This is a genomic window from Bacillus cereus group sp. BfR-BA-01430 (assembly GCF_022663115.1).
Taxonomy (GTDB): Bacteria; Bacillota; Bacilli; order Bacillales; family Bacillaceae_G; genus Bacillus_A; species Bacillus_A cereus_BD.
In genome coordinates this window covers 1-105,595 of record NZ_JAKUEW010000012.1, presented here as the reverse complement: position 1 = coordinate 105,595, position 105,595 = coordinate 1, and the positions used below count along the sequence as shown (strand labels likewise).

Here is a 105,595-nt window from a genome sequence, read left to right as displayed (position 1 = left end):
TGGTACAGTTGATGCAGGATTAGGATTTACGATTGATGCAAAAGTAACTGTTAACGGTTCCCCACAATACAAAGTGCACAATAGTAAAGGAAAAACATACTATATCACAGCAAGCAAAGCCTATGTATATGTGAAGTAAAAAGATGGGTCTCCGATTTAGGGGACCCATCTTTTTTATTTGCTCTCAATTAATGGAGCACTTATTTTTGGTAATCCAGTTTTATCTTTTCCGTCATACACACCGTATACAGTTACTGTTGTGCCTTTGGTTATTTTTAGACCGTTCTTTAAAACGATTTCGTTTTCCTTTGATTGTACCCCACTTTGAGTGATTTGAATGCTGTACATTCCTTTTCCGTTATTTTCATCTGTTGTTAATACAAAAGAAGGTAATGTTGAAGCTTTAGTTAATAGATCGACAGTTCCAGTGGCTTTAATTCGTTGACCTTTTTCGTATTCATCCCCATTCGCTTTTGCAAAGTTCACTTCTTCTGCCTCTAATTTTATTTTTTTATTTAATTCATCTTGAGAAGTTAACGCCTTATCACTTTGTGTTTGTTTTGTTTCTTCTTTTGGTTTAGACTCTGTTTTTTGGGGTGAATCACATGCTACAAGAGAAAAGACTAAACTACACAAAATAAAAGCGAATATTTTTTTATACATTGTTATTCCTCCTCTATATCCTCAATCCAAATGTCTTCCATATATAAATTTAAATATTTTGCAATTTTATATGCTGTGGGGAAAGTAGGTAAACTTGTGTTGTTCACTAGGGCACTCATTGTAGTTTGGCTAATTCCAATGAGCTCCGCAAATTCTTTTTGGCGTATCTCCCTTTCGGCAAATATTACACGTAACTTGCATTTAAACTTCATACACTTCCCTCCTTAATTATATATACTTCGATTACAAAAATGCGTCCTCCTTTATATTTTTTATTTTATTTTTTGAAAAGTTTAAGCGGACAGACAATTTCCGAATTTCTAAGTCATATACCTATATCAAGACCACGAGGAAGCCTACGTGGAATCAAGGACATCAAGAAGGGAGAGAGGTATATGCGTTGGCAGTATAATCATTTAAACACAACTCCATATCTACATCCTTCAAAAGAATTGCGTCAAATGTACAACGAATCTAGGTCAAGAGCAGAGACGGAATCCATTCTCAACCATATGAAAAAGCACAATGTATTCAATGATAAGGACTACAAAGGATACTTTAGTCTTTCGCAAGTTGTTGAAGAAGATTTATATGGAGAGGAAGAAGATATTCTTAATTGGGAATTTTTAATGGATTGCTACGATGTTGTTCTTACAAGATCGGGGATTAAATTTCGTGAGAAGGAAGAGGAGGAATAAAGATGACACTTGCAGGGGAAGCAATGATTATTTGGACGGCAACAGGCTTGTCTGTAATTGGAATGAAAGTAGTTGAAAAAATGGGAAAGAGTATTCCACATTGGCTTCCAAATGTCACCTTGTACACAACGCTCACAGGCTCGTTCGTATACCTTCTACGTTATGTTCTCGTTTTGTTTCTATGAAGGAAGAACACCTGGAATTACAGGACAATTGGTTATATAAGAAAAATAACTTGTTCGAAAGTATTCTAGTAAAGAGCAACTATATCCTATAAGGATATATAAGGAGTGTTTATCTATGCTTGAGTTGTTGTTAATACCTGTAGTTTCGCTGGGATATGCTTTGGTAAGTGATAACTTAAAAAGTAAAGAGGATGATAGAAAGAAGATACAGGTGTTCTTTGAAGTAAGTGGAATTGCAATTAAAAAAGATGAAAAGTTACATTATCCAGTCTTTGTTGAACGAAAAGAAGATGATCGTAGTACAACATATGTGTATCGGTTACCTGTAGGGATGCCATCAAAAGTAATTCAAAAGGTGGAGGACTTAGTAAGTGAAGGATTAAATAAGCCTGTACGAATTCAATACGACAACTATAGGTTAAATATCCGCGTTTTTCGAAAAGAAATACCAAAGAAATGGGATTGGTCTACGGATCTTATAAAACATGGGGAATGGTGTGTACCAATTGGACAAAGCCAAGAAGAAATTTTATATCACGACTTTGATAAAACACCGCATATGACACTTGGGGGACTTACAAGAATGGGGAAGACTGTCTTTTTGAAAAACATACTCACATCACTTATATTGGCAAAACCAAACGATGTGCATTTCTTTATTATCGATTTGAAAGGAGGGTTAGAGTTTGGACCTTACAGTTATTTAAAACAGATACACAGTGTAGCAGAAGCACCTTTTGAAGCATTTAACGTACTAAATTGCATTCTAGAAAAAATGGAAGAAAAAATGCTGTACATGAAAGAAAAACATTTTACGAATGTTGTAGAAACAGATATAAAAGAGCGCTATTTCATCATTGTGGATGAAGGGGCAGAATTATGTCCTGATAGAAGTATGGATAAAAAGCAACAAAAATTATTAGGGGCATGTCAACAAATGCTTTCGCATATAGCACGTATAGGCGGTGCACTTGGATTTAGGCTTATATTTTGTACACAATATCCAACAGGTGATACGCTGCCACGACAAGTAAAGCAAAATTCTGATGCGAAATTAGGGTTTCGATTACCAACTTCGATAGCTTCACAAGTCGTGATTGATGAACCAGGGCTGGAATCTATACAAAGCATTCCAGGGCGTGCACTTTTCAAGACAGATAAGTTAACAGAAATTCAAGTTCCTTATATCAGTAATGACATGATGTGGGACCATTTAAAACAGTACGAGGTGAGGAAGAATGAACATACAAACACACATCAAATTGAATCGTCAGATGACGATTCTGACCTCGATTAGAAAATTGAAATTTGCAACACGGAGACATTTAATGGCCATTCATGATATGGGTGGGATACGTAACGCGAATCGAATTTTAAAAGATCTAAGTCCGTATGTGAATCATACCGTATATCAAAAAGAATATGTGTATTATCTAAATAAAAAAGGCCGTGAACTGTTCGACGATACAGAGAAGATTGTACCGAATAATCGATTAGCTCACAGCTTGATGAGGAATGAGGCATGGCTCTATCTGTTTTGTCCAGATGACTGGCAGATAGAAACACCTATACGTTATAAAGTAAATGATCGAAAGAAGACAATTATTCCTGATGTTAAGTTTCGTGATGAGGAAGGTATACTCAACGCTGTAGAAATTGATCGCAAACAAATGATGAATGTAAACAGTGAAAAGATGAGTCGTTACAAGGAATTTACAATGTATTATAAAAAGAAATACAATGGAAGAGTGCCGATTATTCACTTTTTCACCATGACAGAATATAGGCAGAAAAAGTTGGAAAAACTAGCAGCGAAATATGATGTGTTTGTGAAGGCATATGTAATTACTGGTACTTAATGGTATAAAAAAAGAGCTAATCAATTTCGAATGATTAGCTCTTTTTTATGTATTGTATTACGTCCTCTATTTTGTAAATTTTATCGATTCCTTTTCTTGCAGCAATGGCATTTAAAGCGTCAATGATAGCTTCAAGCGAATCAAAACGAACAGCATTAGCTGTGCCATTCACCAAATCACTAATTGTATTGTATCTTACTTGAGATTCTGTAGATAACTTATTTTTTGTGATTCCTAATTCATCTAAAGAATTTCCGAGTGTGAATTTCATTTTATTCTCCTCCGCAACTGATTATCTTGTATTTATTCTACAATATCAATCGAGATTAGTAAAACTTTTTTCGTTCAACTATTGACGTTGAATTATTAAAGGTTTATAATTCAACTTAAATAGTTGAACTAATTAAGTTGAACTGAAAAGGAGGAATAATCATGAATCGTGTAAATGATTATTTTGGTTTAGAAAGTAAATCAGATTGCATTTGGGTTTATGGTTTCTTCAGTATATCTACAGTTTTATTTTTAATCGATATAATTATTGCTTTTATATAAGGAGGGGGAGAAAATGCTTAGCTCAGCGAATTATACACAATATAAAGAATTACAATCATTTCAATCAGTAGAAGAGATGAATGAAGTGATTCGTTATTTTTTATACAAACATACACATGAGTTATCGGAATCAGCAATTAAAGTATTGAAATATTTAGCGAGACATTCCTGTAAAATACCGGGGGTCTCTTTTCTTAAAGTAGCAACCATTGCTGCAGCACTAAATATAAGTGATAGGACAGTTCGTAGGGTACTAAAAGTATTGGAAGGTTTTGAAATAGTGATCAGACATAAAACGATTCGAAGGGAAGGAAAATTACGTGGAGGAAATGGACATAACGTTTATGTCCTTTTAAAAAAATATAGTGTCACACCGAATGTCCTACCGAAAATGTCACAGCGTAAAGAAGCCGAAACCCTTACAGAATCAAAGGTTGTAGACATGAAAACGGAGAAGGAAGCTGAGTTCTCTGAATCACACACTCTAGAAGAATTTAAAAACGAATTAAACGTAAAAGAAAAGTCAACAAGGGATTATGATGAAGTCGAATTAGAAGATTTGGATGAAACTTTTACACCAGATAGTGTACCGCAACAATTCAGAAATGCAGTAGCACCATTTTTTAGATCTGCAGATAAAATATACAAGCTGTACAACAGAGTGCTAATTGCTTACAAACGTTCTAAATTGGACAAACCTATAAATTTTGTAATAGAACATGCGGTACAAGCTTTTAAGGAAACGGTGTTTGCAGAGAAGGCAAGAAGAATCAAGAGTACATTTGAAGGATATTTTTACAGAATTGTTGAGGCGAAATTCATTTTAGAAAGAAGAAAAGAATGTAAGGTTTTATTATATGACTGGTTAACAGAATAGGTAAAAGTAATTGTATGGTCCGAATTTTGTTTGTATACTTTAATCAACCACATAGTATTGCTATAAGTAATTATAACTAGTAAAGATGGTGATGTGATTGAAGTATGCAGTATATGTACGGGTGTCTACAGATAGAGATGAGCAAGTTTCTTCTGTAGAGAATCAAATCGATGTATGTAGGTATTGGTTGGAACAGAACGGGTATGAATGGGATGATAGTTCGATTTATTTTGATGATGGGATTACAGGTACAGTTTTATTAGAACGTCATGCAATGCAATTGATATTAGAAAAGGCAAGAAAGCGTGAATTGCAGATGGTGTTATTTAAATCTATTCATCGTTTAGCTCGTGATTTGAAAGATGCGTTAGAAATTAAAGAAATATTGATTGCAAATGGTATTCGCCTAGTGACTATCGAAGAAGGATACGATAGTCACTATGAAGGGAAAAATGATATGAAATTTGAAATGTTTGCCATGTTCGCTTCACAGTATCCTAAGACATTATCAGTTTCTATTTCTGCAGCGCTATCTGCAAAAGTTAGACGTGGTGAGCATACAGGCGGTCGCCTACCTTATGGTTATAAAGACCAAGACAAAAAATATGTAATAAACGAAGAAGAAGCAGAGATTGTTCGAGAAATGTACGATATGTATTCGAAAGGTATTGGTTACATAGGAATTGCAAAACACCTAAATGCCAGAGGGATCCCATCTAAAACAGGCGGAAAATGGCAAATGTCGTCTGTACAGCGTATTATTAGAAATCCTATTTATAAAGGTGACTATATTTTAAATCAGTATACTACAGTGAAAATCGGTGGTAGAAAAAAACAAATACGGAACCCTGAAGAAAAGTGGACAGTATTTAAAAATCATCATCCAGCAATTATTTCTGAAGAAAAATGGGAAGCGGTAAATAAGCCAAATGAAGAGAAAAAAAGACGACCAGCTTTATGGAATGAGTTTCGTGGAATTATGTTTTGCGCACACTGTGGATCTGCTATGCGTGTAGTTTATAGCGCGAAGAAAAAGAAAGATGGAACTAAAGAAGAATGGAGGTACTTAAAATGTTCTAGATATAAACGATATGGGAGAGATGAGTGTGTATGTCACGCTCCAATTCAATATCATGAATTTCGTGAATTTATACTTGAGAATTTGAAAGAAAAAGAAAAACAGTTAGAAACGGAATTCAATTTAGACGAACAAACTTCGAATAAGGAAAAGCAGAACAAATTGTACAGGGAAATACAAAGAATTAAAGAAAAAAGAAAAAAATTGATTGATTTATATACAGAAGATCTTATTGAAAAAGAAGAGTTTTTAAGTGGTCGTAAAGAATTAGAGAAAATTATAAAAGAAAAAGAAGTTCAATTAATGTCAATGGAAGATAAGACGGAAGTCAAACGAACTCAAGATGAATTCAGAAAAGCTTTTTCTTTGTTAGATGCAGATAAGAACTTGTATGAAGAATTCAAAAGAATTATAAATAGGATTGAGATATTTCAAAATGGAGACATAAAAATTACTTATAGAATAGATATGTGACCTTTACTATCTGTAATTATGCACATCAAATGCAATGCAAAAGCTAGGGGTTAAAGGACGCTCGCAAGCGGTTGTTGAGCTTCTTCGTATGGGAGAACTCGAGTTATAATAGGTGAAGCCGATCTTTTTAAAAGGTCGGCTATTTTTTTCTGTCTTGCAAATTGCGAAAAAAAGGAGCAAAATAAAAAAGGTCCTGGTCTATACAGGTACATATGAAAAAATGTGAACAGAGGTACTTTGTGAAATGAAACCGTAAAGTATATAGAATATATAAATAAAGAAACAGATGATGAATGAGAAAATAGGTGATTATGTTGAATAGAGCGATTGGTGTCATTGATTCAGGAGTTGGCGGATTAACAGTAGCGAAGGAGTTAATTCGTCAGCTGCCAAAAGAGCGTATTATATATTTAGGAGATACAGCGAGATGTCCGTATGGCCCGCGCTCTCGTGAGGAAGTGCGTCAATTTACATGGGAAATGACGGAACATTTGCTAGCGTTAAATATTAAAATGTTAGTGATTGCATGTAATACAGCTACAGCAGTTGTGTTAGAAGAAATGCAAAAACAATTACCGATTCCAGTTGTTGGTGTAATTCATCCAGGATCACGTACAGCTTTAAAAGTGACGAATACGTACCATGTTGGGATTATTGGCACGATTGGAACGGTAAAAAGCGGTGCGTATGAGGAAGCGTTAAAATCTATTAATAATCGGGTAATGGTAGAGAGTTTAGCTTGCCCGCCGTTTGTCGAACTTGTAGAAAGCGGGAATTTTGAAAGTGAAATGGCATATGAGGTTGTTAGAGAAACATTACAACCATTAAAACATACTGAAATTGATACATTAATTTTAGGATGTACACATTATCCCATTTTAGGTCCGGTTATTAAGCGAGTAATGGGTGAGAAAGTACAGTTAATTAGTTCTGGAGACGAAACTGCGCGTGAAGTGAGTACCATTTTATATCATAGTAAGATGTTAAATGAGGGTGAAGAACAAAGTGACCACCTATTTTTAACAACAGGTAAAATAGATTTGTTTAAAGAGATTGCATCTAAATGGTTTGGACAGCCGATTGAGAATGTGAAACATATTGATTTGGAAACAAAATAAGAAATAGATTCGTATAAAAAACTCCTGATTCAGGAGTTTTTTTTATTTGATCGGTAATGATAGGAGAAGTTATGATTGCGTGTTCTAAAAGATAAGAGGCTTGTATACATATAGTAAAAACTTAGATTTTAGGGGGAATTGGTATGCCAAAATCCACTTTCAAATGGCTTGCTTGTGTTACGGTAAGCGCGGCATTGTTATCTGGTTGTGGTTTGCTAAATAAGGAGAATGAAATAGAGCAGATTGATCCGCCCAAGAAAGTTTCCTATACAGAAGGAGGAAAGAAAGAAGTAACAACGAAAGAAAAGCAAGAGCAAACTACACAAAGAGAATTGTACCTTGTTGATAAAAATGGTTATGTCGTACCACAAACGTTAGCGTTGCCTATTCCAAAACAAAATGAAGTTGTGAAACAAACGTTAGAATATCTTGTGAAGGATGGTCCGGTAGAAAATTTATTACCAAATGGATTTCGAGCAGTTTTACCAGCAAACACAACTATGACAGTTGATTTGAAAAAAGATGGGACAGCGGTTATTGATTTTTCAAAGGAAGTGAAAAACTATAAAAAAGAAGAAGAACGTCAAATTGTTGAATCCATTGCATGGACGTTAACACAATTTAAAGATATTAAACAGGTGAAGTTTCAAATGAACGGAGAGAAATTAACGAAGATGCCTGTTGGAGGGACGCCCCTTGGTGAGAGTGTGAGCCGTGCTGACGGTATTAATTTTGATGATGAACAAGTAACAGATGTAACGAATACAAAGCCTGTGACACTTTATTTTATGGCGCAAAATAATAAAAGGCAGTATTATGTACCAGTAACCCGCCGCGTTGCGGAAGGGAAAGAAAATGAAGTGGAAACGATAATAAATGAACTTGTGAAAGGACCATCGCATTCTTCCTTGTTAAATGACTTTAATCCTGGGGTAAAACTTGTTAGTGAACCGAAAATGCAAGATGGAAAGGTGACGTTAAACTTTAACGAAAATATATATGCAAATAAAGATAAAAATATGATTTCGAACTATGTGTTGCAGTCTCTCGTCTTATCTTTAACGGAAAAACAAGGGGTAAAGAATGTATCTGTTGAAGTAAATGGGAAAGCCAATCTTATGAATGAAGAAGGAGAAAAATTAATAAAACCTGTTCAACGACCACAAAACGTGAATACTGGTAGTTTTTAATCATAAATAATTTGATATACTTATGTAAGAAAGGGGAATGTCTTTTTTGAATTCCCCTTCTTCTATTGTGATACATATCCTACATTTAAATTTGGCTATACTAACAAATAGTAGTTATGAGGGGGTTATTTTATGCGAGTAGATGGTAGAGAAGTAAGAGAATTACGCCATGTACATATTCATACAAATTATTTAAAACATCCAGAAGGTTCTGTGCTAATTGAAGTTGGAGATACGAAGGTGATTTGTTCGGCAACGGTTGAAGAGCGAGTACCTCCATTTATGCGCGGTGAAGGAAAAGGCTGGGTAACAGCGGAATATGCGATGATTCCACGTGCAACGGAACAGCGTACGATTCGTGAGTCTAGTAAAGGGAAAGTAACAGGCCGTACAATGGAAATTCAACGTCTTATTGGACGCGCGCTGCGAGCGGTTGTTGATTTAGAAGCGCTTGGAGAAAGAACAGTATGGATTGATTGTGATGTGATTCAAGCAGATGGTGGAACGCGAACAGCATCTATTACGGGCGCATATGTCGCAATGGTATTGGCATTTGAAAAGTTATTACAAGCAGAAAAAGTGACGAAAATTCCAGTGAAAGATTATTTAGCCGCGACATCAGTTGGAATTCTTGAAGAACAAGGTGTTGTTCTAGATTTGAATTACGCAGAAGATTCGAAAGCAGATGTTGATATGAATGTGATTATGACAGGAAAAGGACACTTTGTTGAAGTGCAAGGGACTGGCGAAGAAGCGACATTTAGCCGCGCTCAATTAAATGAATTACTTGATGCGGCGGAACATGGAATTTTACAGCTTATTGAGAAACAAAAAGAAGCATTAGGTGATATCGTATCTCATATTGAATAGGGGTGGAAGTATGAAACAAGTTGTAATTGCAACGAAAAATATGGGGAAAGTGAGAGAATTTGCTGAACTATTTGGGAGATTTGATTTAGAAGTAAAATCTCTTCATGATTTCCCTCATATTGAAGAAGTAGAGGAAACGGGTGAAACGTTTGAAGAAAATGCAATTTTAAAAGCGGATAGCCTTTGCAAACAATTAAACTCAATTGTCATTGCAGATGATTCCGGTTTAATTGTCGATGCTTTACATGGAAAACCTGGAGTGCGCTCTGCACGCTATGCAGGTGAACCAAAAGATGATCAAGCGAATATTGATAAAGTATTAAGTGAATTAGAAGGCGTTTCGCTTGAAAAGCGCACAGCGCGTTTTTACTGTGCATTAGCGGTTGCTTTCCCTAAAGACGATAAAGAACCGGTCATTGTAAATGGAACATGCGAAGGGAAAATTTTAGAACAGCGCCGTGGTCACAATGGTTTCGGATACGATCCAATTTTCTATGTAGAGGAATATAAAAAGGCGATGGCTGAGCTCACTTCAGATGAGAAAAACACCATTAGTCATCGCGGACGTGCACTTCGCAAGTTAGAAGAAAAAATCCCGGAATGGTTTTTAGAGGAATAAGGGAGAGAGACTGATGAAGGCTTTAATTGTAAGTGATAGTCATGGTTCAGTAAAAGAGTTGCAGCAACTAAAAGAAATGTACGAAGGAAAAGTTGATGTGATGATTCATTGCGGTGACTCTGAATTAACTTCAGAGCATCGAGATGTTCAAGGGTTTAAAATTGTAAAAGGAAATTGCGATTTTTATAATGATTTTGAGAATGAGATTGTTATGGATGTGAAAGGCGTTCGCTTTTTAATTGTGCATGGTCATCGTCATAATGTGAAAATGACATTACAAACATTGGCGTACTATGCAGAAGAAGTAGCAGCTAACGTTGTTTGCTTTGGACATTCGCACGTTTTAGGGGCAGAAATTTATAAAGATATGTTATTTATTAATCCGGGAAGTATTTTATTGCCGCGGACTCGTAAAGAAAAAACATTTGCGCTGTTACAAATGAATGAACACGAGATAGAAGTTCAGTTTAAAACTTTAGAAGGACAAGTTGTTGAACAAGTAACTTTTCAAAGAGGATAAGAAATTTTTATCCTCTTTGAAAAAAGTGTTGACTTTATCTTTACGTGCAAATATAATAAACATTGTCGATAAGACGTCAGCAAATAAAAAATAAAATATGCGGGTGTAGTTTAGTGGTAAAACAAGAGCCTTCCAAGCTCTGGTCGAGAGTTCGATTCTCTTCACCCGCTCCATGTCCCAGTAGCTCAGCTGGATAGAGCAACGGCCTTCTAAGCCGTCGGTCGGGAGTTCGAATCTCTCCTGGGACGCTATAAAAAAACCTTGTTATCATTGATAACAAGGTTTTTTGTTTAATAGGTCAATTGTTGATAAATTTTTCAAAGACAAAGCCATAGTCTTTTATGTTGTATTGTTTTTTTGTATCGACAAGCCAATTGAATGCAATTTGATTCATTTCTTTAAATTGTTCTGCTAAATTTAATTGTGCGTTTGTAATACGACTAAATGTATGAGAAGCCATATCTAAACTTTTATGAGCGTATTGTAACGTAACGTCATTATCATATAAGATTTCTTCAATTTTAAGCAATGCTTTATATAAATCTTTTAATTCCTCAATATGTTTTTTATGAACATCAATGGAGTAATACTCATCTCCCATATGAAATTTAATTTCTACATCTAAATCGATTGTACCAGCAGTTTCAAGCATTACGTTTTTAATTGGATATTTGCTGTAACTAAATCGTTTTAACGTACGCTTTTTACTTGTAGCACTGGTCCCATCTAAATGAATTAATCCTTTGTTTGTAAAGCAATATTCATCTGATTTTGATTTGATAAGAAAATAAATTTTTTCTCCATCCTCATGCATTACATAATCATCAGCATCGACTTTATCATAATCTTTCGGTGTGATTACAGAACCTACATCACTTAAGCCGAGAACATCAGAAGCTACCTTTTTAAACATATATCCCATCCTCTTTTTTGTATTTTGAATTGTACAAAAATAGTTTATCACGTTTTAGGAGGAGTGGATATGTTTTATAGAGTAGATAGCTTTATGTTTTGAAATCTTACAATTCTGTAAGGTAAGTGTAAGGAAGTTCGATGGTAAAAAATTGTCAGTTTTTTATAATAAAGGTAACAAAGATGAATCGAGGAGGAAAAAAACATGAAAGGATTAATCGTAACGACTCTAACAGTAGCTTTTGGATTTGTAGCATATGAAAAGTTAATGAGTGTCATTGAGGTTATGAAGCATTTAGTAGCGTAGAAGAAAGAGATTTATATGAGAAGGGGAATGGGTAGATGAATGGAATGGTTATTTGGAATGATAGGTATTGGTAGTGTTATATTATTGTTATTTATCCCAGTCGGTATATTAAGTTCGACCATAAGTTTATTTTTTCTATGCTTGCTTGCTTTCATTATGCTTATTATTATGTTTTTCGTGAAGCAAAGTAAACCAATCTTCTTTTTTTGCATCATTGTGATTGCAGTTATTGCTCTTCAGGTCATTCTTCTTTTTATCTATCCTACAATTACTAGTGCTTTCCAGTAATTTGAAATCCTCTATGATAATTATTGAGGATGTTTGCCGCATGAAAAAATCAGAGTTTCTTTTGTTTATTTAGTAGATTTAAATGAAAAAAAGAATATTTTTATATTTCGAACAAAGGGGTTTCGAATGTTGTGTTCTGATTCTTCATTTGATATATTTACTTTGAAGAGACTAAAAATCTAAAAAAAGAGGCGAACGTATGGATAAAAAAGAAAATACGGTCGTATTGTTTCCGCAGTTGTCAGAGCGCTATATTGACCAAGGATTTTTGGCGCTAAAAGAAAGGGAATTTGAAGAGGCATTACGCTGTTTTGAAATATTACGTCAGTATAATGCAGAAACAGAACAAACAGAATTGGCCTCGATAATTTGTTTGCTTGAATTAAAGCGAATTGAAGAATCTAAAAAACAATGTGAGAAGTTGCTTGAAACAGGAACAGTTCTGTTTGGGGATATCCTTGAAACATATGTAACGATTTTAGTGCAAACAAATGATTATGAAGGTGTCATCCAAACGATTGAAGAAGTGTTGCAGAAGAAAGAATTACTTCCGGAACAAAAAGAGAAATTAGCGCAGCTTGCTTTATTTGCACAAGGTATGCTTGGTGGGGAAGAAATGCCTCCGATAGATTCTAATTTTGAATTGAACGAATTTGCAAATGAACTATTTTCAGATAGCTTCGGGCAGCAGTTGCGAGCGATTAATGGTCTTTTATTAAAGGATCTTGATAAGGCGCTACCTGCTTTACAAAAGTTTCTTTTGGATGAAAAGCAGCATCCTTATTTGAAAACTTCTATTTTATATAAGATGGTAGAAAATAAAATGGAAAAAGAGGTAGCAGTAGAGAAATTCGGTGAAACAATTACAGTTATTCCGGCGCAGGTAGGTCATGATGAGGAGCAATCTGAAAAGATTATACATATATTATCGAATCGATTAGAAAATGAGTATCCTGATATATTTAAGACAATTATTACATATTGGAGAGAGATGCAAACGAGTATTTTTCCTTTCCCTCTATTAATGAATAACCCAAAAGTTTGGGCTGCTGTTTTAGAGAGAATAGGAAGAAAGCGTTTCGGGTTAATCGTCGATGAAGAGGAACTTATGAAAGTGTATCATATTCATTTAGAGGAATTTCATATTGCCTATCAATGGTTTTTACGTGTTGAGAAGGAAGGGTATTTCCCTGTATAATTATGAAAAAGAATTGTTCAGTTATTGAAACGAGAATATTCTATGTTATAATGTAAGGGTTGCAAAAGGCGGAAGTCTGCCTGTTTGTAAGAGGAGAGAAGGATATTTCTCTTACTTAATATGTTTCATATTATTCTCGAACAAAATATACCTTAGTTGTTTTTTATAAGCAGCGAATAGATTAGAACGGTGTATCTGAAAGCTTTTGCTAGAAGATAAGAACGCCCGCACTCATCGGGTGTAGCGTTCTCGTTGTTTCTAAGAAAGGAATAATGGAATTTTAATCTATAGAGGTATGTGCATACATTATTATAGTTGGAGGGAAAGAATAAATGGCTGCAAAATGGGAAAAATTAGAAGGTAACGTTGGCGTATTAACAATCGAAGTTGATGCTAAAGAAGTTAACAACTCTCTTGACGCTGCGTTCAAAAAAGTAGTAAAAACAATTAACGTACCAGGTTTCCGTAAAGGTAAAATGCCTCGTCCGTTATTCGAACAACGCTTTGGTGTAGAATCTTTATACCAAGATGCATTAGACATCATCTTACCAAAAGCATACAGTGAAGCGATCGATGAAACTGGTATCTTCCCAGTTGCTCATCCTGAGATTGACATCGAGAAGTTCGAAAAAAATACAAACCTTGTTTTCACTGCGAAAGTTACTGTAAAACCTGAAGTGAAATTAGGCGAGTATAAAGGCTTAGCAGTAGAAAAAATCGACACAACTGTAACTGACGAAGATGTAGAGAACGAATTAAAAGCTTTACAAGAGCGTCAAGCTGAACTAGTTGTGAAAGAAGATGGAACTGTTGAAAATGGTGATACAGCTGTAATCGACTTCGAAGGTTTCGTGAATGGCGAAGCATTCGAAGGTGGAAAAGGTGAAAATTACTCTCTAGCAATCGGTTCTGGTACATTCATCCCAGGCTTTGAAGAGCAATTAATTGGTCTTAAAGCTGGTGAGTCTAAAGATGTTGAAGTAACATTCCCAGAAGAGTACCATGCAGAAGAACTTGCTGGAAAACCAGCAACGTTTAAAGTAACAGTTCATGAAATCAAAGGAAAAGAACTTCCTGAGTTAAACGACGAGTTCGCTAAAGATGTGAACGAAGAAGTTGCAACTCTTGATGAGTTAAAAGCAAAACTTCGCACAGACTTAGAAGAAGGTAAAAAGCATGAAGCTGAACACAAAGTTCGTGACGAAGTAGTAGAAAAAGCTGCTGCTAACGCTGAAATCGACATTCCAGAAGCTATGATCGAAACAGAATTAGATCGCATGGTTAGCGAATTTGAACAACGCTTAAGCCAACAAGGTATGAACCTTGAGCTTTACTACCAATTCACAGGTACTGATGCTGACAAGCTAAAAGAACAAATGAAAGAAGATGCGCAAAAACGCGTAAGAATCAACCTTGTTCTTGAAGCAATCATTAAAGCTGAAAACATCGAAGTTGCTGAAGAAGAAGTAAATGCAGAAATTGAAAAAATGGCTGAAATGTACAATATGCCAGTAGATGCTATTAAGCAAGCTCTTGGAAACACAGAAGCTCTAGCTGAAGATCTTAAAGTTCGTAAAGCTGTAGACTTCTTAGTAGACAATAGCAAAGCTGCATAATAAAATAACAAGGCGCGATTTTAATCGTGCCTTGTTTTATAAATATGAATATATTTGTAAAACTTTTTGATGAGGAAGGAAAAGAACCTTTAAAAGTCGAATATACATATTTCAAAAGTTTTAAAAACTTTTTATTTGTACATAACTAATCATATTATTTGTATTTCTCGCCACGTAGTGACATAATATGTATTTACATACGATACATTTATCGTGTACATACGAAGGCAAGATATTAGCACTTTGTAAGGGGTGTGAAAATATGTTTAAATTTAACGATGAGAAAGGGCAATTGAAATGTTCTTTCTGTGGCAAAACACAAACGCAAGTTCGAAAGCTTGTTGCAGGACCAGGTGTCTATATTTGTGATGAGTGTATTGAGCTTTGTACGGAAATTGTACAAGAGGAGCTTGCGAAAGACGAAGAAGTAGAATTCAAAGATGTACCGAAACCGATAGAGATTCGCGAAATTTTGGATGAGTATGTCATCGGGCAAGATAATGCGAAGAAAGCACTAGCGGTAGCGGTATATAATCATTACAAACGCATTAATTCTAACAGCAAAATTGATGATGTAGAATTGGCGAAGAGTAATATCGCACTTATTGGGCCGACAGGTAGCGGTAAAACGTTATTAGCTCAAACATTGGCGCGTATTTTAAATGTTCCGTTTGCGATTGCAGATGCAACATCTTTAACAGAGGCTGGATATGTAGGGGAAGATGTAGAAAATATCTTGCTTAAACTTATTCAAGCTGCTGATTATGATGTTGAGAAAGCAGAAAAAGGAATTATTTACATTGATGAGATTGATAAAGTGGCACGTAAGTCAGAAAATCCATCCATTACGCGTGATGTATCTGGTGAGGGTGTGCAACAGGCACTTCTGAAAATTTTAGAAGGTACTGTAGCGAGCGTTCCGCCTCAAGGTGGTCGTAAACATCCACATCAAGAATTTATTCAAATTGATACAACGAATATTCTATTTATTTGCGGTGGTGCGTTTGACGGCATTGAGCCAATTATTAAACGTCGCCTTGGTGAAAAAGTAATTGGATTTGGTTCTGAGAAGAAAAATGCGGAAGTAAATGAAAAGCATGTTTTATCTCACGTATTGCCAGAAGACCTGTTACGATTTGGTTTAATTCCAGAATTTATCGGTCGTCTACCAGTTATTGCAAACCTAGAGCCGCTTGATGAAGATGCTCTTGTTGATATTTTAACAAAACCGAAAAATGCACTTGTAAAGCAGTTCCAAAAATTACTGGAGCTTGATGACGTTGAATTAGAGTTTGAAGAAGGGGCACTAATTGAGATTGCGAAAAAAGCAATTGAACGTAAGACAGGTGCTCGTGGACTTCGCTCTATTATTGAAGGTTTAATGCTTGAAGTCATGTTTGAGCTTCCATCTCGTAAAGATATCGAGAAGTGTATTTTAACAAGAGAGACAGTAGCAAATAATGCACCACCAAAATTGGTGTTACAAGATGGTACTGTACTCGATACAAAAACATCTGCATAATGTTCAAAGGGAGAAACAGCAATTTTTGTAATTGCTGTTTCTTCTTATGTTTAGCACGATTCCTCTCCGGAAATACTAAATGGTAAAACCGTAGCGGGAGGAAATGAATCATGAGCTGGACAAACATATTCTTACTCGTTCAACTTGTTTTTGGTGTTATTGTCGGTTTATATTTCTGGCATTTGCTCCGAAATCAGCGAACGCAAAAAGTTTCCATTGATCGAGAATCGAAAAAAGAATTAGAACAACTTCGTAACATGCGTGAGATTTCTTTAACAGAACCACTTGCGGAAAAAGTACGTCCCACATCTTTTTCAGATATCGTTGGACAAGAAGATGGGATTCGATCATTAAAGGCGGCACTTTGTGGACCGAATCCGCAACATGTCATTATATATGGCCCTCCTGGAGTAGGGAAAACAGCGGCGGCGCGTCTTGTGTTAGAAGAAGCAAAGAAAAATCAAAAATCTCCATTTCGTAAGAGTGCAGTATTTATTGAACTGGATGCGACAACTGCACGCTTTGATGAGCGCGGCATTGCTGATCCTTTAATCGGTTCCGTACATGATCCGATTTATCAAGGGGCAGGAGCGATGGGACAAGCAGGAATTCCGCAACCTAAAAAAGGGGCTGTTACAGATGCACATGGCGGTATTTTATTTATTGATGAAATTGGAGAACTTCATCCTATTCAAATGAATAAAATGTTGAAGGTGTTAGAAGATCGAAAAGTATTTTTAGAAAGTGCATATTACAGTGAAGAAAATACGCTGATTCCGACGTACATACATGATATTTTTCAAAAAGGGTTACCAGCTGATTTTCGTCTCGTTGGGGCAACAACGCGCTCGCCAGAAGAAATTCCCCCTGCGATTCGTTCTCGTTGTTTAGAGGTGTTCTTCCGTGAATTGGATACGGAAGAAGTTCAAAAAGTAGCAAAGAATGCAGCGGAAAAAGTAGAGATGGAAATCGACGAGCAAGGAATTGAAATGATAGGAATGTATGCAAGAAATGGCCGGGAAGCCATTAATCTTGTGCAAATTTCTGCTGGGATGGCAATTAATGAAGAGCGTTCCTTTATTAAGAATGAGGATGTTGAATGGGTGATTCATTCTAGTCAACTTACTCCGAAGTATGAAAGGCGAATATACCCCATTCCGCGAATTGGCTTAGTGAATGGTCTAGCTGTATATGGGCCTAATACAGGAGCATTGTTAGAAGTTGAAGTCACAGCTATTCCTTCTCAGGATAAGGGGACAGTAAATGTGACAGGTATTGTAGAGGAAGAGAGTATCGGGAGTCAAACGAAATCAATTCGTCGTAAAAGTATGGCGAAAGGATCGGTTGATAATGTATTAACTGTACTTCGTTCCTTAGAATTATTGCCAGAAGGATATGATATACATATTAACTTTCCTGGGGGCATTCCAGTTGATGGCCCATCAGCTGGAATTGCAATGGCTACGGGAGTGTATTCCGCTTTACACCGCGTATATATAAGTAACGAAATTGCGATGACAGGGGAGATCAGCATTCACGGAGAAGTGAAACCAGTGGGTGGTGTATATGCAAAAGTGAAAGCGGCAAAAAAGGCAGGGGCAAAAAAAGTGATTATTCCTGCTGAGAATATGCAGCCATTTTTGTATACCATAAAAGGAATTGAAATTATTCCTGTTCGCAGGCTAAAAGAAGTGTTTGAATTGGCATTCGTGCAGGAAAATTCACATCGTGAAATGGATATGCATAACGATTTAGAAGAAGGCGATGTACAATCTATGTAAATAGGGTGAAGCTTTCGGCGGAGCGTTTCATTACATACGAATTAGAGCGTTGTTCTGTAGGAATTTTTATAGAGATAAGAAGCATATTGCGCACAATGGTGAGAGAAATATTTGCCAGACTTCGTTTAAGTTTGTATGCTTAAGCGGAGTCCATTTTTCTTTTATGAGGAGAAAAAGTCGTGAAATTGCGATGATAAAGAATCTCTGTAATTGCATCAGGGTGTATTGTAATATAAAATAGTTGAACAGGAGTTTAATTTATTATGGAGGTGCTATGTCTAGTATGAATACGAACGAAAGAATCTTGCCCCTCCTACCATTAAGAGGCGTTCTCGTATATCCGACGATGGTTCTGCATCTTGATGTAGGACGTGATAAGTCGATACAAGCACTAGAGCAGGCAGCAGTGGATGAAAATATTATCTTTTTAGCAATGCAAAAAGAAATGAATATTGATGATCCGAAAGAAGATGACATATATAGTGTAGGTACAGTGGCGAAGGTAAAGCAGATGTTAAAGCTGCCAAACGGTACGCTTCGTGTCCTGGTAGAAGGTTTACATAGAGCAAAAGTAGTAGAATTTACAGAATTAGAAAACGTAATACAAGTTTCTGTTCAAACGATAGTAGAAGAAGAGGAAGGCGACTTAGAAGAAAAAGCTCTTATGCGCACATTGCTAGAGCATTTCGAACAGTATATTAAAGTTTCCAAAAAGATATCGAACGAAACATTCGCAACGGTAGCCGATGTGGAAGAGCCTGGAAGATTAGCGGATTTAATTGCTTCTCATTTACCAATTAAAACGAAACAAAAGCAAGAAATTTTGGAAATCATATCTGTTAACGAAAGATTACATACTTTAATCTCTATTATTCAAGATGAACAAGAGTTATTAAGTTTAGAAAAGAAAATCGGGCAAAAAGTAAAACGTTCGATGGAACGCACGCAAAAGGAATATTTTCTGCGGGAACAAATGAAGGCTATTCAAACAGAACTTGGTGATAAAGAAGGAAAAGGCGGGGAAGTTGAAGAACTTCGTAAAAAAATTGAAGAGGCAGGAATGCCGGAAGAGACAAAGGAAGCTGTCTTAAAAGAATTAGACCGCTATGAAAAATTACCAGTAAGTTCTGCGGAAAGCGGTGTGATTCGCAATTATATTGACTGGTTATTAGCGCTTCCATGGACAGAGGCAACAGATGATAAAATTGATCTTGCTCATTCTGAAATGATCTTAAATAAAGACCATTATGGGCTTGAAAAAGTAAAAGAGCGTGTCTTGGAATATTTAGCTGTTCAAAAGTTAACAAATTCACTAAAGGGACCAATCTTATGTCTAGTAGGGCCTCCTGGGGTCGGAAAAACATCATTAGCACGTTCGATTGCAACATCGCTAAATCGTAATTTTGTCCGTGTCTCCCTCGGTGGTGTTCGCGATGAATCTGAGATTAGAGGTCATCGTCGTACATATGTTGGTGCAATGCCAGGTCGGATTATACAAGGGATGAAAAAAGCAAAGACAATCAATCCGGTCTTTTTATTAGATGAGATTGATAAAATGTCCAATGATTTCCGTGGAGATCCATCTGCGGCGTTACTTGAAGTGTTAGATCCAGAACAAAATCATAATTTTAGCGATCATTATATTGAAGAACCGTATGATTTATCAAAGGTTATGTTTGTGGCAACTGCGAATACGCTTGCTAGCATTCCTGGACCGCTTCTTGATCGGATGGAAATCATATCAATTGCTGGTTATACAGAAATTGAAAAAGTACATATTGCACGTGAACATTTATTATCGAAGCAATTAAAAGAGCATGGTTTACGAAAAGGGAATTTACAAGTACGTGATGAGGCTCTTCTTGAAATAATTCGTTATTATACACGTGAAGCTGGTGTGCGTACGTTAGAACGTCAAATTGCTAAGATTTGTCGTAAATCAGCGAAAATTATCGTTACAGGGGAACGTAAGCGCGTTGTTGTTACAGAGAAGAATATTGCGGACCTTTTAGGAAAGCGTATATTCCGATACGGTCAGGCTGAAAAGGTAGATCAAGTTGGTATGGCAACAGGATTAGCTTATACATCTGCTGGCGGCGATACACTTGCAATTGAAGTGGCTGTATCTCCTGGAAAAGGGAAATTAATTTTAACAGGGAAGCTTGGAGATGTGATGAAAGAATCTGCGCAAGCAGCTTTTAGTTACATTCGTTCTCGTGCAGAGGAACTTCATATTGACCCGGATTTCCATGAGAAAAATGACATCCATATTCACGTTCCAGAAGGAGCAGTTCCGAAAGATGGTCCATCAGCAGGTATTACGATGGCAACGGCACTTATTTCTGCCCTAACAGGTATTCCTATAAGTAAAGAAGTAGGGATGACGGGTGAGATTACGCTTCGCGGTCGTGTATTACCAATCGGTGGTTTGAAAGAAAAAACATTAAGTGCTCATCGCGCAGGCTTAACAAAAATTATTTTGCCGGCAGAAAACGAAAAAGATTTAGATGATATTCCAGAAAGCGTAAAAGAAAATCTTACGTTTGTGCTTGTGTCTCATTTAGATGAAGTGTTAGAGCATGCCTTAGTAGGAGTGAAACAATGAAAGTAACAAAAGCAGAGATTGTTATTAGTGCTGTTAGACCAGACCAATATCCAGAAAGTGACTTGCCAGAAATTGCTTTAGCAGGTCGTTCGAATGTTGGAAAGTCATCTTTTATTAATACAATCTTAAATCGTAAAAAGTTAGTCCGCATTTCTTCTAAACCTGGAAAAACGCAAACATTAAACTTTTTCATCATTAATGATATGATGCATTTCGTGGACGTTCCGGGCTACGGTTATGCGAAGGTATCGAAATCAGAACGTGCAGCGTGGGGTAAGATGATTGAAACTTACTTTACAACACGTGAACAATTAGATGCGACTGTGCTAGTAATTGATTTACGCCATCCTCCAACAAAGGATGATGTAATGATGTATGATTTCTTAAAGCATTATGAAATTCCAACAATTATTATTGCAACAAAGGCTGATAAAATTCCAAAAGGGAAATGGCAAAAGCATTTGAAAGTTGTAAAGGAAACACTTGATGTAGAAGCCGGTGATGAAGTAGTTCTATTTTCTTCTGAAACAGGGCTTGGAAAAGAAGAAGCGTGGAAAGCGATTCATAAGTTTACAAAAACAAAAAACGCGTGACGAATTCGTCACGCGTTTTTTGTTTGATAATTATATTCGCTTAAAAAGGATGCGGTTGGGAAGGCTATTTTATCCCGCTATTTTAGGGCAGCCTGATTGGTGAGGGCTCATAATCAGTGGGGGATGAAGAAAACCCCGCTGATTAAAGTTTCACTTTATGTAACATTATGGAACAATCATACATATTTTATGTGATAATGAAAGAAGATAGAGAAAGATCGTGCTTCCATGTATATGGAATAGTTTCCATTACTTGATTCTGGCAGTTTTTTTTGGTAACGTACAAATAGAGTTATTATTTTATAATGATTATAAAGTAGGTATTTGGTAGGAAGATTGTCTCATTAGTTTGTGAATTCGAGGAAAAAGGATAAAAAATTACGTTGTTCACACGATTGTCAGATTCATAACAGGAAAGTTGTATTATGATAGTAGATAAGGTGATAAAACGGGTGAAGGGGGACATGCTGCGTGCATATTCTTGTTGTTAGTGTAAATTATCGAACAGCCCCTGTAGAGATTCGTGAGAAACTCACATTTCAGGCAGCAGAACTAGAACGAGCAATGACGACATTACAAAGTCAAAAAAGCGTGCTAGAGAATGTCATTGTATCAACGTGCAATCGTACGGAGATTTATGCTGTTGTTGATCAATTACACACGGGACGATATTACATTAAGAAATTTTTAGCTGATTGGTTTCAGCTTGAGATAGAAGAAGTTTCACCATACTTGTCTATTTTTGAACAAGATGGTGCAATTGAGCATTTATTCCGCGTTACGTGCGGATTAGATTCTATGGTAGTTGGCGAAACACAGATTTTAGGTCAAATTCGAAATAGCTTTTTAACAGCCCAGGAGGTAAAGGCAACAGGAACCATTTTTAACGAATTGTTTAAACAGGTCATTACGTTAGCAAAACGTGCACATTCAGAAACGACAATTGGTGAAAGTGCAATGTCTGTTAGCTATGCCGCTGTTGAACTTGGGAAGAAAATTTTTGGTGATTTAACAGACTGTCACGTTTTAATTCTTGGTGCTGGAAAAATGGGTGAGCTTGCACTGCAAAACTTATATGGAAGCGGAGCTCGAAAAGTTACTGTTATGAACCGTACATTTACAAAAGCGGAAACAATGGCAGAAAAATATATGGGGCATGCGAAGCCGTTAAGTGAACTACAATGTGCTTTATTAGAAGCGGACATTTTGATCAGTTCAACAGGATCTTCGAATTATGTCATTACGAAAGAAATGATGAAAAAAGTAGAACGCATGCGCAGTGGTCGCCCATTATTTATGGTTGATATTGCCGTACCTCGTGATATCGATCCAGAAATCAATGAATTAGAGGGTTCTTTCTTGTACGATATCGATGATTTACAAGATGTAGTGGAAGCGAATCGTGCTGAGCGTTTAAAAGAAGCGGAAAAGATTCAATTTATGATTGAAGAAGAAATCGTTTTATTTAAAAATTGGTTAAACACGCTAGGTGTTGTGCCTTTAATATCGGCTCTTCGAGAGAAAGCGTTAGGAATTCAAAGTGAGACGATGAGAAGTTTAGAACGAAAAATTCCAACGTTAAGCGATCGGGAGAAAAAGGTTATTAGTAAGCATACAAAAAGTATTATTAATCAATTGTTGAAGGATCCAATCTTGGTGGCAAAAGAGCTAGCTGCAGAAGAGGAAGCAACGGAAAAGCTTGCTTTATTTGCGAAAATTTTTGATTTAGAAGTACAAGAAGAGGTTGAACATACGGAAGAACCGGAACATAAACGAGCGTGGACACCATCCGTTTCATCTTTATAATACGAAAGGATGATCGGATGAGCTTTTTAAATAATAGTATTATTTATCATATCGCAATTATTTTATATGCTTGTAGCATTAGTTTATATTTTATAGATTATTTTCAAAGTAACCGAAAGGCGAATCGCTTTGCTTTTTGGTTACTTTCCATTGTATGGGTGTTACAGTCTGTTTTTATGTTGCTAAGAGCTACAGAGTCAGAAACGAATCCGATTCTAACCTTGCTATCTGGGATTTATTTTTATGTATGGCTATTGATTACAATGTCATTAGTCATCAATCGGTTTATGCGAATTGACTTCTTAGTTTTTTTTACAAATGTTGTTGCTTTTGGTGTAAGTGCGTTTTCTATTTTTACGCCGCTCGGAAAGATGTCGCCTGTACTCGCTGAGCAATTAGTTTCAGAGCTTGTTTATGTGCATGTAGGTATGGCGATTATTTCCTATGCAACATTTACCGTTTCATTCATTTTTTCTATTATGTATTTACTTCAGTACCGGCTTTTAAAACAGAAAAAATGGAATGCTAGATTAAGAAGATTAGGAAATTTACCAAAACTTGAGTCGATGTCTTATGGCTTAAATTTGTTTTCTGTACCATTTTTCTTATTGGCCATTTTACTCGGATGTATATGGGGATATACGAAGTTAGATAATTTTCATTGGTATGACACGAAAGTAATCGGGTCTTTTGTTGTTTTATTTATGTATTGTGCAGGTTTATATTTACGAGGAGCAGATGCATTGCACGGAAAAAAGATTATCCAATGGAATATTGGTGCATTCCTAGTTATGTTAGTTAATATTTTCCTATTGAGCAGTTTATCCAACTTCCATTTTTGGTATTTATAATGAGGAGAGAAAGTTATGCGCAAAATTATTGTAGGTTCAAGAAAGAGTAAGCTGGCATTAACACAAACGAATTGGTTTATTGATCAATTACAAGCGCTTGGCTTACCGTATGAATTTGAAGTAAAGGAAATTGTTACAAAAGGGGATGTCATTTTAGACGTTACGCTTTCTAAAGTAGGCGGTAAAGGGTTATTTGTAAAAGAGATTGAGCATGCTCTTCTTACAAAAGAAATCGATATGGCTGTACACAGTATGAAAGATATGCCTGCTATGCTCCCAGCTGGTTTAACAATCGGGTGTATACCAAAGCGTGTTGATCCGCGTGATGCATTTATTTCGAAGAATGGGGAATCGTTTCAGGAGTTAGCAAAAGGTGCAACTCTTGGCACGAGCAGTTTAAGACGTAGCGCACAATTATTGGCTGCTAGACCTGACTTACAAGTGAAATGGATTCGTGGAAATATCGATACGAGATTACGTAAATTACAAGAAGAAAACTATGATGCAATCATTTTAGCGACAGCTGGACTAAAGCGGATGGGTTGGGATGATGATGTGATTACAGAACACCTGGACGAATCATTATGTGTACCAGCTGTAGGACAAGGTGCTTTAGCTATTGAATGTCGTGAAGATGATAAGGACTTATTGCAGTTATTAGCACATATGAACGATGCAGCAACAGAACGAACAGTAGCGGCAGAAAGAGTATTTCTTCATAAGCTTGAAGGAGGATGCCAAGTACCTATTGCAGGATATGCAACACTTCAAGAAGATGAAAGAATTCAATTACAAGCGCTTGTTGGATCAACGGATGGCTCTGTCTTATTAAAAGAAACAGTAGTAGGGACAAACCCCGAGACAGTAGGATTAGAAGCGGCAGAGCGCTTAATTCAGCAAGGAGCAAAAGAGCTCATTTTAGCTGCAAATAAGGAGCAACAGTAACTATGAATGCCCTTGTTGGAAAAAAAGTGCTCGTTACACGTGCCCAGCATCAAGCTGGGCAAATGAGCGCAGCAGTGAGAAAAGAGAGCGGAATTCCAATGGAAATTCCGCTCTTGCGTATAGATGGGGTATCTCAAGAAAAGCTTCAAAGGATAGCCAAACAGTTGCATGTATACGATTGGCTCATTTTTACGAGCAAAAATGGAGTAAGGTTCTTTTTGGAGGCACTAAATCAGAAACTTCCGCCTGCTATAAAAATTGCTGCAGTCGGTATAAAAACGGCGCAAGAACTAGAAGCAAGAGGGTATCAAGTTCATTTTGTTCCAACGGCGTTTGTTGCTGAAACGTTTGCGATGGAATTTGTGCAAACATTAAACGGGACAGAGCGTATTTTATTTCCAAAAGGGAATTTAGCTAGAGATGTAATTTCAGTGAAACTTCGTGAAGCTCGGGTGCTTGTAGAAGAGTTGGTTGTCTATGAAACGAAACTAAATGATGAGAAAAAAGAAGACTTAATCGGAGCTTTACAATCGAATCAAATTGATGTGATTACATTTACAAGTCCCTCTACAGTTGAAAGCTTTGTAAAGTTACTTGAGGGTACAAACTGGAGAGAATGGATAAAAAAATGTACAATTGCTTGTATAGGACCAATAACAGAAAAAGAGGCAAGAAAGTATTTTAAATATGTGCTTGTTCCAGAAGAATACACGATAGAATCATTAATACAATGCATTTCCAAGTTTTATGTAAATGCATAATGAAAATAAAAGAATGGGGATAGAATTTTATGAACTCTTTACAATTTAATCGTCATCGTCGTTTAAGACAAAGCGGAAATATGCGTGCGCTTGTACGTGAAACATTTTTACATACGGAAGACTTTATTTACCCTATTTTCGTACTTGAAGGTGAAAATATTCGTAACGAAGTTCCTTCTATGCCAGGCGTATATCAAGTTTCTTTAGATTTACTGCAAGCTGAAATGCAAGAAGTGGTTGATTTAGGTATTCGTTCTGTTATCGTATTTGGCGTACCTGCTGAGAAGGACGAGATTGGATCTTCTGCATTTTGTGAACACGGCATTGTACAACGTGCGATTCAACAAATTAAAGAGCAATTTCCAGAGTTAGTCGTCATTGCGGATACATGTTTATGTCAATATACAAGCCATGGTCATTGCGGTGTAATTGAAGATGGTATTATTTTAAATGATAAATCGTTAGAAATTCTTGCAAAAACAGCTGTAAGCCAAGCGAAAGCAGGAGCAGATATTATTGCTCCCTCTAACATGATGGACGGATTTGTCACAGCTATTCGTCATGCTTTAGATGAAAATGGTTTTGCACACGTGCCGGTTATGTCTTATGCAGTGAAATATGCATCTGCATTTTATGGACCATTCCGTGATGCAGCGCATGGTGCACCGCAATTTGGAGATCGTAAAACATATCAAATGGATCCAGCAAATCGAATGGAAGCATTCCGAGAAGCTGAGTCAGATGTAATGGAAGGAGCAGATTTCTTAATTGTAAAACCAGCTCTTTCTTATTTAGACATTGTTCGCGATGTGAAAAATAACTTTAATGTACCGATTGTCGCATATAATGTGAGCGGAGAATATTCTATGATTAAAGCAGCTGCCCAAAATGGCTGGATTAATGAAAAAGAGATTGTCCTTGAAAAATTATTAAGTATGAAACGTGCGGGTGCGGATTTAATTATTACGTATCATGCAAAAGATGCAGCAAGATGGTTACGAGAAGGGGGCGCGCGATAATGAAAAAGTTTGATAAATCGATTAAAGCGTTTGAAGAAGCTCAAGATTTAATGCCTGGTGGTGTAAATAGCCCAGTTCGTGCATTTAAATCGGTTGGGATGAATCCGTTATTTATGGAGCGAGGAAAAGGTTCTAAAGTATATGATATCGATGGAAATGAGTACATTGACTACGTATTATCATGGGGACCGCTTATTCATGGACATGCCAATGAGCGTGTTGTAGAGTCGTTAAAAGCTGTTGCGGAAAAAGGAACAAGCTTTGGGGCACCAACAGAAATTGAAAATAAATTAGCTCAGCTTGTGATTGAACGTGTGCCATCTATTGAAATTGTGCGTATGGTAAACTCTGGAACAGAGGCAACGATGAGTGCGCTTCGTTTAGCACGTGGTTATACAGGACGTAATAAAATTTTGAAATTTATCGGTTGTTACCATGGTCATGGTGATTCTCTATTAATTAAAGCTGGTTCTGGCGTTGCAACACTTGGTTTACCGGATAGTCCTGGTGTACCAGAAGGTGTAGCCCAAAATACAATTACAGTAGCTTATAATGATTTAGAAAGCGTAAAATATGCTTTTGAACAATTCGGAGATGATATTGCTTGTGTAATTGTTGAACCGGTAGCAGGAAATATGGGAGTTGTACCACCTATACCAGGATTTTTAGAAGGACTTCGTGAAGTAACTGAGCAATATGGAGCGCTGCTTATCTTTGATGAGGTAATGACTGGATTCCGCGTTGCATATAACTGTGGACAAGGATATTACGGTGTAACACCTGATTTAACTTGCTTAGGAAAAGTGATCGGTGGCGGTCTACCGGTAGGAGCATATGGTGGTAAAGCAGAAATTATGCGTCAAGTTGCGCCTAGTGGACCGATTTATCAAGCAGGTACTTTATCTGGTAACCCACTTGCGATGACAGCGGGATATGAAACATTAATACAGCTAACACCAGAATGTTATAAAGAGTTTGAACGTAAAGCAGAAATGTTGGAGAATGGTTTGCGTCAAGCTGCGGAAAAACATGGTATACCACACCATATTAATCGAGCAGGTTCGATGATTGGTATTTTCTTTACGAATGAACGAGTGATTAACTATGATGCAGCAAAAACATCGAATTTAGAGTTTTTTGCAGCTTATTATCGTGAAATGGTAGAACAAGGTGTGTTCTTACCACCATCTCAATTTGAAGGATTATTCTTATCAACAGCACATAGTGATGCTGATATTGAAGCAACAATTGCTGCGGCAGAAATTGCAATGTCAAAATTAAAAGCATAAATAAAAAGGTTGTTTGGAATCTTCCAGGCAACCTTTTTCATTTATAAGAAAAGACCACATGTGCGATTTTTTTACTCATAAAATGTCCCCAAGAAACATAAATCTGTAATGACATACAGTTTGGGAGGGGGAAAAGGAGTGGCAACAGATCATTCATTACGTTTTTCACTAAAAGAATCGGTTTGGTTCCAAAAAGGACAGGAAGTCGAAGAACTTTTGTCAATTTCGTTAGATCCAGACGTTGAGATAGAAGAGCTTGAACATGAAGTGATTGTGCGAGGTCAGTTAGATTTAACTGGGGAATATATTGCAAAGAAAGAGGAAACTGAGTTTTCAACGAGTGAATTATCCCCGGCGAAATCAATTGATTATGTGGAAGAGAGAGAAGATGGTACTCATGAACTTGTTCATTCGTTTCCACTAGAAATTTCCATTCCAAGAAATCGAGTAAAGGTAATTGAAGAATTGTATGTTTCTATCGAGGAATTTGATTATGAGTTAAAGGAAAATGGCTGTTTACAATTGTTAGCTGATATTTCTATATACGGATTAAATGATATTGAGCGTGAGCTGGATGATGTGGAAGATATAGAAAGTGAACATGTGAACGGTAAAAGAGAAGAAGAGATAGAAACAGTTGAAGAGGAAAAAGAGCTGGAAGAGCCGAAAGAAACAGCAGAAATCATTCTTCAATCAGAATCAAACGGATGGGAAGATTATGCCTTTGAACCGTTTCAATTAGAAGAACGGAAAGAACAAGAGTTAGTAGAGGAAGAAGAATTAGAAGAACATGATGTAGAAGAGCGAGATAAAGAGGAAACGATGCCGCAAGTTGAATTGTTTGGACGAACAGGTTTTCAAGAAAAAGAAACGAAGAAAGAAAAGGAAGACCAAGAAGAACCTGTATATTCTCAAAGAGATGAAAATGCCTTATATTTAACAAAATTGTTTACAAAAGAAGCAGAAGAAGAATTTACAAAGGTGAGAATGTACTTTGTGCAAGAGGGAGATACAATCGAGTCGGTAGCAGAGCGTTATGAGACATCTGTGCAACATTTACATCGCATGAACCGAACGGACGATATTTATTTAACAGCAGGTCAAGTTATTTATATACCTGTTCCAAAAGCGAAGTCAAAATGAGTGAAGACTATTCTTCACTCATCTCTTTTCTTCCATTTGAATTTTTGGATGAGAAAGGATTAGTCGGATGGATATAGAATTACGCAATCGCTATGAACCAATTGTGAGACGATATCAATTGAATGTAGAGCACATCGAAGAATATGGGAATGTAATGAGGATTTATACGAATCAAGGCCCGTATGCATTAAAAAAATTGCCGAATCAAAGACTAGAGCGCAATCACTTTATGCATCATATTCAATATTTAAAAGAAAAAGGTTTTTCCAACTATGTTCCCATCTATCATGCGATGGATGGGAATTATATTTTGAGTGACGGAACATATAGTTATTATTTAATGCCTTGGCTTGAGAAAGCTGACGGGAATGACGAGGGTAATGGTCAATATCATAAAATGTTTCAAACGTTAGCGATGCTTCATAAAAAAACAGTGCGAGAGGAACCGTATACAGAAGAGGCGTTAGAAAATCATTATACAAATATAGCGGATCGCTGGGAGCAAGATGGTGAAATATTAGAAGAATTTCTTGTTCAATCCGAATCAAAGTGGTATATGTCACCATTTGAATTACAGTATTGTACGTATTTTCATCATGTGATGAGAGCGCGAGATTTTGCGACAAAGCAACTTACCGATTGGTATGAAGCGATGAAAGAAAAAGAAAAAACACGCATTTCCTTCGTGCATGGAAATGTATCTCTCAATCATTTTTTATTTGATTATGAGAGGAATGGCTATTTTATTAGTTTAGAAAGATCACAATTTGCGACTCCTATTCAAGATATTGTAGGTTTCTATACACGTTCTTTAAATACCTATCCAATTGCTAGAAGTGACCGTTTTGAATGGTATCAGGAATATCAAAAACATTTTCCCTTTACAAAAGAAGAACAACTCCTAATGTATGCTTATTTAACGTATCCCTCTCCATTTATTCGTCAAATCCGTTCGTATGTAAAGAAGAAACAAGTTCGCAATGAGCAAAAAGAGTTTCAAAATGTGAAAATGTTACAGCAATCTCATTGGCTTGTAAGTAATATTGAGTATTTTCTTTCCCAACTACAAGCTGTACAGCAGGGAAACGGATCATAGCCGTAGTTTTGAAACTACGGCTGAAAATGTAAGCGAATCGTTGCTATAACAAAAATAATCAAAATGATAAAATCTAAAAATGTTGGTAGCAATAAGGTGCGAATCCCTTGGAAAATAGTCAGTGGTATTGCAAAATCAGAAAACATTGTTTGTAAACTTCTAACCCATGAGGGGGCAGAAAAATTATAGGAACGCCGATAACGTCGCATCATAATGATTCCTCCATCTAGGAAGTCAATCTATTTTGTAGTCTATGAAAGGGGAAGGTAATGTTACAGTATGTAGGATAAGTGCTGAATGTGCTTATCCTACTTTTACTTTAATCCCGCTACTTTTGGGTAGCTTGATTCATGAAGGTGAATAATCGGTAAGGATGAAGAAATAACAATGAGTAACGTTTCATGTTATACTTTTATAGTGCAAATAAAGATCAGACTGAGTAATCATTTAACATAAAATTTTTTTATCTTGACGAATATGGTTTCGTTTTTTACACTATTGTATATAATAAATAACAATTATATAAATGCATTGAAGGGGAAGAGTATAACATAAAACGTCTTCAGAGAGGGGAATTATTAGCTGGGAGATTCTCTAGATAGTCATGTTAGAAGGTAGCCCTGGAGCATCTTTTCTGAACGGATCTATTCTCATTAGGAAAAGACGGATTTGACCGTTATCAAATAAAGAGTATAAACAAATCTTGCATTTGTTTGTAAATAAAGGTGGTACCGCGATGTCCCTCGTCCTTTTTGGATGAGGGGCATTTTTTATTTTAAGGAGGGAAAGTAATGTCAAATACGGAAAAGAATTTACCGACTAAATATGATCATATGTCCGTTGAAGAAGGACGTTATCAATGGTGGCTTGAAGGTAAATATTTCGAAGCAACAGGAGATGAGAAGAAACAACCATACACAATTGTAATTCCACCTCCAAACGTAACAGGTAAATTGCATTTAGGGCATGCTTGGGATACAACGCTTCAAGATATTTTAACACGTACAAAGCGCATGCAAGGTTACGATGTATTATGGCTTCCAGGTATGGACCATGCAGGTATTGCAACACAAGCAAAAGTAGAAGCGAAACTTCGCGAAGAAGGAATTTCACGTTACGATCTTGGACGTGAAAAGTTCCTTGAGAAAGCATGGGAGTGGAAAGAAGAGTATGCTTCTCACATTCGCCAACAATGGGGAAAAGTTGGTTTAGGATTAGATTACTCTCGTGAACGTTTTACTTTAGATGAGGGTTTATCTGATGCGGTTAAGAAAGTATTCGTTCAATTATATGAAAAAGGTTTAATTTACCGCGGAGAATATATTATTAACTGGGATCCAGCAACGCGTACTGCACTTTCTGATATTGAAGTAATTCATAAAGATGTTCAAGGTGCATTCTACCATATGAACTATCCGTTAACTGATGGTTCTGGTTACATTCGTCTTGCGACAACTCGACCAGAAACAATGCTTGGTGATACAGCGGTTGCGGTTCACCCAGAAGATGAGCGCTATAAACATTTAATTGGAAAAACAGTTACACTTCCAATCGTAGGTCGCGAAATTCCGATTATTGCAGACGATTATGTAGATCCAGAGTTCGGTACAGGTGTTGTGAAAATTACACCAGCTCACGATCCAAATGACTTTGAAGTAGGTAACCGTCATGATTTACCACGTATTCTTGTAATGAACGAAGACGGTACAATGAATGAAAAAGCTGGTAAATATAACGGTATGGACCGTTTTGAATGCCGTAAAGCGTTAGTGAAAGACTTACAAGAAGCTGGTGTATTAGTAGAAATTGAGCCTCATATGCATTCTGTAGGGCACAGTGAGCGAAGTGGAGCAGTTGTTGAACCATACTTATCAACACAATGGTTTGTAAAAATGGGACCACTTGCAGAAAAAGCAGTGGCACTTCAGCAAAAAGAAGAAGAAAAAGTAACATTTGTACCAGAGCGCTTTGAAAACACATATTTACGATGGATGGAAAATATTCATGATTGGTGTATTTCTCGTCAATTATGGTGGGGACACCGCATCCCAGCTTGGTATCATAAAGAAACTGGTGAAGTATATGTAGGTACAGAGGCGCCTGCAGATATTGAAAACTGGGAGCAAGATAACGACGTACTGGATACATGGTTTAGCTCAGCATTATGGCCATTCTCTACACTTGGTTGGCCAAATGAAGATGCAGAAGACTTTAAACGTTACTATTCAACAGATGCTTTAGTAACTGGTTATGATATTATCTTCTTCTGGGTATCTCGTATGATTTTCCAAGGTTTAGAGTTCACAGGAGAGCGCCCATTTAAAGATGTATTAATTCACGGTTTAGTTCGTGATGAACAAGGTCGTAAAATGAGTAAATCTCTTGGTAATGGTATTGATCCGATGGATGTTATTGATAAGTACGGTGCGGATGCAATGCGCTTTTTCTTATCAACAGGAAGTGCGCCAGGTCAAGATTTACGCTTTAGCATGGAGAAAGTAGAATCTACTTGGAACTTCATTAATAAAATTTGGAATGCATCACGCTTCGTATTAATGAACATGGATGATATGAAATATGAAGATATCGATTTAACTGGTGAAAAATCCGTTGCGGATAAGTGGATTTTAACTCGTTTAAATGAAACAATTGAAAGTGTAACACGCAACATGGATAAATATGAGTTTGGTGAAGCTGGCCGTTCATTATACAACTTTATTTGGGATGATTTCTGTGACTGGTACATTGAAATGGCAAAACTCCCACTATACGGTGAAGATGAAGCGGCGAAGAAAACAACTCGTTCTGTGTTAGCATATGTACTAGATCAAACGATGCGTTTACTACACCCATTCATGCCGTTCGTAACAGAGAAAATTTGGCAGCACTTACCGCATGAAGGCGAATCGATTACGGTATCGGCATGGCCGACAGTTCGTGAAGATTTACAGGATGAAGAAGCAGCAGCAGAAATGCACCTTCTTGTTGATATCATTCGCTCTGTTCGTAATATTCGTGCCGAAGTAAATACGCCAATGAGCAAAAAAGTTCAACTACAAATGAAAGCGAAGGATGAAGCAGTACTTGCTCAACTTACAAAAAATAGTTCTTACATTGAGCGTTTCTGTAATCCAAGTGAACTAATCATTAAGACAGATTTACAAGCGCCAGAAAAAGCGATGACTGCTATCGTATCAGGTGCAGAGTTATTCTTACCGTTAGCTGACCTTATTAATCTTGAAGAAGAAAAAGCTCGCTTACAAAAAGAGCTTGAGAAGTTCAATAAAGAGGTAGAACGTGTGCAGAAGAAACTTGCAAACGAAGGTTTCGTAGCGAAAGCTCCTGCGGCAGTAATTGAAGGAGAACGTGCGAAAGAAAAAGATTACTTAGAAAAACGTGAAGCGGTTCGTCAACGCTTAGCAGATCTTGAAAAATAAAATCATTGAAAAGAGACTCCCTATCTTGGTGAGTCTCTTTTATTTGCGTATAATAGAGTTACAGTTTATTTGTGATATTGGTTTGTTCGTTGATTGGAAAGGGGATTGACTCGCGTGATACATACATACGAAGAAGCAATTGGCTGGATTCATAGCCGATTAAAGTTTGGGATTAAACCAGGATTAGAAAGAATGCGGTGGATGCTTGGAGAGCTTGACAATCCAGAGCGGCATATAAAATGTGTTCACTTAGCAGGTACAAATGGTAAAGGTTCGACTTTAACATATATGCGCTATATGCTAGAGGCAGAAACATATAAGGTAGGAACATTTACATCTCCATATATTGAAACATTTAATGAACGGATTAGTGTGAATGGAAAGCCAATTTCAGATCAAGAGATTACTGACCTTGTAAATATAGTAAAGCCTGTTGTAGAAAAATTGGATGAGACAGAGTTTGGAGAAGCAACGGAGTTTGAAATTATTACAGTCATGGCAATGTATTATTTCGGCAAAGTGAACATTTGCGATCTTGTTTTATTTGAAACAGGTCTTGGTGGGCGTTTCGATTCTACTAATGTTGTGCATCCTGTTTTAACAATCATTACAAATATTGGTCATGACCATATGCATATTTTAGGAAATACATTAGCAGAAATCGCATATGAAAAAGCTGGAATTATAAAGTCAGGGGTACCGGTAATTACGGGAGTGCAAGATGGGGAAGCACTTCAGGTGATTCAAAAGGTTGCAAATGAAAAGAATGCCAGCCTTTATGAGATGGGAAAACAATTTACAGCCGTGCACCAGCGTTCTAATGAAGAGGGAGAGCATTTTGACTTTTCTTGTCCATTTGCTTCATTTAAAGATATACAAATTTCTATGAAAGGAGATCATCAAGTAAGAAATGCAGCACTCGCATTAATGGCGGTGTTGTATTTGAAAACATACATGTCATTTTTAGTGGAAGAAGAGAATATTCGCATAGGCTTAAGTGAAACGTATTGGATTGGTCGATTCGAAAGATTAAGACGTAATCCAGATGTGATTATAGATGGCGCACATAATCCAGAAGGCATAGCAAGCCTTGTTCAAACGGTAAAATCGCATTACAGTGACAAGAATGTGAGTATTTTATTTACGGCTCTTGGTGATAAAGAACTGGGTCATATGGTAGGACAATTGGAAGCGGTAGCGGATGAAATGATTTTTACAACTTTTGATTTTGATCGTGCAATCTCTGCTAAAGAATTAGCAAGTTATGCAACTAAGGAAACAAAAAAAGTAGTTGAGAATTGGAAAGGGGCAATTGATCAAAAGCTACTGGCGTTACAAGAAAATGATGTGTTTATCATAACAGGTTCTCTTTATTTCATCTCAGAAGCTCGAAAATATATTGTTGAGAAAAACTAGGATAGCAGTAGCTGTCCTAGTTTTTTTGTTCTACAAATGAAGTCAAATGCATACACATAAAGTAACTATATGGGACAATTTGACGAATCTTTTTGACAAATATCTTGTTTATTTGTAAATGGAATATGATATGATGCGGATAATGATAAGAGGCGAGGTGTGATGGTATGGACAAGCAATCACGGAAAATCTCTATTAAAGTGAACGGAACAGAAGCGAAGTATGAAGAAAAGCAAAAGGAAGTGGATGAATTTAATTGGAAGGTAGTGGAAAGTGAAACACTGCGAAATGTAGTCCCTTTTCAACAAGTAAAGACTTCAAAGGTCAAGACATTTCGGAAAAAATGGAGTAATGTTCTAATCTTTACGATTGCGACTGCCATTATTATGGGGACAGCGCTAGGGATGGGAATGCTTCATTTATTAACAGGAAAAGGCGCACGAGAAGAAACCACTGTAATGACTTCGCAGCAACATACGGCGGAAACAGAGCCTAAAGAAACAAGTATGGAAGGACAGAAAGAAGATGCTTCAAAGGTCGGAAATACACATGCAGCATTAGCGCCAATTACATTGTTTTTTGTACAAGGGGGGCTATATTCGTCAGAAGAAAAAGGACAGGCTGCTGTGCAAGAGTGGAAAGAGAATGGTCGCATCGCTGCTCTTAAACCAAATGGAGACAAATATGCACTCGTTGTAGGGATTACGAGTGATGAAAAATCCGCAGGTAAGTTAATGGAACAATATAGGAATGACGGTATACCTGTTTTGAAAAAGAATTGGGAAATTACAGATAAGGCCTTGTTGAAAAACGATAAAGAGCTTGGCATTTTTCTTAGCAAGTTACAGTCCTTATATAGTCATTTTATAAAATATGTATCCAGTATCCAAATGGGAGAGAAAGGAAATCAAGCAGAAATCGCTGCAATTGAAAAAGAATGGAAAGGACTTGAAAAGGAAGGAGCGGCAATAAAACGGAATGATGTAAAGAAATTATATACGTATACATCTGTGGCAGTGCAAACGATTAAGGAAGGAAAGCGAGATAAATCGACAGTAGCAAAGCTGAATCAAGTTGTGATGGATGGGTTGCTTTCTTATGAAAAAATAGTTTCACAAAAAGCGAAATAATATGATAATAGAAGGGAAGAAGTACATATATGCTTCTTTCTTTTCTTTTTGGATGTCATAATAGGTAAAAGAGCTTTATTACTGCGGGGAACATAATAATTTAATTTAGTAGAAGTATGTATGTTTCAAAAAGAAAGTGGTTTTTTATAATTTGTGGGAATGATATTCATTTGATACGATTAATTTATGGTTCTGCTGTATGTAAGACAGAAAGGAGAAAATATGAAAAAACTTATTTTAGCTTCTGGATCACCTCGTCGAAAAGAACTGCTTGAACTTGCAAATGTCCCGTTTGAGGTTGTTGTGAGCGAGGTGGAAGAAACAATAGGCGCATATTCATCACCAGCTGATATTGTAATGGCACTTGCTTTACAAAAAGCATCTGCTGTGGCAGAAACACATGAAGAAAGTATTGTACTAGGTGCAGATACAATTGTTACATATGATTCGCATATTCTTGGAAAGCCTAAAGATGCAGCAGAAGCAAAAGAGATGTTGCAACTTTTATCTGGGAAAACACATGAAGTGTATACAGGTGTTGCCCTTATCTCGAAAGAGAAAACCGTTACTTTCTATGAGCGTACAGAAGTTACATTCTGGGAGTTAACAGAGGAAGAAATTGATGTGTATATTGCAACAAAAGAGCCACTTGATAAGGCAGGAAGTTATGGTATTCAAGGGAAAGGCGCTATTTTTGTTCAACAGATTCAAGGGGATTACTACAGTGTAGTAGGCTTGCCAATTGCACGTCTCGTTCGCGAATTGCAACAGTTTAATAGCGATGCATCCCATGCGTGAATTTGCATGGGGTTTTCTTTGCGAAAAAAATAAGAAGGAGTGACAAGATGAACGGTATTCGTGATGTTTTGAAGGAGGAACAACCACGTGAACGTTTATTTTCGGAAGGAGCAAGCAGTTTATCAAACCGGGAACTTCTGGCGATTTTATTAAGAACAGGATCAAAGGAGGAATCGGTATTAACGTTGGCAGACAAAATTTTACATCACTTTGATGGTTTGCGAATGTTAAAGGATGCTACAATGGAAGAAATAACAAGTATTCATGGCGTCGGAGTAGCCAAGGCATCTCAACTCATCGCCGCCTTCGAACTCGGAAGAAGAATGGTGCGTTTAGAGTACCAGCATCGGTATAGCATTCGAAGTCCGGAAGATTGTGCAAGTTATATGATGGAAGAAATGCGTTTTTTACAGCAGGAACATTTCGTTTGTTTATATTTAAATACAAAGAATCAAGTCATGCATCGACAGACAGTGTTTATTGGAAGTTTAAATGCCTCAATTGTTCATCCGCGTGAAGTGGTGCGCCCATAAGGGTATTTAGAAAATCTGCTATAGCAAAGCAGTAGGGAAATATCACAATCTTTACCCTATCATCAGCCAACTGATCCAAGAGGGAAACCAAATGGGGAGTGTAGCATGTTGGCAAAGCCATAAGTTGTCTAGTTACCAAGGCACGACTGAATGGCGAGATGAAATTCATAGACAAGGATGAAAGCTGAATTGCTTGAATGATAGCTCAAGGGGGACTACGGGGACCTTCAGCGGGAGGTAACGATAAACGCTGTACGAAATATGCATGTTTCTTAAAGACTTCGAGAAACATGAAGTGATACTATTTCGACCATCTTCTATATGGAAGAAAAGAGCGAAAGTCACATCCGAAACTATGAAAGGCTATGTTTCTAAATGTCTAAATGGGGATTGCCTACGTTGGAATGCCATATACAGGCTATGACAATAGTGTTTGAATATCCAATATGGCAACGGAACTCTCGTAGTAGTCCGAGATAGGGAAAGCCTATTACATGGCGAAGGAGAGTAGTTTATCGAGTTTAATACAAAATTGGGAAGGAGCGCGAGGCTCTATGAGAAGTCCAAAAGTAGTATTAAGCACTCTAACTTCCAAATCGCAAAATGAAACGTACGTATTTGAACGATTATACCGAAATTTGTATAATACCGAGTTTTATTTAGAAGCTTATGCTAAACTTTGCCCTAATAAAGGAAGTAATACAAAGGGAATGAATGACGATACAATCGATGGGATGAGCTTACAAAGAATCGAACGTTTAATCGAAAAACTAAAAGAACAAACTTATCAACCACAACCAGCAAGCAGAACATATATCCCGAAGAAAAATGGTCAACCAAGGCCTTTAGGTAGTTCAACATTTGAGGATAAACTGGTGCAAGAAGTTGTTCGGCGAATTTTAGAAAGTATTTATGAACCGCAATTTTCAAATCATTCGCATGGTTTTAGACCAAATCGTAGCTGTCACACGGCTTTAAAAGAAATACGCAACACTTTTACAGGTGCGAGATGGTTCATTGAAGGAGATATAAAAGGGTTCTTCGATAATATCGACCATCATGTATTAGTTGTACTTTTACGAAAACGCATTAGGGATGAAAAATTTATAAATTTAATTTGGAAATTCCTAAGAGCAGGTTATGTAGAAGAATGGACTTTTTATAAAACCTACAGTGGAACACCCCAGGGGGGCATAATGAGTCCTTTATTATCGAATATTTATTTGCATGAATTGGATAAATATGTAGAAGAGTATATGGAATCCTTCAATAAAGATGAAAAGCGTAGCCATAATCTTGTCTATCATAACTTGGCATCAAGAATGAATTATTGTGAAAGTAAACGTAAACGTGATTGGGAACGATTAACTAAAGAAGAAAAAGCTTTATATAAACAGCTACAAAGCCATGATAGCAAAGATTTTTTTGACCAAAATGATTGCCGAATGAAATATGTAAGATATGCGGATGATTTTATTATCGGTGTGATTGGTAGTAAAAAAGAAGCTGAACAAATCAAGAAAGATTTAACTAACTTTCTTGCGATAGAACTCAAATTAAAATTAAGTGCTGAGAAAACATGGATCACGCACAGTCAGAAAAATGCTAGGTTCTTAGGATATGACATTCGAGTAGTAAGAGATTGGCACAGAATGAAGATGTCCAATGGTACGAAGAAACGAAAATTCAACTATGAAACGAAGCTATTCGTACCTCATGAGAAATACATCAAAAAACTCATTGATTTGGGTGCATTAAAAATTGGTAACAACAATGGATGGAAACCTGTTCATCGTCCGTATCTAGTGCATAATGATGACCTTGAAATTCTTCGTACGTATAATGCGGAAATTGAGGGACTGTATAATTATTATCGTTTAGCAAGTAATGTACATGTACTTCAATCTTTCCGTCAAACAATGAAATACAGCATGATTAAAACGTATGCCAATAAATATAAAAGTACCGTCAGGAAAATCAGTATTAAATGTAAGAGAAACGGGAAATTCGGGGTACGTTATGAAACGAAGGATGGTCCTAAAATTGCCTACTTTACGGAACAACGAATGGAAAAAAACTCGGAAATCAAAAGACAGTCGGTAGATATAATCGAAAATACAATCATTTACGGTGGTAGAACAAGTCTCATTGAACGCCTTTTAGCGGAAAAGTGTGAATGGTGTGGTGCAGAAAATGTTCCATTGGAGATGCATCATGTCCATAAGCTCAAAGATTTGAAAGGCAAAAAACGATGGGAACAAACCATGATTGCAAGAAATCACAAGACTATTGCCATGTGTATAAAATGCCACCATGATTTACACAATAGGAAGTTAGATGGATAAATGGAAAGCCGTATACTCTGAGAGGAGTACGTACGGTTTGGAGGGAAGTTCTGGGAAACCTACCTAGGAAACTAGGCAAGGCGCCGGGTTCTTACTCTACTTTAAAGAAGCTTTTCGCCGCGCAGCTGCCTCTATTATATGTCTGCATAATCATCCTTCTGGAGTGCGCCTGCAAGGTGCGTAATTTTAGCGTTTTCTTAGAAAACTAGAACTCCTTACAGTGTTCTATGGTCAGCATCTTACCTTGAGGGGAAACCCATAGAGGGAACATAGCATGATGTGAAAAGGAGAAAAGACGACAAAACTATCTCATGTCGAGTCAGTTCTTCAGACCAAGTGATGTATGGTAAAAGCTACACTGCTTGAAACCTAGACGAATGAGCGATGGGTGCGCCGTTGTCTACGATAGTTAACAGGCAATGAGGACAAAATGGGAGACATATTTTCGCTATGTCTGCTGGGTATCGCCTGAGCCCTGCCCATAGTAAGGTTTGTCCTTCAATCTTCCGCTAGAAGAAACCGTCGAAAGGGATACCTAACCATCACATATCTAAAATTATGTCATAATGCAGGGATTACCTAAGTGCAAGCGCCAATTGGCTATTAGACACAGGTCTATGAAAATTGCATACGGTAACGGAGTCTCCATAGTACTCAACGTTTGCTTGTAATGAGTTTAGCAGGGGGAAGGGAGACAGGTTGATGTTAACGTTAACTAGAAAGGAGTCATGAATATGGCAACCAATCCATTTCGACAGTTAGACGTTATAAGGAATGCCTCTCAAAAAGGAAACGTTATTACGGATTGTTACCGTCTTATGTATAAAAAAGAGTTGTGGATTAAAGCCTATGCAAAACTATATCCAAAGGCAGGAAACCTAACTAAAGGAACTTCTAATGAAACGATAGATGGTTTCAGTTTACAGAAAATAGACGACATAATAGAGCAATTAAAAGCTGGAACTTTCCGTTTTGCACTTATAAGAAGGGGTTACATTCCTACGTCAAATGGGAAAAAGAGAACGCTTGGAGTTCCTAATTTCAAAGATAAGTTAGTACAGGAAGTTATGAGAATGATATTGGAAAGTGTTTATGAACCAATCTTCTCTGAAAACTCACATGGGTTTAGAGAAGGGAGAAGCTGTCACACAGCATTATCTCAAATCAAGAACACATGGAAAGGATTAACATGGTGCATTGAAGGAGATATTAAGGGTTTCTTCGACCGTATTGACCATACTGTACTATTAAAGCTTATCTCCAAGAAAATAAATGACCATCGTTTCTTACTTTTGTTACATAGTGCACTGACTAGTGGAGTTATGGAAAACTGGACGTATCACAAAACGTACAGTGGTACACCACAAGGCGGCATCATTTCTCCTATCTTAGCAAACATCTATCTTCATGAGTTCGACCTGTTTATGGAAAAACAAATGAAGGTATTTGCTAAGGGCAAGTTTAGAATAAGAAATGAGAAGTACATCAAGCTTCGATCAAAAATTAGTACGCTATCACGAAAGATTAAAAGACTTGATGAAAAAAACGGGCATAGTGATTGGAAAGGGAGGAAGGAGTTAATCCTCAATATCCAAGAACTGAAAGTAAAACAAATAGAAGTTCCCTCTATCGACCCAATGGATAGAAACTATCAAAGAATAAAATATGTCCGCTATGCTGACGACTTTGTGATTGGAATTGCTGGCTCAAAACAGAGTGCTATGAAAATGAAGGAAACGATTCAATATTTTCTTGAAAAGGAACTTCACCTTGAACTCAGTGACGAAAAAACACTTGTTACCCATTTGGAAAACCCAATTCCCTTTCTTGGATATCAATTTCACAAATGGAACGAGGTTAAGATTAAACGAGTCACGTATAAAAACCAAAAACATCCATTAAAAAAGAGAACTCTATCGGGTGCGATTAAGTTAGAGATTCCTGAAAAGAAAATCAAAGAATTTGCAATTAAAAACGGATACGGTAATTTAGACAACTTTAAAATTATACACAGGGCAAAACTAATAAACAATTCGGAAATGGAAATTCTCCACACCTACAACGCTGAATTGCGTGGAATTGCAAATTACTATAAGTTAGCGAATAATTATCATCATTTAGATAAACTATTTTATTTAGCCGAAAGTAGTTTCATTAAAACAATCGCTAATAAACGAAGAAGTACCTCTATGAAGGTTGCTTCCAGCATGCGAACACATAAACAAGGCGTGTTATCCCTTGTTAGAAAAAACAAAGACGGCAATGAAAAACTTCATCAGTTCGTAAAGCTAAAAGACCTACCAAAGCATAAAGGTGCAATCAAAACCGACCTACCTGATATTGATATATTGGTTAATACATTGAAATATTCGAGCAGAACAGAATTTGAGCAACGTTTATTAGCAAATCGTTGTGAAGTGTGTGGTACAATAGAAGGTCAGATGGAAGTTCATCATGTCCGTAAATTAAAGGCCTTGAAGACGAAAAAACATTTAACATACTTGGACAAGAAAATGATTGAACGGAATAGAAAAACACTTGTTCTTTGTTATAAATGCCATCATGACCACCATGAGAAGCAAATTCCGATTAATCAACTGGCGAGCCGTATACGCTGAAAGGTGTACGTACGGTTCTGAGGGGGGGATTGTGAAACCTGCTTTGGAGACAAAGTAAGGCGCATGGTTCCTACCCTACGACCCGACACCAAGTCGCGAGGATATTGAAGTAACAAAGCGACTGGTAGAATGCGGTAAGATTATTGGAATCGAAGTCATCGATCATATTATTATAGGTGACCATAAATTTGTTAGTTTAAGGGAAAAAGGTCATATTTAAGACTATGCTTTTTACTTATTTTGTTTTATAATGTGATTTATGAGTTTTTTGTAGATAAATGTCTATAGTAAAGAATGGAAAATATAAAAACGTACTGTTTTATTATAAATATAAAGTAAGAAAATGAGTCCGTGAAGATGAGAAAGGAAGATAGATGACATGTTTGGATTTGGTGGTTTTACTCGTGATCTTGGAATAGACTTAGGAACAGCGAATACGCTTGTATATGTAAAAGGAAAAGGTGTTGTATTACGCGAACCTTCAGTTGTAGCATTGCAAACTGATACGAAGCAAATCGTTGCGGTTGGTAGTGACGCGAAACAAATGATTGGTCGTACACCAGGAAATGTCGTAGCTTTGCGACCAATGAAAGATGGTGTAATTGCTGATTATGAAACGACAGCAACAATGATGAAGTATTATATTCAACAAGCACAAAAATCAAATGGATTTTTCTCTCGTAAGCCATATGTAATGGTATGTGTTCCATCTGGTATTACAGCGGTTGAAAGACGTGCGGTAATCGATGCAACTCGCCAAGCTGGTGCACGCGATGCATATCCAATCGAAGAACCATTTGCAGCAGCAATCGGTGCCAACCTACCTGTCTGGGAACCAACTGGTAGTATGGTTGTTGATATCGGTGGGGGTACAACAGAAGTTGCCATCATTTCACTAGGTGGTATCGTAACAAGTCAATCTGTTCGTGTCGCTGGTGATGATATGGATGATTCTATCATTCAATATATTAAAAAGAACTACAATTTAATGATTGGGGAAAGAACAGCGGAAGCTTTAAAAGTGGAAATTGGATCTGCTGGAGAACCAGAAGGTGTAGAACCAATGGAAATCCGTGGTCGTGACCTAGTAAGCGGTTTACCAAAAACAGTGTTAATTAAGCCGGAAGAAATTGCAGAAGCTTTAAAAGATACAGTAGATGCAATTGTAGAATCAGTTAAAAATACATTAGAAAAAACACCACCTGAGTTAGCAGCGGACATTATGGATCGTGGTATCGTATTAACAGGTGGCGGTGCATTGCTTCGTAACTTGGATAAAGTAATTAGTGAAGAAACGAAAATGCCAGTTTTAGTTGCGGAAAATCCATTGGATTGCGTGGCAATTGGAACAGGTAAAGCGTTAGATAATATTGACCTTTTCAAAACTGCTCGTTAATATTTCAAATACAAAATCAATGAAATTAAGAGGGTGTGAACGTGCCACAGTTTTTCTTGAACAAAAGATTAATTGTTTTGCTAGTTAGTATTATTCTCCTCGTGGCATTGATTGGAATCTCATTGAAAGAACGGAAGAGTCTAACATGGCCAGAGCAGTTTGTAAAAGATACTGTCGGTGTTGTAGAACGTGTATTCCAAAAGCCAGCGAGTTATGTTGCCGGATTCTTCGAAAATGTAGAGGATATAAAGCGCACGTATGAAGAAAATAAACAGTTGAAAGAAAAATTAGACAAGTATGCGACTTTATCTACAGATTTAAAGAGGATTGAAGAAGAAAATAAAGAGTTACGTGAAGTAATTGGTGCGAAAGATTCGCTTAGAGACTATAAGCCAACGCAAGCAACTGTTATTTCTCGTAACCCAGACAAATGGTATGATTTAATTGGAATCGATAAAGGAGCTCAGCAAGGAATTAAAAAAGATATGGCAGTTATAACTGCAAGAGGCTTAGTAGGGCGTGTGAAGAGCGCGTCTCAATTTACATCAACAGTCGAATTGCTAAGTTCTATGAATCGTACCAATCGTGTCTCAGCTGTTGTTCAAGGACAAGAAGAGAACATTTCTGGGTTAATTGAAGGATATGATAAAGAAAAGCAATTGCTTCTTTTTACAAAGATTTCATCAGGCGCAAAAGTAGAAAAAGGACAGATGGTTGTCACATCTGGTCTTGGTGATATTTTCCCTGAAAACTTACCTATTGGGGAAATTGTAGAAGTAGAGCCGGATGCATACGGATTAACTCAAACAGCTTATGTAAAGCCTGCTGCGGATTTAAATGATGTGCACCAAGTAATGGTTGCAAAAAGAGTGAAGCCTTCAGCAGAGTTAGAACAGTAAGGGGGAGCAGAGATGACGATTTTAAAACGAGCAATTCTTCCCCTTCTGCTTCTTTTTTTCTTTTTATTTGAAAATATGTTTGCTACGGTTGTGCCAACGGAACTATTTTGGAAAGATACGATAGCAGTACCGCATTTCTTTATGATTGTCCTATGTTTTATTACTGTTTATTACGGCCCTCTTCAAGGTGTTTATTATGGGCTGTTATTCGGTTTTTTATTTGATATTGTATATACAGAGCTAGTTGGTGTATACATATTTGCTTATCCGATTTTAGCGTATCTTGTTTATAGTACGATGAGAATTTTACAGTTGAATCTATTTATTGTTTCTTTTATCGTATTGGCAGGAATAGCAGCATTAGAGTATTATGTATATGGATTTTTATCGTTATTAGGACGTATTCATGTACCAGCAAATATTTTTTTCACAGATCGTCTCCTTGCTACTGTATTGTTAAATGGAATTTTCTTATTGATAGTTTGTTTCCCACTGAGACGATATCTTGTACGTCTATCAAAGGCGATGGAAGAAAGAGAAAAAAGGATTTTCTGAGTTTATGTCGAATTGAATCGGTGGGGTGAACTTTAGTGGACGAAAAAAAGCAACAGAACATAACAATAAAAGGGACGAAAGATGGACTAACACTTCATTTAGATGATTGCTGTTCATTTACTGAATTACTGCAAGAATTAGACGAAAAACTATCTACTCATTATTATGATGGTGATGGGCGTTCATTAATTGAAGTACATGTTAAGGTAGGGAATCGATATTTAACAGAGGTACAACAAGAAGAAATTCGTACCTTAATTCGCAATAAGAAAAACCTTGTTGTGGATTCCATTGAAAGTGATGTGATTACCAAGGCAGAAGCTATAGCTTGGAAAGAAGAAACAGAAATTGTCCCTATTTCCAAAATTGTTCGCTCAGGTCAAGTTTTGCATGTAAAAGGAAATCTATTATTAATTGGAGATGTTAATCCAGGCGGAATGGTTATCGCTGGGGGAAATATTTTTGTCGTTGGCTCATTGCGCGGAATTGCACATGCTGGATATTATGGAGATAAAGATGCTGTTATTGCGGCATCCGTCATGAATCCGATGCAGCTCCGAATAAGTGATGTGACAATGCGGGCTCCGGAAGAGAAAGAAGACGGAGCAGAGACGGCAGAATGTGCATATATTAATGAGGACAATCACATTGTTGTCGATCGCCTGCAACTTCTCACTCATCTTAGACCTAATTTAACAAAGTTAGAAAGGGGAATTGTATAGCTGTGGGAGAGGCAATAGTAATTACATCTGGAAAAGGCGGGGTAGGCAAAACTACAACGTCTGCAAACATTGGTACAGCCTTGGCATTATCCGGGAAAAAGGTATGTTTAATTGATACGGATATTGGACTAAGAAACTTAGATGTAGTCATGGGGCTAGAAAATCGGATTGTATTTGATCTTGTTGATGTCGTTGAAGGGCGTTGCCGCTTACCTCAAGCCCTTATTAAAGATAAGCGCTTTGATGAGCTTTATTTATTACCTGCAGCACAAACGAGTGATAAATCCGCGGTAACACCTGAACAAATGGATGAATTGATACAAGTATTACGTCAAGATTATGATTACATATTAATTGATTGTCCTGCTGGTATTGAGCAGGGATTCAAAAATGCAGTGGCAGGTGCAGATAAAGCGATTGTTGTCACTACACCAGAAGTATCTTCTATGCGCGATGCTGATCGTATTATCGGGCTTTTAGAAAAAGAAGATATTGAACCACCGAAACTTATCATTAACCGTGTACGCAGTCACATGTTGCATGAGCAAGATATGCTAGATGTGGACGAAATTGTACGTATGTTATCAATTGAGCTTCTTGGGGTTGTTGCAGATGATGATGATGTCATTCGGGCTACGAATACAGGTGAACCTGTTGCGCTGCAACCAAACGGAAAAGCAGCATTAGCTTATCGGAATATTGCAAGACGCTTGTTAGGGGAAAATGTCCCATTACAAACGCTCGAGCAAGAAAAGGTATCTGTCTTTACAAAAGTAAAGAATTTCTTCGGAATTCGTTAAAAGCACTTCGTATATATGCGGAGTGCTTTCTTTTTTCTTCTCATGAATATCTTTCTTTTAGCGTTCATACATATGTACAAACTATATAAAATTACATGGCTGCACGATAGTAGCTGTTTTGCAGTTTGACAAAAGGTGAAAAAAGGAAGGAGAAAAGATGAAAAATAGACGTATAGAAGAAATTCGAAAGCGGATTGCAAAGAGGAAAGAGGAACAAGAGCGGTTAGAGGAAGAACAATATTTTTCTGGTGAAGATTTTAATGGGGAAACGCTATTGATTGAAGAGGGGGAAAAGGAATTTCATCCTCTCTTTCGTAAGGATATCTTTTTATTTAAAGTATTATTAGCAGCTATATTGGTGTTATCAGTGGCCATCTTATTTAAAAATGCCCCTCCGTCTTTTGATGGAGCGCGAGTCGTTGTAACGAAAGTAATGAAGGAGGAATTTCAGTTCGCTGCTGTGTCAAAATGGTACGAGGACCAATTTGGAAAGCCGCTAGCTTTTTTACCTACAAGTGAGAAGAAGCAAAATACGCAGCAAAAAAACTACGCGGTTCCAGCTTCAGGAAAAGTGACAGAAGGATTTCAAAAAAATGGGCAAGGTGTACTTGTGCAAACAGTTATAAGTGCAACTGTTGAGTCGGTAAATGAAGGGGTCGTTATTTTTGCTGGAAAAAAAGAAGGTCTTGGGAATACGATTGAAATTCAACATGCAGATGGTACTGAATCTTGGTATGGCAATTTAGGAGAAATGTCAGTGAAATTATATGATTATGTTGAAAAGAAACAAAAAATTGGAACAGTGAGTAATGATGATAAAAATAAAAACGGTAAGTTTTATTTTGCCATCAAAAAGAATGAAAAATTTATTGATCCAATTCAGGTGATCTCATTTGATTAAATATAGGGAAGTACTGTCTAAAATTACAATACATCCATTGTTTTGGGTAATTATAGCAGTTGGTATTTTTACGGCGCGTTTTAAAGAACTATTACTTTTATTTTTTATTGTTCTCATTCACGAGCTAGGCCATGCTTTTGCAGCTGCTCATTACAAATGGAGAATTAAGCAAATACAGCTTTTGCCGTTTGGTGGTGTAGCAGAACTTGAAGAGCATGGGAATAAACCTTTGAAGGAAGAGCTTGTTGTCATGATAGCGGGGCCAATTCAACACGCATGGATGATTGGCATGGCATATGTTTTTTATAAAACTGGGTGGGTTCCTCAAGATTTGTATCAATTTTTTGTGTGGAATAACGTCATTATTTTAAGTTTTAATTTACTTCCTATTTGGCCGCTTGATGGTGGAAAGATTGTCTTTAATGTATTATCGCATCAATTTCCTTATTTACAAGCACATGACAAGATGATGAAAATATCATGTGTTTTTTTTAGTGTAATATTAGGGTGGCAACTCATTTGGAATAAGAATAATATTATGATGTGGGTACTTCTTCTGTTTTTAGCGATTTCGTTGTATCAAGAATGGAAGCAACGAAGATATGCATTTATGCGCTTTTTATTAGAGCGTTACTATGGAAATAAACGCGAAATTGAAAAGATTTCTCCTATTGAAGTAAATAGAGAGGATCGGTTATATACGATTTTTACAAAGTTTCGAAGGGGCTATAAACATTCAATTATTGTACATGGTAAATATAAAGAGCATTATACACTGGATGAAAATGAATTGCTGTATGCATATTTCACTGAAAAACGTACAACATCATCTGTGGAAGAGTTAATCGGTTAGTGTTGACGATGGCACTAACCTTTTATAATGTAAGAAGAAAAAATGAAAAAGTGAGGAAGGTATTTTGAAGACGTTATATATTAACTATACAGGTTCGGAAAAGAGAGTGGCAATAGAAGAAAAACAAAAGATTGTTGAACTTTCGTGGCACCGCAATGGAGATGAGGAAAGTGTTGGATATATTTATGTTGGACGTGTTGTAAGAACAATTGCTGGTATGAATGCGGCATTTGTAAATATCGGTTTAGAAAAACATGCTTATCTTTCTTACGACGATGTTCCAAAGTCGTACCGAGTTCATGAAGGACAAGCTATACTCGTACAAGTAGTAAAAGAAGCAATCGACACAAAAGGTCCAAAATTAACGGCGAATATAGAATTTACCGGGAAATATGTCGTTTATATGCCCTATGATGAAATGCGTGCCGTTTCCCGGAAAATAAAAAGTCAAAAAAAGCGGAAAGATTTGTTTGCAATTGAGGTAGAAGGATCAGGAGGATATATCTTTCGCTCGGCATGTGAGAAAGGAACAATTGCTGATATAAAAGCTGAAATGGAACACTTTCAACAATTATTTGAAGAACTAAAAAGAAAAGAAGGGGGCGGAAAGGCACCAGTATTAGTTCATCGTCCAGCTACTTTTTTAGATCGTATATTTCAAGAAAACCCTACCGAATCGATTGAGAAAGTGGTTGTAGATACAAGAGAACCGGTAAGAGAGTTAGAAAATAAGCTAGGTAAAGAAAAAGTGTTTTTTTATCGTGAAAAGTCATCCATGTTTAGCCATTATGGTATCGAGAGAGAGATTGAAAAAGCATTACAAAAAATTGTTTGGTTGCAAAATGGTTCCTATTTAATTATAGAACAGATGGAGACAATGACAGTTATTGATGTAAACACTGGGAAATTTACTGGGAAACAAGATTTACAAGATACAGTTGTACGAACAAATGAAATAGCTGCTGAAGAAATTGCTCGTCAGTTACGGCTGCGTGATATTGGGGGAATGATATTAATTGATTTCATCAATATGAAAAAGGAAGAGGATCAGGAGAGAATACGTGAGAAATTAATAATGGCTTTGCAGGACGACCGTACATATACGAGGGTTCTTGGGTTTACCGAGCTCGGCATTTTAGAAATGACACGTAAGCGCAAAAAACAGTCACTGCGTGATATATTATTAGAAGATTGTACGAAATGCATGGCAACAGGGTATAGTATTTCAAATGAAACAATTGTGTATGAACTAGAAAGAGAATTGCTCTCATATAGTCACGTAGAAGATGAAGCGGTACTTATTGCAGCGCCGAAAGCTGTGCAAAAAATATTTTTACAAAAAGAATTACAAAAAAATATTCCATTTCAAATTTATTTTAAAGAGGAAGAAATAGAAAAGTACGCACTTATTAGATTTGGAACGAAGCAGGAGATGATAGATAGGAAAAATAGTTAGTAGAACATTTGTTGACAATAGTCAATGATTCATGGTAACATCTTTATGTTATAGTTTATAGCACCTAAATGGCTATATACTACAACCGCACAATGCAGGTGTAGAAACGACAGTTTATGTCTACCTCGTGTTGGCGAGTCTTAGTAATTATGAGGAGGTGCAAGTATGTACGCAATTATCGAAACAGGTGGCAAACAAATCAAAGTTGAAGCTGGTCAAGAAATCTACATTGAAAAATTAGATGTTGAAGCTGGTGAAACTGTTACTTTTGACAAAGTTCTTTTCGTTGGTGGCGAAAACGTAAAAGTTGGTAGCCCAGTTGTAGAAGGTGCAACAGTTACTGCGAAAGTTGAAAAACACGGTCGCGCTAAGAAAATCATCGTTTTCAAATACAAAGCGAAAAAGAACAATCGTAAAAAACAAGGTCATCGTCAACCTTACACTAAGCTAGTTGTTGAAGCAATCAACGCTTAATTCTGGTTAAGATGATTAAAATTACGATTAATCGTACGAAATTAGGAAATATCCAATCATTTAAAATGACTGGGCACGCCGATTATGCGCCGCATGGACAAGATCTTGTCTGCGCTGGAACAACTGCGGTTGTGTTCGGATCTATAAATGCTGTGGAAGTCCTTTGTAATGTAGAGGCAACGATTGAACTTGGAAGTGATGGTGGATTTTTAACGTATGAACTGCCTAATGATTTAGACGCTCATACGATGGAAAAGGCACAAACACTGTTAGAGGGATTAGTTGTTTCACTTAAGACGATTGAACTTGATTACGGAAAATATATCCGATTAATAGAAAAAGTACGGGAGGTGTAATATATGTTAAGATTAGATCTTCAGTTTTTCGCATCTAAGAAAGGTGTAGGTAGTACAAAGAACGGTCGTGACTCTCAGTCAAAACGTCTTGGTGCTAAACGCGCAGATGGCCAAATGGTTACAGGTGGTTCAATTCTTTACCGTCAACGCGGTACAAAAATTTACCCAGGTGTTAACGTTGGTCGTGGTGGCGATGACACTTTATACGCGAAAGTTGACGGCGTAGTACGCTTCGAGCGTCTTGGCCGTGACCGCAAACAAGTGAGCGTATATCCTGTTGCTCAAGAAGCATAAGAAACTCACGGAAAACTCTAACCTGAGTGCAGGTTAGAGTTTTTCTATATTAAGGAGTATCTGAATGAAAGAAAAATGGACAATTATAGATGCGTTGCGTCATGCAAGACATGATTGGCTCAATCGTATGCAAATGATTAAAGGAAACCTTTCCCTTGGAAGAGTGGAAGAGATTCATAGGCTTATCGATCATTTTGTCCAAGAAGCGAGACAAGAATCCAATCTGATCGGGCTATCTATGCTTTCGTTTTCAGAATGGATTTTAACATATAATTGGAAACAGCAACCGTGCTTATTGGAGTATGAAGTATTAGGAGAACTACATAACTTATCTCATCTTGATGAGGTAGTATGCATATGGACGGAAGAATTTTTCTCAATGCTTCAGCATAGTTTAGACGTTTATGTTGAAAATTATGTTTGTATTACAATTGAATGTGACGCGGAGAATGCTCGTTTCTTTTTTGATTTTCGTGGCAAGCTAACGAATGTAGAGAAGTTACAAACGTGGCTTGCAAATAAAAAAAGTGAATGGTGTTCCATTTCTTATACAGTCCGAGATGATGAAGTCTCGGTCATATTACAACCAATTGAAAAAAGTGTGGTGAAATAATGTTTGTAGATCAGGTCAAAATATACGTAAAAGCTGGAGACGGCGGAAACGGGATGGTTGCGTATCGTCGTGAAAAGTATGTTCCAAAAGGTGGTCCAGCAGGTGGAGACGGTGGTAAAGGTGCAGATGTTGTTTTCCAAGTAGATGAAGGATTACGTACATTAATGGATTTCCGCTATCAACGTCATTTCAAGGCTGGCCGCGGGCAACATGGTATGAGTAAAAACCAACATGGCCGTAAAGCTGATGATTTAATCGTAAAAGTTCCACCAGGGACAGTTGTGAAAGATGTGGAAACGGGGCATATTCTTGCTGATTTAGTAACGCATGGACAATCAGCGGTTATTGCTAAAGGTGGCCGCGGTGGTCGTGGTAACTCACGCTTTGCGACTCCTACAAATCCGGCTCCAGAAATTGCTGAGAATGGTGAACCAGGCCAAGAACGTGATGTTATCTTAGAACTGAAAGTATTAGCAGATGTTGGGCTTGTTGGATTTCCAAGCGTTGGGAAATCAACGCTATTATCTGTCGTATCATCAGCGCGTCCAAAGATTGCAGAATATCACTTTACAACCATTGTGCCAAACCTTGGTGTTGTCGAAACAGGTGATAATCGCAGCTTCGTTATGGCTGACCTTCCAGGGCTTATTGAAGGTGCCCATGCAGGTGTTGGACTTGGACATCAGTTCTTGCGTCATATTGAGCGTACACGCGTTATTGTACATGTCATTGATATGTCTGGTTTAGAAGGACGCGATCCATATGAGGATTATGTCACAATTAATAATGAATTAAAAGAATATAATCTGCGTTTAACAGAGCGTCCACAAGTTGTTGTTGCAAACAAAATGGATATGCCAGATGCAGAAGAAAACTTACAAGCATTTAAAGAAAAAGTCGGAGATGAAGTGAAAATCTTCCCAATCTCTGCAGTAACAAAACAAGGTGTTCGTGATTTGCTATTTGAAGTTGCGAACTTATTAGAAACGACACCAGAATTCCCAGTACATGATGTTGTAGACGAATCAGAAGCAACTGTTATGTACAAATTTGAGACGGAAGGTGTTAAATTTAACATTACGCGTGAGAGCGATGGCTCGTTTGTTATCTCTGGTTATGATATTGAGAAAACATTCAAGATGACAGACTTCTCGCGTGATGAGTCTGTACGTCGCTTTGCTCGACAAATGCGTGGTATGGGTATTGATGAAGCGCTTCGTGCACGTGGTGCAAAAGACGGAGATATTGTAAAAATTCTTGAATATGAATTTGAATTTATTGATTAAGACTGCCGAAATATGCAGTCTTTTTTTATTCTGTAAAAATCTGCTTTGTATAGGGAAAAATCCCTATTCACGACAGTTTCAATTTATAATAGAAAAGGAATAATTTTTTTATGGGGAGAAAAAACATGTATAAAATATTAATTGTAGAAGATGATGAGAAAATTGCGGGAATATTAGAGGAACATTTAGAAAGATATGACTATCAATCATTTAGAGCAAATGATTTACGTCATATAAAGGATGAGTTTGTAAAAGTAAATCCACATCTCGTATTACTGGATATTAATTTACCTTATTTTGATGGCTTCTATTGGTGTCGTCAAATCCGTACTGTATCGAATGCACCGATTATTTTCGTTTCTGCGAGAACAGGAGAAATGGATCAAGTCATGGCAATTGAGAATGGCGGAGATGATTATATTACAAAGCCATTTCATTTAGATATCGTCATGGCAAAAGTGAAGAGTGCACTGCGCCGTGGGTATGGGGAGTATGCTTCTGCTGCTGAGAGTGATTGTTTAGGTGTAAATGGACTGTTATTATTCCCATCTCAGCACATTATAGAGTGGCAGGGGCAACAAACGGAACTGACAAAAAATGAATTTTACTTATTAGAGTGTTTAATGAAACAAGCGGATCAATATGTAATGCGTGAAGAGCTGTTAGAAGCTTTGTGGGATGAAGTATCTTTTGTTGATGATAATACATTAACTGTAAATGTAAAACGCGTAAGGAAGAAATTAGAGGAGCTAGGTATTAAAAATGCAATTGTAACGAAACGTGGATACGGTTACGCACTTCTTACAGAGTGGGGCGAAGGGCATGAAGGTTAAAACGTACTTGATCGACCGCTTTTCTTTCATTTTATCTTATATTGTAAGCCTTTGTTTATTTGGACTTGTATTGCAGTTGCAAAGTCTGTTAGAAAAAGAGTCAATTGACTGGGGTACGTGGTTATATGGGCTTTTATTAGGGACAGTTGTGTTTACTGTATACCTCATTTACGATTACCGAAAACGAAGTGTGTTTTTAAAGAGAATCAAAAAATATGTTGCTGGCGGAAATACATTACATGATTCTTTACTTATTGATGAATCTTATACGTCAGAACAAGAGATGGTCGTTGAGGCTTTCACTTTGCTCAGACAGCAATATATGAATGAAGTTCAGAAACAGCATGCGAAAGAAGAGCAACAAATGATATTTATGAACCAATGGATTCATCAAATGAAAACACCGGTATCTGTTATTGAATTATTATTGCAGAAGTTTGGTAAAGAACATCGTGAAGCGAGAGTAACAGTTGAAAGTATTCGCGAAGAAAACAATCGCATACTAAATGGTTTAGATTTAGCATTACATATGGCAAGGCTAGAGCAATTTGCAAAAGATTATAAAATAGAAGTAGTAAATGTTATAGATATTATTCGAGGGATTATTAATGAAAATCGAAAATCTTTCATTCAATCGTCAGTATTTCCGAAAGTGATGTTTGAAGAAGATGTTTGTATGGTTGCATCTGATAGAAAATGGTTGAGCATTGCTATAGGTCAAATTGTTGTAAATGCAATTAAGTATACAAAAATTTCAGAAGCAGAGAAAAAAGTAATTCAATTTCAAATTGAAGAGAAAGACAAAAAGGTGTTATTACATATTAAGGACAATGGAATTGGTATTCCAGAGCAAGATGTAAAGCGTATATTTGATCCGTTCTTTACAGGAACAAATGGCCGCAAAACGCGGGAAGCGACTGGGATGGGTTTATATATTACGAAGGAAATTTGCGATCATTTACATCATGGAATGTATGTTCACTCGGCTGAAGGAGAAGGAACGACCTTTACGTTCCAATTTGCAAAAGATGAAGAATACCATACATTAATGAGAAAAATGACAAAACTGTAAGATAACAAACTGTTTTGTAAGGGAAATCACTCGTTTCTTTTTCTTATTTTTCTTATAGTAAATGTAAGAAGAAAACACATAGGGGGATTAGAAATGAGTGTTCTTGAAGTAAAAGGGTTAACGAAGGTGTATCAATCGAAAGGTTCAGTAGCGACGACTGCTTTAAATGATATAAATTTTAAAATTGAAGAAGGCGAATTTGTAGGGATTATGGGTCCTTCGGGGAGCGGGAAAACAACGCTTTTAAATTTATTAGCAACAATTGATAAGCAAACTTCAGGTCATGTGCTTGTAAATGGGGAAGAAATGAATCAAATGCGTGCTGCAAAATTAGCAGAGTTTCGTCGTACACATTTAGGATTCATCTTCCAAGATTTCAACTTACTTGATACGTTATCCATTAAAGAAAACATCATTTTACCGCTTGTAATGGCAAAGAAATCTGTAAATGAAATTGATACAAAAGTACTGGAAATTGCGAAGTTTTTAAACATCGAAGGCATTTTAAATAAGAAAGTATACGAAGTATCAGGCGGACAACAACAACGTGCAGCAGCAGCGAGAGCGATCATTCATGAACCGACGTTAATTTTAGCAGATGAGCCAACTGGAAACTTAGATTCGAAGTCAGCGAAATCATTAATGGGCGCTTTGCAAGATTTACACGAACAAAAGAAAGTAACGATTGCAATGGTAACGCACGATCCAGTAGCGGCTAGTTATTGCGAACGCATCCTTTTCATTCGAGATGGAGAAATTTTTTCAGAAATATATAAAGGAAAAACGAAACAAGCTTTTTTCCAAGAAATTTTAGACGTACTTGCGATGCTAGGAGGAGAATATCATGAACTTTCGCCAGCTCGCGCTTAATAACGTAAAAGGAAATTGGCGTAATTATAAAGCGTTTCTTATAAGTAGTTGTTTATCGATTGTCGTATTTTTTATGTATGCTTCCTTCATTTATCATCCAGATGTTGTAGGCGGTAATATTAGTATGAGAACGATGATTACAAAAGGATTAGAATCGATGAACTATATTGTAGTCATCTTCTCAGCACTCTTTATTTTATATGCAAATTCAACATTTTTACGAGCAAGAAAAAAAGAGTTTGGCCTATTAACATTAATAGGCGGAACAAAATCTCAACTTAGCCGAATGATTATATTAGAGCAACTGATGTTAGGGAGTATTGCAATTGTAGTAGGTATTGGGATTGGAATGCTTTGCTCAAAATTGTTCTTCCAAGCATTAAGCGTATTATTAAAAATAGATGAAACACTTCCACTCGTATGGAATAGTAAAGCAGTTCTTATTACAGCTAGTGTATACTTTATTCTCTTTTTAATCCTATCATTGTTTAGCGTTTGGACAGTAGGGCGCTTGCAAATTATTGATTTATTAAGAGAAGCAAGAAAACAAAAAGTAGAGCCGTTTGCATTTACATGGTTATGTGTAGTTGGGATAGGATGTATCATTGTTGCGTATGTCCTTTGTTTCCAAGTAACAATTATGAATTTTATCATGTATTTCTTACCAATTGTAGGACTGACAATTGGCGGAACGTATTTACTATTTACACAAGGTAGTACAGTTGTATTAAAAGCATTACAAAAAAGAAAGCAATCTTTTTATACGTATCCAAATATGTTTGTTCTTAGCAACCTTATATATAAAATGAAAGATAATGCTCGTTTTCTATTTGTCATTTCTATCATTACGGCAGTTGTTTCTTCAGCAGTTGGTACGCTTTATGTATACTTTGAGGATATGAGTTATAAAACGGTAGTCAAAACTCCACATGCTATTTCATATGAGGAAAAGGGGTTAAATACACATAGTCTTATTAAGGAAGAAAAAGTACAAGAGGTTGTAAAAAAGCATGGGTTTGAAGATGCACGAAAAGTAACCTACGTAAAACTACCAGCAACGCAAAAAGTAACGATATTTAACAAAGAACATGAAGTACCGATGACGATTATTTCAGAAAAAGAATATAACGCGGAAGTACGTAAACAAAGTAGAGAGCAAGTTAGAGAGGTTCATAATGCACCAGGTAGTGCAACGATGGTTATGGTTGATATGGCAAATGAACTGATGAAGATAGATCGTACGAAACCGTATGAATTTACAATTAACGGACAAAAACAGTCTGTTCAGTTAAATAGCCCAACTTCATTTTCTGTTTTTAATGATAGTGAATATCTCATTGTGAATGATCAAGATTTTGAGAAATATGAAAAACTCGTACCAGATGAAGAAAAGACGAAATATTACGGTTATTATATTGAAGATTGGAAAAGTACAGAAAATCTTGTATTAGATTTAAAAAAGGAAATTGCACCAGAAAAGCAAGGAGAATTGAGAAATTCAGTGTTTGCTTATAAAGATATAAGAGAAGGTGGAGCAATTACAATGTTCATCGGTTTCTTCGTAGCAGTACTGTTCTTCTTCTTCGCTTGTAGTATGACATACTTTAAATGGTTTAACGATAAAGAACAAGATCGTATTCAATTTAAATCGTTAAAGAGAATCGGTATGACAGATAAAGAGATTCGTAAAATTGCAATTCGACAAATGGGTGTTATCTTCTTTATCCCGATTTTAATCGGTTCCATTCATAGTGGGTTTGCTCTTCATACGTTAGGAAAAATGCTCTATATCGATTTATGGAAATCAGGTGCGATTGTAATTGGAGCATACATTTTAGCTTCTGCTATTTACTTTATGATCGCGCAAAGAGGATATTTAAAACACGTAAAAAGCTAGGGAAACCTCTAGCTTTTTGCCTATGTAGTAAGTTACGGGAGGACGATAGATGAACATTCGACAACTAGCGCTGCAAAATATAAAGGGGAATTGGCGTAATTATAAAGTATTTTTCTTAAGCAGTTGTTTTGCAATATTTGCATCTTTTGCATATATGTCTGTTATTGTACATCCATATATGCAAGAGACGATGTGGTATCAAAATGTACGCTGGGGACTTATCATATGTAATGTTATCATTATTTCTTTTTTTATCATATTTATTTTGTATTCTACTTCTATCTTCATAGAAGCACGTAAAAAAGAATTAGGGTTATATATGTTAATGGGAGCGACGAAGTCTAACGTAATAGGAGTGATGATGACCGAGCAAATATTGATTGGAATTTTTGCTAATATTTTCGGTATCGGTCTTGGTATGATCTTTTTAAAACTCTTTTTTATGGTATTTAGTATGTTACTTCGCCTTCCGAAAGAACTCCCTGTCATATTTGACGTGAGAGCGATTGGTGTAACGCTTGTTACATATATGGTCGTTTTTATTCTATTATCTTTTATAAGTGCTTTACGTATATGGAATATAAAAATCATTCGGTTATTGAAAGAATTTCGAATAGACAAAAAAGAGAAGAAAACATCAAAGTGGCTTTGTCTATTCGGTTTTGCTTGTTTAGGGACGGGATATGCGTTAGCGCTACAAGTGACGATGACAACGATAGCATTATACTTTTTTCCTGTATCTATACTTATCTTTGTTGGAACGTATTTTTCTTTTACACACGGCATTACCCAATTGTTAGAAATAATAAAACGAAATAAAAAGATTATGTATACATATCCGTATTTATTTATAGTGAATCAATTGTCACATCGAATGAAGGAAAATGGTCGCTTTTTCTTTATATTGTCTATGGCAACAACGTTTGTAGTTACGGCGACAGGTACAGTATTCTTATATTTTTCTAGCATGCAAGATATGTGGCGAGGCGGAGGGGTACACTCATTTTCGTACATAGAAAAGGGTACTTCATCTCATGAAGTTTTCGAAAAAGGAATGGTTGAAAAATTACTGCATCAATATGGGTATGATGATTTTCAATATATGAGTTTTGTTGGAGTATATGTATCCTTTCAGTCTAGTAAGGGAGAAACAGAAATAGCAACGCTGATGAAGGAAAGTGAATACAATCAAGAGGCAAGAAAACAAGGACAGAAAACGTATCATCCTAAAAAAGGAACCGTTACACTTGTTTATTATAATAAATACAACCATCCAAATATATACAATCAAAAAGAGATTCAATTACAAGTAATGAATCAAACATATCCATTTGTATATAACGGTCAGAAAGAAGGGATAGCATTTAACTATCACCCTTCGCACATTAATGGTCTGTTTTTCGTCATGAATGATGAGGATTTTGCTAGTATTGCAAATAAGGTTCCGGATTCTGGAAAAATAATATATAGAGGTTATATATTATCAAATATTGAAAATTCAAGGGAATTAAATGCAGATTTACGGAAACATATGAAACAAAATGCGAATGATACATTTCGAAATAATATGGAGTTATATGTGAATATGAAAGAGTTCGGCGATATTACTCTATTTATCGGCTCATTCATTAGTATATTATTCTTCCTTACATCATGTAGCATTGTATATTTTAAATGGTTTCATAATATTGCATCGGATAGAAAGCAGTATGGTGCGCTCTCTAAACTTGGAATGACGAAGGAAGAAGTGTGGAAAATTTCTCGCTGGCAACTAAGTATGTTATTTTTTGCGCCTATTATAGTAGGGAGTATGCATAGTGCAGTTGCGTTATATACATTTCATAATACAATCTTTATAGAAGGTGCATTAAGAAAAGTATGCTTATTCATTCTATTTTATCTTGTTGCATGCATTGTTTATTTCTTCTTCGCTCAAAGAGAATATAGAAAACATATTAATTAAAAAATGTTAGTCTGTTTTAAATATTCGAAATTTACATAGAAGAATATAAAAAAATATGGTATAACAGTAAGAAAACGAAAAAGAGAGGGAAAAGACGATGATTCGAGTTGGCTATTTAGGACCAGAAGCAACATTTACAAATATGGCGGTGAGTCGTTTTTTTCCGGAAGCAGAGCATACACCATATAGAACAATTCCAGATTGTATGGATGCAGCGGCAAATGGAAATGTAGATTTTGCCGTTGTACCGCTAGAAAATGCGATAGAAGGTTCTGTTAATATTACCATTGACTATCTTGTACATGAGCAGCCGCTCTTTATTGTAGGAGAAATTACCGTACCGATTCAGCAACATTTACTTGTGCATCCAAATTATGAAGAAACATGGAAAGATGTGTATGCTGTATGCTCCCATCCGCATGCTATTGCACAATGTCATAAATTTTTAAATGAAAAATTAAAAGGAATAACAGTTCGAGATATGACTTCTACGAGTGCAGCGGCACAATATATGAAAGAACACCCAGAAGAAAAAATCGCAGCTATTGCAAATGAAGCAGCTGCCGAAAAATATGGATTAACAATTGTGCAGCGCAATATACATACGCATAAAAATAATCATACTCGCTTTCTTGTGCTGCATAAGAAAAAGAAGGCATTACTTCCAAATAACGGAGAAAATCGCGGGGGAAAAACGACCCTTATGATAACGTTACCTGCTGATTATGCAGGGGCACTGTATCAAGTTTTATCAGCCTTCGCATGGAGGAATTTAAACCTATCTAAAATCGAATCTCGACCAATGAAAACAGGGCTTGGAAATTACTTTTTCTTAATCGATGTCGATCAAGCGTATGATGACGTATTATTACCAAGCGTAACAATGGAGCTGGAAGCGCTTGGGTTTTCAGTCACAGTGCTAGGGAGTTATTCTTCTTATTGGTTGTAAGAGGTGAGGGATGGACTGTCGATATTTGTCGGTAAGTCAATATTTTCCTTCTAATCGCCGATACAATTTCATTGGTTCATATATTTGAAAGTTTCACTTTATTGGAAAGTGAGAATTGTCAATTCAGCTAAAAAAACGCTTAAAAAGCGTTTTTTTAGCTTACTTTAACTTCGCAAGACGATTCTCTAACTGATCACGCCAAACATTCGCTAGTTCGGGAACAGCAAGAATTTTTTCGATTCCAGCCCTATCTTGTCGATTATGAAAGTAAATGTCGTTGGTGAATAAAACAGAGACGCGACTTGGATGAGGCTTAAGTAATGTAATTTTGGAACCTTTTCGCACGACACCTTCCTGAAGAACGCGGCATAAATAACCGGTATAGCCAGTTTCTACAATACGGGGTAAGATACCAGGAAGCCCGAGTCGTTTTGAAATTGTACTACATGGTATTCTAGCTTGTGTAACTTGAATAATAGCTTCGCCTAATTGATATGTATCCCCAATACAAACGTCACGCTCTAACATATTTGTTACGGTAATGTTTTCACCAAATGTAGAAGAGGGAAAGGTTGTTTGAAATTCTGTTTCCCATTGCGTGTAATGCTCGTATGGATAAACACAAACAGCGCGATCAGGACCGCCGTGATAACGTAAATCAGCTACATTATCACCGCGGAAGCCATCTTTCGAAAGAAACGCTTCTTCTGTAAGTTCCTTACATATACCTGTTACCATTTCTTTATTTTCACCGTATTTCATTTGTTTCGGTTTTCCTATGCTAAAGTGAACAAGTTCCATCACCATATCATTTCTCCTTTGTTCGCTAGTTTTAATATGTACACCATTTTGTGTAAAAAAGCACAGAGGCTTATATAAGCCTCTGTGCTTTTTATGAATAAACAAGAAATCCCGCTCTATTTAGTGCGTCACAAGCTGCATCTAATTTTTCTTTAGAGTCTGCCTCAATAGTATGCAAGTGAACGCCATCTGTCAATTGTGAGAGGTAAGAAGCGTTTGTCTCTTGAATCTTTTGTAAGTATTGCTCAACATCAAAGCGATTGCTTACCATAATAGAAGCTGTTAAATCTCCATATACAGGGTGCTCTACTTTTACATCTTTAATTGTCACACCATGATCAACAAGCATAGTAAGTTCTTGGCGTACTTCTTCTGGCTTATGCTGACAAACGATAACACGTTCAAGGGCTTGTTGTTTTGCATGTGGCTTTAAATATAAGTATCCTTGTGCAGTTGCAATAATCGGTTCATTTCGTGCTTTCAGCAAGGAAATATCTTGGACAATGACTTGTCTGCTAACATTTGTTTTCTTTGATAATTCACTTCCAGATAATGGTTCGTTAGCAGCTAAAAGCCATTGTAAGATGAGTTGCCTTCTTTCTTCTCCTAAAATCTTCTTCGGTTCATTTTGTTTCATTATGATTTAACACCTCTATAAAAATGATTTCCAATTGTCTCTAATGCATGGGTAGTCGCATCAAGTTGTTGTTTTGTTGTATGATGCCCAAATGAAAAACGTACATATTGTTTGGCCTCTTCAGCTGTTTTTCCAAGGGCGAGCATCGTTTTTGAAGGTTCAAGTTTACCGATTTGACAGGCGCTTCCAGTTGAAATTGCAATTTTGTGACGATTACATTCTAACATTGTGTACTGACCTTCTATTCCTTTTATTGTAACCCCAACAATATGTTGTAAACAAGCAGTAGAATGTCCTTCTACTTGAATTTCTAGAGAAAGTGATTTTAATTGATTCACGAAGTAAGATCGTAACTGTTTAAAATGTTCGTGTGTTTTAGCCCGGTTCTGTAAGATATGCTTTGCTGCTGTTAAAAAGGCAGCGACACCAGGAACATTGACCGTACCGGGACGAAATCCTTTTTCATGGGTTGTCCCTTTGAACAATGGTTCCCAGCGAATTTGTGGGTTTATATAGCAAGCACCGACTCCTTTTGGTCCATAGATTTTATGTGCTGAAACGGAAAGGCTATCTATTTGCATTTTTGTTACATCGATTGGGAGTTTGCCGAATGTTTGTACACAATCTGTATGAAATATAACGTGATGCTTCTTTAAAAGCTTTCCTATTTCAGCTATAGGCTGAACAGTTCCAATTTCAGAGTTTCCATGTTGAATGCTTGCTAGTACAGTATCTTCTGTAATGGCATTTTCTAAAGCATACATGTCAATCATTCCATATGAATCGACAGGAATTTCTGTAATGGTATACCCTTGTTGTTTTAAGTTTTGAAAATAATTCTGAATGGATGCGTGTTCTATAGGGGTTGTAATAATATGTTTTCCTTCTCGTGCCTTTAAGAGCGAATGAATCGCCAAATAGTTGGATTCTGAACCACCACTTGTAAAAAAGACTCCCTGCTTTTTACCGTTAATCATTTGTGCAAATGATTCTCTACAAACTTGTAGTAAGGAAGAAGATGTTCCGCCAATGTCATGTAAACTTTGCTCATTGCCAAAATATTGTTCTGCCGCCTTTGCATACGTTTCAATCGCTTCCTTACTCATAGGTGTTGTTGCTGCGTAATCAAGATATATCATCATGTTTAGTCCTCTCTTTGTAGTGGGATTACATCCATTTTGTATTTATGTAAAAAAGTACCTATTCACGTTGTAATGAATGACTTCGAAAAAACTCTTGTCATTATTTTAAAACTATGTAAATATAGGTGTCAAGACAGTTGAAAAGTGTAAACTAGGGGGCAATGATTATGCCGAGTGCAGATGTCTTAATTATTGGAAGTGGGATTGCGGCATTCCGTGTTGCAAAAGAGATTTGTCATGAAAAAAATGTGATGATTCTCACAAAGAAAACGCGTCGCAATAATAATACATATTTAGCGCAAGGAGGAATTGCCGCAGCGATTGCTACATATGACAATCCAAATCATCATTATGAAGATACGTTAAAAGCAGGTTGTTATTATAACAATACAGAAGCTGTGCGTTACTTAGTGGAGAATGGACCAAAAGAAATTCACAAGCTCATTGCAGATGGTATGCAGTTTGATGGCGATGAAAAGAGACTACACCTCGGGAAAGAAGGTGCGCATCGAAAACGACGCATTTTACATGCGGGAGGAGATGCGACAGGGAAATATTTATTAGAGCATTTCATTCAAGAAGTAACACCGCATGTTACAGTGATAGAACAAGAAAGAGTACTCGATTTCATCATAAAAAATGGTACGTGTAGAGGAGTTTTAACACGTAATCAGGAAGGACACATGCATCGTTATTTTGCTGAATATACAGTATTAGCCATAGGAGGCATAGGAGGATTATACACATTTACTTCCAACGATGAAACGATAACAGGTGATGGAATTGCAATGGTATATCGAGCTGGTGGTGAGCTTCAAGATTTAGAGTTTATGCAGTTTCACCCTACGATGTTACATGTAGATGGTAGATGCTGTGGACTTGTTTCTGAGGCTGTACGAGGCGAAGGGGCTGTTCTTGTAAATGGGAAAGGAGAACATTTCATGACCGGGATACATCCGCAACAAGATTTAGCACCGCGTGATGTAGTAGCACGTGCGATTCATAGTCAACTCATCGTTGGTGAAGAAGTATATTTAGATATTTCATCTATTCAACATTTTGAAGACCGTTTTCCAACTGTCTCTTCATTATGTCGGATACATGGTGTGAATATAAAACAAAATCGAATTCCAGTTGTACCAGGTGCACATTTTCATATGGGTGGTGTAAAAACAAACTGTGATGGGGAAACCTCCATTCCGCGTCTATATGCTGTAGGAGAAACTTCTTGTAATGGTGTTCATGGTGCAAACCGATTAGCGAGCAATTCATTGCTTGAGGGTCTTGTATTTGGGAAAAGAATTGGACAGCATATTTTAAACAATTCGGTAAGAAGGGAAGAGTTTGGTAGAGAAGAGCGGGATAAAAGTCATCAAATTTCGTATTTACCAACCAAAAGAGAAATACAAGAACAGATGATGAGGTATGTTGGAATTGTGCGCACAGAGCAGGGGTTATTACAAGCGAAAAAATGGTTTGAGCACTATGGCGCGCCTCATTTCGTATTACAATACGATGCTCTTACAAATGAGGAAATTACGATTGTCAACATGTTAACAGTTTGCTGGTTAATGGTAGATGCAGCATTGCAAAGGAAAGAAAGCATAGGTGGGCATTATCGCAGTGATGATCCAAAAAGAAGTGCAGTAGTAAAAGAAATGATGTTAACAAAATGACAAGCACACTTGTATGAGGGGGAAAAGAAGATGAACGCATTAAAAGTACAGGAAGCATTGAAACGATTTTTTCTAGAAGATATAGGGGAAAGAGATATAACATCTCAGTATATCTTTCCAAATCATTTAGAGGCAAAAGGAACATTTCTTATAAAAGAAGCAGGGGTCTTTGCGGGACGTTCAGTAATCGAAGCTGGATTTCAATTAATTGATGAAAGAATTGAAGTTGAGCTTCATAAAAAAGATGGGGATCTTGTAGAGAAAGGCGAAATCATTGCAACTGTGCAAGGTCCGATCGCATCATTATTAACGGCAGAGCGCGTTATATTAAATGTCATCCAGCGTATGAGCGGGATAGCGACGATGACACGTAAGGCGGTTCTTGTTTTAGATAGTAGTCATACACGCATTTGTGATACGAGAAAAACAATGCCTGGACTACGTATGTTTGATAAGTATGCAGTCGTATGTGGAGGTGGATTTAATCATCGCTTCGGTTTATATGATGGTGTCATGATTAAAGACAATCATATTGCTTTTGCCGGTTCTATTACAAAAGCTGTTACATCAGTGAAAGAAAAAGTAGGGCATATGGTGAAAGTAGAAGTGGAAACAGAAACTGAGGAGCAAGTGAGAGAGGCTGTAGCTGCTGGTGCGGATATTATTATGTTCGATAATCGTACGCCAGATGAGATTCGAGAGTTTTCAAAGATTGTGCCAAGCGCTATCGTTACAGAAGCTTCAGGGGGAATTACAATTGAAGGTTTATCGAAATACGGAAAAACAGGGGTGGATTATATTTCACTTGGAGCGTTAACGCATTCAGTGAAAGCACTTGATATTAGTTTCAATATTGAAGCGTAAGAAGAGTGGCTTAGAGGGGGAGAAACGTATATGAGTATTTTAGAAAAAGTACAGCCAATTGAAACGATGTTACCAGAGCGATATGAAACAATGTCTGTAGATGAAATGGAAGAGCGTGTTCGCGCTATTAAAAAGAAGTCAGGAAAGGAATTATTTATTCCTGGACACCACTATCAAAAGGATGAAGTGGTGCAATTTTCAGATGCTACAGGGGATTCACTGCAGCTTGCACAAGTTGCAGCATGCAATAAAGAGGCAAAATATATCGTATTTTGTGGTGTGCATTTTATGGCAGAAACAGCGGACATGTTAACGACAGACGAGCAAGTTGTAATGTTACCTGATATGCGAGCAGGCTGTTCGATGGCAGATATGGCGGATATGGAACAAACAGAACGAGCGTGGAGAGAGCTTACAACATTATTTGGAGATACAATGATTCCGTTAACATATGTAAATTCGACGGCAGCCATTAAAGCTTTTTGTGGTCGAAATGGCGGGGCAACCGTTACATCTTCTAATGCGAAACAAATGGTATCTTGGGCATTTACACAAAAAGAACGGCTCGTCTTTTTACCAGATCAGCATTTAGGAAGAAATACAGCGTACGATTTAGGTATCCCGTTACATAAAATGGCAGTATGGGATCCGTATACAGATTCATTAGAATACGATGGAGATATAGAAGAAATTCAAGTGATTTTATGGAAAGGTCATTGTTCTGTTCATCAAAACTTTACAGTGAAAAACATTGAGAATGTACGAAAAAATCATCCGGATATGAATATTATTGTACATCCGGAATGTTGTTATGAAGTGGTTCAAGCTTCTGATTATACGGGATCGACAAAATATATTATTGATACGATTGAGCAAGCGCCATCTGGTAGTAAGTGGGCTATTGGTACAGAAATGAATTTAGTAAATCGACTGATTCAAAAACATCCTGATAAGGAAATTATTTCATTAAATCCTTTTATGTGTCCATGTTTAACGATGAATCGAATTGATTTACCACACTTACTTTGGGCGCTAGAATCAATAGAACGTGGTGAACAGGTGAATGTAATTCAAGTGGATCAACAAGTAACAAAAGATGCAGTGTTGGCATTAAATCGTATGTTAGAGCGCGTTTAAAAGCAGCGGGGTTCCCGTTGCTTTTTTCCTGCATATAATCATAATTATGAGGCAAATGACATACATTGTGTTGAGAGAATCATTGTACTTTTTTGTTTATTTGTGCAACTAGAGAGTGTATCACTTTGAAGAACAGCGGAACTAGAAAGCAGTATTTATCAATGTATCAATCATTAGGCATGCTTAGTAGAGAAGAGTCATTTCAAAGTGTTTTGATTCATAGATAAGATATACAGGAGGGGGAAAATTTGAAGATTCATATCGTGCAAAAAGGGGATACCCTTTGGAAGATTGCGAAAAAGTACGGAGTGGATTTCGAAACGTTAAAAATAGCGAATACACAACTTAGTAACCCAGATCTTATTATGCCGGGTATGAAGATTAAAGTACCATCAGGTAGCGTTCATGTAAAGAAAAATGCGGGTGCTGGTTCAGTCCCTCCGAAAGAGTATGTCAAAGAAGTACAACAAAAAGAGTTCGCGGCAACACCAACGCCACTTACTATAGAAGAGGAAGAAGAGATAACATATGAATCTGCTCCAATTACGCAACAACCAGCTATGCAGCAAACGCAAAAAGAAATGCAAATAAAATCCCAAAAAGAAGAACCGATTCAGAAGGAAGCACCAATTCAAAAAGAAGAGCCGATTCAGAAGGAAGTGCCAATCCAAAAAGAAGAGCCGATTCAGAAGGAAGCACCAATTCAAAAAGAAGAGCCGATTCAGAAGGAAGCACCAATTCAAAAAGAAGAGCCGATTCAGAAGGAAGCGCCAATTCAAAAAGAAGAGCCGATTCAGAAGGAAGCACCAATTCAAAAAGAAGAGCTGATTCAGAAGGAAGCACCAATCCAAAAAGAAAAACCGATTCAGAAGGAAGCGCCAATCCAAAAGGAGAAGCCAACTGAAGTAGTAATTGAAAAGCCGCCTGTTATTGAAAAGAAAGAAAAAAAAGCTGCGAAAGAGAATACGAAGTTTTCAATAAATATATTACCACAACCACCGCAACCACCTATTAAACCTGCCAAGGAATATAAAATTTCAGATGTAATTAAAAAGGGGAGTGAATTGATTGCTCCTCAAATTCATAAAGTGAAACCAAATCATATGAAAGCACCACAAACAAAAAAAGAAAATGTAGAGAATATCGTATCCCCACAAGCAAAAAAAGAAAATATAGGGAATATCATATCACCACAAGTGAAAAAAGAAAATATAGGGAATATCATATCACCACAAGTGAAAAAAGAAAATGTAGGGAATATCGTATCGCCACAAGCAAAAAAAGAAAATGTAGGGAATATCGTATCGCCACAAGTGAAAAAAGAAAATATAGGGAATATTGCATCGCCAAATGTAGCAAAAGATAACAAGGTGATTCCGCAAGTTTTACCACCAACGATCACAATGCCAATTATGGATAATATTCAGCCGCCAATCATGCCGATGATGGAAAATAATCAAATGCCAAACATGATGCCGATGGCGGAAAATAATCAAATGCCGAACATGATGCCGATAGCGGAAAATAATCAAATGCCGAACATGATGCCGATGGCGGAAAATAATCAACCGCCAAATATCATGCCGCAACCAATGCCTTATCATCCACAACTGATGCCACAACAGTATCCATACCAACAGTATCCAAACCCGTATGATAATATGCCGTATCCACAATTTGCACCTATAGCACCGCAATATACATCAATGCCAATGGAGAATAATATGCCGCCATCTATGTCAGAAGAAGAGGACTGCGGATGTGATGAGGGAAGAATTTTGTATAGCCCTCAGCCAGGGGGAACACAATCTGCAAATCCTTTATATTATCAGCCGGAGCAGACTGCGTATGCACCACAGCCAGGTACGATGTATTATCAACCAGATCCGCCTGATATGTTTGGAAGTCCAATTGAAGAAGAGGAGTAAAACGTTCTAATGGATTCTTAGTGAAATATTAACAGTGTAAAAACCTCCGTTGTTACTTATGATAAGAAGGAGCTTTTCAAGAGAAAAGTTCATTCTAACAAGGGGGGTTTTTGGATTGAATAAAAAAGTGAAAGTAATTGCCGCTTCTTTGTTAGTTACCAGTGCGTTAGTAGCATGTGGTACACCTAATAATAATGCGATGGATGAGCGTAATGTGAACGATAATTACGAACGTACATCTTATTATGGTACAAATCCATATAGAGATCATGTAGCGCGCACAGATCGATATACAGATTATGTAACGTATAGAAATGGAAATAGAATTACAGATCGTGTAAATGATCGTCGTAATGATGTGGGATATAACTATTATCGAGATGTGAATTATCATGGTCAAATTGTAAATCCTCATCCAACTCGTAACATTACAATGAATAATTCATACATGAACAATGATGGGAAAACAGCTGAAAGAATTACGAATCGTGTTAAGCGTATGAATAATGTGGATCGAGTTTCTACTGTTGTATATGGAAATGATGTAGTGATTGCTGTGAAACCGCGTCATACAGTAACAAATGAAACGGCAATGGCAAATGAAATTCGCCGAGCTGTTGTCAATGATGTAAGAACTCGTAACGTGTATGTGACGGTTAGAAACGATATGTTTGATCGTGTAAATACAATGAATACACGCCTGCGAAATGGAACGGTTACGAATGATTTAAATCGTGATATTACAGATTTATTCCGTGATATTCGTGCTAGCCTAACTGGTACGGTGCGATAACGAAAAAAGAGGAGGGCCTATGCCTTCCTCTTCATTTTATCCTGCTATTTTAGGGTCAAGATTTAGAGAGAAGCAAGGAAGACAAGAGGAAGTCTTAGCCCGTAACAGCCCAATTGGTGAGGGTGGGTATGAAGAAAACTCACACTGATTAAAGTTTTACTTTATATTTGTAATGTATATTTTTCATATTTAGCTTGTGTTTATGTTGTATTAATGTTATATTAACAAAGCGATGAGCTAATTTACGTAAGACGAGAGATATGCTTAAGTGCTAAACACGCGGATGTGGCCGCCTGGTCTCTCGCCGTAAAACGCATCAAGACGCCTGCTAAGTTCAGGCGTCTTTTTTATTGTAAAAATAAATGAAATCATATCGATAATTCGGACAAAAGATATGCATTTTCGATAAATAGCGACAAGTCTGTTCAACCTTATATGAGAGTGTTGGATAAAACTCTCATTTCCGGAGAAACTAGAGTTGGAAGTTTCACTTTATTTTGCTCGGAAGAGGTGAATAGAAATGAAATTTATCATGATTGCAGTTCAAGTCTTGCTTGTTCTATTTTGTTTATCTTACGAATCGAATGTTAGAGCTGCAGTTACGACGCCAAATGTAATGGAAAAAGAACCTCAAGTGACAGTTTTACTGGAGCGTATGTATTTGGACGGAGAAGTGAGTGAGGAAATCCTTACAGAAAAAGTAGCGAATTTGGAACAGCTTTTGCAACGATATAAAGATTGGCAACTTGTAGATCGTGATGATGTGCAAATTATATTACAAAAGAAAATAGACGATATTTCACCTTTATTGAAGACGAGCGGTTATTTTGGAGTGTCAGATGAGGGGATATTACAAATTTTTAATGGTGTACCCAAAAACGATAATGCAATTCACTCATTTTTTCAAATTGATATGAAAAAATTAAAAAGTTATGAACGGGCAAAGTTAAAGCGCGGCATTCGGATTAAATCAAAAGAACGTTTTGTGAAGACGATGGAGAAGATGAAGCAATATGCAAAACAAACTAGCAACTCGAAATGAGTTGCTAGTTTGTTTTATTTATTCTTATCTAAAATTTGTTTTGCAATTTCATCAATTAACATATCTTTTCCAATTGGATTGAATGCTTTTGTATTAAAAACTTCATTACTTACTTCATAAACGTGATTATTTTTCACTGCATTGTTATCTTTCCAAATAGCACTGTTTTTATAATCCTCGTAAATTTTATCTGCTTCGCCGCCAAAGTTTACGATAAACATTTGATCAGGTTGGAACGCAACAAGTCCTTCTAGTGATACTTGTGCCATTGTTTGTTTTAAATCTGTTCCTTTTGTTGCAGGAAGTTTTAAATCATTAAAGAGGATATCTCCATATCCAAAATTGCCATACACACGGAAATTTTGTGGCGTTATAGCAAGGAACATAAAGTTTTCATCTTTTGTTTTCTCTTTAATTTGTTTAGATAAAGAAGCGGCTTTTTTATCGTAGTTGGCAATCCACTGAGTTGCTTTTTTCTCTTCGCCAAATAATTTACCGACTTCTTTAAATTTATCGCGCCAGTTTTCTAAGTTTGTTTCTAAAACGACTGTTGGTGCAATCTTTGCTAGTTGGTCATAAATTTTTAATTGACGATTGTTTAAAATAATTAAATCTGGTTTTAAAGCAGTAACTGCTTCTAAATCAACTTTTGGAGCCCAATACCATCCAACTGCTTTTACACCTTTTAGTTTTTCTTGCAAATGACTTTGGATTTTATCTTTATATGTATTCGCCGTACCAACCGGTTTATGTCCAAGTAGTAATAGTTCTTCAGATGATCCAGATAAGTCAACGATTCTTTTTGGATTTACTGGAATTGTAGCCTCACCTTTTGCATGTTTCACAACTTTCGTTTTTTGCTCTGTTGCAGTAGGTTCTTCTTTTTTAGAAGAACAGCCAACAGTGGCCAAGACAACAAAGATGAGAGTAAATAAAATAAATAGTTTATGCTTCATATGCGTGTAACCCCTTCACTTAATATTGATAATCATTCTCGACTATGTAATAGTAATTGCATGCTAACAATCTGTCAATATAAAAAAAGATAAAAAAAAGAGAAATTTAAAATAGAGAACATTTGTTGGGGTAGTCTCGCTTTTCTATTGCTAAGTATGTTAAAATGGAATACATGATTTGAGAGGGAGAGATCGTATTTTGTTTGAGTATGTTACAGGTTATGTAGAGTACGTAGGACCGGAATATATCGTTCTTGACCATAATGGAATTGGCTACCAAATTTTCACGCCAAACCCATATGTATTCCAAAGAAGTAAGCAAGAAATTCGGGTATATACATATCACTATGTAAGAGAAGATATAATGGCACTTTACGGTTTTAAGACACGTGAAGAGCGTTTACTATTTACAAAACTTTTAGGTGTATCGGGAATTGGACCAAAAGGTGCGCTTGCCATTTTAGCCTCAGGTCAAACAGGGCAGGTTGTACAAGCGATTGAGAACGAAGATGAGAAGTTTTTAGTGAAATTTCCGGGTGTTGGAAAGAAAACGGCTCGTCAAATGATTTTAGATTTAAAAGGAAAATTAGCTGATGTTGTACCAGATGCATTCATTGATTTATTCTCAGATGAAGAGCGTTTTGATGAGAAAAAAGGTTCATCAACTGAACTGGACGAGGCACTTGAAGCGCTCCGTGCACTCGGTTATGCAGAACGTGAAATCAATCGCGTCTTGCCGGAGTTATTAAAAGAGTCATTGACGACGGATCAGTATATTAAAAAGGCACTTAGTCTTTTACTAAATGGTAAGAGGTGAGTAGAATGGACGAACGTCTCCTGTCAGGGGAATCTGCATATGAAGATGCAGACTTAGAATATTCGTTGCGGCCACAGACACTCCGTCAATATATTGGCCAAGATAAGGCAAAACATAATTTAGAGGTATTTATTGAGGCTGCAAAAATGCGTGAGGAAACATTGGATCACGTCTTATTATATGGACCACCAGGACTTGGGAAAACAACGCTTGCTAATATTATCGCAAACGAAATGGGAGTTAATATTCGAACGACATCAGGTCCAGCAATTGAAAGGCTAGGAGATTTAGCAGCAGTGTTAACGGCTCTTCAACCTGGTGATGTACTATTTATTGATGAAATTCATCGTTTGCATAGATCTATTGAGGAAGTTTTATATCCAGCAATGGAGGACTTTTGTCTTGATATTGTCATTGGTAAAGGGCCGACTGCACGGTCAGTAAGGCTTGACTTGCCACCTTTTACATTAGTGGGTGCAACAACACGTGCAGGGGCACTGTCAGCTCCGCTTCGTGATCGTTTTGGGGTATTATCAAGACTGGAGTATTATACAGTAGATCAATTATCAGCGATTGTAGAAAGAACAGCAGAAGTGTTTGAAGTGGAAATTGATTCTTTAGCCGCTTTAGAAATTGCAAGGCGTGCTCGTGGTACACCGCGTATCGCGAACCGTCTTTTAAGACGCGTACGGGATTTCGCACAAGTAAGAGGCGATGGAACAATCGCAATGGAAATTACACAAATGGCATTAGAGCTCTTGCAAGTAGATAAATTAGGTCTGGATCACATTGACCATAAATTACTGCTTGGTATTATTGAAAAATTCCGCGGTGGTCCAGTTGGATTAGAGACAGTTTCGGCGACAATTGGTGAAGAATCTCATACAATTGAAGATGTATATGAGCCATATTTACTGCAAATTGGATTCTTACAGCGTACGCCACGAGGAAGAATTGTTACGCCACTTGCATATCAACATTTCGGAATGGAGATGCCAGAAGTATGACGGATATGTCAAAACTTCTTATAACAGCTGGTATTCTTCTCATTGTGATCGGCTTGGCTTGGAAGTTTATCGGAAGGCTTCCAGGCGATATTTTTGTGAAAAAGGGAAACGTTACCTTTTATTTTCCGATCATTACATGTATTGTGTTAAGTATTGTATTATCTTTTATTATGTATATAATAAATCGATTTAAATAGAAATAGGTGGATATAGTTATGGATATTAATCTGTTTGATTTTCATTTACCAGAAGAACTTATTGCGCAAACGCCGCTTGAAAAGCGTGAAACATCAAGGTTAATGGTGTTAGATCGTGAAACAGGTGATATCGAGCATGAGCATTTTAGCGATATTTTAGCGTATTTACATGAAGGAGATTGTTTAGTTTTAAATGAAACAAAAGTTATGCCTGCTCGTTTGCATGGTGTAAAAGAAGATACAGGTGCACATATTGAGGTGCTTCTTTTAAAACAAGAAGAGGGAGATACGTGGGAAACACTTGTGAAACCGGCGAAACGTGTGAAAGAAGGAACTGTTATTTCTTTTGGCGAAGGAAAACTAAAAGCAACATGTGTAGGAACTGCTGATCAAGGCGGTCGTCAACTTGAATTTTCTTATGACGGTATCTTTTATGAGATTTTAGATGAACTGGGAGAAATGCCACTTCCCCCTTACATTAAAGAAACATTAGAAGACCGCGATCGTTACCAAACTGTATATGCGAAGGAAATTGGTTCTGCAGCAGCACCAACAGCGGGTCTGCATTTTACAGAAGAGTTACTGGAGAAATTACAACAAAAAGGTGTGAAATTAGCATTCATTACACTTCATGTTGGTCTTGGAACATTTAGACCAGTTTCGGCTGATAAAATTGAAGATCATCATATGCATGCTGAGTATTATCATATGTCGCAGGAAACGGCTGACGTATTAAATGACGTGAAAGCAAAAGGTGGCCGTATTATTACAGTTGGTACGACATCAACGCGTACACTTGAAACAATTGCTACAGAGCATGATGGTAAACTTTGCGGTGCATCTGGATGGACGGATATCTTTATGTATCCAGGTTATGAATTTAAAGCAATTGACGGTTTAATTACAAACTTCCATTTACCAAAATCAACATTAATTATGCTGGTGAGTGCATTTGCAGGTAGAGAAAATGTGCTTCATGCCTATAATGAAGCAGTGAAAGAAAAATACCGTTTCTTTAGTTTTGGTGATGCGATGTTTCTTGCATCTCATACGAAAGAGAGAATGAAATAAAGAAGGAGTAAATTTATGACAGCAATTCGTTACGAATTTATTAAGAAATGTAAGCAAACGGGCGCACGTTTAGGTCGTGTGCATACGCCACATGGATCTTTTGATACACCGACCTTTATGCCAGTTGGTACATTAGCAACAGTGAAAACAATGTCACCAGAAGAATTAAAAGCGATGGATTCTGGCATTATTTTAAGTAATACGTATCATCTATGGCTGCGTCCAGGTCATGAAATTGTACGTGAAGCAGGTGGCCTGCATAAATTTATGAACTGGGATCGCGCTATTTTAACGGATTCTGGTGGATTCCAAGTATTTAGTTTAAGTGACTTCCGTCGTATTGAAGAAGAAGGTGTGCATTTCCGCAACCATTTAAATGGAGACAAGCTATTTTTATCGCCAGAAAAAGCGATGGAAATTCAAAATGCTTTAGGTTCAGATATTATGATGGCATTTGATGAATGCCCACCATTCCCAGCTACTTTTGAATATATGAAAAAGTCTGTAGAGCGTACAAGCCGTTGGGCAGAGCGTTGTTTAAAAGCGCATCAGCGCCCGGAAGATCAAGGGTTATTCGGTATTGTACAGGGTGGAGAGTTTGAAGAGCTTCGTCGCCAAAGTGCTAAGGACCTTGTTTCAATGGACTTCCCTGGTTACGCTGTAGGCGGTTTATCAGTAGGGGAGCCAAAAGATATTATGAATCGTGTCCTTGAGTTTACAACACCGCTTCTTCCAGAAAATAAACCTCGTTATTTAATGGGAGTCGGTTCTCCTGATTCATTAATTGATGGTGCCATTCGCGGTATCGATATGTTTGACTGTGTACTGCCAACTCGCATTGCTCGAAATGGTACTTGTATGACAAGTCAAGGTCGTCTCGTTGTGAAAAATGCGAAATTTGCAAGAGACTTTGGTCCACTGGATCCAAATTGTGATTGTTACACATGTAAAAATTATTCACGTGCATACATTCGTCACTTAATGAAATGTGATGAAACGTTCGGAATTCGTTTAACGTCTTATCACAATCTGCATTTTCTGTTAAACTTAATGGAGCAGGTGAGACAAGCCATTCGTGAAGATCGTCTTGGTGATTTCCGCGAAGAGTTCTTTGAACAGTATGGCTTTAATAAACCGAATGCTAAAAACTTCTAATACATAATATTAAAGGAGGAACAAAAATGAGTCCTGGTATGATGAATATTGTCATGATTGTTGCAATGTTTGCGATTTTCTATTTCTTATTAATTCGCCCGCAACAAAAACGCCAAAAGGCAGTAGCTCAAATGCAAAGCGAGCTAAAAAAAGGTGATGCGATCGTAACAATCGGTGGTTTACACGGTACAATTGAGTCAGTAGATGATACGACAATTGTTATTAAATCTGGTGGTTCACACTTAACGTTTGATCGCAATGCAATTCGTGAAGTTGTAAAGAAGTAATCATGAAAGCTTTTGCACAGCTTGGAAAAGAGCCTATTTTATCCTAAATAGGCTCTTTTTTTTGCTAAAGTTACAAATTTACTATTTATCCCGCTATTTTAGGGCAGTAAGACTTTCACCTAGAAACAAGGAAGATAGGAGGGATACTAACAGTCCGATTGGTGAGGGCTTCATAATCAGTGAGGGATGAAGAAAACTTCCACTGATTAAAGTTTCACTTTATGTTTAGCGATGGTAAGGTATTGGAAATTGTTGATGCCATTGCTGCCAAGTGCCATGTGGATGTATATGATGCCATTGATTCCAACCCATATAATGTGGCCACATGACATGATGCCATTGTTGCCAAGTATGATGTGGGTGGTGGTGATGCCATTGCTGCCAAGGTACGTAATGATGAGGGTACATTACATTTTCAACTCCTTTAAAGCTTTTGTATAGTTTATGTTTTTTTATTTATAAGGAGCTTATCTGTATATAATATAGGCGTTTTGTACAAGGGATATTGTTACTTTTTCATTTGATGTGGTGTATCATTTTCAGTCATTCTTTTTCTAAAAAAGATCGATAAGTAGTTCGTGTCAAAAATATTTTTATAAAAGGATAAAAAATGTTGACAATCAAAATGACTTATTATAATATTATCTCGAATTCGAGATAAATTAAATTTGTAGAAGATATAAAAATATAGAATGTTTATCCTATTATTTTAAGACAGCCCGTTTCATGAGGGGTGGAGAAATCCTCACTGCGTCACTTTGTTTGCTCAAACATGTAGTTGAGAAAGAATTATCATTTTTTTTGAAAAATATCTCGAATTAAAGATAATATAATTCGAAATAAAATTTCATAATATGAATGTAATTGTATCTTATGGAAAAGATTAAGCGTGAGTTAATTGAAAAAAATAAACCGTATTTACTAGTCAATGAATGAGATTCATGTGGCGAAATTATAAAATAAAAAGGAGCTTATAAAATGAATAAAAAAACGATGGGAATTCACCATATTACAGCAATCGTGGGTCACCCACAAGAAAATGTAGATTTTTATGCAGGGGTTTTAGGATTGCGCTTAGTAAAACAAACGGTAAATTTTGATGACCCGGAAACATATCATCTTTACTTTGGTGATGAAGGTGGAAAACCGGGGACAATCATTACTTTCTTCCCATGGGCAGGCGCTCGCCAAGGAATCATTGGAGATGGACAAGTAGGAGTAACTTCTTACGTTGTTCCAAAAGGTGCAATGGCATTTTGGGAAAAAAGATTAGAAAAGTTCAATATTTCATATACAAAAACAACTCGATTTGGGGAACAATACTTAGAGTTTGATGATCCACACGGACTACATTTAGAGATTGTGGAAAGAGAAGAAGGCGATTTAAATCATTGGAGTTTTGGTGAAGTGAAACCAGAAGTTGCCATTAAAGGATTTGGCGGAGCAACTCTTCTTTCTGCTCAACCAAATAAAACAGCTGAGTTATTAGAACATGTAATGGGCTTAGAAAAAGTTGGAGAAGAAGGCGATTTTGTTCGATTCCGTTCTTCGGCTGATATTGGAAATATCATTGATTTAAAATTAACATCGATTGGACGCGGGCAAATGGGAGTCGGCACTGTGCATCATATTGCATGGCGTGCTAGTGATGATCAAGATCAATTAGATTGGAGAGAACATGTTTCGCGCTATGGATACGGTGTAACACCTGTGCGAGATAGAAACTATTTTAACGCGATTTACTTCAGAGAACATGGAGAAATTTTATTTGAAATTGCAACGGATCCTCCAGGATTTGCGCATGATGAATCACAGGAAACGATGGGAGAACAATTAATGTTACCTGAGCAATATGAACCTTATAGAAAACAACTTGAACGATTATTATTGCCATTTGAAGTAAGAGAATTAGACTGATTTTCTAAGTGAAGGCGATTTGTACTTTTAATACATTTTTACAGTGAATACATGATGAAATAAATAGTTGTTTTCCGTTAGAATCAACAGAAATACAACCATTACTTGACGTACATTTGGAAAATAGAGAGCAAGTTGATTGTTCGGGAAGTAGGAGAGTCGGTCTCGTACTTTTCTAAATAAGATATAAAAAGCTTGAATTGGGACAAAATAGAATCGATATGTTTTTGTTTATTTCATAACCACGTGTAGAGATCGTAACAAACTTTTCCAAAATGGGAATTGTAATCTCAACTTTAGGTGAGAAGAAAACAAAACTTCAATTCATTGCAATGATTATTCAAATCATCTTTGTTATCACAACTTGTATTGTAAGATAAAAGGAGGACAATAGTATGTATCCAGATTTAAAAGGCAAAGTTGTTGTCATTACAGGTGCATCAAAAGGATTAGGAAAGGCGATGGCAGTTCGCTTTGGAGAGGAAAAAGCGAAAGTTGTAGTGAATTATCGTTCGAATGAAGCGGAAGCACAAGAAATAGCAGAAGAAATACAAAAAGCAGGCGGAGAAGCTATTGTAGTAAAAGGCGATGTCACGGTAGAAGCAGATGTAATCAATCTCGTTCAGACAGCTGTGAAAGAGTTTGGTACACTAGATGTCATGATTAATAATGCTGGTATTGAAAATCCGGTAGATTCACATAAAATGCCATTAAGTGATTGGAATCGAGTTATCGAAACAAATTTAACAGGTGCTTTCTTAGGAAGTCGAGAAGCAATCAAATATTTTGTTGAGAATGATATTAAAGGTAGCGTTATTAACATGTCTAGCGTTCACGAGAAAATTCCATGGCCATTATTTGTACACTATGCGGCAAGTAAAGGTGGTATTAAGTTAATGACTGAAACATTAGCATTAGAATATGCACCAAAAGGAATTCGTGTAAACAATATTGGTCCGGGTGCGATCAATACGCCAATTAATGCTGAAAAATTTGCAGATCCAGAAAAACGTGCAGATGTTGAAAGTATGATTCCAATGGGATACATCGGAAAGCCAGAAGAAATTGCGGCGGTGGCAGCATGGCTTGCTTCTTCGCAAGCGAGTTATGTAACAGGAATTACATTATTTGCTGATGGCGGAATGACTTTATATCCATCATTCCAAGCTGGACGTGGCTGATTTTAAATCAATATAGAAAGTAAAAGAGAGATTCTTAATTTTTTCCATAACAAGCCTGCGGAGAAGTTGTCTTTTCTCTGTGGGTTTTATAATTTTTGTTATTTTCATGAATAGAAAAACAAGGAATAGAAAGAATAAAAAAGTATGAGTTATACAACTTGAGTTTATTTTTATTTGTGGATGTAATTCAGTTTGAAACTTACTATGGATCAGTTATTTATTTTTAGTAGAAATCCACATGCTTTTTAGCTTTAAAATCCAAATTGGAGGGATTTCAAATGGCAAAAGATTTTTACAAAGCAATTGAAGACAGAAGATCTATTTATGGAATTAGTAAAGAACAAGTAATTTCTGACGAAAAAATTCAAGAGGTAATTCAGCACGCTGTAAAGCATACACCGTCAGCTTTTAACTCTCAAAGTGCGCGTGTTGTTGTTGTATTAGGAGAACAACATGATAAATTATGGGATCTGACAAAAGAAACATTACGAAAAATTGTTCCTGAAAATAACTTTGGTCCAACTGAAGAAAAAATGAATGCATTTAAAAGCGGTTATGGAACAGTTTTATTCTTTGAAGACGGCAAAGTAGTGGAGAGTCTTCAAGAACAATTTGCATCATATAAAGAAAATTTTCCTAAATGGTCTGAGCAATCATCAGGTATGTTACAATTTGTAATTTGGACAGCATTAGAAATCGAAGGATTCGGTGCAACATTACAGCACTATAATCCATTAATTGATGATGAAGTGAAAAAAGAATGGAATGTTCCAGAAAGCTGGAAACTTATTGCGCAAATGCCATTTGGTAAACCGGTAGCACCAGCTGGAGAAAAGGAATTCCAACCACTAGAAAATCGCGTGAAGTTTTACAAATAATCTAGTTGTATACGGAATGTTTTTTGTTAGAAGGAATACGTTCTGGATAAAAAGCCCTGCAAACGCAGGGCTTTTCTTCGTCATGGTAATCTGTTATTTCCATGTATGATGAGCGCATATTTTTTGTTTTTAATTTAGCTTTGTCGTATTTACTCCTAAGATTCCTCCAAGTGTACTAGCTCCTATTAAAGCAAGTTGATAGAGAAGCTGAGAGTTAGATAAAGTTTGGGAGAAACCTAAGTAATGAACGAGAAATACGAGAATTGCAAAAGTAAGTCCAGTTGTAACCCCGACGAGCCACCCTCTCCCTTGCGCTTTTTTGCCAGCAATAAAACCAGCAATGAGCATAGAAAGAAGAGCAAGTATAAAAATTGTAATTGCTAATGTTCCTTCGTTAATATTTGTGAACTTTAATAAAAGAGCGATGATCATGCTTGTTATAGAAGCAAGAATCAAGATTGTGATAATGCCAGCTCCAATGGCGATAGAGAACTTTTTTGACCCATCCATTGTGCATGCCCCCTTTTTAATACAAACATATTTCAAAATTTGATAAGTTAGACTAGTTTCTTGTACATAGAGAGCGTTCTTACTATATAAATAGTTTACGAAGGAAAGGGATTCTTCGTAATTCTTCTTTCCGAATGAGCTTAAAGATGAGCAGGAGAACGATGTAAATAAGTGTAGTCAATGTAATTTCCCATAATGTTTGTATGCCGAGTGATTGAGAAAATATAACATGGTGATGAAGATAAAATCCAAACGTACCTGCGGCTAGGATGGCAATACCCCCATAAAGATAGTCTTTTAAATAAATGGTGAATGTAATTTTTTTTAAGACGGTCGCATAATGGAGAAATGTTACTGTAATAATATTAGCAGCAATGGCAAGTGCAACCCCCATCATTTGAAATTCCGGTCTTGAGGCGAGAATAAAGATAACAAGTAACTTTACAATCGCACCAACAAATGTATTCATCATCGCAGCTCTAGCTAAGTTTAAAGCTTGTAAAACGGATGTGAGCGGGCTTTGAAAATAATGAAATAAAAAACAAGGTGCAAGTAGTCGTATAAATGCAGTGGCGCTATCAGAACCATACATAAGAGTTAACACGGGTGAAGCGAATACATACAGAATGATGACGGACCAACCGCCTGTAATTAAAGAAATTCGCAATGCTTGTTGCAAACGGTATTCTACTAACTGATGTTGCCTTTTCGCCATCGCTTCGCTAATAGATGGTACGAGTGCTGTAGAAAGGGCATATGTAATGAATGCAGGTAGCGATAGAAGGGGAAAGGCATAGCCATTTAAGATGCCATATTGCTGTGTAGCGACAGAAGCGGCAACACCAGCAATTGCCAAACTTTGCATGACGACAATCGGCTCAAAAAAATAAGAAATGGATCCAATTAAGCGGCTTCCTGTCGTCGGCAGTGCAATTTCCATAAGCGAATGAAACGTATGTTTACTCTCTTTCACAGTGTTTAGAAAACCGTTGCGTATGGAAATATGTTTTTCACGCTGGAATAATGTGAGTAGAAATAATAAAGAAGCAACCTCACCAAGGACAGCTGAAAGCATAGCACCTGCTGCTGCATATTCAACGCCATAAGGTAAAAATAGACGAATGCAGATAGCGATAATTGTGATGCGGACTACTTGTTCTAGTACTTGTGCATAAGCGCCTGGCTTCATATTTTGTTTTCCTTGGAAATACCCTCGTAACACAGATGAAACAGCAATGACAGGAACAACAGGTAAAATAGCTATTAATGGATAGTAGGTTCTTTCATCAGTTAAAAGTGTTTTAGCTAAAATAGGTGTGAGCAGCATAATAGCAATCGTTAAAATAATACTGATCACAGATGTAACCGCTAGTGATACGGTTAAGATTCTTTTGACCTTTTGCCGGTCATTCATTGCCTCTGCTTCGGCAACGAATTTTGCAATAGCAACGGGAAGGCCGATTTGTGTTAAAACAATGGCTAAGATGAAAGTAGGGACAGCCATCATATACAGACCGACACCTTCTTCTCCTAAAATGCGCGCCATTACAATACGGTTAATAAACCCAAGGATTTTTGTAATCAAGCCAGCTAGCATTAAAATAAATGCACCTCGTAAAAAGCTTTGTCTTGTCATGATCTTTTTCTCCTACCTTCTCAAAATCAATGGAATGATTTACAATAATTTATATGCACGTATGAGACAAGAATGACAAGCATTTAAGAAGAGCAGAAAGAAACAAAATGATTAAATGCAGTTATTGCTGTCCATTAGAGCGGGATTTAAAGCGACTTTTCGTGCTGAGATAAGAAGGAGATGTGATGTAAATTGGAAAAAGAAGATATTGTAGAAGCTTACCGCGGACAGTTACAAGTCGTTTTACAAAGTAAGATAGAAGAGTTCCAAATGATCGGGTATGATCAAGTCACAATAGAAGATATTTGGAAGTACTTGAAATTAAAAAAATGGAAAAAGGTAGATAGCAATGTTAGATTATATGAATTAGTAAATGATATATTAAAGCTAACTGCAAATGAGTATATGACGTATTTAACTGTGGAAGCATATCAAGCGCCGCTTTCGTCATTTGAAGAGTATGAAAATAAATAACTGACTGCAATTGGTTTGTTCTTCCTTTTGCAGTATAATGATAGGTATTAATAAAGAGGAGTTTATTATTGTCTAAGATTTTATATAAAAGGAGGTAGGATATAGACACAATCATTGATATATGTAGGTGATAGTATTCTTCAATAGAACGAACCGTTACCTATATGCTAGCGATGAGCTAGTCAAACATTGAAAAATTTACAGAAAGGAAGTCTACTAACTGGACAAATATACATGTGAATATTGTCTCATATAAGATTACAATTACTTATGATGTTAGTAGCAGAAAGAAGGTACATATGGCAAAGCGTAGTACAAGAATTGTCGCCTTTTTTCTCATTGTTTTATTAATCGGTGGGATTATTGGTGCGGCAGGAAAAAACATAACAAAAGGCATTAGTCTTGGGCTAGACCTTCGCGGTGGTTTTGAAATCTTGTATCAAGTAAAACCAGCAAAGAAGGGGGATAAAATCGATCACGATGCACTTGTAAGTACAGTCGGTGCTTTGAATAACCGTGTCAATGTGCTTGGTGTAAGTGAGCCGAACATTCAAATCGAAGGAAAAGATCGAATTCGTGTTCAGCTTGCTGGCGTAAAAGATCAACAAAAGGCACGTGAAATTTTATCTACTCAAGCAAAGTTAACATTCCGTGATGTGAATGATAATCTTCTTATGGATGGGACAGATTTAAAAGGCGGAGGAGCAAAGCAAACATTTGATGAACAAGGACGACCAAGCGTTGGACTTACATTAAAAAGTGCTGATAAATTCCGCGAAGTAACAGAAAAAATTTCTAAAATGCCACCACCAACAAACTTGATGGTAATTTGGCTTGATTTTGAAGAAGGTAAGGATTCTTATAAAGCAGAATCTGCAAAACCAAATCCAAAATTTTTATCAGCAGCAACAGTAAATCAAGTATTTAATCAAGCGGAAGTTTCTATCGTAGGTGGAAACTTTACAGTTGAAAGTGCAAAACAACTTTCATCCTTATTAAATGCAGGGGCACTTCCTGTTGATTTAAAAGAAATGTATTCAACATCTGTTGGGGCGAAATTTGGTCAACAAGCATTAGAAGAAACAATTTTTGCTAGTGTGATTGGCATAGCTCTTATTTTCTTATTCATGCTTGTATTCTATCGTTTACCAGGATTTATCGCAGTTATTATGCTAGGGCTGTATATTTTTGTAACGCTTCTTGTCTTTAACTGGATGCATGCTGTTCTTACATTGCCAGGTATTGCGGCCTTAGTGCTCGGGGTTGGTATCGCTGTTGATGCGAATATTATTACGTACGAGAGATTGAAGGAAGAATTGCGAATTGGTAAGTCCATGATGTCAGCATATCGCTCTGGTAACCATCGTTCTTTAGCGACAATTTTGGATGCGAATATTACAACTCTTGCAGCAGCCGGTGTGCTATTCGTATATGGTACAAGCTCTGTACAAGGGTTTGCAACAAGTTTGATTGTAAGTATTTTTGTTGGTTTTGTTACGAACGTATTCGGTACTCGTTTCTTACTAGGATTACTTGTGAAGAGCCGTTATTTTGATAAAAAACCAGCTTACTTTGGTGTGAAACAAAAAGAAATTATTCCATTGTCAAAAGGTGTTGAGCATGCACCAACAAAATTTGACCGTATTAACTTTGTAAATATCGGTCATAAATTTTTATTATTCTCCATTGTAGTTGTTATTGCAGGAGCAATTATACTACCAATTTTCAAAATGAACTTAGGTATTGACTTTGCAAGTGGTACACGTATGGACTTGCAATCAAAACAAACAATTAGCGTTTCTCAAGTTCATAAAGATTTACATGAATTGAAAATTGATGTGAAAGAGGAAGATATTGTACCGACAGGTGATGACAATAAAGGATTCGCTGTTCGTACAATTGGTGTTTTATCAAAAGAGGAAATTGCAAAAGCGAAAACATTCTTCCATGATAAATATGGCACAGAACCAAACGTAAGCACAGTTTCGCCAACAATCGGGAAGGAAATCGCACAAAATGCCTTCATCGCAGTTCTGATTGCTTCAGCGGTTATCATACTATATGTAAGCATTCGTTTCCGATTTACATATGCGGTAGCTGCTGTCGCAGCATTACTCCATGATGCATTTGTAATGATTGTGATGTTTAGTATTTTCCATCTGGAAGTAGATTTGACATTTATTGCAGCTGTCTTAACCATTATCGGTTATTCGATCAATGACTCGATTGTTACATTTGACAGAAACCGTGAACTATACAAACAGAAAAAACGTATTCGCGATTTGAAAGATCTAGAAGAAATTGTAAATGCGAGTATTCGTCAAACAATTGGTCGTTCTATTAATACAGTATTAACTGTGTTATTCCCTGTTATTGCACTGATGATTTTCGGTAGTGAATCGTTACGAAACTTCTCGTTTGCATTAATGGTAGGATTAGTTGTAGGTACGTATTCTTCTGTTTTCGTTGCATCCCAAATTTGGCTCATGCTTGAAAATCGTCGTTTAAAAAAAGGAAAGAAAAAGATAGTAGCAGAAGAATCTAAACCACAAGTTTAAAAATGAGAAAAATAAAAGATGATGTCTCTTTCGAGGCATCTCTTTTTTCGTCTATGGATACAATAAAGAGATATTTCCTTTTGGGTACTTGGCTAAAGGAAGTAGAACCAATTGGGGGCTGAAGAGAAGCTTGCTTCTTTAGGTTAGGAAACTGTTGGAATAGGATGAAGTGATGCTCTTTCTTATGAAAGTAGTAATAGATAAACGAGAAGGGAGTGATACGATCGCTAGCATTTTTGCTACAATGAAAAGGTATTTTGAGAAAAGAAGGGATTTCAGTTATGGAAAAAGATGAACGTTTTAAACAGGCGGAGTTTGGAGCTATTGTCGGAATCGTTGGGAATATTGTGCTAGCGATTGTGAAAGCAGTAATCGGCTATATGGGAAATAGTAAAGCGCTTTTAGCAGATGCAGTTCATTCCGCATCGGATGTAGTTGGTTCGTTAGCTGTCTTTTTTGGGCTGCGTGCAGCAAAGCAACCCCCTGATGAAGATCACCCTTATGGTCATGGAAAAGCGGAATCGATCTCAGCGATTATTGTTGCAGTGTTATTATTTATTGTTGGAATTGAAATTGCTATATCTTCGATTAAAGCTTTTACCGAGGAACTTGAGCCGCCGAAAGGGATTGCCATTTTTGCTGTTATTCTTTCTATCGTTGTTAAGGAAGGGATGTTTCAATATAAGTATCGGTTAGGGAAACGGGTAAATAGTGATGCAATTATTGCAAATGCATATGAGCACCGCTCAGATGTGTTTTCTTCAATTGCAGCTTTAATCGGAATTTGTGCGGCAATTATTGGAAATCGAATAGGTGCTAGTTGGCTTGTGTATGCTGATCCTGTTGCAGGACTATTTGTCTCATTACTTGTTGTAAAGATGGCATGGGACATTGGGGGAGAGGCGATTCATACGACACTTGATCATGTTCTGCATGAAGAACATGTCATTCCGTTAAGGGAAGCAGTTCTTCAAGTAGAAGGTGTGAAGAAAATAGGTTCTCTATATGCGCGTGAGCATGGGCATTATGTAATTGTTGATATTAAAGTGTCTGTTGACCCATATATTACAGTGGAAGAAGGGCATCGTATTGGGAAATGTGTAAAAGAAGTATTAATGCGGCAAGATAATGTCCAAAATGTGTTTGTTCATATTAATCCGTATTCGCCAGATTAATACGAATGTTGTGGAATGGTGAATGATATTGTCACCCCTTAATCTGTCTTGTATAATGAACAGGTTAAGGGGTGATTTCGTGTTACAACCGAAAACGCGTTGGAAAGAAAAAACATATAATGAAGAACTGGTGAAGGAATTAGCAAGTAAATTGCAATTATCACCACTTGTTATTTCGTTATTCCTCGGCAGAGGTTTAGATACAGAAGATAAGATTATGGATTTTTTTAATACAGCAGAGCAAGAGTTTCATGATCCATTTTTACTAGAAGGAATGGATCGGACAGTAGAGCGTGTGAAACAGGCTATCCAAAATGGAGAACAGATTTTAATATTTGGTGACTATGATGCAGACGGAGTAAGTAGTACGACCGTACTATTTTTAGCACTCCAAGAATTAGGAGCAGATGTGGAATTTTATATTCCAAACCGTTTTACGGAAGGGTATGGACCAAATGAAGAGGCGTTTCGTTGGGCACACCGAGCAGGTTTTTCTTTAATTATTACGGTTGATACAGGAATAGCAGCAGTACATGAGGCCCAAGTGGCAAAAGAGCTTGGAATCGATTTAATTATTACAGATCATCATGAGCCACCGCCAGAACTTCCGGAAGCACTTGCGATTATTCATCCGAAGCTTGAGGGCGGTGTATATCCGTTTCACTATTTAGCAGGGGTTGGTGTTGCTTTTAAAGTAGCGCATGCGTTACTAGGGCGTGTTCCGGAGCATTTGCTAGAAATTGCTGTTATTGGTACAGTAGCTGATTTAGTATCACTTCATGGTGAGAATCGATTAATTGTACAGCGCGGATTAAAACATATGCGAATGACAAAAAACATCGGTTTAAAAGCACTTTTTAAAGTGGCGAATGTCTCGCAAAGTGAAATTACAGAAGAAAGTATTGGCTTTTTGCTAGCACCTCGTATTAATGCGGTTGGACGTTTAGAAGATGCTGCTCCGGCGGTTCATCTTCTCCTATCAGAAGATCCAGAAGAAGCGAAAGAACTGGCAGAAGAAATTGATGGACTAAACAAACTTCGAAAAGATATTGTGAAACAAATTACAGAAGAAGCAATTGTTGAGGTGGAATGTAAGTATCCACCAGAGGAGAATAAAGTGCTTGTTCTTGCGAAAGAAGGATGGAACCCAGGGGTAATTGGAATTGTTGCTTCTAAATTGGTGGAACGTTTTTATCGTCCGACGATTGTGTTAAGTATTGATTCTGAGAAGCAAATTGCTAAAGGATCTGCGCGCAGTATTGAAGGATTTGATTTGTTTGCTAATTTATCGGATTGTAGAGATTTATTACCTCATTTTGGAGGACATCCAATGGCGGCAGGGATGACGCTTCATATGAATGATGTAGAGGAACTGAGACGCCGTTTGAATGAACAAGCAAATGCAGTCTTAGTAGAGGAAGATTTTATTCCGATTACAACTATAGATGCGATTTGTAAAGTAGAGGACGTCACGCTTTCAGCAATTGAAGATATGCAGAAGTTGGCACCATTTGGTGTTGGGAATCCAAAACCGCGTATTGCAGTGAAAGATGCTGATTTAGAAAGCATTCGCGCAATCGGATCAGATGGCTCTCATTTAAAAATGGCTCTTCGGGATGGACAAGCTACGCTAGATACAATTGGTTTTGGATTTGGTTCCTATGCAAAAGAGATTTCTCCAGTTGCAAAAGTTTCTGTTGTAGGAGAAGTATCTATTAACGAATGGAATAATTTTAAGAAACCGCAGTTAATGGTGCAAGATATCGCAGTAGAAGCGTGGCAACTATTTGATTGGCGCAGTATGCGTAATGTAGAAACGAATTTGGCGGAACTTCCAAAAGAAAAAATAGTTATCGTGTATTTTTCTGAAGATGTATTGAATAAATTTTCTTTAGAAGATTATAAAGAGCAACTTGTGCATGCATCAGCAGTCACTCGTTTAGATGGTGAGTATGTTGTGTTACTTGACTTACCAAAAGGGATAGAAGAGTTGCGAAGTGTATTTCAAGTTGGCTTCCCGGCTCGTATTTACACGTTATTTTATCAAGAAAATAATCATTTGTTTAGCACGGTTCCAACGAGAGAACACTTTAAATGGTATTACTCTTTCTTACATCAAAAAGCTCCATTTTCTTTAAGACAATATGGCGAGCAACTATGCCGTCATAAAGGGTGGTCAAAAGATACAGTAAATTTCATGACACAGGTGTTTTTTGAGCTAGAATTTGTTACAATAAAAGACGGTGTCATTTTTATGGCCGAGCAAATTCAAAAGCGTGATTTAACTGAATCGAACACATATCGTGAGAAAATGAACCATTTACAACTTGAAAAAGAATTGGTTTATAGCACATATCAACAGCTATACACATGGTTTGAAACGATTCGTAATCATAAAGAAATAGAACAGTTAAGATAAGGGGTTTGTTATTTACAGGCCTTTCATATCTGAGGAGGATTCAGAAACATGGATTTTAAGCAACATATCGCAATTGTACCAGATTATCCAAAAGAAGGAATTGTATTTAAAGATATTACACCTTTAATGAACGATGGGAAAGCGTATAAAGCGGCAACAGATGAAATCGTTGCTTATGCAAAAGAAAGAAACATCGATCTTGTAGTAGGGCCAGAAGCGCGTGGATTTATTATTGGTTGCCCAGTTTCTTATGCATTAGAAGTAGGATTTGCGCCTGTTCGTAAATTAGGAAAATTACCACGAGAAATTATTAAAGTTGATTACGGTAAAGAGTATGGTAAAGATGTTCTAACAATTCATAAAGATGCTATTAAGCCAGGTCAGCGAGTATTAATTACAGATGATTTATTAGCTACAGGCGGAACAATTGAAGCAACGATTCAACTTGTTGAAGAACTTGGTGGAATTGTAGCTGGTATTGCATTTTTAGTAGAGCTTACTTATTTAGAAGGTCGTGAAAAATTAGAAGGTTACGATGTATTAGTATTAGAAAAATACTAATGATAAGATAGGTAAAGTTACGGTGATAAAAAGTACCCGTGAATCTCTTGGAGAGGAGCGGGTACTTTTGTATAATTGTACAAAAAAGTATGGCGAAATATCAGTAAAATCTTTTCCTTTTCACAATTCACAATCATTAGGTTATAATGGTAGAATAAAATTTATTCTACTGACAAGGGAAAGACAATTTTCAATAAAAGGTGATTCGATGGCAAATGAGCAAGTACTAACAGCTGAACAGGTACTCGAAAAAGCGGGACAATATTTAGCGGACGATGATATCGAACTGGTGGCGCGTGCCTATGAATATGCACGTGATGCACATAGCGAACAGTATAGAAAATCGGGCGAACCATATATTATTCATCCGATTCAAGTTGCAGGTATTTTAGTTGATTTACACATGGATCCATCTACAGTATCAGCTGGATTTTTACATGATGTAGTAGAAGATACAGAAGTTACGTTAGAGGATATTGAACGGGAATTTAGTAAAGAAATTGCAATGCTTGTTGATGGTGTTACAAAACTTGGAAAAATCAAATATAAGTCTCATGAACAGCAACAGGCAGAGAACCATCGCAAAATGTTTATTGCAATGGCGCAAGATATTCGTGTCATTTTAATTAAATTAGCTGACCGGCTTCACAATATGCGTACGCTTAAGCATTTGCCTCAAGAAAAGCAGCGTCGCATTGCAAATGAAACGTTAGAAATTTTTGCACCTTTAGCCCATAGGCTCGGAATCAATACGATTAAATGGGAGCTTGAAGATACATCACTTCGTTATTTAAACCCGCAACAATATTATCGTATTGTGAATTTGATGAAGCGAAAACGCGCGGAACGTGAAGAATATTTAGATGAAGTTATGACAAGTATTCAAGAGAAACTAAATGAGGTTTCTATTCATCCAGATATTTCAGGAAGACCGAAACATATTTATAGCATTTATCGTAAAATGGCACTTCAAAATAAACAATTTAATGAAATTTATGATTTGTTAGCTGTGCGTGTTGTTGTGAATAGTATTAAGGATTGCTATGCGGTATTAGGAATTATTCATACGTGCTGGAAACCGATGCCAGGACGTTTTAAAGATTATATCGCCATGCCAAAAGCAAACCTATATCAATCGTTGCATACAACTGTCATTGGTCCAAAGGGCGATCCGCTTGAAGTGCAAATTCGTACGAAGGAAATGCATGAAATTGCCGAATATGGAATTGCGGCACATTGGGCATATAAAGAAGGAAAAGCAGCAGCAACAGGAACACTTGAGAAGAAATTAACATGGTTCAGACAAATATTAGAATGGCAAAATGAAGCTTCTAATGCGGAAGAATTTATGGAGTCATTAAAGATTGATTTATTCTCCGATATGGTGTTTGTCTTTACACCAAAAGGTGATGTAATGGAATTGCCAATGGGTTCTGTTCCAATTGATTTTGCATACCGTGTTCATTCAGAAATCGGTAATAAGACCATTGGCGCAAAAGTAAATGGTAAAATGGTCACTCTTGATTATAAGTTAAAAACAGGTGACATTATTGAAATTTTAACTTCTAAACATTCATATGGACCAAGTCAAGATTGGGTAAAACTTGCACAAACTTCTCATGCGAAAAATAAGATTCGTCAATTTTTCAAAAAGCAACGTCGTGAAGAGAATATTGACAAAGGGCGCGAACTTGTTGAAAAAGAAGTGCGTAGCTTAGAGTTTGAAATGAAAGAAGTGCTCGCACCAGATAATTTAAAACGCGTTGCGGAGAAATTTAATTTTGCTAATGAAGAAGATATGTTTGCAGCGGTAGGATATAACGGTATTACAGCTGCGCAAATTGTAACGCGATTAACGGACAAGTTCCGCAAACAACGTGAAGAAGAGCAAGATATTGTTGAGGTTAAAGAAGTTCGTAAACCAATGAAAATTCGAAAATGGGACTCCGGAGTAAAAGTAAGTGGTGCAGATAATTTGTTAATCCGTTTATCAAAATGTTGTAACCCAGTTCCCGGTGACGATATTATCGGATATATTACGAAAGGCCGCGGTGTCTCTATTCATCGCCGTGACTGCGTGAATGTGCACACAGAGGAAGCGAAGGAGCGTTTATTAGAGGTCGAGTGGGAAGGAAGCCCTGAAAAAGAAATTGAGTATAATGTTGATATTGAAATTTCTGGTTACGATCGTCGCGGGTTGTTAAATGAGGTGCTACAAGCTGTTACAGAAACGAAAACTTACATTTCGGCTGTTTCGGGTCGAAGTGACCGCAATAAAATGGCGACCATTAACATGTCGATTTCCATTCGTAACTTACACCATTTGAAAAAGGTAGTAGAGCGTATTAAACAAGTTCCAGAAATTTATGCAGTACGTCGTATGATGCATTAATAGGGAGTGTATAACATATGAGAGTTGTCTTACAGCGATCAAAGGAAGCGTCTGTCACAGTAGATGGTGAGATTGTGGGACAAATTCCGTTTGGCTTAACTTTACTAGTTGGCATTACACATGAAGATACAGAAAAAGATGCAACTTACATTGCTGAAAAAATTGCGAACTTACGTATTTTTGAAGATGAGAATGGCAAAATGAACCATTCTATACTTGATGTAAAAGGACAAGTTTTATCGATTTCGCAATTTACATTATACGGGGATTGTCGTAAAGGAAGACGTCCAAACTTTATGGATGCTGCGAAACCTGATTATGCAGAGCGCTTATACGATTTCTTTAACGAAGAAATTCGTAAACAAGGACTGCACGTAGAAACAGGTAAATTCGGAGCAATGATGGACGTTTCTTTAGTAAACGATGGCCCGGTGACCTTAATTGTAGAAAGTAAATAGTATTTTCGAAGAAGAGAGGAGTATGTGATCCTCTCTTTTTGTAATTTCTTTTAATGGTATATTTTTCTAATTGCTGTTATGATATTTGTGAAAATTAATATATTTTGGGGGATTATGGGAGGAGAATTTGATGGGAACTTTTGTACTTGTTCATGGTGCATAGGATGGTAGTTATGTGTGGAGAAAAGTGGCAGAACTTTTAAGGGGAGATGGTCATCGTGTATATACTCCTACATTAACGGGGCTTGGAGAACGAACACATCTTATGCAACCTAGTATAGGATTAAATACATATATTTAAGATATTGTTAATGCCATTCGATATGAGGGGTTAAAAGATGTAATTTTAGTGGGACATAGTTATTCTGGTATGGTGATTACAGGTGTGGCAGAAGTAATTCCAAAATTTATTAAGAAAATGGTATATGTGGATGCCATGATGCCGGAAGACGGTGATTCTGTCATGGACATTTCTGGGCCAAAAATGGCTGCACACTTTATAGAAGAAGTAAAAGTATACGGAGAAGGATGGCGTGTTCTACCTAGAAATACATTAGATGAAAGAAAATCAGCTATGTCATTGTTGGCTTTTACACAAGCAGTTGAAATAAAAAATCCTATTGTTCAACATATACCTCATATATATGTTGAAGTACAGGATAATCCAGAATATTGGCCAATGACACCTATCTTCTTAGCATCAGCAAAAAAAGCAAGAGATAGAAAATGGAATGTTTTTTCTATTGAAGCTGGTGGACATTGGGTAATGGAAACAAATCCAGAGGCGTTAGTTCATATATTGAATAAGTGTGTAGAATGAGTTTACTTTCTATGGCAGAAGGGAAATGAAAGTAGGGGATAGATTTGGGTACTTCCAGCATATAATATCACCCTATGTTTCATGCCGGAGTTATGTATTCTTGGAATTGTTGGAAATTGGGAATTTCGGGCAGGAGAAATACTGGCTATCATTATTGTTGTGAATCGAACTCTAATGTTATTTGGAAGAAAAAACAATTAATTATATAGTATACTGTAAAAATAGTGAAAATATTCGAATGTATGTGTGATAAGGAGAGGAATTGTATAAATTGGTCTATATTCAAAGATTCTAAATTTTTCTTGTGGTTCAGCTTGGCTCTTTTTTTACATGCAGTAGGAGTTACTCTCGTAGCGTTAAGTTACAGTACTTGGGTAATATTTGTAATAGCAGCAAGTGTGGTAACATTCTTTCTGGTTCAAAGAGCAGATGACTTATATAAAAGTCGCATGGAATAACGTGATGCCTTTATACGTATAACCATCCCGTCAATATGGAACAATAAAACATAAATACATCCATATTGATTGTGAGGGATAGAGATGCGTATGAATGAAAAAGGACATTCTGTTACAAATGGTGCAAATCAATTATTTAATGTGAGTTTCCATGATTTTATTTCAAAAGAACAAACGAATACTGGGATGGAGCTTGCTTCTGAGTTTGGAATTTCCCTTCAAGATGTAAGACGTTTAAAGAAGCAGTTGGAACGCTCCTAGAGCACTTGACAATCGTTCTTAACAAACGTATAGTAATTTTATATTTACATATGAAAAGAACCGTTGATAGAGAAGAGTAAATGAGACACACATGGAAAGAGAAGAAATGTCTTAGGCTGAAAGCATTTCTACATGATGACTGATTGAATGACACTCTGGAGGTTTTAACTTGAAAGGCGTATGCTTAGTAGGGTTGAACGCAAACTTTAAGCGTTATTAAAAAAGTGGAAGCATACGTTGCTTCAATTAGGGTGGCACCACGGGTATTATACTCTCGTCCCTACTGGATAATCAGTAGAGTCGAGAGTTTTTTTATTTTTATTAAGATTAAAATAATTTGAGGAGGAACTGAATATGTCTATTCAAATCCCACGCGGAACGCAAGATATTCTTCCAGGTAGTGTAGAATTATGGCAATATATCGAAGGACAAGCGCGCGAAATTTGCCGTCGTTACAATTATAAAGAAATTCGTACACCAATTTTTGAACATACAGAGCTGTTTTTACGAGGCGTTGGTGATACAACAGATATCGTTCAAAAAGAAATGTACACATTCCAAGATCGTGGAGAGCGCAGTTTAACACTTCGTCCAGAAGGTACTGCACCTGTTGTACGTTCTTATGTTGAAAATAAAATGTTCGGTGATGCAACACAGCCAACGAAATTATACTATATCGGTCAAATGTTCCGTTATGAAAGACCGCAGGCAGGTCGCTATCGTCAATTCGTCCAATTTGGTATTGAAGCAATCGGTAGTAATGATCCTGCAATTGATGCCGAAGTCATTGCACTTGCAGTAGAATTTTACCGTGGTATGGGCTTAAAAAATATTAAAGTTGTATTAAATAGCTTAGGAGATCCAGCGAGCCGTCAAGCGCACCGTGAAGCATTAATCGCTCACTTTAAACCGCGCATTGGTGAGTTTTGTTCCGATTGCCAATCTCGTTTAGAGAAAAATCCACTTCGTATTTTAGACTGTAAGAAAGATCGCGATCATGAATTAATGAATGCAGCACCATCTATTACAGATTATTTAAACGAAGAATCAACGGCATATTATGAAAAGGTTCAAGAACTATTAACAATGATGGGTGTTCCATTTGAAAAAGATCCAAACTTAGTGCGTGGTTTAGATTACTATCAACACACTGTTTTTGAAATTATGAGTGAAGCGGAAGGCTTTGGTGCCATTACAACATTAAGTGGTGGTGGACGTTATAATGGACTTGTTCAAGAAATCGGTGGTCCAGAAATGCCTGGTATCGGTTTTGCGATGAGTATTGAACGTTTAATTATGGCACTAAAGGCTGAAAATATCGAGTTGCCAATTGAAAATACAATCGACTGTTACGTTGTTGCACTTGGTGATAAGGCGAAGGATCATGCTGCAAAAGTTGCTTTTGACCTTCGTAAATCTGGTCTATCAGTTGAAAAAGATTATTTAAATCGTAAAATGAAAGCACAATTTAAATCAGCGGATCGTCTAAATGCGAAATATGTAGCGGTATTAGGTGAAGATGAGCTAGATAAAGGTGTTATTAATTTAAAAGATATGGCGACAGGCGAGCAAGAAGAAGTAGCATTAGATGTATTTGCTTCATACGTAGCAGAGAAATTAATATAGGGGGAGCTTACAATGGCTGAAAGAACACATGCATGTGGAAGAGTAACTGTAGAAGCAATTGGACAAACGGTTCAATTAAAAGGTTGGGTGCAAAAACGCCGCGATTTAGGTGGACTAATCTTTATCGACTTACGTGACCGTACAGGTATTGTACAAGTTGTCTTTAGTCCAGAAACATCAAAAGAAGCATTAGAAGTGGCAGAAACAATTCGCGGTGAATACGTATTACATGTAGAAGGTACAGTTGTTGAGCGCGGAGCTGGTGCAATTAATGAAAATATGGCAACTGGCCACATTGAAGTGCAAGCGACAAAAGTAACGGTCTTAAATGCAGCGAAAACAACGCCGATTATTATTGCAGATGATACAGATGCATCAGAAGATATTCGTTTAAAATATCGTTATTTAGATTTACGTCGTCCTGTTATGTACAATACGTTCAAAATGCGTCACGACGTAACGAAAACAATTCGTAATTTCTTAGATACAGAAGAGTTTTTAGAAGTGGAAACACCAATTTTAACAAAGAGTACACCAGAAGGTGCCCGAGACTATTTAGTACCAAGTCGTGTGCATGACGGTGAGTTTTATGCATTACCTCAATCTCCGCAACTATTTAAACAGCTTCTTATGGTCGGTGGATTTGAGCGCTACTATCAAGTAGCACGTTGTTTCCGTGATGAAGATTTACGTGCGGATCGTCAACCAGAATTTACGCAAATCGATATCGAAGCTTCCTTCTTAACACAAGAAGAAATCTTAGACATGATGGAACGCATGATGACGAAAGTGATGAAGGATGTAAAAGGGATAGAAATTAGCGTACCATTCCCTCGTATGACATATGCTGATGCGATGGCTCGTTATGGCTCTGATAAACCAGATACACGCTTTGAAATGGAATTAACGGATTTATCTGATTTTGCAGCGAACTGCGGTTTTAAAGTGTTTACAGGTGCTGTAGAAAATGGCGGACAAGTAAAAGCGATTAATGCAAAAAGTGCAGCGAGCAAGTATTCTCGTAAAGATATCGATGCATTAACTGAATTTGTAAAAGTATACGGTGCAAAAGGTTTAGCTTGGTTAAAAGTGGAAGAAGATGGCTTAAAAGGACCGATTGCGAAGTTCTTTAATGAAGAAGAAGCAAATGTAATAATGACTACATTAGAAGCTTCTGCGGGCGATTTATTATTATTCGTAGCTGATAAGAAAAGCGTTGTGGCAGATAGCTTAGGTGCACTTCGTTTACGCTTAGGTAAAGAGCTTGAACAAATTGACGAAAATAAATTCAATTTCTTATGGGTAACAGATTGGCCGCTTCTTGAATATGATGAAGAGGCAAATCGTTATTTTGCAGCGCACCATCCATTTACAATGCCGTTCCGTGAAGATGTTGAGCTATTAGAAACAGCGCCAGAAAAAGCGCGTGCACAAGCGTATGACCTTGTATTAAATGGTTATGAACTTGGTGGTGGATCCCTTCGTATTTACGAGCGTGATGTACAAGAAAAAATGTTCAAAGCGCTTGGATTCACACAAGAGGAGGCGCAAGAGCAGTTCGGTTTCTTATTAGAGGCATTTGAATATGGTACACCACCACATGGCGGAATCGCATTAGGTTTAGACCGTCTAGTGATGTTACTTGCTGGTCGTACAAACCTTCGCGATACAATCGCATTCCCAAAAACAGCAAGTGCAAGCTGTTTATTAACGGATGCGCCAAGTCCCGTTGCTGGAGCGCAGCTTGAAGAGTTACATTTGAAATTGAATGTAAAAGAATAGAAATAAGAATGAAGCTAGATGGGGTATACTAACTCCATCTAGCTTTTTTAGAGAAGTAAAATTTTGATAGTGGTCGTATGTTTGTTAGATGGCCAGTCTATTTCAATATGTATTTTTAAAGATTGTGTAACTTTTTCTATACAAATAGTCGGAAAAACGCTAGAATACTTCATGGTAGACCATTTTTGTAATAGGAGTGTAGAGCTGAATGTTACATCAATTTTCACGAAATGAATTAGCCTTTGGAAAAGAAGGGCTTGAAATATTAAAAAATAGTACAGTCGGTATTTTAGGGATTGGCGGCGTAGGGTCATTTGCAGCTGAAGCGTTAGCTCGCTCTGGTGTAGGACGTCTTGTATTAGTAGATAAAGACGTTGTTGATATTACAAACGTAAACCGTCAAATTCATGCATTAGTTTCTACTGTAGGACGTTCAAAGGTAGAACTAATGAAAGAGCGCATCGCTGATATTAATCCAGATTGTGAAGTTATCGCATTAGAAATGTTTTATACAGAAGAAACGTATGAAGATTTCTTTCAATATGGATTAGATTTTGTCGTGGATGCTTCCGATACGATTACGTACAAGATTCATTTAATTAAGCAATGTTTACGTCGTAAAATTAAGATAATCTCTAGTATGGGTGCGGCGAATAAAATGGATCCAACTCGTTTCCGTATCGCAGATATTTCAAAAACGCATACGGATCCAATTGCGAAAGTCATTCGTACGAAACTTCGTAAAGAAGGGATTAAAAAAGGTGTGAAAGTTGTATTTTCTGATGAAAATCCAATTGTCATTCGTGAGGAAGTACGTAAAGAGATTGTTCCAGATGAAAATGCAAAAATTCGTAAAGCGAAATTACCACCTTCTTCTAACGCATTCGTACCATCTGTAGCGGGTCTAATTATGGCTAGTCACGTTGTGCGTGAACGCATCAAAAATGTCGAAGTGAAGCGTGTAGGGCAAGATTAAAGAGAAACAAGTATTAAAAAGCATAAATATGATTTTTGTTTTAGCAAACAAGAAAGACTCCCCACCTTATAGTAAATGGCGGGGAGTCTTTTAATTTTCGGCTGAATATATAATATCTAAATCTCCATTTTGGTCCGTTTGAAAAATAGGGGCGATTTGTTCTTTTTGTTGATCTTTTGAAACGAGATGATGTGCTCGATCCATAATTCTTACAAGCATGGCGTAATCTTCCTCAATTGTTTGTTGTTGCTTTGTTAGAGCAGCTAATTTTGTTTCAAGTTCATCATTTATTTTTTGTAAAGAAGCAAGCTTTGTTTGCAATGTTTCATTTTCATTTTGTAACTTTGTAAGTGAAGGATGATATTGTTCTATATTTTGTAAAAATGAAATGACATCTTGCATTGTAAGAGAATGTAAGTTGCTTGTAATGTCCTCTGAATGTTTGGTATCCATTACAAGTTGTTTTGCTTCTTTTGTTTTGAGATATTGTTCTTTTTCTATTCTAGCTTCCGAACGTTTTAATTCTTTTCTTTGTTTTTTTGCAAGTTGTATGGCCTCTTCATAATTTTGTCGAACTTCTGCATTCCACCTAAATCCGCAAGCTGCGGACGTTCGGTTTAACTTATCTCCAACTTCATCAAATGCTCTCAGCTGTGTACTTCCGCTACGAATATGTCGTAATACGGTTTCTGCTAACAGGAAATCATCTTCTTTCGTCCATGCATCTTGGCGCGTTTTCATAAGTGAAACCTCCATCATGATGTCGTTTTCGCTTAGATTACCCTTTTCGTTTGCTTTTATACTAGTTTGTATATTTCGCTATTTACTTACACCTCTTGTACATAATATTTGTATTACGTTTTATACTATTAAATTAATATAAGGGTGGCACGTGTAATACTTCTAATCATTCATAGATGTATCTTGAACTGTTTTCACTTATATTAATGACTATTTTTATTCGCTTTATATTATAGTGAAGTGTTTTCGATATTTTCCAGGGGTTTTGTTAGTGAACTTTTTAAAAACTTTAGTAAAGTAGCTTTGGTCACTAAATTTGAGCCAAGCACAAATGTCAGATAAAGAATAATCCGTTAAAGTTAGTAATTTTTTTGCTTCTTCTACTCGCTCGCGTTGGATATATTCATTTAATGAGATTCCGACTTCTTCTTTGAATAATATAGATAAGTAATTTGGATTCATATTGACCATGTTAGCAAGCTGCTGAACGGATATTTTTTGGTAAATATTTTTAAAAATATAGTTTTGACAAGTGGTGATAACTTTTGAATGGTGCTGTGTTTTATGTTCCTTTACACGATCTGCAAACGTGCATAGAGCAACCTTTAGCAATTTATCAATTTCTTTTATATCTTTTGATTTTTCGATATTTTGTATATACATCTTACCAAGTGTGCGTGCAATCCCAGAAGGAAGACCACCCTTTATCGCATATTTAGCAATAAGTGTGATGGAAGAAATTCCTATATTTTTTTGGTATCGCAATTGATTAAGTGAAGATACGGATTTAATTATTCCTTGTGAATATGCATCATAATATTTGAGGCATGCTTCTTTATCCCCATCTTTAACACCCTCAAGTAACCGTTGTTCTAATGAAAAATTAAAATTGATAGATTCAGTCGTTTTTTGCATTGAGATATATAAATCTTTGTTAAAGATATTTGTATTTATCTCATCAATTGATTTGCTCTTATTTAAAAAGGTATTTGTATCTAATCTCTTTTTATAGATTAAGTTATAACATAAGCATGCTATATTCACTAGGAACCATTTATCTTTGACTGGTAATGAAAGAAAATAGTTCTTTAGTTTTTTGGGACTTGTAGAGAAATGTAAGTCTTTTAACATGCTGTCAATTCTCTCCTCTGAAAAATTTATATGCGTTGCAGGGCCAATAATAACCGTGCCATTAACTATATAATCGTTTCTTATGTGAATTAAAATAAAATGCTCTAGATATTGAGTGGTTCTGAAGATAGGAACATTATATGGATCACCTATCTGATAAAGTGTATGTAATTCTTCCTCCTTTGAGGTATAGAGAGGGTTCGAAAGATCTTTTGATGTAAATTTGCGAAGAATATTTTTGTTAGTATCTAAAAAACAAACTGGGATTTTGAAAGATTGAAAAAATACATTGCAAGTGTATTCTATATCGACTAGATTGATTGATTTAGTCATTTTCTTTTCCTCCTTACAGTTGTATGTACTAGATGCGCAATGACGATTGCTTATTTGTTCATAAAGCATTGTAAATGTCATTACATGTAACAAAAAGGTATTTTTTAGTGAAAAATACCAAACTTCTAAGAATAATACCATAATTTCTCAAAAATAGCACATATTATTTAATAGGTAAGTAACAGCTGTTGAAGGTAGCATAAAAGCTGAGAACTATCATATTTGTTTCATAGTTGTTGATGTGATCTGCCAAGAAAATTATTTAGATTTGAAGAGTATATGATCTCACAAATGAAAAAAGGAGAGATGTTAATGGATAATTTTCGAAGGAATGAATTGAGATGATAACGCAAGGAACAAAAAGATACATGAAATGGCGTTTGTTTTTTACAATAATTCACAAAAATGTATGGATATATTTATATGGAAAATGAAGATTACTGACGAATCTGATTTGGGTATCCATTACAGCGATGGTATAGGCAGAAAATATAATAGTAGAAAATACGAAGAGTAACTGGGGAATTGTAAACATTGGGGATGTTGGAACAACTATGTTTTATGTTATCCGTTCAATACTGGTGCTTGTAGTAATATTGTTGTTTTTTGTAAGAAAAATAGCAGTAAATAGATTTTAAAAATGATAGAAGTAGCGAAGGGGAAAAGAGAAATGAAAAAATTATTGAGTATGATTTTAGTCTTTGTACTAATGTTTTCTGCATTGCCTAGCTTATTTGCAAATGCAGCTTCAAAAACAAAAGGTTCTTTAACAATTCATAAGTATGAACAAGAGAAAGACAAAATAGCAGGGGCTGAAGGGGATGGTTCTGCGAATCAGGATGTGCCGAAAGATGCCAAGCCATTAAAAGGTGTAACGTTTGAGGTGAAACAAGTTGCATCATTTGAGAAAATTTCGAGTGACGGAAAGATTGTGAAAGAAGCAGTGAAACCTGTAGAGACTGCAACTCCGGTTAAAGTAACAACGAATGAAAAAGGAGAAGCGGTTTTAAAAGAGCTTCCATTAGGACGTTATGAAGTGAAAGAAGTAGCAGGGCCTCCGCATGTTAACTTAAACCCAAATACGTATACAGTCGATGTTCCGCTGACAAATAAAGATGGAAATGTATTAAACTATGATGTTCATATGTATCCAAAGAATGAAATTAAGCGCGGTGCAGTAGAATTAACGAAGAAAGGTGCAGGAAATAAAGCACTAGCACATGTAGAATTCTCTTTATTTAAAGAAGATGGAACAGAATTTCAAAAGGGCTTGGTAACAGATGAAAATGGTTATATACGCGTACAAGGTTTAGAGTATGGAAGATACTATTTTCAAGAAACAAAAGCATCAGAAGGATATATGAATGATCCAACAAAATATGAGTTTTTAATTGCAAACTCTGGAACAATTAATGAAGATGGAACAATTACTTCCGGTGAAGTAGTAAAAGTAGTAGTGAAAAACTATGAAGAGCCAACAATTGACAAAAAGATTAATGGAAACTTAGAAGCTTTACCAATTAACCCACTAACAGATTACAATTATGATATTAAAACATTAATTCCAGAAGATATTAAAGAGTATAAACAGTACGTTGTAACAGACGTGTTAGACAATCGTTTAGTGATTCAAGGTAAGCCAGTTGTGAAAATCGATGGAAAAGAAGTAGATGCAAATGTTGTAGAAGTAGTTGTAGAAGGGCAAAAAGTGACAGCTACTGTGAAAGACTTTGCAATGTTAGATAAGAAAAAAGAATTTCATTTACAAATTAAATCGCAAATAAAAGAAGGTGTACAAGCTGGGACGGAAATTCTGAATAAAGCGGCCATTGAGTTTACGAACAAGAACGATGTGACGGGCGATAAGGAATCTAAACCAGTAATTGTTGTTCCGACAACTGGAACGATTGAGTTAACAAAAATTGATGGTGCTAATAGTAAGAAATTACAAGGTGCTGAGTTTGAATTAAGAGATAAAGATGGAAAGGTGGTCATTGTAGAAGGGAGAGAAGTAAAAGGTGTATCAAATAAAAATGGTATCATTATATGGAGTAACCTTCCGTATGGAGACTACCAAATTGTTGAAACGAAAGCACCAACATATACAAAAGAAGATGGTACAACAGGTTCTTATCAATTATTAAAGGAACCAATCGATGTGACTGTTAATGAAAATAAACAATCGATTAAATTAACTGTGGAAAATAATAAAAGCGGCTGGATTCTTCCGGCAACAGGAGGTATGGGCACAGCTATTTTTACTATACTAGGTCTTGTGCTAATGGCTGTGGCAGCATTTGCTTTCTTTAGAAAAAAATCTGCAAATAATTAAGTTTTTAGAGAGGTTTGACCACGTAATGTAAAAAGAGGAGAAGCGATTTGCTTTCCTCTTTTCGACATTTCAGTACGTATAGAGGGGAGAACTATGAAGCGAAATATTGTTTTTGGAGGTTTTTTTTTATTAGGACTTAGCATTTTCCTATATCCTACTATTAGTAATTGGTTGGCGACGAGGGCACATTATTCTGAGATTAACTCTTATGATAAGAAAATAAAATCATTGCAAAAGAAAGAAATTAAACGTAGGGAAATGGAAGCGGCTGAGTATAACAAACAAGTTCAAAACTCTACGCAAACATTTTCAGATCCGTTTGCTGAAGAACAAAAAAGTAATCAAAAATCGTACGCAGATGCTTTAAATTTGGGCGATGTAATGGGATATATTGAAATACCTAAAATCGATGAAAAATTGCCAATCTATCAAGGAACTTCTGAGGAAGTATTAAGCCGTGGGGTAGGTCATTTAGATAGATCTTCGCTCCCAGTAGGTGGGAAAAGTACGCACACTGTTTTAACGGGGCATCGTGGTTTACCGTCCGCAAAGTTATTTACAGATTTAGATAAGTTAGTTGAAGGAGATTTTTTCTATATTTATTCCTTAAATAATGTTCTTGCTTATGAAGTAGATCAAATAAAAGTAGTGTTACCACATGAAACGGATGATTTACTAATTGCAGAAAATCAAGATTATACAACGTTAGTTACATGTACGCCGTATGGATCAAATACACATAGATTGCTTATTCGAGGTGAGCGTGTAGATTATAATCAAAAAGAAAAAGAACGGCAAGAAATGACTAATGGGAAATGGTTTGATAAGTGGATAATCATTGTTCCAATCATACTGTTATGTACATTTCTATTCGCAATTTATAAGAGAAAAACAAGTAGATAAAACATAATCTTGTCTATATGCTCAATTTACAAAATTTTAGAAAAGAATAATGTGAAGGTGGAGACAGGGAAATTGAGACCACAATTGAAGAAGATAAGTATTCATTTTATGGTTCTTTTACTTACATGTGTGAATTTTGTAATATATTTACCGAAAGAAGTACATGCATCTACAGTAGAATTAAAAGGGTTAGGTAATATCTCTCATTATAATGCAGTTGTTTTTGGTGATCATAGTGCGATAGGTGGAGATATTGAGGGAGCGATAGCAATTCAAGGTGATATGGATGCATCAGGTTATACCGTTGTAGGTGCTGCAACTGGAGGGTTTAACATAATTGGTGAAAGATGGATTGACGAAGGATATCCATCCTTGTTATTGTCGGGGAAAATGAAAAAATCTAGAGAAGAATCTTTCATAGTTCAACATGGAATCGTTGTAATGACAAAAGAGGCTGATTTAAAGAATATATTACAATCTTATGATCGTATTGTTCATAAAGAAAAATCAGAAATTGATGCGAAATTTAATGAGTTTCGTAATATAGTTAATCAGGTCAATAGGGACGCAAGTCAATACAAAACAAATAATCCGGTACCAAAAATGAGTTATGGTATTGGGGAAGATATGAAGAATCCAAATATATATGTTTCATCAGAAATGACAGGGAAATCAAGTTTAGAGGTAAGAGATGTATATTTACCGAATGCTGACAATAAAGATTTTATTGTTATGTATTCTGATGCAACAGAGATTGCTTTTAAAAACGGGTCAATATTGTATGACACAAACAATGTTGGGACAGCTACCGATGTAGTACAGACTTCACAACCTTATAATCCTCATTCGACGTTTAATAAGCTGTATGAGAAAGTTATTTGGGCATTTCCTAATGCTAAAAAGATTACAACAGATGGTTATGGTGTCGTCGGAAGTGTATTTGCTCCAAATGCTGTGCTAGAAGCGAAAGGTGGTTCTATCAATGGACAAATATTTGTGGGTGAACTACATCAAAGAGGTGGGTTTGAAGGGCATAACTTTCAATTAAACTGGAAGAACTGGAACAAGCCTGGAACAGGAAAAGTGAAAATAAAGAAAGTCGATACGGAAAATATCGATAAGATGTTGGCGGGTGCAAAGTTTAATCTTGTAGATGGGAACGAAAAAGTAGTAGAAAAATTAGAGACGGATGAAAAAGGGGAGGCAATATCAAAAGATTTACCGATAGGTGAATACAAAATTGTTGAAACAGAAGCGCCAACGGGTTATGAATTATCAAAAGATAAAGTAACGGTAACAGTAAAGCAAAAAGAGACAGTAGAAATGATAGTGAAAAATAAAAAAGCTCCCGATCCAGTAGGTAGAATTAAACTGAAGAAAGTTGATACAGACAATGTAGATAAAACATTGGCAGGAGCGAAGTTTAATCTTGTAGACGGAAATGAAAAAGTAGTAGAAAAATTAGAGACGGATGAAAAAGGGGAAGCAATATCAAAAGATTTACCGATAGGTGAATACAAAATCGTTGAAATAGAAGCGCCAGCGGGCTACGAATTATCAAAAGATAAAGTAACGGTAACAGTAAAGCAAAAAGAGACAGTAGAAATGATAGTGAAAAATAAAAAAGCTCCCGATCCAGTAGGTAGAATTAAACTGAAGAAA

Annotated in this window: 93 protein-coding genes, 2 tRNA genes, 7 pseudogenes and 3 other annotated features; of the genes and pseudogenes, 89 read left to right on the top strand and 13 right to left on the bottom strand. The window is 36.6% G+C overall.

The window, feature by feature from the left end:
* A pseudogene (locus tag MR058_RS18050) lies at window positions 1-139 on the top strand (N-acetylmuramoyl-L-alanine amidase); the annotation flags it as partial.
* A 35-nt stretch (window positions 140-174) separates the two neighbouring features.
* On the opposite strand, the gene MR058_RS18045 reads toward MR058_RS18050, so the two are convergent.
* Window positions 175-663: a hypothetical protein gene (locus MR058_RS18045; protein ID WP_087095252.1), complete on the bottom strand. Its 489-nt coding sequence runs from the start codon at window positions 661-663 to the stop codon at window positions 175-177.
* A gap of 2 nt (window positions 664-665) precedes the next feature.
* Window positions 666-875 (bottom strand): helix-turn-helix transcriptional regulator, encoded by a 210-nt coding sequence (locus MR058_RS18040; RefSeq protein ID WP_087095251.1) that lies wholly within the window; start codon window positions 873-875, stop codon window positions 666-668.
* 183 nt (window positions 876-1,058) lie between these two features.
* On the opposite strand from MR058_RS18040, the gene MR058_RS18035 reads away from it, so the two are divergent.
* The 4 genes from MR058_RS18035 to MR058_RS18020 all read left to right on the top strand — a co-directional run bounded on the left by MR058_RS18035 (window position 1,059) and on the right by MR058_RS18020 (window position 3,405).
* Window positions 1,059-1,361 carry a hypothetical protein gene (locus MR058_RS18035; protein ID WP_242145280.1) on the top strand — a complete coding sequence of 101 codons (303 nt, stop codon included), beginning with the start codon at window positions 1,059-1,061 and terminating at the stop codon, window positions 1,359-1,361.
* A 2-nt stretch (window positions 1,362-1,363) separates the two neighbouring features.
* Window positions 1,364-1,546 (top strand): hypothetical protein, encoded by a 183-nt coding sequence (locus tag MR058_RS18030; RefSeq protein WP_242145279.1) that lies wholly within the window; start codon window positions 1,364-1,366, stop codon window positions 1,544-1,546.
* Window positions 1,547-1,661: 115 nt separating this feature from the next.
* A complete protein-coding gene (locus MR058_RS18025; protein WP_242145278.1) occupies window positions 1,662-2,843 on the top strand; it encodes an FtsK/SpoIIIE domain-containing protein in 1,182 nt (393 codons plus the stop codon).
* Window positions 2,785-3,405 carry a replication-relaxation family protein gene (locus MR058_RS18020; RefSeq protein WP_242145277.1) on the top strand — a complete coding sequence of 207 codons (621 nt, stop codon included), beginning with the start codon at window positions 2,785-2,787 and terminating at the stop codon, window positions 3,403-3,405. The genes MR058_RS18025 and MR058_RS18020 overlap by 59 nt, the downstream gene beginning before the upstream one ends.
* A 34-nt stretch (window positions 3,406-3,439) precedes the next feature.
* Here MR058_RS18020 and MR058_RS18015 read toward each other — a convergent pair whose 3' ends face one another.
* Entirely contained in the window at window positions 3,440-3,676 is a 237-nt protein-coding gene (locus tag MR058_RS18015; protein ID WP_242145276.1) for a helix-turn-helix domain-containing protein, read from the bottom strand.
* A gap of 161 nt (window positions 3,677-3,837) precedes the next feature.
* Between MR058_RS18015 and MR058_RS18010 the strand changes: the two genes are divergently transcribed.
* From MR058_RS18010 to MR058_RS17960, 11 genes and pseudogenes are all read left to right on the top strand, one after another.
* The gene (locus tag MR058_RS18010; protein ID WP_242145275.1) at window positions 3,838-3,957 is read left to right on the top strand and encodes a DUF3961 domain-containing protein; all 120 of its coding nucleotides are present in this window, start codon (window positions 3,838-3,840) and stop codon (window positions 3,955-3,957) included.
* 13 nt (window positions 3,958-3,970) lie between these two features.
* Entirely contained in the window at window positions 3,971-4,834 is an 864-nt protein-coding gene (locus MR058_RS18005) for a helix-turn-helix domain-containing protein (RefSeq protein ID WP_242145274.1), read from the top strand.
* 97 nt (window positions 4,835-4,931) lie between these two features.
* Window positions 4,932-6,386: a recombinase family protein gene (locus MR058_RS18000; protein ID WP_242145273.1), complete on the top strand. Its 1,455-nt coding sequence runs from the start codon at window positions 4,932-4,934 to the stop codon at window positions 6,384-6,386.
* Between the two features lie 25 nt (window positions 6,387-6,411).
* Window positions 6,412-6,495, top strand: a pseudogene (gene gerE, locus MR058_RS17995) (spore germination transcription factor GerE); the annotation flags it as partial.
* 202 nt (window positions 6,496-6,697) lie between these two features.
* Window positions 6,698-7,504, top strand: a complete 807-nt coding sequence (gene racE, locus MR058_RS17990; protein ID WP_277926615.1) for a glutamate racemase — start codon at window positions 6,698-6,700, stop codon at window positions 7,502-7,504.
* Window positions 7,505-7,647: 143 nt separating this feature from the next.
* A complete protein-coding gene (locus MR058_RS17985; protein WP_242145272.1) occupies window positions 7,648-8,694 on the top strand; it encodes a GerMN domain-containing protein in 1,047 nt (348 codons plus the stop codon).
* A gap of 132 nt (window positions 8,695-8,826) precedes the next feature.
* A complete protein-coding gene (rph, locus tag MR058_RS17980; protein WP_242145271.1) occupies window positions 8,827-9,564 on the top strand; it encodes a ribonuclease PH in 738 nt (245 codons plus the stop codon).
* Between the two features lie 10 nt (window positions 9,565-9,574).
* The gene (locus tag MR058_RS17975) at window positions 9,575-10,183 is read left to right on the top strand and encodes an XTP/dITP diphosphatase (RefSeq protein WP_242145270.1); all 609 of its coding nucleotides are present in this window, start codon (window positions 9,575-9,577) and stop codon (window positions 10,181-10,183) included.
* Window positions 10,184-10,196: 13 nt separating this feature from the next.
* Window positions 10,197-10,703 carry a metallophosphoesterase family protein gene (locus tag MR058_RS17970; protein ID WP_242145269.1) on the top strand — a complete coding sequence of 169 codons (507 nt, stop codon included), beginning with the start codon at window positions 10,197-10,199 and terminating at the stop codon, window positions 10,701-10,703.
* A gap of 99 nt (window positions 10,704-10,802) precedes the next feature.
* Window positions 10,803-10,876, top strand: a tRNA-Gly gene (locus tag MR058_RS17965).
* A 1-nt stretch (window position 10,877) separates the two neighbouring features.
* A tRNA-Arg gene (locus tag MR058_RS17960) sits at window positions 10,878-10,951 on the top strand.
* A 50-nt stretch (window positions 10,952-11,001) separates the two neighbouring features.
* On the opposite strand, the gene MR058_RS17955 is transcribed toward MR058_RS17960, so the two are convergent.
* Window positions 11,002-11,616: a PH domain-containing protein gene (locus tag MR058_RS17955; RefSeq protein ID WP_242145268.1), complete on the bottom strand. Its 615-nt coding sequence runs from the start codon at window positions 11,614-11,616 to the stop codon at window positions 11,002-11,004.
* 345 nt (window positions 11,617-11,961) lie between these two features.
* Here MR058_RS17955 and MR058_RS17950 point away from each other — a divergent pair, with 345 nt between their 5' ends.
* The 15 genes from MR058_RS17950 to ysxE all read left to right on the top strand — a co-directional run bounded on the left by MR058_RS17950 (window position 11,962) and on the right by ysxE (window position 30,435).
* On the top strand, window positions 11,962-12,210 hold the full coding sequence (locus MR058_RS17950) for a hypothetical protein (protein ID WP_242145267.1): 249 nt from the start codon (window positions 11,962-11,964) through the stop codon (window positions 12,208-12,210).
* A gap of 199 nt (window positions 12,211-12,409) precedes the next feature.
* Window positions 12,410-13,408 (top strand): hypothetical protein, encoded by a 999-nt coding sequence (locus MR058_RS17945; protein ID WP_242145266.1) that lies wholly within the window; start codon window positions 12,410-12,412, stop codon window positions 13,406-13,408.
* 332 nt (window positions 13,409-13,740) lie between these two features.
* Window positions 13,741-15,024, top strand: a complete 1,284-nt coding sequence (tig, locus tag MR058_RS17940; RefSeq protein WP_242145265.1) for a trigger factor — start codon at window positions 13,741-13,743, stop codon at window positions 15,022-15,024.
* 262 nt (window positions 15,025-15,286) lie between these two features.
* Window positions 15,287-16,546 (top strand): ATP-dependent protease ATP-binding subunit ClpX, encoded by a 1,260-nt coding sequence (gene clpX / locus MR058_RS17935; RefSeq protein WP_242145264.1) that lies wholly within the window; start codon window positions 15,287-15,289, stop codon window positions 16,544-16,546.
* A gap of 110 nt (window positions 16,547-16,656) precedes the next feature.
* Window positions 16,657-18,327 carry an ATP-dependent protease LonB gene (lonB, locus tag MR058_RS17930; protein ID WP_242145263.1) on the top strand — a complete coding sequence of 557 codons (1,671 nt, stop codon included), beginning with the start codon at window positions 16,657-16,659 and terminating at the stop codon, window positions 18,325-18,327.
* Between the two features lie 274 nt (window positions 18,328-18,601).
* Window positions 18,602-20,932 (top strand): endopeptidase La, encoded by a 2,331-nt coding sequence (gene lon, locus MR058_RS17925; protein WP_242145262.1) that lies wholly within the window; start codon window positions 18,602-18,604, stop codon window positions 20,930-20,932.
* Window positions 20,929-21,525: a ribosome biogenesis GTP-binding protein YihA/YsxC gene (yihA, locus tag MR058_RS17920; protein ID WP_242145261.1), complete on the top strand. Its 597-nt coding sequence runs from the start codon at window positions 20,929-20,931 to the stop codon at window positions 21,523-21,525. Before lon ends, yihA begins: the two co-directional genes overlap by 4 nt.
* Window positions 21,526-21,996: 471 nt before the next feature.
* Complete coding sequence (gene hemA, locus MR058_RS17915) at window positions 21,997-23,331, top strand: glutamyl-tRNA reductase (protein ID WP_242145260.1); 1,335 nt, start codon at window positions 21,997-21,999, stop codon at window positions 23,329-23,331.
* A gap of 17 nt (window positions 23,332-23,348) precedes the next feature.
* Window positions 23,349-24,182 (top strand): cytochrome c biogenesis protein, encoded by an 834-nt coding sequence (locus MR058_RS17910; protein ID WP_242145259.1) that lies wholly within the window; start codon window positions 23,349-23,351, stop codon window positions 24,180-24,182.
* 15 nt (window positions 24,183-24,197) lie between these two features.
* The gene (gene hemC, locus MR058_RS17905; protein WP_242145258.1) at window positions 24,198-25,127 is read left to right on the top strand and encodes a hydroxymethylbilane synthase; all 930 of its coding nucleotides are present in this window, start codon (window positions 24,198-24,200) and stop codon (window positions 25,125-25,127) included.
* A gap of 2 nt (window positions 25,128-25,129) precedes the next feature.
* Complete coding sequence (gene hemD / locus MR058_RS17900) at window positions 25,130-25,888, top strand: uroporphyrinogen-III synthase (RefSeq protein WP_242145257.1); 759 nt, start codon at window positions 25,130-25,132, stop codon at window positions 25,886-25,888.
* Window positions 25,889-25,917: 29 nt separating this feature from the next.
* Window positions 25,918-26,907: a porphobilinogen synthase gene (gene hemB, locus MR058_RS17895; protein WP_242145256.1), complete on the top strand. Its 990-nt coding sequence runs from the start codon at window positions 25,918-25,920 to the stop codon at window positions 26,905-26,907.
* Complete coding sequence (gene hemL, locus MR058_RS17890; RefSeq protein ID WP_242145255.1) at window positions 26,907-28,196, top strand: glutamate-1-semialdehyde 2,1-aminomutase; 1,290 nt, start codon at window positions 26,907-26,909, stop codon at window positions 28,194-28,196. Before hemB ends, hemL begins: the two co-directional genes overlap by 1 nt.
* Window positions 28,197-28,304: 108 nt before the next feature.
* Window positions 28,305-29,339, top strand: coding sequence for a stage VI sporulation protein D (spoVID, locus tag MR058_RS17885; protein WP_242145254.1), 1,035 nt, complete (start codon window positions 28,305-28,307; stop codon window positions 29,337-29,339).
* 67 nt (window positions 29,340-29,406) lie between these two features.
* Window positions 29,407-30,435, top strand: a complete 1,029-nt coding sequence (ysxE, locus tag MR058_RS17880) for a spore coat protein YsxE (protein ID WP_242145253.1) — start codon at window positions 29,407-29,409, stop codon at window positions 30,433-30,435.
* A 14-nt stretch (window positions 30,436-30,449) separates the two neighbouring features.
* On the opposite strand, the gene MR058_RS17875 is transcribed toward ysxE, so the two are convergent.
* The gene (locus tag MR058_RS17875; RefSeq protein ID WP_242145252.1) at window positions 30,450-30,647 is read right to left on the bottom strand and encodes a hypothetical protein; all 198 of its coding nucleotides are present in this window, start codon (window positions 30,645-30,647) and stop codon (window positions 30,450-30,452) included.
* Window positions 30,648-30,957: 310 nt separating this feature from the next.
* Window positions 30,958-31,189 (top strand) — a binding site (T-box leader).
* A gap of 37 nt (window positions 31,190-31,226) precedes the next feature.
* Here MR058_RS17875 and MR058_RS17870 point away from each other — a divergent pair.
* The 28 genes and pseudogenes from MR058_RS17870 to pheA all read left to right on the top strand — a co-directional run bounded on the left by MR058_RS17870 (window position 31,227) and on the right by pheA (window position 60,901).
* Window positions 31,227-33,872 carry a valine--tRNA ligase gene (locus MR058_RS17870; RefSeq protein WP_242145251.1) on the top strand — a complete coding sequence of 882 codons (2,646 nt, stop codon included), beginning with the start codon at window positions 31,227-31,229 and terminating at the stop codon, window positions 33,870-33,872.
* A 114-nt stretch (window positions 33,873-33,986) separates the two neighbouring features.
* Window positions 33,987-35,288, top strand: coding sequence for a bifunctional folylpolyglutamate synthase/dihydrofolate synthase (locus MR058_RS17865; protein ID WP_242145250.1), 1,302 nt, complete (start codon window positions 33,987-33,989; stop codon window positions 35,286-35,288).
* A 167-nt stretch (window positions 35,289-35,455) separates the two neighbouring features.
* A complete protein-coding gene (locus MR058_RS17860; RefSeq protein WP_242145249.1) occupies window positions 35,456-36,418 on the top strand; it encodes a stage II sporulation protein B in 963 nt (320 codons plus the stop codon).
* 222 nt (window positions 36,419-36,640) lie between these two features.
* Window positions 36,641-37,216 carry a Maf family protein gene (locus tag MR058_RS17855; RefSeq protein WP_242145248.1) on the top strand — a complete coding sequence of 192 codons (576 nt, stop codon included), beginning with the start codon at window positions 36,641-36,643 and terminating at the stop codon, window positions 37,214-37,216.
* A 47-nt stretch (window positions 37,217-37,263) separates the two neighbouring features.
* Window positions 37,264-37,743, top strand: a pseudogene (radC, locus tag MR058_RS17850) (RadC family protein); the annotation flags it as partial.
* A 560-nt stretch (window positions 37,744-38,303) separates the two neighbouring features.
* On the top strand, window positions 38,304-40,094 hold the full coding sequence (locus MR058_RS17845) for a reverse transcriptase/maturase family protein (RefSeq protein ID WP_242145247.1): 1,791 nt from the start codon (window positions 38,304-38,306) through the stop codon (window positions 40,092-40,094).
* 100 nt (window positions 40,095-40,194) lie between these two features.
* Window positions 40,195-40,257: pseudogene (locus tag MR058_RS17840) on the top strand (JAB domain-containing protein); the annotation flags it as partial.
* A gap of 571 nt (window positions 40,258-40,828) precedes the next feature.
* On the top strand, window positions 40,829-42,712 hold the full coding sequence (locus MR058_RS17835; RefSeq protein ID WP_242145246.1) for a reverse transcriptase/maturase family protein: 1,884 nt from the start codon (window positions 40,829-40,831) through the stop codon (window positions 42,710-42,712).
* Window positions 42,713-42,791: 79 nt separating this feature from the next.
* Window positions 42,792-42,932 (top strand): annotated as a pseudogene (locus tag MR058_RS17830) (JAB domain-containing protein); the annotation flags it as partial.
* 159 nt (window positions 42,933-43,091) lie between these two features.
* Window positions 43,092-44,108: a cell shape-determining protein MreB gene (gene mreB, locus MR058_RS17825; RefSeq protein ID WP_012095626.1), complete on the top strand. Its 1,017-nt coding sequence runs from the start codon at window positions 43,092-43,094 to the stop codon at window positions 44,106-44,108.
* A 41-nt stretch (window positions 44,109-44,149) separates the two neighbouring features.
* Entirely contained in the window at window positions 44,150-45,007 is an 858-nt protein-coding gene (gene mreC, locus MR058_RS17820; RefSeq protein ID WP_242145245.1) for a rod shape-determining protein MreC, read from the top strand.
* A 12-nt stretch (window positions 45,008-45,019) separates the two neighbouring features.
* Window positions 45,020-45,562, top strand: coding sequence for a rod shape-determining protein MreD (mreD, locus tag MR058_RS17815; protein WP_242145244.1), 543 nt, complete (start codon window positions 45,020-45,022; stop codon window positions 45,560-45,562).
* Window positions 45,563-45,597: 35 nt separating this feature from the next.
* Complete coding sequence (gene minC, locus MR058_RS17810; protein WP_242145243.1) at window positions 45,598-46,284, top strand: septum site-determining protein MinC; 687 nt, start codon at window positions 45,598-45,600, stop codon at window positions 46,282-46,284.
* Window positions 46,285-46,286: 2 nt separating this feature from the next.
* Window positions 46,287-47,084, top strand: a complete 798-nt coding sequence (gene minD / locus MR058_RS17805) for a septum site-determining protein MinD (RefSeq protein WP_012095622.1) — start codon at window positions 46,287-46,289, stop codon at window positions 47,082-47,084.
* Between the two features lie 157 nt (window positions 47,085-47,241).
* Entirely contained in the window at window positions 47,242-47,985 is a 744-nt protein-coding gene (locus MR058_RS17800; protein ID WP_242145242.1) for a M23 family metallopeptidase, read from the top strand.
* Window positions 47,978-48,838, top strand: coding sequence for a M50 family metallopeptidase (locus tag MR058_RS17795; protein WP_242145241.1), 861 nt, complete (start codon window positions 47,978-47,980; stop codon window positions 48,836-48,838). Before MR058_RS17800 ends, MR058_RS17795 begins: the two co-directional genes overlap by 8 nt.
* A 64-nt stretch (window positions 48,839-48,902) precedes the next feature.
* Entirely contained in the window at window positions 48,903-50,294 is a 1,392-nt protein-coding gene (locus tag MR058_RS17790; RefSeq protein ID WP_242145240.1) for an Rne/Rng family ribonuclease, read from the top strand.
* A 73-nt stretch (window positions 50,295-50,367) separates the two neighbouring features.
* Window positions 50,368-50,445, top strand: a sequence feature (ribosomal protein L21 leader region).
* A 14-nt stretch (window positions 50,446-50,459) separates the two neighbouring features.
* A complete protein-coding gene (gene rplU / locus MR058_RS17785; RefSeq protein ID WP_000270908.1) occupies window positions 50,460-50,768 on the top strand; it encodes a 50S ribosomal protein L21 in 309 nt (102 codons plus the stop codon).
* 11 nt (window positions 50,769-50,779) lie between these two features.
* On the top strand, window positions 50,780-51,124 hold the full coding sequence (locus tag MR058_RS17780) for a ribosomal-processing cysteine protease Prp (RefSeq protein ID WP_012095618.1): 345 nt from the start codon (window positions 50,780-50,782) through the stop codon (window positions 51,122-51,124).
* 3 nt (window positions 51,125-51,127) lie between these two features.
* A complete protein-coding gene (gene rpmA / locus MR058_RS17775; protein WP_012095617.1) occupies window positions 51,128-51,418 on the top strand; it encodes a 50S ribosomal protein L27 in 291 nt (96 codons plus the stop codon).
* 64 nt (window positions 51,419-51,482) lie between these two features.
* The gene (locus MR058_RS17770; RefSeq protein WP_242145239.1) at window positions 51,483-52,031 is read left to right on the top strand and encodes a Spo0B C-terminal domain-containing protein; all 549 of its coding nucleotides are present in this window, start codon (window positions 51,483-51,485) and stop codon (window positions 52,029-52,031) included.
* A complete protein-coding gene (obgE, locus tag MR058_RS17765) occupies window positions 52,031-53,317 on the top strand; it encodes a GTPase ObgE (RefSeq protein ID WP_242145238.1) in 1,287 nt (428 codons plus the stop codon). Before MR058_RS17770 ends, obgE begins: the two co-directional genes overlap by 1 nt.
* A gap of 125 nt (window positions 53,318-53,442) precedes the next feature.
* On the top strand, window positions 53,443-54,150 hold the full coding sequence (locus tag MR058_RS17760; protein ID WP_242145237.1) for a response regulator transcription factor: 708 nt from the start codon (window positions 53,443-53,445) through the stop codon (window positions 54,148-54,150).
* Entirely contained in the window at window positions 54,140-55,222 is a 1,083-nt protein-coding gene (locus MR058_RS17755) for a HAMP domain-containing histidine kinase (RefSeq protein ID WP_242145236.1), read from the top strand. The genes MR058_RS17760 and MR058_RS17755 overlap by 11 nt, the downstream gene beginning before the upstream one ends.
* A 93-nt stretch (window positions 55,223-55,315) precedes the next feature.
* Window positions 55,316-56,092, top strand: coding sequence for an ABC transporter ATP-binding protein (locus tag MR058_RS17750; protein ID WP_242145235.1), 777 nt, complete (start codon window positions 55,316-55,318; stop codon window positions 56,090-56,092).
* Complete coding sequence (locus MR058_RS17745; RefSeq protein WP_242145234.1) at window positions 56,067-57,989, top strand: ABC transporter permease; 1,923 nt, start codon at window positions 56,067-56,069, stop codon at window positions 57,987-57,989. The genes MR058_RS17750 and MR058_RS17745 overlap by 26 nt, the downstream gene beginning before the upstream one ends.
* Before the next feature lie 49 nt (window positions 57,990-58,038).
* The gene (locus MR058_RS17740) at window positions 58,039-59,952 is read left to right on the top strand and encodes an ABC transporter permease (RefSeq protein ID WP_242145233.1); all 1,914 of its coding nucleotides are present in this window, start codon (window positions 58,039-58,041) and stop codon (window positions 59,950-59,952) included.
* Between the two features lie 97 nt (window positions 59,953-60,049).
* Window positions 60,050-60,901, top strand: coding sequence for a prephenate dehydratase (pheA, locus tag MR058_RS17735; protein WP_242145232.1), 852 nt, complete (start codon window positions 60,050-60,052; stop codon window positions 60,899-60,901).
* Between the two features lie 159 nt (window positions 60,902-61,060).
* Here the strand turns inward: pheA and MR058_RS17730 are convergent, their stop codons facing one another.
* The 3 genes from MR058_RS17730 to MR058_RS17720 form a co-directional block, all read right to left on the bottom strand.
* Complete coding sequence (locus MR058_RS17730; protein WP_242145231.1) at window positions 61,061-61,708, bottom strand: MOSC domain-containing protein; 648 nt, start codon at window positions 61,706-61,708, stop codon at window positions 61,061-61,063.
* 85 nt (window positions 61,709-61,793) lie between these two features.
* Window positions 61,794-62,339, bottom strand: a complete 546-nt coding sequence (locus MR058_RS17725) for a transcription repressor NadR (RefSeq protein WP_242145230.1) — start codon at window positions 62,337-62,339, stop codon at window positions 61,794-61,796.
* The gene (locus tag MR058_RS17720; protein WP_242145229.1) at window positions 62,339-63,481 is read right to left on the bottom strand and encodes an IscS subfamily cysteine desulfurase; all 1,143 of its coding nucleotides are present in this window, start codon (window positions 63,479-63,481) and stop codon (window positions 62,339-62,341) included. The genes MR058_RS17725 and MR058_RS17720 overlap by 1 nt, the downstream gene beginning before the upstream one ends.
* 167 nt (window positions 63,482-63,648) lie before the next feature.
* On the opposite strand from MR058_RS17720, the gene nadB reads away from it, so the two are divergent.
* From nadB to MR058_RS17690, 6 genes and pseudogenes are all read left to right on the top strand, one after another.
* Complete coding sequence (gene nadB / locus MR058_RS17715; RefSeq protein WP_242145228.1) at window positions 63,649-65,157, top strand: L-aspartate oxidase; 1,509 nt, start codon at window positions 63,649-63,651, stop codon at window positions 65,155-65,157.
* A 30-nt stretch (window positions 65,158-65,187) separates the two neighbouring features.
* Window positions 65,188-66,021: a carboxylating nicotinate-nucleotide diphosphorylase gene (nadC, locus tag MR058_RS17710; protein ID WP_242145227.1), complete on the top strand. Its 834-nt coding sequence runs from the start codon at window positions 65,188-65,190 to the stop codon at window positions 66,019-66,021.
* A gap of 30 nt (window positions 66,022-66,051) precedes the next feature.
* Complete coding sequence (gene nadA / locus MR058_RS17705; RefSeq protein WP_242145226.1) at window positions 66,052-67,158, top strand: quinolinate synthase NadA; 1,107 nt, start codon at window positions 66,052-66,054, stop codon at window positions 67,156-67,158.
* 248 nt (window positions 67,159-67,406) lie between these two features.
* Window positions 67,407-67,575 (top strand): annotated as a pseudogene (safA, locus tag MR058_RS23730) (SafA/ExsA family spore coat assembly protein); the annotation flags it as partial.
* A gap of 1,626 nt (window positions 67,576-69,201) precedes the next feature.
* Window positions 69,202-69,879, top strand: coding sequence for a YhcN/YlaJ family sporulation lipoprotein (locus MR058_RS17695; protein WP_242145224.1), 678 nt, complete (start codon window positions 69,202-69,204; stop codon window positions 69,877-69,879).
* Window positions 69,880-70,399: 520 nt separating this feature from the next.
* Window positions 70,400-70,921 (top strand): BofC C-terminal domain-containing protein, encoded by a 522-nt coding sequence (locus MR058_RS17690; RefSeq protein WP_242145223.1) that lies wholly within the window; start codon window positions 70,400-70,402, stop codon window positions 70,919-70,921.
* 14 nt (window positions 70,922-70,935) lie between these two features.
* Here the strand turns inward: MR058_RS17690 and MR058_RS17685 are convergent, their stop codons facing one another.
* Complete coding sequence (locus MR058_RS17685; RefSeq protein ID WP_242145222.1) at window positions 70,936-71,877, bottom strand: iron-hydroxamate ABC transporter substrate-binding protein; 942 nt, start codon at window positions 71,875-71,877, stop codon at window positions 70,936-70,938.
* Window positions 71,878-72,076: 199 nt separating this feature from the next.
* On the opposite strand from MR058_RS17685, the gene ruvA reads away from it, so the two are divergent.
* The 9 genes from ruvA (at window position 72,077) to MR058_RS17640 (ending at window position 80,387) form a co-directional block, all read left to right on the top strand.
* On the top strand, window positions 72,077-72,694 hold the full coding sequence (gene ruvA / locus MR058_RS17680) for a Holliday junction DNA helicase RuvA (protein ID WP_242145221.1): 618 nt from the start codon (window positions 72,077-72,079) through the stop codon (window positions 72,692-72,694).
* A gap of 5 nt (window positions 72,695-72,699) precedes the next feature.
* A complete protein-coding gene (ruvB, locus tag MR058_RS17675) occupies window positions 72,700-73,701 on the top strand; it encodes a Holliday junction branch migration DNA helicase RuvB (RefSeq protein ID WP_242145220.1) in 1,002 nt (333 codons plus the stop codon).
* Window positions 73,698-73,898, top strand: coding sequence for a DUF2905 domain-containing protein (locus MR058_RS17670; protein ID WP_242145219.1), 201 nt, complete (start codon window positions 73,698-73,700; stop codon window positions 73,896-73,898). The genes ruvB and MR058_RS17670 overlap by 4 nt, the downstream gene beginning before the upstream one ends.
* 18 nt (window positions 73,899-73,916) lie before the next feature.
* A complete protein-coding gene (gene queA / locus MR058_RS17665; RefSeq protein ID WP_242145218.1) occupies window positions 73,917-74,969 on the top strand; it encodes a tRNA preQ1(34) S-adenosylmethionine ribosyltransferase-isomerase QueA in 1,053 nt (350 codons plus the stop codon).
* 15 nt (window positions 74,970-74,984) lie between these two features.
* A complete protein-coding gene (gene tgt / locus MR058_RS17660) occupies window positions 74,985-76,124 on the top strand; it encodes a tRNA guanosine(34) transglycosylase Tgt (protein ID WP_242145216.1) in 1,140 nt (379 codons plus the stop codon).
* A 26-nt stretch (window positions 76,125-76,150) separates the two neighbouring features.
* Window positions 76,151-76,411: a preprotein translocase subunit YajC gene (gene yajC, locus MR058_RS17655; RefSeq protein WP_242145214.1), complete on the top strand. Its 261-nt coding sequence runs from the start codon at window positions 76,151-76,153 to the stop codon at window positions 76,409-76,411.
* A gap of 978 nt (window positions 76,412-77,389) precedes the next feature.
* The gene (locus MR058_RS17650) at window positions 77,390-78,328 is read left to right on the top strand and encodes a ring-cleaving dioxygenase (protein WP_242145213.1); all 939 of its coding nucleotides are present in this window, start codon (window positions 77,390-77,392) and stop codon (window positions 78,326-78,328) included.
* A 395-nt stretch (window positions 78,329-78,723) separates the two neighbouring features.
* Window positions 78,724-79,509, top strand: a complete 786-nt coding sequence (gene gdh, locus MR058_RS17645; protein WP_242145211.1) for a glucose 1-dehydrogenase — start codon at window positions 78,724-78,726, stop codon at window positions 79,507-79,509.
* Between the two features lie 278 nt (window positions 79,510-79,787).
* Window positions 79,788-80,387, top strand: coding sequence for a nitroreductase family protein (locus tag MR058_RS17640; RefSeq protein ID WP_242145209.1), 600 nt, complete (start codon window positions 79,788-79,790; stop codon window positions 80,385-80,387).
* 129 nt (window positions 80,388-80,516) lie between these two features.
* On the opposite strand, the gene MR058_RS17635 is transcribed toward MR058_RS17640, so the two are convergent.
* Both MR058_RS17635 and spoVB read right to left on the bottom strand, forming a co-directional pair.
* A complete protein-coding gene (locus MR058_RS17635) occupies window positions 80,517-80,897 on the bottom strand; it encodes a TIGR04086 family membrane protein (RefSeq protein ID WP_242145207.1) in 381 nt (126 codons plus the stop codon).
* 82 nt (window positions 80,898-80,979) lie between these two features.
* Window positions 80,980-82,533 carry a stage V sporulation protein B gene (gene spoVB / locus MR058_RS17630; protein ID WP_242145206.1) on the bottom strand — a complete coding sequence of 518 codons (1,554 nt, stop codon included), beginning with the start codon at window positions 82,531-82,533 and terminating at the stop codon, window positions 80,980-80,982.
* A gap of 192 nt (window positions 82,534-82,725) precedes the next feature.
* Here spoVB and MR058_RS17625 point away from each other — a divergent pair, with 192 nt between their 5' ends.
* The 12 genes and pseudogenes from MR058_RS17625 (at window position 82,726) to MR058_RS17570 (ending at window position 98,493) form a co-directional block, all read left to right on the top strand.
* The gene (locus MR058_RS17625) at window positions 82,726-83,007 is read left to right on the top strand and encodes a post-transcriptional regulator (protein WP_242145205.1); all 282 of its coding nucleotides are present in this window, start codon (window positions 82,726-82,728) and stop codon (window positions 83,005-83,007) included.
* A gap of 299 nt (window positions 83,008-83,306) precedes the next feature.
* A complete protein-coding gene (gene secDF / locus MR058_RS17620; protein ID WP_242145204.1) occupies window positions 83,307-85,565 on the top strand; it encodes a protein translocase subunit SecDF in 2,259 nt (752 codons plus the stop codon).
* Between the two features lie 281 nt (window positions 85,566-85,846).
* Window positions 85,847-86,740, top strand: a complete 894-nt coding sequence (locus MR058_RS17615) for a cation diffusion facilitator family transporter (RefSeq protein ID WP_242145203.1) — start codon at window positions 85,847-85,849, stop codon at window positions 86,738-86,740.
* A gap of 79 nt (window positions 86,741-86,819) precedes the next feature.
* The gene (gene recJ / locus MR058_RS17610) at window positions 86,820-89,159 is read left to right on the top strand and encodes a single-stranded-DNA-specific exonuclease RecJ (protein WP_242145202.1); all 2,340 of its coding nucleotides are present in this window, start codon (window positions 86,820-86,822) and stop codon (window positions 89,157-89,159) included.
* A 48-nt stretch (window positions 89,160-89,207) separates the two neighbouring features.
* On the top strand, window positions 89,208-89,720 hold the full coding sequence (locus MR058_RS17605; protein WP_242145201.1) for an adenine phosphoribosyltransferase: 513 nt from the start codon (window positions 89,208-89,210) through the stop codon (window positions 89,718-89,720).
* 208 nt (window positions 89,721-89,928) lie between these two features.
* Complete coding sequence (relA, locus tag MR058_RS17600; RefSeq protein ID WP_242145199.1) at window positions 89,929-92,112, top strand: GTP diphosphokinase; 2,184 nt, start codon at window positions 89,929-89,931, stop codon at window positions 92,110-92,112.
* A gap of 17 nt (window positions 92,113-92,129) precedes the next feature.
* Window positions 92,130-92,570 carry a D-tyrosyl-tRNA(Tyr) deacylase gene (locus MR058_RS17595; protein WP_242145197.1) on the top strand — a complete coding sequence of 147 codons (441 nt, stop codon included), beginning with the start codon at window positions 92,130-92,132 and terminating at the stop codon, window positions 92,568-92,570.
* Between the two features lie 175 nt (window positions 92,571-92,745).
* Window positions 92,746-93,390 (top strand): annotated as a pseudogene (locus tag MR058_RS17590) (alpha/beta fold hydrolase).
* A 542-nt stretch (window positions 93,391-93,932) separates the two neighbouring features.
* The gene (locus MR058_RS17585; RefSeq protein WP_012095581.1) at window positions 93,933-94,109 is read left to right on the top strand and encodes a hypothetical protein; all 177 of its coding nucleotides are present in this window, start codon (window positions 93,933-93,935) and stop codon (window positions 94,107-94,109) included.
* Between the two features lie 54 nt (window positions 94,110-94,163).
* Window positions 94,164-94,394 (top strand) — a binding site (T-box leader).
* Between the two features lie 69 nt (window positions 94,395-94,463).
* A complete protein-coding gene (gene hisS / locus MR058_RS17580; RefSeq protein WP_242145195.1) occupies window positions 94,464-95,735 on the top strand; it encodes a histidine--tRNA ligase in 1,272 nt (423 codons plus the stop codon).
* Between the two features lie 12 nt (window positions 95,736-95,747).
* Window positions 95,748-97,517: an aspartate--tRNA ligase gene (gene aspS, locus MR058_RS17575; protein ID WP_242145194.1), complete on the top strand. Its 1,770-nt coding sequence runs from the start codon at window positions 95,748-95,750 to the stop codon at window positions 97,515-97,517.
* A 208-nt stretch (window positions 97,518-97,725) separates the two neighbouring features.
* The gene (locus tag MR058_RS17570) at window positions 97,726-98,493 is read left to right on the top strand and encodes a tRNA threonylcarbamoyladenosine dehydratase (RefSeq protein WP_242145192.1); all 768 of its coding nucleotides are present in this window, start codon (window positions 97,726-97,728) and stop codon (window positions 98,491-98,493) included.
* A 90-nt stretch (window positions 98,494-98,583) separates the two neighbouring features.
* Here MR058_RS17570 and MR058_RS17565 read toward each other — a convergent pair whose 3' ends face one another.
* Complete coding sequence (locus MR058_RS17565; protein WP_242145191.1) at window positions 98,584-99,234, bottom strand: RsfA family transcriptional regulator; 651 nt, start codon at window positions 99,232-99,234, stop codon at window positions 98,584-98,586.
* A gap of 225 nt (window positions 99,235-99,459) precedes the next feature.
* Window positions 99,460-100,698, bottom strand: a complete 1,239-nt coding sequence (locus MR058_RS17560) for a helix-turn-helix domain-containing protein (RefSeq protein ID WP_242145190.1) — start codon at window positions 100,696-100,698, stop codon at window positions 99,460-99,462.
* 670 nt (window positions 100,699-101,368) lie between these two features.
* On the opposite strand from MR058_RS17560, the gene MR058_RS17555 reads away from it, so the two are divergent.
* The 3 genes from MR058_RS17555 to MR058_RS17545 all read left to right on the top strand — a co-directional run.
* Window positions 101,369-103,030, top strand: coding sequence for a SpaH/EbpB family LPXTG-anchored major pilin (locus tag MR058_RS17555; RefSeq protein WP_242145189.1), 1,662 nt, complete (start codon window positions 101,369-101,371; stop codon window positions 103,028-103,030).
* Between the two features lie 93 nt (window positions 103,031-103,123).
* Entirely contained in the window at window positions 103,124-103,933 is an 810-nt protein-coding gene (locus MR058_RS17550; RefSeq protein WP_242145188.1) for a class C sortase, read from the top strand.
* A 72-nt stretch (window positions 103,934-104,005) separates the two neighbouring features.
* On the top strand, window positions 104,006-105,595 hold a 1,590-nt coding region (locus MR058_RS17545; protein ID WP_242145187.1), incomplete at its 3' end, for a SpaA isopeptide-forming pilin-related protein.

Excerpts from the sequence above, each read along its gene's own strand:
- MR058_RS18045 (WP_087095252.1), bottom strand. The coding sequence starts at position 663 with ATGTATAAAAAAATATTCGCTTTTATTTTGTGTAGTTTAGTCTTTTCT.
- MR058_RS18040 (WP_087095251.1), bottom strand. The coding sequence starts at position 875 with ATGAAGTTTAAATGCAAGTTACGTGTAATATTTGCCGAAAGGGAGATA.
- MR058_RS18035 (WP_242145280.1), top strand. The coding sequence starts at position 1,059 with ATGCGTTGGCAGTATAATCATTTAAACACAACTCCATATCTACATCCT.
- MR058_RS18030 (WP_242145279.1), top strand. The coding sequence starts at position 1,364 with ATGACACTTGCAGGGGAAGCAATGATTATTTGGACGGCAACAGGCTTG.
- MR058_RS18025 (WP_242145278.1), top strand. The coding sequence starts at position 1,662 with ATGCTTGAGTTGTTGTTAATACCTGTAGTTTCGCTGGGATATGCTTTG.
- MR058_RS18020 (WP_242145277.1), top strand. The coding sequence starts at position 2,785 with ATGAACATACAAACACACATCAAATTGAATCGTCAGATGACGATTCTG.
- MR058_RS18015 (WP_242145276.1), bottom strand. The coding sequence starts at position 3,676 with ATGAAATTCACACTCGGAAATTCTTTAGATGAATTAGGAATCACAAAA.
- MR058_RS18010 (WP_242145275.1), top strand. The coding sequence starts at position 3,838 with ATGAATCGTGTAAATGATTATTTTGGTTTAGAAAGTAAATCAGATTGC.
- MR058_RS18005 (WP_242145274.1), top strand. The coding sequence starts at position 3,971 with ATGCTTAGCTCAGCGAATTATACACAATATAAAGAATTACAATCATTT.
- racE (WP_277926615.1), top strand. The coding sequence starts at position 6,698 with ATGTTGAATAGAGCGATTGGTGTCATTGATTCAGGAGTTGGCGGATTA.
- MR058_RS17985 (WP_242145272.1), top strand. The coding sequence starts at position 7,648 with ATGCCAAAATCCACTTTCAAATGGCTTGCTTGTGTTACGGTAAGCGCG.
- rph (WP_242145271.1), top strand. The coding sequence starts at position 8,827 with ATGCGAGTAGATGGTAGAGAAGTAAGAGAATTACGCCATGTACATATT.
- MR058_RS17975 (WP_242145270.1), top strand. The coding sequence starts at position 9,575 with ATGAAACAAGTTGTAATTGCAACGAAAAATATGGGGAAAGTGAGAGAA.
- MR058_RS17970 (WP_242145269.1), top strand. The coding sequence starts at position 10,197 with ATGAAGGCTTTAATTGTAAGTGATAGTCATGGTTCAGTAAAAGAGTTG.
- MR058_RS17955 (WP_242145268.1), bottom strand. The coding sequence starts at position 11,616 with ATGTTTAAAAAGGTAGCTTCTGATGTTCTCGGCTTAAGTGATGTAGGT.
- MR058_RS17950 (WP_242145267.1), top strand. The coding sequence starts at position 11,962 with ATGGAATGGTTATTTGGAATGATAGGTATTGGTAGTGTTATATTATTG.
- MR058_RS17945 (WP_242145266.1), top strand. The coding sequence starts at position 12,410 with ATGGATAAAAAAGAAAATACGGTCGTATTGTTTCCGCAGTTGTCAGAG.
- tig (WP_242145265.1), top strand. The coding sequence starts at position 13,741 with ATGGCTGCAAAATGGGAAAAATTAGAAGGTAACGTTGGCGTATTAACA.
- clpX (WP_242145264.1), top strand. The coding sequence starts at position 15,287 with ATGTTTAAATTTAACGATGAGAAAGGGCAATTGAAATGTTCTTTCTGT.
- lonB (WP_242145263.1), top strand. The coding sequence starts at position 16,657 with ATGAGCTGGACAAACATATTCTTACTCGTTCAACTTGTTTTTGGTGTT.
- lon (WP_242145262.1), top strand. The coding sequence starts at position 18,602 with ATGTCTAGTATGAATACGAACGAAAGAATCTTGCCCCTCCTACCATTA.
- yihA (WP_242145261.1), top strand. The coding sequence starts at position 20,929 with ATGAAAGTAACAAAAGCAGAGATTGTTATTAGTGCTGTTAGACCAGAC.
- MR058_RS17910 (WP_242145259.1), top strand. The coding sequence starts at position 23,349 with ATGAGCTTTTTAAATAATAGTATTATTTATCATATCGCAATTATTTTA.
- hemC (WP_242145258.1), top strand. The coding sequence starts at position 24,198 with ATGCGCAAAATTATTGTAGGTTCAAGAAAGAGTAAGCTGGCATTAACA.
- hemD (WP_242145257.1), top strand. The coding sequence starts at position 25,130 with ATGAATGCCCTTGTTGGAAAAAAAGTGCTCGTTACACGTGCCCAGCAT.
- hemB (WP_242145256.1), top strand. The coding sequence starts at position 25,918 with ATGAACTCTTTACAATTTAATCGTCATCGTCGTTTAAGACAAAGCGGA.
- hemL (WP_242145255.1), top strand. The coding sequence starts at position 26,907 with ATGAAAAAGTTTGATAAATCGATTAAAGCGTTTGAAGAAGCTCAAGAT.
- spoVID (WP_242145254.1), top strand. The coding sequence starts at position 28,305 with ATGACATACAGTTTGGGAGGGGGAAAAGGAGTGGCAACAGATCATTCA.
- ysxE (WP_242145253.1), top strand. The coding sequence starts at position 29,407 with ATGGATATAGAATTACGCAATCGCTATGAACCAATTGTGAGACGATAT.
- MR058_RS17875 (WP_242145252.1), bottom strand. The coding sequence starts at position 30,647 with ATGATGCGACGTTATCGGCGTTCCTATAATTTTTCTGCCCCCTCATGG.
- MR058_RS17870 (WP_242145251.1), top strand. The coding sequence starts at position 31,227 with ATGTCAAATACGGAAAAGAATTTACCGACTAAATATGATCATATGTCC.
- MR058_RS17860 (WP_242145249.1), top strand. The coding sequence starts at position 35,456 with ATGGACAAGCAATCACGGAAAATCTCTATTAAAGTGAACGGAACAGAA.
- MR058_RS17855 (WP_242145248.1), top strand. The coding sequence starts at position 36,641 with ATGAAAAAACTTATTTTAGCTTCTGGATCACCTCGTCGAAAAGAACTG.
- MR058_RS17845 (WP_242145247.1), top strand. The coding sequence starts at position 38,304 with ATGAGAAGTCCAAAAGTAGTATTAAGCACTCTAACTTCCAAATCGCAA.
- MR058_RS17835 (WP_242145246.1), top strand. The coding sequence starts at position 40,829 with ATGGCAACCAATCCATTTCGACAGTTAGACGTTATAAGGAATGCCTCT.
- mreB (WP_012095626.1), top strand. The coding sequence starts at position 43,092 with ATGTTTGGATTTGGTGGTTTTACTCGTGATCTTGGAATAGACTTAGGA.
- mreD (WP_242145244.1), top strand. The coding sequence starts at position 45,020 with ATGACGATTTTAAAACGAGCAATTCTTCCCCTTCTGCTTCTTTTTTTC.
- MR058_RS17800 (WP_242145242.1), top strand. The coding sequence starts at position 47,242 with ATGAAAAATAGACGTATAGAAGAAATTCGAAAGCGGATTGCAAAGAGG.
- rplU (WP_000270908.1), top strand. The coding sequence starts at position 50,460 with ATGTACGCAATTATCGAAACAGGTGGCAAACAAATCAAAGTTGAAGCT.
- MR058_RS17780 (WP_012095618.1), top strand. The coding sequence starts at position 50,780 with ATGATTAAAATTACGATTAATCGTACGAAATTAGGAAATATCCAATCA.
- rpmA (WP_012095617.1), top strand. The coding sequence starts at position 51,128 with ATGTTAAGATTAGATCTTCAGTTTTTCGCATCTAAGAAAGGTGTAGGT.
- MR058_RS17770 (WP_242145239.1), top strand. The coding sequence starts at position 51,483 with ATGAAAGAAAAATGGACAATTATAGATGCGTTGCGTCATGCAAGACAT.
- obgE (WP_242145238.1), top strand. The coding sequence starts at position 52,031 with ATGTTTGTAGATCAGGTCAAAATATACGTAAAAGCTGGAGACGGCGGA.
- MR058_RS17760 (WP_242145237.1), top strand. The coding sequence starts at position 53,443 with ATGTATAAAATATTAATTGTAGAAGATGATGAGAAAATTGCGGGAATA.
- MR058_RS17755 (WP_242145236.1), top strand. The coding sequence starts at position 54,140 with ATGAAGGTTAAAACGTACTTGATCGACCGCTTTTCTTTCATTTTATCT.
- MR058_RS17750 (WP_242145235.1), top strand. The coding sequence starts at position 55,316 with ATGAGTGTTCTTGAAGTAAAAGGGTTAACGAAGGTGTATCAATCGAAA.
- MR058_RS17745 (WP_242145234.1), top strand. The coding sequence starts at position 56,067 with ATGAACTTTCGCCAGCTCGCGCTTAATAACGTAAAAGGAAATTGGCGT.
- MR058_RS17740 (WP_242145233.1), top strand. The coding sequence starts at position 58,039 with ATGAACATTCGACAACTAGCGCTGCAAAATATAAAGGGGAATTGGCGT.
- pheA (WP_242145232.1), top strand. The coding sequence starts at position 60,050 with ATGATTCGAGTTGGCTATTTAGGACCAGAAGCAACATTTACAAATATG.
- MR058_RS17730 (WP_242145231.1), bottom strand. The coding sequence starts at position 61,708 with ATGGTGATGGAACTTGTTCACTTTAGCATAGGAAAACCGAAACAAATG.
- MR058_RS17725 (WP_242145230.1), bottom strand. The coding sequence starts at position 62,339 with ATGAAACAAAATGAACCGAAGAAGATTTTAGGAGAAGAAAGAAGGCAA.
- MR058_RS17720 (WP_242145229.1), bottom strand. The coding sequence starts at position 63,481 with ATGATGATATATCTTGATTACGCAGCAACAACACCTATGAGTAAGGAA.
- nadB (WP_242145228.1), top strand. The coding sequence starts at position 63,649 with ATGCCGAGTGCAGATGTCTTAATTATTGGAAGTGGGATTGCGGCATTC.
- nadC (WP_242145227.1), top strand. The coding sequence starts at position 65,188 with ATGAACGCATTAAAAGTACAGGAAGCATTGAAACGATTTTTTCTAGAA.
- nadA (WP_242145226.1), top strand. The coding sequence starts at position 66,052 with ATGAGTATTTTAGAAAAAGTACAGCCAATTGAAACGATGTTACCAGAG.
- MR058_RS17690 (WP_242145223.1), top strand. The coding sequence starts at position 70,400 with ATGAAATTTATCATGATTGCAGTTCAAGTCTTGCTTGTTCTATTTTGT.
- MR058_RS17685 (WP_242145222.1), bottom strand. The coding sequence starts at position 71,877 with ATGAAGCATAAACTATTTATTTTATTTACTCTCATCTTTGTTGTCTTG.
- ruvB (WP_242145220.1), top strand. The coding sequence starts at position 72,700 with ATGGACGAACGTCTCCTGTCAGGGGAATCTGCATATGAAGATGCAGAC.
- MR058_RS17670 (WP_242145219.1), top strand. The coding sequence starts at position 73,698 with ATGACGGATATGTCAAAACTTCTTATAACAGCTGGTATTCTTCTCATT.
- queA (WP_242145218.1), top strand. The coding sequence starts at position 73,917 with ATGGATATTAATCTGTTTGATTTTCATTTACCAGAAGAACTTATTGCG.
- tgt (WP_242145216.1), top strand. The coding sequence starts at position 74,985 with ATGACAGCAATTCGTTACGAATTTATTAAGAAATGTAAGCAAACGGGC.
- yajC (WP_242145214.1), top strand. The coding sequence starts at position 76,151 with ATGAGTCCTGGTATGATGAATATTGTCATGATTGTTGCAATGTTTGCG.
- MR058_RS17650 (WP_242145213.1), top strand. The coding sequence starts at position 77,390 with ATGAATAAAAAAACGATGGGAATTCACCATATTACAGCAATCGTGGGT.
- gdh (WP_242145211.1), top strand. The coding sequence starts at position 78,724 with ATGTATCCAGATTTAAAAGGCAAAGTTGTTGTCATTACAGGTGCATCA.
- MR058_RS17640 (WP_242145209.1), top strand. The coding sequence starts at position 79,788 with ATGGCAAAAGATTTTTACAAAGCAATTGAAGACAGAAGATCTATTTAT.
- MR058_RS17635 (WP_242145207.1), bottom strand. The coding sequence starts at position 80,897 with ATGGATGGGTCAAAAAAGTTCTCTATCGCCATTGGAGCTGGCATTATC.
- spoVB (WP_242145206.1), bottom strand. The coding sequence starts at position 82,533 with ATGACAAGACAAAGCTTTTTACGAGGTGCATTTATTTTAATGCTAGCT.
- secDF (WP_242145204.1), top strand. The coding sequence starts at position 83,307 with ATGGCAAAGCGTAGTACAAGAATTGTCGCCTTTTTTCTCATTGTTTTA.
- MR058_RS17615 (WP_242145203.1), top strand. The coding sequence starts at position 85,847 with ATGGAAAAAGATGAACGTTTTAAACAGGCGGAGTTTGGAGCTATTGTC.
- MR058_RS17605 (WP_242145201.1), top strand. The coding sequence starts at position 89,208 with ATGGATTTTAAGCAACATATCGCAATTGTACCAGATTATCCAAAAGAA.
- relA (WP_242145199.1), top strand. The coding sequence starts at position 89,929 with ATGGCAAATGAGCAAGTACTAACAGCTGAACAGGTACTCGAAAAAGCG.
- MR058_RS17595 (WP_242145197.1), top strand. The coding sequence starts at position 92,130 with ATGAGAGTTGTCTTACAGCGATCAAAGGAAGCGTCTGTCACAGTAGAT.
- MR058_RS17585 (WP_012095581.1), top strand. The coding sequence starts at position 93,933 with ATGCGTATGAATGAAAAAGGACATTCTGTTACAAATGGTGCAAATCAA.
- hisS (WP_242145195.1), top strand. The coding sequence starts at position 94,464 with ATGTCTATTCAAATCCCACGCGGAACGCAAGATATTCTTCCAGGTAGT.
- aspS (WP_242145194.1), top strand. The coding sequence starts at position 95,748 with ATGGCTGAAAGAACACATGCATGTGGAAGAGTAACTGTAGAAGCAATT.
- MR058_RS17570 (WP_242145192.1), top strand. The coding sequence starts at position 97,726 with ATGTTACATCAATTTTCACGAAATGAATTAGCCTTTGGAAAAGAAGGG.
- MR058_RS17565 (WP_242145191.1), bottom strand. The coding sequence starts at position 99,234 with ATGAAAACGCGCCAAGATGCATGGACGAAAGAAGATGATTTCCTGTTA.
- MR058_RS17560 (WP_242145190.1), bottom strand. The coding sequence starts at position 100,698 with ATGACTAAATCAATCAATCTAGTCGATATAGAATACACTTGCAATGTA.
- MR058_RS17555 (WP_242145189.1), top strand. The coding sequence starts at position 101,369 with ATGAAAAAATTATTGAGTATGATTTTAGTCTTTGTACTAATGTTTTCT.
- MR058_RS17550 (WP_242145188.1), top strand. The coding sequence starts at position 103,124 with ATGAAGCGAAATATTGTTTTTGGAGGTTTTTTTTTATTAGGACTTAGC.